Raw genomic sequence first — 115,343 nt, 5'->3', positions numbered from 1 at the left:
TGATGGTACATATTTTCCTTTCTCCATGGCATTAATGGTTTGACGACTCACTTCAATTTGTTTTGCCAGTTCTTCTTGAGAAATGTTTTTTATTGCTCTTAAAACTTTTAAATTATTCGTCATCGTTAGTCGTTTTATTGAGTTTGTAAATCATGTAATGGAAACGCAGTATAAAGAAAAACAACAGCGTGAAAGTATTATAAATTAATACATTTAGATATGATAAACCATATATGAATATTGTAAAAAATAAAATTAGTCCATAATTTAAATAAGTAGCCCAAACCAAACTTTCATATCTAATTTTGTTTGTAAATTCATCTTCCATTTTAAGTTTTGAAAAGCCAATTAGAATGCCGCCAATGACAAGGCAAAATAACAATACTTCGTCTAAAACTCCATTTTCAATCCAAGTAAAATACCTTTTTGAATTTAAAATAAATGTATCAGAAAAAGCAAAAACTTTAATTCTCCATACTTGATCAATATTTATATCGAATAGAGAAATAGAAATTGAAAATAAAAAGGCAGGAATAAACAGCAACCAACCCAACCATTTGAACCGATTTGGAAATAAAAATTTTGTTTTCATGTATTTAAAGATTAATGATTATGCGTCAAAAGTATATTTTATTTTACAAATAGACAAGTAAACTTTACATAAAGTTTATTTTGCTTTACTTTTTATTGCTCTTTTCACTTATTTTAGTAAGAAATATTAGTTATTGTAATTATTTTTTTATTTTTAATTAAAATTTAGTCCATGCTAGTAAAAGTTTTTGGAAGTGCCGTTTTTGGGGTAGAAGCTACAACCATTACTGTTGAAATAACAATAATTTAATGGTAGGTATGAAAAATATTTTTTAATTAATTCAAAATCAACATTATACACTTAAACAATAGTGTAAGAAATTTATTTATTGATTTTTTCTTAAGTATAATACTTGTCACCAATTCAATAAATGGGTATATTTGCAAAAATAATCGGGATATAAAACCCGATTTCTTTTTTTACTGTTCTTATAATTAAAGTATTTGATAATTCATCTGTAGAAGGTTGAGTGATTCCAAAGATGAACACAAGGTTCATCATTAACTTTAATTATTATGAATGGCAAAAAACAGCAAAATTGAATGGACACATCACACCGCTAATCTTTGGTGGGGATGTACTAAAGTACACCAAGGATGTGATAATTGTTATGCAGAATCTTTATCAAACCGATATGGTCATAAAGTTTGGGGTGATAACAATTCAAGAAGATTAATCAAATCAACTTTTACAGATATTTTTAAATATCAAAAACAAGCTGAACAACTTAATACTAAGTTCAGGGTGTTTGTTGGTTCAATGATGGACATATTCGAAAAGTCCAAAGAGGTTGAGGTTGCAAACGATTTTAATTCAACTGGTGATAAACGTGATTTCTTCTTTAATGAAGTTATTCCTAATTGTCCAAATCTCATTTTTCTACTTCTCACTAAAAGACCAAGCAACATTAATAAAATGATTCCTAAAGCTTGGAAATCAAACCCACCAAAAAATGTAATGTTTGGAACTTCACCAGTATGTGAAAAAACATCAAAGACTTTAATTAAACAATTACAAGCCGTTAACGGTTATAAATTCCTATCAGTTGAACCTCAACTTGAACAAATAAGAAATATTGATTTAAATGGTATTGATTGGGTTATCCAAGGTGGTGAAAGCGGACATCATAAAAGAAAATTTGATAGTGATTGGGGGAGAACTTTAAGGAATATATGTAAAGAAAAAAGAGTTCCATATTTCTTTAAACAAATTGATAAAGTTCAATTAATACCAGATGATTTATTAGTTCGAGAATTCCCTGAATTCCATCATTAATTTAAAATAAAAAGAGAATAAATTATGAAAATTACATTAACAAACAAACAAGCAAATGATTTAAAATTCATCCTGAATGAATTTATAAAAAGTGATATGGCAGAGGATTATCACAAACTTTTCAAATCTGTAATTAAGAAAATTGAAAATGAAACTGATGGAAGTATTATGTGGGATAAAATCGAAGTTAAATAAAATTATTGGTATGTGATTCTGGAATTATACACTATTTAATTCCAGAATTAACTACCTTAAAGAATTGCTTTTTTGTGTTTTGATTTTATAAAAATATAACCAGAAAAAAGTAGAAAAAAATATTTTCCTTTTTTTTACCTTTATCATCAATAAATTATATAGTTATGTTAAATTTTGAAAAATTAAAAGCAAATGATTTATGGTCAATTCTTGAAAATAAAAAACATTGTGTTATTGCCATAGACCAAATTACAGCCAATACAATTGGTAATGATATATATACTAAAATGAGTTATTCAATTCCTAAATTAAGTATTGAAGATGTAATTGATGTTGTCAAATTCACAACTCTATTTGATTCAAATGATAAGCAATCATTTTGGAATACGTTCATTTTATTAGCTTCAAATAAAGGTGCTGATATATATTTTACTAATACAAATGATACTGATTGTTATGTTGAGTTTAAATTTAACAATTAAAAAAATATTCAATGATTGGAATAATAGAAGTTAATACAGCACCTCATAAATTATCAATTACTTATCAAACAGATTTAACTTCAATTGGTGATATAAGCACAAGTGATTTAAAAGATTTAATCAAAATTCAATATGAACCACTTTATCCATCATTTAAAGAAGATTTTGTAAACGTATTTAAAGAATTTGAAAATGATATAATGGATAAAGTGAAACATATTATTGAAAGTAATAAAGAATTATATAAACACTTTAATATTCCGTTGAAATTTGATGAAAGTTTTACAGTAACTCTTGATTCAAACAATATTGAAAGTCATAAATTTATAAAGGCAACCAGATACTTAAATATTTCAATTAATACAAAAAATAAATGTTAAATAATAAGTTAGATATTACCTCAACTGCCATAGAAAAAGGAATTGATTTAGTAAAAGATTTTGTTGAAAAATTAGTTGGTTCAACACTTGAAGAAACTGGTCTTTTATTAGGTGATAAGATTAGGATATTTAGATTAAAAAATCAAATCAAAATGCTTTCTAAAGCACAAAGTATATGTAAATCTAATAATATATCTATTAAACAAATTTCTGTTAAAACACTTTTTCCATTGTTAGAATACGCATCCCTTGAAGATGATGAAAATCTTCAAGAAAAATGGGCTAATCTTTTAGCAAACTATGTTGACACAAAGAAGAATTTAAGTTCAACTATTTTCCCATATATACTTAGCCAATTATCAAGTGAAGAATTAGAAGTCATTGAAAAATTAAATTCAACTAAAGGTACAGTTCTTTGGGGTTTAAAAATAGATGGTATTGTAAAATCAAACTTAATCAGACTTGGAATAGCCGAAATTGTAATTAAAGATAATACAAGATTACAAACTAAATTTGAAATGAAAATAATATCAGCATTCCCCAAAAATCATAACATTAAAATCACACCATTAGGAATTGAATTTTACAATAGTTGTACAAGAACTTGAACTTTTATTTAAATGAGTTTTGACAAATTCATAAAAGAAATAATACTTTTAAATAACTAATAAACCAAAATATGACATTTAAATTTAATGCTACAAAAGGGGGAAATGTAGTTCCCGTTTCTTTAATAGTTTTCAAACAGATGTTGAATGATAGGCATTCAATTTACATTGGTGTTTTTGGAAATCAAAACGCACTTGATGATGATAAATTAGCTGATTCATCATTAGAAGAAATATATAAAGGATTCAATTCTTATTTAATGAAAAACAATATTGAATTAGATACTGTTTTACATACTAATACAAAACCAGATGAACAACATATTTATGATACATATAAAGAATACGAATTTATGTTATTCAGAAAATAAAGCAATTAATGTTAATAAATATTTCTTATAGTTTAGATTGAACCGATAGATAATATTTATCTTTGTAATGTATAACCAAAAAACATATGTTATGAATGCAAAAGAATTTATGATTAATAACCACAAGTTTGTTATTAATTATTTGGATGATTTATCCAAGCTTGAATTGATTTCAGATTACAATGATTACCGTGTAATTAATGTATCATTTACACCACAAGTATTAATGACTTTAGATGAAGCTGTTAAGATTGTTAATGAAAATGAGAATTTAATTTTGGATGAATTCATAACTGTTATTGAAGAAAATCCTGAAATGTATAAACACTTTGATTATGAATTGTTATTGTCTGGTGGTGGTTCAAGTGAATTTCCAGAGAATGGTAATAAATATTTGATTGAACTTGAAGTTAGAATTCCATTAAGAATAAAAGAGGGGGTTAATTAACCCCCTTTTCTTTTGATATATTATCCATTGCTTCTTTAACCTTTTGGACTGTTCCCAAACTAACATCTGCAATCTTTGCAATTTTCCTTAAGCTATTCTTACCAGCTTTCAATTCCTTTGCAACCTCTTTATACTTGGCTATAATATCAGCATCACTCATTGATGGTTTATTTCTTTTGCCACTAAACTTACCTTGTGCTTTTGCTATTGCAATACCTTCTGCTTGACGTTCTCTAATTGAATCACGTTCCATTTGTGCAACGTTTGCAAGTACATCAGTAATCATTTTAAATATTGAATTTGGTTTACCATTAACAAATGATGATATACCAAGATTATCAATGATTAAATTAATCTTCTTATGGTTTAAGTAATCAATTGTTTGTTGTATATCAAATGCATTTCTACCTAATCTATCTACAGATGAAACAGATATTGATTCAACATTATTGTTTACACAATTCCAAAATAATTCTTTTGCTTGTGGTCTTTCAACAAATGGAATTGAACCGCTAATAACGTCAATAAATAGTTTTTCTTCTGGGTGTTGTTTTGCTAATTGTCTAAGTGTAGATTGTGTTCCACTTGAGATTCTTATATACCTTGCTTTCATTTTGTTATGATTTAAGATTATATATTGAAACAACCACCAGTATCAGCACTCAATTCAAACTACTTGATTAATTATTTATAAGATTCTATATATTCAATTTTTTTATCAATCCGTTCTTGAAGTTCATCAAAATAAACATCTGTAACGGTTTCTTTTAGTTTACCATCTTTGATAAGATGAAAACTATAAGTATCATTCCAAGCTAATGTTATTAATAACACTCCCTTATGATGGTGACCATTTACAATAAGTATTAAACCCTTATCATAATAGTTAACTAACTTTTCAACTCCCCAACTCCAGTAAACTGGTTTATTGTGTTGAATTACTTGCAGCGTTTCAGCTGGGTTGAATTCTCTTTGAACCAGAGATTCATACAAAGGATTTTTTATTATCTTTGTCATATCTATTGTGTTTAATTCATCTGAATTAAATGCTGATTTAAAGGGTGTTCGTAGCACCCTTTTTTATTTGGTGGTATTTCAATATTTCAAATAACTTTTGTTCTTATCTTTTGAACACTTCAAAGATAAAATAAATATTTAATGTATGCAAATAAAGTATACTTTATTTATGATACAATTATAAAATATTTTCAAATGGTTTTATTGATTTAAAAGTGTACTAAACAATACCACTTTATTTTCATACAGTTTAATAATGTTTTAAGGGGGAATGTTCCCCCTTAAAATTTTTTAATTCAGTATTGGATTATTTTTTTATTATCGAAATCAATATTCCAATTTGTTTAATCAAATATGCAAGTGCATAAAATTTAAAGATTAAAACAACACCTTCAATTAAATTCATATTCAAATGTTATTTAGTTAGACAATTGAATAATCCAGTTTTTGAAATATCGAATTCAAATATATTAAGAGTATTATTAAAATACAATCTTATTAATAATTATCTTAGTTAAAAATTATACTTATGGATATTGTTATTGGAATTGTGATTTTTATTGTTGCAATTTTCATTGGAATCAAAGCCAAAGATGAACGAAAGTATTTCTATCATAATAGAAGCTTTAAACCAAAGAAAAAGAAATCTGATAAACATTGACACGGTGAACCACCTACTATTTAATCATATTTCAATGTGAGAAAAACCATATCTTTTTTAGTGGGAAATAAATTTACGGATTGGCTATGTTTTTAATGTTTTTTAATGTTTTTTTAAATAAAAAATAGTGATACAATTAAAAATTTTTTGAAAAGGGAATAGAGATAAAAATGAGAAAAAATAAAATAAGAATAATAAACTAAATACAACAAAAATGTATAAAAAATGCATAAAAGATATATAACAATGTGAAACATTTTATATATTTGTCCTGTTGTTCGGACAAGCGGACAAAATAAAACCCACCTGAACCAGCAGATGGGTCTTAAATAACAAATTGAAAGTTTAGTTAAAAAATTTTCTTAACTCTTTCACCGCTTTTGCACAAGCTAAAATTAGAAATGCAATTGCAAAAATTTTAAAGACTTCCATAAAAGGAATTTTAATATGTTAAACTTCGTTTGACACAAGAAACCAAAGTTACAGCTTTGGTTTTTTTGTGGACTTCAACTACTTCATTGAAGACAATACAAATATAATGAATTATTCAACACCCCTTTTTTGTTTTATTAACATTAGAAGCAAAGAAGTATCTTTTTTGAGATATACAACACCCTGTTTTTGGATGTAGATGTGATACTTGTATTTAGTCGCTTGTAAAAAATTGATAAACAAATAGTTATAGTCAGTTTTTGATTTTAATTTATTGGATTATATTTTACTCTTTTAATTGTGTTAATAACTTTTAAATCTTTGTTTTTTTTATATATTTTTTTAATTAATTCATCTATATAATATCCTTTTGCATTTGAAGAATTATTTGTTCAATTCTTTTTGATGATAGTTCATATTCATCACCAATCAAAGAATATCTTACTTCAACATTTTTAATATTGCTATGAGATTCCAATTTATTAAAGTCTTCAAATATTGAAATATCTCTTATTATTTGATAGGATAGAATACCATTCTTTACAAATTGGTATATAGTATCTTCATTGTTTTTTAGCAGTTGGTATTTATTCATTTTGGTTTAATCATTTTTTTTATTTTTTCGAGCGCATTCATTCTAATTTGACCAATTCTGCATTTAGATAGCTTTAGTTTCTTTGCAATTTGTATCATATTTAATTGTTCATTCATCATTCCATAGTAGTATTTTAATACAGTTTGTTCATTATGGTTTAATTTGCTCATTGCTATTAATAATTTATTTTTTGTTTCTTCATCAAATAGTTCATCATCAGAATCAAATAAACTTTCATTTGTTTTGAATAGGTATGCATTTTCATTATTCATTTTATTATCATATCTATCAATTTCAATTGATGAATAATCATTAATATATTTCAAATCGGTTACTTTTATTTCTTGTTCAAACTTTTGGGTTAATTCATCAATTGCACTTTTAATTTTTTTATCTGTTTTAACTTTATTATTTGCATTTTTCATTGCATTTTTATTGACCTGAATGAATTCAACAATTCTTTGATTAATAATGAGTGAAGCAAAGTATGAGAATTTGATATTCATATTTGGATTGAATTTTTCCACCGCATTTATTAAAGCAATATTTCCTTCTCCAATTAAATCATCAATTTCAATTACATCAATATTTGCAATTACTTTAGAATACTTCTTTGCATAATGTACAACCAGTTTTAAATTGCTTTCTAATATTTGATTTATGGCACTTTTATTACCATCTTGATATGATATAATCAATTGGTTTATTTGTTCATCTGAAAGGATTTTAAGCTTGTTTAATTCCTTATAGTATTGTTGATTCATTTTCAGATTCCTTTATGGATTTGTTATCATCCTTTTTGGAATCTTTTAAGAAGCTAATAGCCATTTCTTTTAGTTTTTTTACTCTTTGGCGAATTTCTTCAAGTTCAAAATCTTTTTCTTTTGTTTTCATATTTATGTGTTTAATAATAAATATCAAGAACTTTTGAAAAGTGAACTTTTTGATGAAATTTTTTTAAAAAAAAGTTATGGTGTCAATTAGAATATACCAGTTGACACCATACTTTATTTTCTTTATTAAAAGTTAGCCATTTGTTCAATAACTTTTACTTGATTTTGTGAATAGTTAATATCTTGAACAGATACAACTGGAGTAGGTAAAGTTGAATTAGCTTGTGCTAATTTGTAGGCTAATAAATCATAATCAATTGATGTGTTCTTTGTATAGATTGAATTAATTGATGGTATAGATAATGGATAAGTTAAATTTGGATTAAGTCCGTAATCATTAATACTTTGTAGCAATGGTTTAAATTTGGCAGTTGCTTTTGCATTAATAACAGATTCACCTTTTGAAAGCATTGCTGGTATTGAATCACTTGTTGAAGTACCAGGACCGTCAATATCAACTTTACCTTTTGCTAATTTTACACCAGTAATTTTTGCTACTTGCAAAGCACCACCAGCAGCTATTAAACCAGCTTGAAAGAAAGCATTTGGAGCAAGTGCTGCTGTCAATGGATTTGCAGCCAAAGCCAAACCAATATTTCTTGCTTCATTGAATTTCTTAATGGTTGATAATACAACTTCTGCTGTTGCAGCTGCTTTAAATAGAATTGTATTTTGATTTGCTAATCCTTTGATTCCATTTAATAATTGAATTTCTTGGTTAAGTTTAAAGTCTGCAATTTCTTCATCCAATGCTTTTCTTTTGGCAGCATATTTTGAATTAATTAATTCAACATTAGCACCAGTCTTTGCAGCTGCATTTATTTCTTGTTCTTCATTTCTTTTTAATTCAGCTGCTCTAAAAGCAAAATCATTATCAGATTCAATTTGGTCAGCAATTAGTTTATTTTCTAAATCGATTGCTTTTTTAACTTTATCTGCTTCTGCTTTTGCTAATGCTGCTGCTTCTTTATCGGCTGCAAATTTGTCATCAATAGCTTTTATTGCAGTATTATATTCTTCTGTAGAGATTATTCCAGCTACAAGTTTTTTTGTTGCAGCTTCTGCTTCTGCTTCTGAAACTCTATTTAATCTTTCAATTTCCCCAGCAAATAATTTATCATCTGTATAAATTGAATTGTCTAATTTTGTTTTATTATTTGAAATGAATATTTCTAATTCTTTATCTGCATTACTTGCAACAAGTTCAGCTTGTTTTTTAGCATAATCATTTTTTAGTTTTAATTGTTCAACTTGAAATTTTGTTTCAGTTATTTTTTTTGCTTCAAATTCCTTTTTAAGAACTTCTAATCTTTTGTTCAATAACGTTTCTTCAAGTGCAATTTCATCTCTCATTGATTTTTTTCTAATCCCTTGTGATTGGATATATAAATCAATTTCATCTTTGTTTTTTTGAATAAGTGCATCAAGTGCTTTTTGTTCAGCTGCTTGTCTATCTTTTTCAATTTGTGCTGCTTGTGCTGCTGCTTCTTTTCTGGCTGCTGAGGTAACTCTTATTCCTTCAAGCTGTGCATCTTGACCTTTTTGTTGTGTGGTAATTAATTGTGCTTCTAAATCGGCTAATTCTTTATTTTCTTCTCTACTTGTATCATTCAATGATTGTTGAATTTTAAGCTTTTGAATTTTTAATTTAAGAATGTTTGCTTCTTTTTCTGCTTCTTCAGTTTGAAGTCTTACAATTTCATTTTGGGCTTCAACTCTTTCATTAATATTTCTTGAAGTATCTTTTGCAATAAGTTGTTGTGCTTTAATTAATCCTTCTGTTTTTGCACGTTCTTTATTTAAATTGATTTCTGATTTTTCAATATTCTTTGTTATATCATCAATTTCTTTTCCTTTTGCAGCTGCTTCATCTAAAAATTTACCAGTAGCTTTTGCACCATCAGCAATTTTATCTGTTAAGTTTTCTACACCAGTACCAGCTTGTAAAACACCATTGGTTACTTTTTTAAAATCCAATTCAATTATACCTTGCAATATTTCACCAAACGCTGTGAATCTGTTAATCAAATTTTGCTTAACAAAATCTGCTAAATCTTCAAGTGTTTTCTTTGGATTGCTAAATGCTTCAAAAAGGAATTTTCCAACTTGTTGAAGAACTCCAATCATTGATTGAAAAATTGCTTGTAATGGTCTGGTAACAGCTGTTATTTTATCAATACCATCTTGTGTAGATTTTAGGTAAGTAATTAAACCACCAAGAACTAAACCAATAGCACCAATTACTGCACCAATTGGGGTAGCTAAAAATGCTAATGATGCACGGGTCATACCAATGATACCCTGACTAACCGCTTTTAAGGAATTTGTTAATAGATTACCAACACCACCAGCTTCTTTTGAACGTTGGATAAACCCACCAATACCACCATTAAAGATATTTAATTCATTAAATGCTTCTTTAATTTGATTCTTGTAGTCACCAATTCCAATTTTTTGTTGTTCGAGTGTCGATACATTGGCTTTTATAAATGCATTATTTTCATCAAGTTTTGCATTAATTGCAGTTAAAGCTGTTTGACCTTCAACTGTATTAACATTAACTTGATTTCTTAAGGTTAATAACTGTTTATTGTTTTCCCTTGCAGCAGCAATTGATGTATTTTCTTTTTCAATAGCTGATGAAATTGCAGCAGAAGCTGTTGCAAATGCATTATTAGCATTTGATAATTGAGTAACTACATTTTTTTGAGTATTGTATGTAGATTGTAATCTGGTTAATTCAACTGCATTTTTTGAATATGCATCTGAATTAGCTTGATTACTATTGGTTAATTCTTTTTGGGCAGCTTTTAATTTATCAATTTCTGCCCTTGTTTGTGTCATTTTTGAAATTAAAGCTTGGTTATCTATATCCAAGCTTAAAAATTCTACTTTGTTTGCCATTTCTATTTCATAGTATTAGCTTTTTTACGTTATTGAATTGCTTTATGAAAGCATTGAATTTGATGTTAAACCTTGTGATGATAATTGAATACTCCAAGGTATAGTTGTATCAAAGAATTTATTTGGTAAGTCAACTTCAACAAAACCATTTGATGGTGTTAAATAGTATGTTTGTGTGACTGGATAAACAAATGATAAAGATGCTGTTGCACTTAAATTTATAACTTCATTTTCTGTTCTATCAGATATATAATTAACTCTTACTTTTCTTGTATTACCTATTACAGATATAGTTTGTAGACTTGTAATAATAAAGTATGTAGCAATTGGTGCTGGTGGAACATAAGTACAACTACCAAAGTTTTCACCACTAACAATATTTGAATAAATTGTTGTTGGTGGGAATTCAGCAATAGATAATTGGAATTGATAATAATTACCAGCCATTACATCAAATGTTACTGTATTAGTATAACCAGTTGCATAAGTAGTACCATTGTAATAATACTGTGGTTCAAGTATTGGTGGTGGTATAGTTCCAAAACTATTAGGGAATCCATAAATTGTTATTGGTGTAGTTGATTCAGCATCTGTAGTATATTCAAGTGTTACTGAACAACCACTTATTGAAATAGAAGTTATAGTAATACCACTTGGTGGAATAACCTCTGGTGCATCAATTCGTTTTTGATAATCAACTTCAATAAGTTCACATCTTGTTATTTTACCATTAGTGAAATTTGAAATTTTATTTACCAAATAATAGCTACCAAGTTGTTTTACATAAATTAGTTTTTTGAAATCAAAATTTTCAATATCACTTGGTTTTAAATAAAAGTCAACTAAAAGTACCTTTGCATTATCAAGTATAGATTCAATTGGTAAATAATAATCATATATAATTTCTTTGAATGATAATCTATCATAGTTTGCAATTGGAAAATTTGAAATAGTTTGAAATACATTTAATTTTTCACTACCTATTTTCATTGATGAACCAACATAATCTTCACTTCTAAGAAAATAATATCTACCAGTTAGTTCTTTATATTTTACTGTATTGTCATCTTTGATTTCTTTATTCCAAAATTTATAAACTCTCTTATCATCACCTATAAATCCAATACCTTTTCCATCATCTGGGGAATAAATTTTTGATTCAATTATTGTAGTTTCATCTTTTAAATTAACATTATTAACTAATATGAATCCATCATTGAATTTTTGATTTTCTTCATTATATCTGTACTTTAAAAAGTTCTTTTGACCATAATTATTTAAAATGTATTTTTCATTGTATGTGCCTTGAAATTTATCTGACCAATCCAGTTGATTTTCACCTTGTAATATTTCATCAAGTGTCAAAAACTCTATATGATTTTCATATTTATCTTTGAACATTGTAAGTCCAAATCTTTGCATAATTTCATTGACAAAATCTTTAACTTGAAAATCAATTAAAGCTTCATTGAAATTTGTTTCATAACCAATAATTAAATCAAGTGAAGTTGTAACTGAACCCATATAACTATTATCAAAATACAATGGTGAATCAAGTAATAGTTTATCATTTACAGCACAACCAAGTATTACACTTTCATTTGCTTGACCATTGATAACTCCCCAAGTTTTTAAAACATTTGATTCTGAAAACAAATAATATCTAACTGAACCATTTGGTTGAGAATTAAGATAATAATTACCTTCTGCTTTTAATCTGAATGACCCATTTTGTTTTATTCTTATATATCCATTTGCATTATCAGCTTCTGGTGTATCAAATGGTTCAGGAAAACATTTTAAAAAAAATGAAAATGTGAACCAATCAGTAGTATTAGAACCAATAGATGAAGCTTGTGATGAAATAGGGGTAACTATTGGTTCATCAGTTGGAACTGGTTTTGGATAGGTCATATATAAGTTGGTGAAACTATCACCACTAAATACTGAACCTGAGTATGTGAAATTTGTAAAAGAAAATACTCTATCCCATATATAACTAACCTTTGCAGATGGAATCTGATAATCAATATTTATATCAATTGTAGTTGTTGTTCCTGAATCTGTATAAGTGTTTTTCCCATTATAATCAGTTATAATGTATTTGTAATTTTTTGTTGTTGATGTAAAACTATCAACTACATTATCTATGTTTTTTATATGGTCAAGTTCAGAAACATCAACATCAGTAATTGTTTTGTTTTCAATAGTTTTAAAGAAGTCAATATTCCCATCATAAACAGTTATTTCATAACTGTTTTCAGTTGATTGATTAATAACTGCCCAACCATTATAGATTATACAATTATTATCAATAAAGTATTTTACATTATTTTTTTGATATGGTTTATTACTACTGTTTCCAACAACATTTAAAAAATCCATAGCCATTATATTATTTGGGGTTTTTGGGATTTTTATATTTTTAGTAAAGTTGGTTTGTCTATTAGATAACATAGCCAAATCATTTACTTGAAGTGTTCTTGAAAATTGAGTTGATGAATTTTCTAATTCTATTAATATATCATTGATATATAATCTTTCATTCATTATAAACTATGTGTGAATAAATCTGGTAATGTTATTGTTACTTCCAATCTATGATTGGAGTTTTTATTATTAAAAGAGAATGAACCATCATTGAGTTTTACACCAATGAATTTTCCATCTTCTAATAGATTAAAAGGTGTTTGATGAATATACATTTCAACTTTAGCAGAACTTAGAATTGAACTTAAGTATTCTTTATCTTCATCTTTTAATGAAGTTTTTAATTTCATACTTGATGTTCCATTTTTCCCAGTTATATTACTTGTGCTTTTTATATTCTGCAAATTGTCATAGTTACCATTTATCTCATCAATTGTTTTGAATAGTTTAGATTCATCATAATATGGTTCAAATAACCAATAAGAATAGCTTCCAAAATCATTGAACCATTTCAAATAAACACCACATTTTGATTCAAATCTTTTGATTCTAATATTTGCTTTTAAAAGGTCATTCACATAAAATTCAACAAGATTTGTAGTTGTGGATAAACCAAGTGCATTATCATTTGCTATTGAACCATCTGATAAATAAAATCTTTTCACTTCATTTGTTGTAGCTGAAAATATTTCAGATTCTGATATGGTAGTAATGTTTTTAAATTGAAAAGTATCACCATTTTGCAATCCATAAAAAGCAAAATCAATTGGATAACCTTCAAAATATGGTAAATGATAATCCAGATAATTAGAAGTAGGTAGTAATACTCTAACATTACTATTAATTGCTGCTTTTTCCTTGTAGTTAATTAACTGTTCAACATTTTTCAAAAACACATAATCCTTTGTAATTGTATCTGCTGTTGTAGTAGTATAAACAACAATGAATGATGAAAGTGATAATGATAGTGTTTCATCATCATATATTGTATCATCATTTAAATCTGGAATGATTTCATCATTAAAATTATTCTGATTGATTAATACTTTTACAATATCCTTATAATTGAAATTAAAGGTGTTGTTGATTGGATATATTCTAAATGGATTTGAATTGATGAATATTTCAGAATATGTTACTCCAGTTAAAGAAGTAGAATATTCAACAATTGAATCATTATAAGCTGGGTTAATATCTAAAAGGTCTTTTTGAAATATAATCATTATTTGTTATCAACTAATTTGGTAATCAATGCTGAAATTTCATTTGTGAATGCATTAACATTGATTTTATTTATCTTTTCAAGAATTGAATCAATTCTTTGTGGTGTTATTACTTGGTCATAAACCAATAAATGGTTTTCTTTATTTGTACCCTTTTCACCAATCTTTCTTGCAATTAAATAAGCAAGTGTTGAAATCTTCATTTTTGATTCAATTGGTGTGATTCCTTTTTGGATAATCCACTTTTCAATAGCTTCAATTGGTGGTTGTTTTCCTTTAATTCTACCAGCCAAATAAACATATCCACTTAAGGTTGCTTTATTAGGTTCATATCTAATTTCTAAACCATTTTCAAATTCTCCAGAAGTTCTTTTACCACTTGCATTATAAGCTTCAATTATATCAGCTTTTAATGCTTCCATTTCTTGTTTTATTATGGCATCATTATCTATAAATTCCATAATAAATTTATTTTGCAGAAAGATTTATTATTAAACCATCGGCATTAAAATCAAAATAATTGATTACTTCAATTGTTTTTAAAAATTGAATATCCAAGTTGTTACAATTGATTCCATCAATTATTAGTTTTTTTGAATCGTCAAGTAATGGTTTAATGTAGTTTTCATATCTGAATTGGTAGGTTTCAGATAAGTTAGATGGTATTACCAACATCAATTTTACATTGTATGTTTGAGATTCAATACCAGCATCTGAGAATCTGCTGTCAATTTCAATAGGTTGAACAAATAGATAGATTTTATTTGGTTCCATATTGTTGTTTAGATTCAAGAAATCTTCTCTACCATATTCAAAAACCCAATCATTATTTTCAGCTATTGATTTTAATAAATCATACATTATTTTTTAACTTGTTTTTTTCTTTGTAATTCAGCAATTTCTCGTTGAATTTTATTCTTTTCCTTATCCATTTTTAATTTTACAAATACAGTTTGATAAGGTAGTTTTTCGATTTCTTCCCATTTAAGAACATCACCGTTTGCAAGTGAATCTAAAAGGTTAAGAACTCCGAATATTGCCATTCTTTCATTGGCATTTACAGCATTGATAAATTCATCTTCAAAATCATCAAACCAGTCTTTGATTTCATTTTCAATGATTTCAATGATTTCAAGTTTCATCTTAGAAATAATACCGTAAAAAGTAGTTATAGTAAAGTTTAAAATATCATTATCTTGAACATCAACTATCATTTTAATTGAATCAATAAGTGATTGAATATTAGATTCAAATAGATTCATTTTTATTTCAAATACTTGATGAAATTTTAAGCTTCTAATATCATTTACTATTAGTGTTTTAGGACGTTTTTTAAACCATTTATGATACCATTTATAACTTGGGTTTGGTATTTCATTTAATGGCTTTAAATGGTCTAAAATTGTTATATATTCTTGGACTTTATCAAAATCATCCAATTCCAAAAAGTCCTTTACTTTATAGTCAATTATCTTCTCCATCTGAAAGTTTTATAACCACCGCTTTTATTTCCAAACTTCATTAAGAAAAAGTATCTTAAGCCATCCAATCCGTGATTAAAATCATCAATTGGAATTGATAAATCTTTACCTTCTTTATCTTTCATCCAAACATAATTTTGGAGTTCTTTAATAAGGTTGGTACTTCTTGATGTTATTTTTATTGGTTGTGATTGTATTAATTGAATACCATAGCTAATTGAATCTTTTCCTTTAACAACTGGTAATACATTTAATCCATATGATTTTAATTCAGCAATTGTTTTTGGTTCAGCTGAATCAGCATATATTATATTGTTTTTCGCATTAGTACCTTTGATTAGATTAGCAAGTTGACTGTTCAATAATCCTTTTTGATAAATGATTTCATCAACAATGATTTCTCCATCATATCTATAAACTGAAACAAGTGCTGTTGGGTCGTTTGTAAACCCAAAATCAATACCTGAACCAAGTAATTCTGCATCATCTGGTAATTCTTCAATTTCTGACCAATCTTTATAAACTGAACCTGATTGAATCCCTAATTGACCAAGCCCCATTACCTTCCATCTATTAGCCCAATATTCAGATGTAAGGGCTTTGGCTTCCATACTTTCAATTTCTGCCTTGATTTTTTCATCTAAATATTCATTATCTCTGAATGTTAGAATTGTAAAATCAACACCTTCTTTACCAATTAATTCAGAATGAGCCCAAAATGATGAAGTAGGGTTGAAGTCAATAAAAGTGAAGTTCTTTGTTCTTATGTTTAATTCATTAAAAGCTTCAAATGATATATTGTTTGCCTCATTTATGAAAAGAATATCCCTTCTTGAACCTCTTAATTTTTTTGAATCATCGGCAGAAAAGAATTCGAATTTGGAATCATTTAAATGATATGTTCTATCAGTTTTATTGTGTGCTGATTCATCATATAATCCCATTGAAGTTATAATATCAATAAAGTCTTTGTAAGCACCTCTTTTAAGTACTGGTATTGATTCTGCAACTATTGATATTTGTAATTTTTTCTTAAGAGAATAAAGAATAAGATATTGAATTATTGAATAAGTTTTACCAGCTGATGTTCCACCTTGAACTACTCGAATAGGAGCATTCAAATAGTAAATTTTACTGAATGCAGTTGATGGTGTGATTTTCATTAAAAACCATAATCTTCTTCTTTGTTATCAGTTGATTCAACTTCTGGTTTTATTTTAATTTGTTTTGGTTTTACTTCTTCAAAATCAACATTGATTAAGTTTTCAATCATCTTCTTTTGTTCAAGATTTGCTGCTGTAATTTGAATGATTTGAGTTTCTTCATTCTTATTGATATTTTCAGTTACTTGTTTAAGGTTATACTCTTCAAATTTTCTTTCTAATATCCAAGCATAACGAACCCAGTAACCTGATTTTTCATTTTTCAAGCTATTTAGCAAAGCTTCTTTTTCATTAATCAAAGCTTCTTGAACTAATTCAATAAATTGTTCACCTAATTCTTCATTTGGTGCGAATTTCCCAGCTTTCCAATTTTTGAAACATCTTGTGGTAATTCTATCTTCAATTGGTAGTTTTTTGTTGACCAGAAAAACAAGGTCTGTATCAGTAAGAAATACAATGTTTCTCTCTTCAAGTACTGATTTTAATGCTGGAATCCATTTTTCCATTTTAAAAGGTCTTCCAACTTTATTTTTATCATTTTGTTCATTCATAATTATTTCTATTTATGGAAATAATACTTCTGAACCAGATGAAAGTAAAGTGATAGGTAATAAAAAAGGGAACTTAATGTTCCCTTTATTCTTCTATTTCTTGATTGTCATTATTGTTTATAATATCACCAAGGTCTTTTTTGAATTCTTTGCCTTTATTGAACATATCTTTGACTAAAACCCATAAAGATTTATTACCAAGTTTCATTGATGTTTGATTAAGTGATTTTAATTCAATGTAGCACCATAAAAGAGTTATTGCTTTTGTGATTAATAGATTTACACCCATAATTGAACCTTCAAAAATGTGTTTGTCAATTAAGTATGCTAAAACAATAGCACCCATATAGAAAAAAGTTTTAACAACAACATTGAATAATAGATTACTTCTAAATGATTTTAATCCGTTTAATTTAATTGTTGTGTAAATGCCAAATACAGTATCTGCACCAACAAATAATGAGCAGATTATAAGGAATGCTTTTATTGGTGTAAGTATGGTAATTACACTAATTAATAGTGAAAATAAGAATGATTTAATTTGAAAATCAAATACATATATATTGTTAAAGTTCATAGTTCTTTTAATAATTAATTTTAATATGTTATTTATGTTTAATTAAAAAAACTATAATTACCGCCACCTTTACGATATTGTAAATTAGTATAAATACCTAAACCACCATTATAATTTAAATTTCTTGTATCATTATAATTTGTTGTTTTCCAGTCTGCAACATTAACCCAACCAAGATTTCCAATACAATCAACATAAAAACTTAAAATTACATTTTCAGTAGTTGCACTTGTTGTAAATGATAATGTTTCCCAATTTCCGTTAGCAGCAGCAGTTGTTGTATTAACTACAGTATCTTCATATATACCTATAAGTGGGTTTCTCTCTAAAATTAATCTTGGTTCACCACCATTATATGCTGTACCATCAGCTAATACTGATTTTCTAACTTTAACTGATATATTACCAGTTTGACCAGATTTAACTGGTATGTTTACTGTGTTTGAAAATGTTTTATAAATTGTAGATGCTGGTGTAAGTCTTAAAGTATTTTTTGAATTATAAAGAATGCTTGTATCAGTTCTTAATTCACCATTACCCTGAATTTCTTTATAATTACCACTTATACCATTGTGTTTAATTGAAGTAATAAATTTTGGTCTATTTGCTGTTGGTTGAAATGATGAGCCCAAATAAATTGATTCAGTTCCATAAAATAAACAGTTTGATAAAATTACATTACCAACACTTAATGAACGTAAACAAGCTAAACTAAAGTGACTATTAACACCATCAGGACGTTTTCCAAAAGTAACATCAGCAATATTTAATGTATCATAATTAATTTGACTATTGTTAAATGCAATTAATCCAATTGAAGTAGTATATGGTGATTTACCACCCCAGATATAACCACCTTTTACAATAAAATTTCCTTGTAAAACACCAGTTGGGTCAAAGTTGTTTGTATTACTATGTAACTTTATATTACTCATCATATGTTTACCAGTTCTATCACCATTTGTTACACCAAATGAAGTCAATCTTACACCAACTGCACAATTAAAAATAAGCCAATTATTTAATTCAATATTTGTGTAAGTAGTACTTACTTGATAACCATATAAAGCACTATACAGTTTATTGTTATTTGATTCAGTTAAAGTACCAGCAAAAAGTCCAGTAGTACCAAACCAACCAGCAATACAAAGATTTACTGCTGATGATATTGAATTATCATTTCCTAAAATAACACTTACACCAGTTGATGAATTAGAACCAATATAAACTGAATTTGTAGATAAACTTGATAAAGAATTTATACTACCAAAATTGAAGAATACACAACTATTTATTGTATTTAATAAGTTTGTATATGCATTTAATTGTGTTACAGCTGTACCAGTTTGCCAAAATGAACAATTTTCAAATGTTAAAATATATGATAATAATGATACATTAGTTGTAATTATTAAACAGTTAGCAAATTCAGCATTTTTAAAATTTGAAGTTGGTGTATTAATATGTTGTAAATTGATTCTGGTTCTAAATGATGTTGTAGTACCTATTTTAATCCTTTTCGATAAGTTAACTATATCAGCTTGTATATATTCAGATGAATCACCATCGTGAAAATAAGTTAATGTATTACAATTTAAAGTTGTACCAGAAGCATCAGCAGTTAAAGTTACTTTTTCATATTGAGTAGTAGTTTTAGTTGTTGATGCAATACCAATCACATCACCATTTTTCCATCCAGTTGAAATATCAGTTGTTAGTGTTGTTGCACTTACAGCTGCATCTGAATTTAATAATGCTCTATGAATAATATTTGTATCACATTTAGTTTCAATTGTTCCATAGTGGAACAATTGATATTGATAATCTGATGAACAATTAAATTCTAATAAAGCAGTAGATGTAATTGGAAATGGAGTGGATGTATTACCAATAGTTAATGTTGAACCTTTTGCAACATACATATCACCATTTAAACGTAATTTATAATTCGTCGAACCAGATACAGCATAAGATAATTTGCCATAACCACCAAGATAAACATTACCAAATAAATCAGTAATTGTATTATTCATTGTTACTGTTGTGGCACTATATACACCAATATTAGTATGTAAACTTGGTATAATCAATGTATCACCTGATGCTGGTGCTTGATTTGTTGATGTAATTAATGCTCTGCTCCAGTTATTAGTAGTTCCATTAGTATAAACTGTACATTGATTAGAACCAGTATTAATAAACATTCTAATATTATAAGCTTCACCAGCAGATAATGTTACATCTGAATCAAATTTAAAATAAACCCATCCAACATATTCTGAATTTATATTACCAGTATTTGGTAAATCACTTAATGAAATAGTTACATCTTTTACAATTGATGAAGTGGTCGCATTATATAATCTCATTGTCATATTAACTGAACCAACACCTTTTATTTGAATTGCAATACCTGAAATTGTAATTGCACCAGTCGTAAAATTTGCTGATGCATTAGTTGTTGTGGTTGTAAGAGTTGTTGAATTAACTCTACTATCTAAATATGAAGTAGAATCAACTAAACCCCAAGTTGAAGCATTTGTAAAATTTCCGTTTTGTATTGCTGTTAATACTGCCATTTATTCAATATATATTTCTTCATTATAATTTAAAGTTTCACTTAATATTTGAACTATTGATTCACATCTTTGAAAAAGTGTGTCACTATCTGGTTCAACATCAAAGCTAATACCTGATAATCTTATAAATTCATCATTATAGTTTATGTTTAAATCATAAACCACTTTATTATTAATTATAGATTTGTTTAATATTTTAACTTGCATATCCTTTAAGTGATAATGTAGCTTTTGTTATATCAGTACAAGAATTAACTGTGAATCTAATAATATCACCTTCATTAATACTTGTAGTCCATCCAGTTAAAGTTGAATCTTGATTTTTTATATCAGATGTTATAAATGGATTATTACCACCAGTAATTGTATCACCACTTGTTGGTGGAAAATTGGAATAAACATCTTTTGTTACACTAATATTTATATCACCTGAAACATCAGCTAATAATGTATAATTAGTAATTATTATATTTTTAGGAATAATTACATCAACATAACTATCTACATCAATATCACTACCACCACCATCAAACGTAGCACCAAATGAAATTTCAACTGAACCAGATGGAGTAGAACCAGATGAAACAGTTGTACGATTTACTGAAATGAATTCAGCATAAATTTCACTTGTTTTAGTGAATTTAAATATTGCAACTTCATTTGGTTGAAGTGTTAAATCACTTTCATCTGGGAATTTCATTACCAAATCAACACTTGGATGATTGTGTGATAAAATAACTTCTAAATTACTTGAATTAGCAATTTTAATTTCTTTTCCAACATATAAGTAAGTATTTAAAAACTCTGTACTTGTTGTAAAACCTTTTACACTTGTTGTACCAGTTGAATAAATTCTAAATGCACTTGATTCATTAATCAGGTTTGGTGCAATATTTCCAGTATCATAAATTGGTATTTCTGTAAATTCCTTTTTTTCTACATATAACAAACCAGTTATTGGAGTAGATGGTGTTCCAATTGCATTATCACTAACTACCATTTGTGTTATATAAACTGAATCAATTGGAATAATAGGAGCAAGTGCAATACCAGTTGTTTCAACTCCAGATATTCTTTGAATTTGATATTCAGCATTACCAATTATTATATCAATTCTTGTATTTCCTGATGATGCAAATGGAACTGATAATACTGTTTCAGTTAGTGTTGAAAATGTTACACCATTAATTAACCATTCAGCATATTCAATTGTTACATCATTTGAATCAACTGATATATCACCAACTGAAACTAATTTTGTTGCATTAATATCTTGAACTATATAGTTAAATTGTTTTGCAAACAACAAAGTTGACAAAGCTGCCATTAATGCAGATTGTGAAGAATATGTTATTCCATTAACTTGAATTTGAGAAAAATGTGTTGAACCTAATAATTGATGATTTGTATCATAAGCATTGTGTACAGCTATATTTGTATCACCTTGCTTTATTATGATAAAGTTCTTTGGATAGGTTAAACCATTTAATTTAAAGTTATTTTGGTTATTAGTTGATTGAAAAATTTGCATTATAGTTTTCTAAATCTAAATCTTCTATTACTTGTTGATTCTCCAGTAATAGAATTATTTTTCCAGTTTGGGAATTTTGATGTATTTGAATTCAAATAGTATCTAATGATTTCAAGTTTTGATGATGCTAATTTTAATTGAAAGTTTGAATAATCTTTTAAAGAATTTCTATCTACTGGTTCACTATTATTATTATGCTTTATAACAGCTCCAAAACCAGTTAAATTAGTGTTTACAACAAGAATATACTTTGCCATAAAATAATCAGCTAAAAGGGCTTTAATTCCATTTTGATAATAACTTACACCACAATAATTAAAGGTTGAACCAGATAATAAATCTTGATAAATTGGATTATCAAGATTTGATAATAAATCAAAATAGAATTTATCACCAAGTGCATCTTTCAAATCGGTTAATTGTGCTTCTTCAATTATTGAAATGATTTTTGTATCACCACTAATTGCATTTGCTGTTTGACCAATATCTTTATAATCTAATAGATTAGATGGTGTTAATATTTGATTCATTTGATGCTGTTTTTTCTATTTTTATTATTGGTGTAATTGTCCAATCATTTGATGGATTAATTGGTAAATGGAATTTTGAGAAAATCAATTGAAAAGCATCTGAAATTTTATTTCTAATAGATTCTTTTTTCTCCCATTGTGTAATTTTTGCTTCTTTTAATAAAGCACCAGATTGACCAAAAATAGAATTATCTGAATCATCAATTAAAATGCTATGAATATCAAATGATTTTCTGATTTTCTCAGCAGCTGAACGTTCAGTATGAATGTATCTTGCATCATCAATATTTGAATCAATATTTTGCACATAAATTTCATCCTTAAGAATATCAGAATTAAGTTTACTTTCTATCAAAAAAACAGTTGCTGCATTTTCACCGCCCATTCCCTTTTTTATACAATCTTCAAATTCTCTGGCTTCATCTTCATCATCAAATGGTTTAGTATGTATAAATTTTACACCAATAAAACCATTTTCTATACCATTGTAAAGGAATTTATCAATTCCGTGTTCATTATAGGATGGTATTATTGCAGCATCTAAATCAGAACTTGAATAAATTTCATTATAATCAGTTGATAGATGTAAAATCTGACCTTTATATTTGTTCCATCCACCAGCAGATTCAACTTGTTTTTCAATGATTTCTGGTTTTGGATTAAATCGGTCAATCAATACAAAATCTTTTTTATCTATCTTTTTATTTTTTTTCTTATCCCAATTATCGTAAACAACAAATTTTCCTGAATAACCAGTAGAATCAGCTTCACCTATCCTTACTCGTTCAGATATTATTAAATCAACACTTATAATTTGGAAAAGTGCATTATAATTAAGGTGTAAAAAAACATTGTTTTGTTTTGCAAATTCCTTAGAACAAACATCAAGTAATTGATTTATATTAAGTTCTTTTTTATTTACAATTAAATTGCTTTTATCTTTTACATTTTGAGTAAAATTAAACCCTTTACCATAAATATTAGAAGCATTTATTTTTATACATTGTTTTGCAGTTACACTTCTACTTGCTAAACTTGAAATGAGCTGAGGATAACAATTATCATCACCCCAATTATGTATTCCATTTATTTGGTCATATTTAATTGATAATCTATTATCAACATCAATTAGTTTTACTTTCATTATTCATTTTCATTTTCTTTTTCGTTATCTTGGATTAAATCCATCCAATTTTCAGGATAAGATTCAAACATTGAAATTCTATTTGGGTTTGCTTTTAAAAATGCAATGCAAGTATCATCATCTGCATTACTATGTGATATGAATTTTCCATTTCCAAAACTGATTTCTACAACACCAATATTTTTTCTTAATTTGAATTTTCCATTGGTTATTATAGATAATTTTTCAACTCCAGATTCAATCAATTTCTTGTAATAAATTGGGAATTTGTCTTTACAAGTTGAACAAGTTTTTGCATTGAAAATGAATTTATAATATTCTATTAATTCAGCTTTTAAATCTTTGTCTAAATTCAAAGATTCAAATGGAATTTCAAGTAAGTTTTTAAGTCTATCTACTGTCATATATTTTAGTTTATTTTAAATAAAAAAGGTAGGTAGTTATTATGAACTACCTACCTTAATTATACTGTTTCAGAGTACTTAAGTAAAGTACTATTGTGCGAATAAATTATTAAACTTAGTTTTAGTTGTTGTATAATCTGTTTCCAAATAAACATTATATGGATATGGTTCACCAAAGTTTTCCACACTTGAAAGAGTGAATAAATAAGAACCATCATTTTCTAATGAAGTTTGTGTACCCTCTGACATTTTAAGTCCATTTGTAACACCTAAAATTTTGTATGCATCAGCTGCATTTTCACCCTTCCATTTTGTTTCAACTACAACAACAAATTCACCAGCTGCTAATTGAGTAATGATTTCAGAATCAGTTGCTGATTGGGTATAAATTCTACCAACAAATGTGTGAGTGAAAGTATCTAAACCATCATTTACTGTAAATTCAGAAGCTGTATTTGCAAGTTGTTTTACAAATGATACTTCATAACCAGTTGCACCTGAAACTAAGCTTAAATTGGTAACAGTAGCACCTGAACGAGTTAATGAAGTTACATCAATATCTGAACGGTTAATTAATACTGCTTTTCCACCATCCAAACCACCTTGTGCTGGGTAAGTTAAGTTACAAGTATCATAAGTGATATTATGAGTTAATTTTTTAATACAAGACATCGTATTATATAGATTTTCTTTTTGTTATTTTTTATTAGGTAATGGGTGCTTTTTACCAGCACCCAATACTTAATGGTTTTTAATATCCAACTGATATTAAGTATCCTTCTAACACTTTAGCATCAAGACTAAATATGTTTTCTGTGTAAACTTTTCTATCTGTTTTATCATACCAGATAGATAATTCTTTGAATTCACCTGAATCAAGTGTACCAACTCTTAAATTATCTGGAGTTGAGAAAACAACTCTATTTGGATAATTATATTTAGTACCGTTGTTAAGAGAAGAAGTAATTATTCTATCCATAAAGTCAGAAACAACAATTTTTCTACCTCTATAAGTCATTACACCATCATTGATAGCTAATTGACCAACTGCATTAAGACCAGCATCTTCAAGTTTATCCAAGAAGTTATCATACATTGATTGAGTTACAATAAATTGTGCATCTGGATGATTTTTTAATCTTGAATCAGATTGATTATATACTTTTCTCATTACTGTTAAAGCTTCACCAGTAGATAATTCTTGTGCTGAATAAGTTGCTCCAGTATTAGCAGCAATAGTTGCTCTTTTAATATCACCAGCAGTTACACCAGCGAAAATTTGTTTCCAAAGACCATCAACTGATTTGAAGTAATTTTTATTTACTGTATTTGTGATTGTACCACCTGATACAATATTTTCAGCATCTTTATCACCAAACCAAACAAGTCTTAATACTGTTTCATCGATTGCTTCAAGTAATCTTGATGCTAACATTTTCACTTCATCAGAAGCTTCAACATCATATTTGTTTGATTTTTGACCAAATGCTTTAAGTAAAGCTGGTAAGTCAGTATTACAGTATGGAATTCTAACTTCTACTTTGTTATTTTCCCAATATTTTTGTGTTGCTACAATTCCAGCATCAGAATCTTGTGCTTCACAACCTTCTGCTGGTAATCCTTGCATACCCATAGCGGATAAAAGCAAGATTTGGGTTTTCATATCAATGCCTTCTTCAATAGAGTGCATTTTTTGAAGTTCAGGGTTTGTAAAAGCAACTTCAAATATTACTTTGCTTAATTCTGCAACTTCTTTTGCAGATAACGTTACGTTATCGAAATTAAAATTTGCCATTTCTTAGGTCATATTTTTTCTTTTTTTATGTTATTTACGTTTGATTGAAAAGGTCTTTTGACCTTCTTTGTTTTCTTTTTTTATTGAACTGATTGGTTCAGTTGTTTGGATTGAAAAATCACTTCCAATTTGTTTTGCTAATACATTGTATTTTGCTTCTATTTCTGCATTTTTCTTTGCTAATGCTTCAATAAGTTCAACCATATCTTTTAAATCTTCTGATTCAACTGCTGCTGGTTCTTCTGTAACTGTTTCTGCTTCACTTGGAGCATCTTTTACTTCTACAATTACACCATCAGCATTGGTTATAACTCTTTTTCCAGTAGATGGAATTTCATATTCCCCAGCACCAACTGTATATTCAACACCTTCATATTCATATTTTACAGTTTCACCAGCTTCAAATGAGGTTGATACAACATCAATTTCCCATTTCATTATTTCTTTAATTACTTCTGCTTTTGTTTCAGGTTCTGAATCATTAATTTGTTCTGCATCTACTTGTTCAGTTGTGTCTTCTTGTGTAGTATCTTCTTCAACTGGTGCGATAATTTCAGTTAAAACACCTTTTTCAAATTTGAAAACACTTGAATCTGGCATTGTGAATTCACCTTCTGCTGGTGAACCATCTACTGTTGCAGTATCATCTTGTACTGGTGAATCAGATTCTGATAATTCTGGAAAAGTGATTGATACACCAGTTGCATCTTGAAGAATCAATTCAGCTTTTATTGCTGGTTTAACACCAAATACAAAGTCTTTAACTTCTTTAAGTGTTTGTTTAATTTCATTCATTAGATTTTCATCTATTAATTCATTGTTATGTAATTTGGCTACTGCCAATTGTACAGGTTGAAGTTGTGTTGCAAATCCCCAATCTAAAGCTTGTTTTGCATCCAAATATGTTTCTGTTGTGAGTAAAGAATGAATAGTTTCTTTATCGATTTCCGTTACTTTAGAATAGAAATCAACTAAATCATCTTCAATAGCTTTTAAGTCTTTTAAAAAGTCTGAAATCACTTGATGAGTGCCTTGTACCTGCATCCAAGGCAAGTGAATCATAATTGCATCAGATGCACCTTCTGGAATGATTCTGGTTGAACCAGCCATAAAGATTTTTGATGCTATCGATAATGCTTTTGTAGTATAAGTGGTAACTGGTTTACCCAGATTTACCAAGTAATTATATATATCATCACCTGAATCAACATAACCACCAATTGAATCTATTTTTACCAAATATGAATCAGCTGTTGATTGTGCTTTTACTTGTTGAACAACATCATTTAATGTAGTTTCAACACCAATTTCACCCGTGATATATATAATTCCTTTCATATATTGGAATTATACTTCTGTATGTAGTGAAAGTAAAGTTCACCTAATAATTGTTAGGGATTATCAAATCAAAAAAAATACCCTACACAAAATGTATAGGGTTTTTTAGGTTTTTTTATCGAACGAAAATTGAAATAAGAATATCAATTATCATTAAAACTACAACAATTAAGTTGAAAGATTTTGTTTTCAAATTTTTGATTTTTTTGGTTAATAAACTTGAAGGTCACAATGACCACTTTTTGCTTTTAAGGTTTTGAATTTTAATTCGCTGTTTCTCTATCTTCTTTAAATTCAAATGTTACCACCTCACAAGTTGGGGATACACCCTTCCAATCATTTTTATAATAAGAAGTATCTATACCCAGATTGAAATTATAATTCAAACCAGTTTCTCTAATAAACTTTTCTACTTTTCTTGGAACTGATAATTCATAAGGATTATAACCTTTAGATTTCAATCTTAAATCCATAAACATCTTGTTACCTGAATATCTGAATGGAGTAGAAACTTGTGGTACAATGAATGAACCATAATCAGCTATTTTTGAACCAATTTCAATTGTGATTAAATCAAATTCAGAACCTTTATAATCAAGTTTGGTTTTAAAATCTGAATCCAATCCAGTTTTAATTTTACCAAAAGGTGGATTTGATATTACTTGGTCAAAGTGACCAAATTTTTCATATTCTAAAATTGATGCATTAATCCAGTTTGCTTCTGGTAATAGTTTTTTTCCAACTTCAACATATTGAGGATTTAATTCAACACAAGTAATATCAGTACATTTATTATAGTGATAAGCGTAAAATGATAACATTCCAATCCCAGCACATAAATCAATTGTTTTGGCATTGTCATAAAGTGTAAGTGAAAAATCTGCTGCAAAATTGACTGGTGTAAAAAATGCTCCAGCTTCTGAATTTAGACTATTTGCACTTTCATTCCATTTTTCAAAAACAGTTACTTTTTCATCAAAAGTTAGGTGGTCTTTTTTGAGTAATTCAACTGCAATATTGTGTTCTTTGATTTGTTGTTTGGTAAGTTTTGCCAATTCATATTGGATTTAGTTTAGTGTTATATGCTTGTTTCTAAAAAGTAATCTGCTCTGTTTTTCCAACCTTTGAAAAACTTCTTTTGAGTTTCATTTTTATCAACAATCTTTTGATATACCATCATTCTTTGGTAATACAATGTTTCTTTGTCTAAGTTCTTTAAAGCAGCTTTTGTCTTTTCACCTATAATTCCATCGGCTTTTAACTTTAACGCTCTTTGAGCACATTTAATTGCTGTTTTAACGCCCATATTGAAAGCCATATCAAATAACATAGCTTGACAATCTTCTTTGACTAATTGAAGCTTAATTGGAACGCAATAATTGAAGTAAGCTATTTCAGAAGCTTTTTCAAGTGTCATTTTTTTAAATTCGTCTAATGATTGAAAATGACTTTTATTAAAATTGTATGCTATTCCATACTTGGTGTACCCACCAGCATCATCAGCAACTTTATGTAGTTTTTCGCCCCCTTCCCAGAAAAGGGTTTTGGAAAAAATTAATTGGAATCTTTGTTTATTCATTTGGATAACATTTTTCCAAATGATATTTCCAATGTTAACAGAAGTAAAGTGTATTTTAATAATAAAGGGGGCAAAGCCCCCTCAAATAGAAATTGGATTAATTTTTATAATGGTCGCTTCGCTCCCTTGAAGAAAATTGGATAAGATTTTTTTATTATTTGGTCGCTTTGCTCCCAAAAATTAGTTGGATATGATTTAAATAAAAGAAAATAAAAAAATAGGGTTGCACCCAATTGAAAAATTGAGTATTTTATAAAATAGTATATTAATATTATATAGTTATATAATTAATTATAGTTATTTAATTTATTATAGTATTATAATTTACTTTAGTTATTTAATTTCTTTAGTAATATAATTTAGTATAGTAATATCTGTCTAACCAGTCCAAAAAAAGACTAACCAGTCCAAAAAAAGACTGTACAGTCCAAAAATGGACAAACCAGTCTAAAAAAAGACTACCCAGTCCAAAAATGGACAAGCTTGTCCAAAAAAAGACTGTACAGTCCAATTTATTTTAAAGTTATTTTCAATCTAAATATTGACAATGTAATTTTTTTTGTATATATTTTATCAAAAGTTGGTCTTTTTTCAAAATCCAACATATTTATTAATGTAGTCAGAAATGATTACCTCGGTGCTGGGGAGTAATTACCCCCAGCTTCTCTTACCGAGAGAAGCCCAAATAAAATAACGAGAGAATAAAAATATTATGAATGACTTCTCCAAACATCAAAACAACTTACCACGATGCATTATTTTATGCAACTGCAACAATTAATGAAAAACAAGATTTTCATTTAACACCAGCTGAATATAGATTATTTCTTAAGCTGATTCATTATTCACAAAAAAAGGAAAATATTACTTGGTCTTCTGATAATATTGGAAAACATTTATTCACTTCACCAACTGGAATTGATAAATTAATCCAACGTCTTAAACAAAAAGGATACTTAAATATTTCAACAACTCAAAAAGCTGAAAAAGTAAAATTAAGAACCATTTTCATCAATTGGGATAGAATAATTGAAGTAAATGAATTAGCTGTTAATTACAATAATTCATTAATTGAAGATGAACTTATAATTGAAGATGAACTTATAATTGAAGATGAACTTATAATTGAAGATGAACCAATCTTTGGTGTTTATCCTGAACAAAATAATGAGTTCACCAAATTGTATGAACAAGCTGAACAAGTCATTGAATCAATTCCAATTGTAGATGAAAATGAAATTCAATATGATTATGATGCAATGCTTCAACTATCTTTGATAAATCAAGATTTAATTTCAATGATTAAAACAAAGTTTGGTGATGAAAAGCCATCAGATGATTATCTTGAAGGAACTTATCATTATGTTGTAAAAGACAGTAGTAATCTTTTCCAATGTTATAGGTCAATTTTCAGTAAGCTTTACAGAACATAAATTAGGTCTGGATTTGCTGAAAAATCAAAATCAAGTTTACCCATTTCTTTTAATTCAAATAATGAAACATTGATTTTATCAATTCCAACATCATCTAATTTTCTTAAAAGCAAATCTTTATGAATTGATTTTGGTTCACCATCCAATCCAATAAAAAATTTGTGTGCTTCTTCTATTGTATCTAAAATTCGAGTTTTGGTATCCATAGCAAATATTTTTAGCAATTATTGAATGTAAAATTAAACATTAACACCTTGTAAACAAAGGATTTGTTAGGGTTGACGAAAATTTTTTGCCTTAATATAGCATTAAGTTAAGTCTTTTTTCAATTTTGATGATATTTATTATAAAAGATAAATATGAATGAGCAAAAATTTGAAAAAGCTGGGGATAATGAAAGACAAAAAATGACCCAATTATTTAATAAGTTTGGAGTAACTCAATTCCAATTTACTGAATCAAAATCATACGATAGGATAGAAGGTTATTATACTGGAACAACTGGGAATGAATATGTATTTGAAGTGAAGTGTAGAAAAGTTGGTTCAACTGATTTTAATGAAACAATAATTGATAAAAGTAAAGTTGATGCAGTTATTGATGAATCAAAAAAATCAAATCATAAACCAATTCTATTTTTCTTTTTCAATGATGAAAAATGTATGTATCAAAAAATAAATGAAGATGATTATTTTCTGGTTCTTAAACATAATGCACCATTAACAACAATGGGAATTAATAAAATGGTTGAAAAGGAAATGATACATTTCTTTATCAATCCAAATCAAATAATAGAATTAAACTAATGGAAAAAGAAAATACCAAACCAAAAGCTATTACAAAAAGTGAAGACGAATTAAAAGCTGAAAAGTTTTTAAAATTACTTGATGAATTTTTCAAATCGATTTAAAATAGATTCATTATTTTATTTCAAATCCATCAAAATTGTAAACATCATCAAGCTGTTTTAAAATACTTCTAATAACATTTTTGTTTATTTCAACATAACTATCAATATTAATATAGACTATATCAGTAGTTATAACACAAATAATATGGTTAATATAACCTATTGTATCAATTTTTGATTTAAAATATTCCCATATTTTTTCATTAGCAGCTGTATGATAACTTAAGCTATTTTCATCGATTTTTATATAAACATTGAAAGTTTGTTTAAATTCTTCGGATTCTAAAATTTCTAAAAAAGTATTAAGGTCATCTTTTAATGAGTTGACCAAATAAAAAAATAGAATTAGTGAAAAATCATAATGAATTTTAATTGTATTTTCTTCATTAATTACGCAATTTCCATTAAAATAATTTTGATTATAAAATTGATTTTTGTGTGTATCCTTAAAAAAACCTCCAAAAGGAATTTCTGAAAATTTAAGTAGAAACTCTAATTTTTCACCTTCAAAAATCATTAAATTGTTTGGGTAAACATAATATAAATCTATATATTGACGATTGTAATTTTGGAATCTATTTGATAAATTTTGATAAGCAATTGAAATTTGATTAAATATTTTTTTTTCCATTTTTCTTTTTTTATTTATTTACATTGAACAAGTTTTCATTTCTAATAAAACCATATGGGAATTCTAAATCACCATCAATTACTCTAACCCAAAGCCAAGTTTTATATTTTTTGATTACTTTGATTTTAGTGCCAGCTTTAATTTCACAAATACTTTTAGAATTGTTTCTTCTTTGGGTTTTTAATTGTTTTGAAACATCACTAACATAAATTGAACCTATTTTAATTTCACCAGCATTTTCAAAATAATTAATATTATTAGTTTCATATGTTATGTTTGTAACATTATTTATTGTTTTTACTTCATCGTTAGATATAACTTTGATTATAATCCAAGTTGCAATTAATGTTGAAATAATATTACTAATTGTAGTAACAAAAAAATCTTTTAAAACTTTAGAATTTTTTAATGAATCTATTTTAATAATAAATGAATCAAATAAATCATAAATATTGCTAAGTGAATTTGAATTAATATTTTTAATTTCTTCAAGTAATAGATTTGTTTCGTCAATAATTTCACTAACAACTTCTTCTGATGAATTAGATTCAATTTCCATTTCTAAAGCAATATTCAAAGCATCTGGTAATGTATTATTTTCAAAACCTATTGATGAAGTGAAATTTTGAAAATTTTCATTAAACATTTCAATTTTATGGGATTTGAATTCCCAATTTTTTAATTCATTTAATCTTTGTCCAATTGAACCATAATTTTCAAAATATGTTGGGAAATTATTCTTCCAATCGTATTTACTTATTGCTTCTATTGAATTTCCACTAATAGCTTTTAGTATTGCTTTATTATTATCTTCTTGATTTGATTTAAAATATGACAAATGTTTTATTAAATCATTCGTTGTTATGCTTAATGGTGATAATTGTTTAAGGATGCTGCTTACATTATTATCGATTTCACTTATTTGTTGACTAAGCGAACCAGCTATAAACATATTAGTTGAAGAATTAATTTGTTTATTTAAACTTTCAGAAATACTAATTGCTTGTTTATAAAAAGGACTATCTAATTTATTATTTACAAGTTCTTGACTTTTTATAATAGATTTTAAAAAAGAATTGTTATCAAACATATTATTTTATTAAAGTTTATAGTTTCTACTAAACTGTAAAACTTACTAAATTAGGTTTATAATTTGAAAAACCAAAACATAAATTTGAACTTAATGAAAAATGAAATAAAAACTTTTTAAAAGCATTAGATGAATTTTTCAAATCCATTTAATACTTTTAGAGTTATTAAAATGGATAAATGGAAATACTTAACTCTTTTTGTACAGAATATTTAAATCTTTTTACAATTATATCTTCAATTGCAACTGCAATAGCCGTTGGAATCGGATTATATACTTTAGTTGAAGTTAGAAAGCAAAGAGAAAGTACTTATAAACCACAGCTTATTATAGAAGAATTTAGTTTTGGTTTAGATACTATAAATTACCCTTACAAGATTCATTTTTATGATTCAAATAAAATTTTAGGTATTCCAACTGAACCATCAAATAAAATAAACTTAAATTGTTTAAATATTGGATTTGCAACTGCAAGTAATGTTAAGTTTAAGTTTGGGTGTGATATTGAAAAGTATGTGAAAATTATAAAGAAATTTAATAATGAATTTGTAGCAAATGGAAATCCTAATAATTTTGATATAATCAAATTGAGTTACTCAAAGAATCAAAACTTAATATTAGGTGAATCTATTAAATATCCATCTGAAATTTATTTGAATCATACAGAATATGGTAATAATTTAAAATTCGATTATTTTTTACCAGTAACTATTGACTCTAATCCTATCAGAATAGAAATTCCATATTTTATTTTATATCTCTTTAAAGTTCTTTTTTATTATTCATTAAATTCTAAATTTAAAGTAAAGACTAATTTTAGTTTTTACTTAGAAACAACTTATTTGGATATTGCAAATAAAAGACACTTTAAAAAGTTTAATTTTAATATTAATCCAGTATTTAATGGTAGTAAGATTTTTAAGTTTAATGTTGACATTGATTAAACTTGAATTACAAAAACAATTACTTGTATTTATTCTTTAAGGTTTGCAAATCTTTGAGAACTAATTCTTGTTGTTTTTCAAGTTCATTTACATAATTTCTTATTTCATTTATTAAGTCCATAAACATTAAAAAATGAAATTTTGATTGTTCATTATGCAGTTCATTAAGCGTATCATAATGAATCATAAATGAAGAATTAAAATGACCAGAAACTGTATTTCTTATATCTTTTATATAACCATCAAAATTTACCAAAAGTTTGAATTTAGAAACTTCAAATGTTATTTTATTATGATGATTTTTTAATTCAGGATAAATTTTGGAAGTAATTTTTAAAAACTGATTAAGTTTATTGTATGTGTTTAAAACTTCATATATTACTAAATAGCCTTTTTTATTAAAGTAATTTGATTCAGCATTTGTTAGATTTTTTTTTGATAAATATTTAAAAATAATAACTATATCAATTTTAGAGGTAATTAAAAAACCAATTAGGTTTAATGTTAAAAGATATTCATTGACTAATTCAGTAGATTTATTTTTATTTACAAATATTAATTTTATTTTCAAAAAATCATCAATTAATTCACGTATAGAATCTAAATCATTTTGATTTTCAACTAATACTTTATCATAATCATCAATCATTTAAAATAATAATTTTAATTAGAAATTCCAACCTTTAAATTCAATTAAACTTGGGTTATAATTTGTATAGGAAGATATAAATTGCAATGTTATGTGTGAATACAAATTTAATAATTAGAGCAATCAGATTTGGATTGTTGATAAATAAAAAATGTATTTTTATGTTCTTAAAAAATTATAATGACATACAATATAGAATATTCAGCTTTTATGATAAGACAATCAATTTTGAATATTGATGATGAAGATTTAGATGTAATAATTAAAGCATATTTAAATGGTGATACTGGATTTACAATTGCTGGAGTAAAATATTGGTGGAGCTATGAAATTAGTTCATTTAAGATTTTTAATAATCCTCAAAATAAAACTGAAAATGAAATTATTGAAATTGCAAAGAAGTATAACAGTTTTTTTTATGATAATTTTAGTAGATATGTTGGCACTAATATATTAGAATTTTTAGGTCAAAATGTAACAAAAGAAAAGATTAGTAATAAATCATTTGGTTCTGAAAAAAATAATAAGATTTATAAAGAAGATAGATTAATACCAAATTACATAAGTCTAAGCAGAATAAATGAACTTAAAAGTTTAAAAACACCATTTGATTTATCAAAGTTGATTAGAATGTGTGAAGAATTAAATTCTAATTTTGAAAAGAGTAATTATTACAGCGTTGCAATGATTGGTAGAGCAATCATTGACCACATACCACCTTTATTTAATTGTAAAAATTTTAATGAAGTAGCAAATAATTATGGTTCAAAAAGCATAAGAGGAAATTTAAAACACCTGAATGATTCAATGAGAAATATTAGTGATGGTGCTTTGCATTCACATATTAGAAAAAGTGAACCATTACCAACATCTTCACAAGTAAATTTTAGCCAAGATTTAGATGTACTATTGGGTGAAATAGTTGCTTATTACAAATAAAAAAGGTGTTCTATGGAACACCTTTTTTTAATATAGAAAACAATCATCAATTTGAATATAGTTTTCTTTTTTAATGATGGTCATTTTATTACCTAAAAACCCGTCACTTTCAATACCAAATTTCATTTGTGATTTAAATTCATCCAATATATCATCAACATTAACAGTCAAAATATTTCCATTTAACTTTTTAAGTTCTTTATGATTTTCCAATAAATGTTTTTCTTTATCATATTTGAAATTTGCATCAGTATAAGCTGGTTCATTTTCCATTTTTGTAATTGGTAAATATTTATAAACTTTTTCATTTTGTCCACCAAAGTTTCTAACTCCACGACCATAAATAAATAACTTCAAAGTTGATTCTAATCTAACACCATTAACTTTAATAAATACATTTGCTAAAATATAATCCTTATCCAATTGATTAATAACAATCTTATCAATGAACTGTTTAAAAATTGCAGTCAATTCAGGGCGGTTAAATCTGGATTTCATAATCATATCTTTAGTAGCCAATTCTTGATTGTAATTTTCAACAATTGATTTCTTTGATATTATATCCCTTCTGATTAATTTAATTTTTTCTTTGAGTGATTTTATTTCTTCATTCAATTCACCTTCCAATTTTTCAAACATAACAAAGTTTGGATTTTTACTTTTTGAAATTGCTACAATCAAATTTTCCAACTGTTTTTCTTTATCAGCTTGTTGTTTGTTTGTATTCTTTAAAAGTTGCTCCGATTGTTCTAACTCAGAAGTAATAGTTTTTAATAAGTCTTTTGGATTGTCCAAATATTGAAGCAATGTATCAGCATTTAAAACTTGGTCATAGATAACACTTTCAATTAAACTTATATTAATTGAACCATTACCACAACCTTTTTTTAAATATGATGCGCATTTATAAATATTGCTTTTATTCTCAATGTACTTACCAAGATATTTTCGACCACAAACACCACAACGCATTATATCTTTTAAAAGATATTCGTGTTTTCCAATGTAATTGCGGTCAATTTTATTTTCTCTAAGATAATTGCATTCATCAAATTGTTCTTTGCTAATAATAGGTTCAACATCAACAAAATCATAGGTTGCTGGTTCAATTGTAACCTTTTTGCCATTTACAATTTCAGTAACAGCATCAGTTACTTTATATTTCATTTTTCCATAATGAATCGGATTCTTTATTATTTGAAATATAGTTGTATCTGACCATTGTACATCCTCGCCTTTAATTGGAACTTGTTCAGTTCTGAATTTTAAAACCTTTTCTTTTCTCGTTTTATTAAATTTAGTTGGAACATTCATTTCATTCAATGATTGAGCAATTACCCTTGCACCAATTCCTTCTTGATATTTATCAAAAATCAACTTCACAATTTCAGATTCAATTTCATCTATTACAACAAATCCATTTTCATCTGACTTATATCCATATGCAATATTATGAGTAGTGAATTTTCCATCCTTTGCTCTTTGTCTTTTTCCTGAAATCATTCTACCTTTTAACGCCTCAGCTTCTATATGACTAAATTCCATTAATACTTGAAGTATAATTGAAACAATTGGACTTACTTTACCATTATCAATTGTTTTAATTCCAAGTGTTCCAACATATACTGGAATCATTAAATCTGATAGTTCATCTATTACTTCCCTTGTGTGTCTTGGATTTCTACCAATACGTGAAATTTCAGTTACATAGATGCAATCATAAGCTTTTGGATTGGCTCTGACTATTTCCATCATTCGGTTTAATTCAGGTCTTTCTTTGTTATATCCTGAAAGTTTTTCAGCAAATATTTCAATTTGTTCTTCTGTATAATCTTCTTTATATATTGCTCTGGTATTATCTGAAATCTGTCTTTCATATTCTTGTTTATCAGATGTTGAAACCCTCGCATAAATGGCTACTTTGTTCATACATAAAATTTTAAATTACAAAATAAAGTTATTGTTTTGAATATTTTACTTAATTAATCTTTAACAAATCTACACCTACCAGTTTAGAATACCAACTGAGGTGAATATTGATAAAGGAATTGGGTATCACTTGGTGGGTTTGCCCGATAATGCTATTAAAGAAAGCAGTTATCGAATTGCGGCTGCACTGAAAAACAACGGTTATGAACTCCCCGGAAAAAAAATTACTATCAACATGGCGCCAGCCGATTTGCGCAAGGAAGGTTCGGCCTATGATTTAACCTTAGCCATCGGAATCTTAGCCGCATCGGGACAAATAAAAGCCGATGAGGTTGACAAATACTTAATCATGGGCGAATTATCACTCGATGGAAGTTTGCAACCTATAAAAGGTGCGTTGTCTATCGCCATCAAAGCCAAAGAAGAAGGTTTTAAAGGATTTTTTCTCCCAATTCAAAATGTAAAAGAAGCTGCCATAGTTTCGGGATTGGATGTGTATGGAGTAGAGAATGTTCTTCAAGTCATTGACTTTTTTGAAGGCAAAGGAACTTTGGAACCCACAGTTATCAATACCAGAGAAGAATTTTATAAAACCTTAGACTTTCCCGAATTTGATTTTGCCGATGTAAAAGGACAGGAAAGCATCAAGCGATGCATGGAAATTGCCGCTGCTGGTGGTCATAACATCATTTTGATTGGTCCGCCAGGAGCAGGAAAAACGATGCTAGCCAAACGACTGCCGAGTATTTTACCGCCAATGACGTTGAAAGAAGCCTTGGAAACTACCAAAATACACAGTGTTGCCGGAAAAGTAAAAGATTCTGGTTTAATGAACCAACGACCATTCAGAAATCCACATCATACGGCGAGTAGTGTTTCCTTAGTTGGCGGCGGAAGTTATCCGCAACCAGGAGAAATATCGTTGGCACACAATGGTGTTTTGTTTTTAGACGAGTTACCCGAATTCAAACGAGAAGTTCTCGAAGTGATGCGTCAACCGTTGGAAGATAGGGAAGTAACGATTTCGAGAGCAAAATTCACCATAACCTATCCATCATCCTTTATGTTGGTGGCGAGTATGAACCCAAGTCCGGGAGGTTATTTTAACGATCCCGATGCACCCGTAAGTTCATCGCCAGCCGAAATGCAGCGTTATTTAAGTAAAATTTCAGGACCATTATTAGACCGAATAGACATTCACATCGAAGTTACACCCGTTCCGTTTGAAAAACTAACCGAAACACGACCTGCCGAAAGCAGCGTTGAAATTAGAAAGCGCGTTACCAAAGCCAGAGAAATTCAGTCGCAGCGTTTTGAAGCATTTGAAAACATACATTACAATGCGCAAATGAGTACGAAGCAAATTAGGGAATACTGCGCATTGGATGAAACGTCGTTGCAACTTTTGAAAACCGCCATGGAACGATTGAACCTTTCAGCACGTGCCTATGACAGAATTTTAAAAGTATCGAGAACCATAGCCGACTTGGAAGAAGCCGAAACCGTAAATTCTAGCCACATAGCCGAAGCCATTCAGTATAGAAGTTTGGACCGCGATGGTTGGTTGGGTTAGGCAAATTTATAATATCTGGCACCAACTAAAACTGGATTTTCTTTTTCTATTTTATCTAAATAAAACTCATTTTTAGGAGCAACAACCGCTTGCTTCAATTCTTTTTTATGCAGTTTTTCATAAGTAGAAAAATCAATCGGTTTACAAGTTGCCAATGCTTCAAAAAGTTTTACTTTTTCAATTTGCTTTTGCCAATGTTCGTTTACAATTCCTTCAAATACTTTTGATTTAGAACCGCTACCATAAGCGATGAATCCAAAAGTTATGTTGGTTAAATTGGTATCTTCTTTCAAATGATGGCATAGCGTAGAAAGCAAGCCTAAGAAAATAGAACCTGTATAAATGTTTCCAATTTGCCCTGAAGCAATTTCGGAAGGAAATATAGTTTCGTTTACCAGATTAGTATATTCTGGGCTTTTGGTTAAAGCTCTCATTTTGTCTTTCAAGGTTTCACCATCTTGTGCTTCTAAAAGTTCTGGATTTTCTTTGGCAAAGATTTCAATAAACGTTCTTCTTCCTTGAAAACAATAAGGTAGATGCATTAAAATGGAAGCCCATTTTTCATATAGTTTTCCATGTTGATGGCTTTCGGTTTTGAAGTGCTCATAAGCTTCCGTAATTCTACTGATGTAACACTGATTGGAATATTGACCATCAAAAACGGGTTGTTCTTTATAAAGGTTGATGTCGTTTTCTAAAACACCATTCCACTCTGGATTATTCTCGAGTTGCAAGGCTTCTGCTTTTGTGAAATTTCGTCTTGGCTTAAAAAAATCGAATACACCTTCGGTGCCAACACCAACATCATTTGAAAAACTTAAGATTCGTGGATTTGCAGTAACAAGCATCGCTATCGAACCTGCGCCTTGCGTATATTCGCCAGTAGAATTTAAATCGTATTTGGCATTATCAGAAGCTATAACAATTGCTTTTTTGGAAGGATTGGCTCTAATGTAATCTAAACAGTTTTGTAACGCATCAACAGCGCCAATACAAGCAAAAGTTAAATCGACTACATCGCAGTTTTTAAAACTACGTTCGCCTAAAACGCTTTCCAAATTGGAAATCACATAGGAGGCAACAGGCTTTGAACTGTCGACACCGCTTTCGGTTCCAACATATATTCGGTTAATCTCAGCAGGATTCAGGTTTTCTTGTTGAATTAATTTTAAAGCAGCATTGGAAGCCATTGTAACCACATCTTGATGAACATCAAGAAAACTCATTTTGTGTAAACCTAAGCCTTTAATAAGTTTATCGGCTTCTATATTTCGGTTTTCCGCTAAAGTGGTAATGGGTAAATATATTTTTGGAATATCAAATGCAATACTATCAATGCCTACTTTCATTTTTTTCAATTTTTAAGAATTACAAATTTAAAAAAGGCAATTCCAAAAAACATTGAAATTGCCTTTAAAATAAGTGTGTTAAACACGATTTATGAATATCGTAAAAAAAGCAACTTTAATTATAAAAATCGTAAGCAAAGTTGATTTATACTGAAAATTTTAATTCAATAATGCCGAAAAAGTATCGCCTTGTTTGATGTCACCTGTTTTATAACCTTTCATAAACCATTCCATGCGTTGCTCTGACGAACCATGAGTAAACGATTCCTGATTTACATGACCTTGCATTTTACTTTGAATAGTATCATCGCCAACCGCATTGGCAGCACTCAAAGCTTCTTCGATATCGCCAGCTTCCAATAAGTTTTTATTATAATGAGCCCAAACGCCAGCATAAAAATCAGCTTGTAGTTCTAAGCAAACCGATAGTTTGTTGGCTTCCGTTTGGCTTTTATTAGCTTGCAGTTGTCTTACTTTTGCTGATGTTCCTAGAAGCGTTTGAATATGATGTCCCATTTCGTGAGCAATAACATAAGCAATAGCAAAATCGCCGCCTTCGGCACCAAATCGTGTTTTTAACTCTTCAAAAAAGCGTAAATCCATATATACTTTTTTATCACCAGGACAATAAAACGGTCCAGAAGCAGAAGTAGCACTTCCACAAGCAGTGTTTACACCATCATCAAAAAGTACCATTCCCGGTTCTTGAAATTGCATGTTGTTTTCGCTGAAAATTTTATCCCAAGTTTCGTTGTTGTAAACAAAACAGGCTTCAGAGAAATCGCCAAGTTCTTTTTCTTCCGCCGAAAGTTCTCTGGTTTTTGTTCCTTCGGTTTGTTCGGTTTGTGAACCTTGGGTTTGTTCAATTACATTTCCTATTGTTTGCCCAGTTTCGCCGCCAAACATTTTCAGTAATAAAATTACGATTCCAATTAATCCACCACCAAGTATTGCTTTTCCGCCACCAGACATTCCGCGTCTGTCTTCAAAATTGCCGCTTTCTTTTTTATCCCATTTCATAAGTATAAATCTTTTAGTATTGTAAAGTTAATTTTTATGGCTTAGGTATCCAATTATTTAAAACACTTTTTAGGTTTTCTTTATCAATTGGTTTTGAAACATAATCATTCATCCCAATTTCAATACATTTTTCTCTTTCGCCTAAAACAATTCCTGCGGTTAATGCAATTACTGGTAATTCGTCGCTTGAATACTTTTTTCGAATTTCGGATGTTGCTTCATAACCGTTCATAACTGGCATTTGTATGTCCATTATTATCAAATCGGGCTTTTCTGAAATGGTTTCTTTAAGAATCTCATTTCCATTTTCGAATTCAAGTATAGCTGCATTAGGAATTATCTGTTTGACAAGTGTTTTTGCTAGAAGCATGTTTATTTTATTATCCTCAGCTATGTATATGGTTAAATTATCCTCGGTTATATAATTTGATTTTAATGAAGCTTTAATTTTATTTTTTTCTTTGCTTTCTTTTGTATTATCCTGATTCGAAGATTTGACCACCAAATAAAAATAGAAATCACTTCCTTTGTTGTATTCACTTTCAAGCTCAAGTTTGCTATTCATTAATTCGAGCAATTTGTTTGATATTGAAAGCCCTAAACCTGTTCCACCAAATCGTTTTGTGGTAGAAATATCTTCTTGAGAAAAAGCTTCGAATATTTTTTCTTGATTCTTTGATTTTATTCCAATTCCGGTATCTTTTACTGAAAACTTAATTTTTACGGATTCATCATCTATCTGTTCAATTTTAGTTATAGAAAATTCAATAACACCTTTATCTGTGAATTTTACAGCGTTACTTAGCAGATTGATAAGTACTTGTTTGATTCTTATGTAGTCAATGAAAATATACTTAGGTAAGTCGTCATTGATTAGTAATTTGAGATTTAAATTTTTATTTTTTGTTTCAAATTCAACCAGTTCAACAACTTGTTCGGCGATTTCTTTAATTTCATGCTTTTCAACATTAAGTTCAATTTTTCCAGATTCAATCTTTGAAAAGTCAAGAATATTATTGATTACTTCCATTAATGAAATGGCAGAATGATTGATAGTATCCATGTATTTTTTCTGTATACTTTCCAATTTAGTATTTCTTAATAGTTCGGTGAAACCAATTATTCCATTTAGAGGAGTTCTGATTTCGTGGCTCATATTGGCTAAGAATTCTGATTTTGCTTTATTAGCCGCTTCGGCATATTCTTTTTCTTTAATTGCTTCTTCAGCTTCTTTGCGATTGGTAATATCAATAAAAATTCCAACTATATTTTCAATTTTACCATCCTTTAAAATTGGTTCACCAAATTCTTCAACCCATTTAGTAATTCCATTTTTGGTTTTAATTCGATAGACTAAATGAATTTTCTTTTGTTCTTTGAATAATTCATTTGCTCTATTTTCAACAATTTTTAAATCCTCAGGAAGAACTAAATCTTTGTATTTAACTTTTTGAGTTAAAAAATCTTCTTTAGAATACCCAGTTAATGTTTCAATTTCATCATTTAGATAAATTTTACTCCATTTTTCATCATACTTCGAAAGATGAACCGTTCCTGGAATATTATTTGCCAATAATTTGAACTTTTCTTCATTTTCTTGAATAATGGCTTCGTTTAGGTTTCTTTCAAAGGCGTATGAAATATTGTTGGTTAGGGTTTGTAACGTAATTATTTCGTCTGAAGTCCATTCTCTTTCATTTTCAAAAACTGTAAATACAATTATGGAATGGAAATTATCTTTAATGAAAATAGGTAAAAACAGAATTGATTTTGTTTTTAAATCTTCTAAAAAAGCTTTAGTTTTTTCAGATTTTATTTTTCTTGTTAATGAGTGATAAGGTTTATTTTCTTTCAGTTTTTCTACTGCTTCTGGTAATAATTCAAATGGTACATGAAGTATTTTTTTATTTAAATCTGAAATAGTATCAGTTCCTTTTACCCATCTGAAATTTTGTTCAAATTCCTGCTTTTCTAAATTTGTTTTATAATAGGAAAGAATGTCAACATTAGTTACCTTTCCAATAGTTACGAGGATGTTTTTAATGATTTCAACATTATCTTTTGACTGTAAAAATCGCTCGGTGTTTTTTACAATTTCAAATAAAATATCACTTTTATAGGATAGTTTTTGTTGAGTTTCATTTCTGATATTTGATTCTAATGCTATGGCAATCAAATCGGCAATAGAACGAGCAAAGTTGATGTCTTCATTATCCCAATCTTTTTTGTTTTCAACAGTTTCAAAACACAATGTTCCTTTTACTTTTTCATCAAAAAATATAGGTGTATCCAACAATGATTTAATTTTATTCTTTGGGAAATATTCCTCGCAAAGTTCGTAGGTTATTTTATTATCATAGACATCGGAAGCTACAATTTGTTGACCGTTTTCTATAGCACCAAAGTAAATTGGGCTTTTTGTGTTTTCTATAAAAAAGTTTTTTTCAAATCGATTAGAGTCTAAATAATAAATACTTTCACATCGCAATCCATCAGGATGATAACTCCAATAACTAACTCTGTTAATACCGCTACTTGTAGCTACGGTTTGAAGAATGTTTTTTAGTATGGTATAAAATGTTTCCTTGTTGGAATAACTGTTTGCGGTTAATTTTTTAATAATTTCATTATGAACTTTAATTTTTGAAGCTTTAAAATAATGTTCTTGCTCTAAATTCTTTATTAAAGTAATGTCTCTTGCAATAATTGAAAAACCAATAATTTTTCTATTGGCATCTCTTTTAACTGAAACTTTTTGAGAAACCCAAATTGATTCTCCGTCCTTTTTTACAATTGGAAAAACCAAATCAGGATAATCAGCAGAATTATCAGGAAGTTCTTTGTAAAAATCGATTACATTTTCAACATAATCTTCTCTTACGAAGTTTGTATATTTATTTGATAAAAATTCTTCTTTAGAGTATCCCAGAATTATTTCTGCAAATGGGTTTGTATAAGTTAAATTGCCTTCCAGGTCAATTTCATAAATCAAATCATTTGCCGTTTCAATTAAATCTCGGTATTGATTTTGAATCATTACTTGTTCAGTAACATCTTGTCCAATACCAATTATTATGTCTTCAGTATATTTTTTATCTTTCCATTGAATGTATTTATAATCACCATTTTTACATTTTAATTTTCTAACATAAAGGCGATTATCTACATAATTATTGTGGTATGCTTCTCCAATAAATTCTTCATCTTCAGTAAGTTCCCAATATCCATATCCTAGCATTTCTGCTGCGCTGTAACCCAATATATCTTCAACCGATTCACTACAAAATGAGATTTCTCCTCTTTTATTTGTTGCAAGAATTATTGAGTTTCCTTTATTGACAATTAGATTGGTGAAAAGAAATTTATTTCTGGTTTCTGTTAATGCTAAATGCCTTGCAGTGTGTATGCATAACGTTAAAATTAAAGAACAAATTAAAATTATGATTTGATTGTCTGGAATTAATTTTGAAGAGTAAGCTGCAAACAGCAACAAAAAAACGGTAATAATATAAACCCAATAGTTTACTATGTTTTTAAATATGAAGTAGGAAAGGAAAAACGAAATAATTAAACTTACATAGGAAACTAATTCAAAGTCTTTAAAAAAAACATTATAAAATAGAAATGTTGAGTATCCAAAAAAACAAAACATGAAAACATAGTTAATGTTTTTTTCAAAAAACTTGTTTCTTGTACACAATAAGTAAAATGCTAGCAAAATAAAACCAACCGTAAGATTGATATTTAAATAACTATAATTTCTAATTTTAAAATATTCAAGTATGACTTCGATAAGCGGAATAGATAATCCAAAGAAGAGAAGAAATAATTGGTATTGTTGTTCTTTGGGTTCAAACTCTGAGTGTTTTTTTAAATCTAGTTTATCCTTAATGGATTTACTAGCGAAAAAATAAGACACATAAAGAATAATCATTAATGAAATGATTACCAGAAGATTTAAATTTGAAAAAGTAATATAATTATTCAAAATTAGTATGTTTAGGTATAGATTTTTGGGTATTCAAAAATATAAAAATACTTGAAACTACAACCATTTAAGAATCCTTTTTAAAAACTTTATTTTATCTCTGTATGGTGCATATCGTATTGGAATATCTAACCAATTGGCTTTTTTGATTATAGCTTTTTTATGACTAAACTGTTCAAAACTGAATTTACCATGATAAGCACCAATTCCACTTTTTCCGACTCCACCAAACGGCAATCTGTTGTTTGAAAAATGAATCAGAGTATCATTTATACTTCCGCCTCCAAAAGAATATTTTTGAATCAATTTTTTTGATAATCTTTTGTCTTCAGTAAATATATAGAATGCCAAAGGTTTTTCAAATTTCAATATAATATTATCTAAATCATCTTCAGATGAATATTTTAAAATAGGAAGAATTGGTCCGAAGATTTCCTCTTGCATCACCAAGCTGTTTAGACTAGGTTCATCAATAATAGTTGGAGAAATAAAGAAGTCATCTTTGGAGTTTTTTCCACCAAAAATGATTTTCTGATTGTCTAACATTTTAATTAATCTTGTCCAATTCTTTTCATTGATAATACGGCATAAATCTTTAGAAGCTTCAGGGTTTTCTCCAAAAGCAGCATTTATTTCATCAATTAAATATTTAGTAAACTCTTCTTTTATCAATTCATGAACAAGTAAATAATCTGGAGCAATACAGGTTTGACCAGCATTAATAAATTTTCCCCAAACTATTCTTTTGGAGGCTAATTTTAAATTGGCTTTTTCATCAATAATGCATGGATTTTTTCCACCAAGTTCTAAGGTTACAGGAGTTAAATGTTCGGCTGCTGCTTTGGCAACTATTTTTCCAACAGCAACACTGCCCGTGAAAAAAATATAATCCCATTGTTGTGCCAATAGATTTTGACTTACTTCAATTCCGCCTTCAATGACTTCGACATGATTTTTGTCGAATACTTCACCAACTATTTTTGAAATTAATTTTGATGTATTTGGTGTTAATTCAGATGGTTTTAAAACTACTTGATTTCCCGCAGCAATTGCAGCAATCATTGGCAGCATTGCTAAATGAAAAGGATAATTCCAAGGAGAAATTATCAATACTTTTCCATAAGGTTCTTTATACAGATAGTCAGTTGATGGAAAGTTTAATAAAAAAGGCAAAACCATTTTAGGTTTTGCCCATTTATTGATATTCTTGATAGTGTGCTTTAGTTCTGAAAGAACAAAATAAGTTTCAGTTAGATAGCTTTCAAATTCAGGTTTTTTGAAATCAGAATAAAGTGCTTGATTAATTTCTTTTTCATGTTTCTCAATAGAAACTAAAAGTTTTAGCAAAGCATTTTTTCGATAATCAATAGAAGTTTTAAAAAGCATAAACCTAAATATTGTCCATGCCAATTTACAATTTTTATTTTAAATTAAATGTTTTGTTTTTTTATAAAAATCCCCAGCGGAAACCCATATATAAATCGCCTTGTTTACTATCACTAATTAAAGCAGTAACCAATGAACTTGTTCCTAAATAAAATCCTCCAAGTCTAAAACCTAAACCAATATTTGTTCCTGAAATTTCGTGAAAAGTTACTGGAATGTATCCTTCAAAAAAGCCGAGATTTACTCTAGGTGTAATGCTGAAAATATTTGGAGCAGTAACTTGTTCGTTTTCACTATCGTCATTTAATTTTTGTTGTAAAAAAGCAGTAACAAAAACTTTTGGAACAATTTTATAATCAACATAAGTAGTAATCGTTGTTGGCAGTTTAACTTTAAACTCTTTTTTTTCAGGCTCATCTTTTGATAAATAATTATTATCTAATAAAATTTGCTCAACTTGACTTAGATTGTCAACATTATCAAATAAGCTCAAATCTAATGGATCAGAATTTGGAATATTTAAAGTATAATTAGTGTTATAATTATTCTCATCTTTAAATGTCATGCTTCCAATGTTTCTAATTGATAGACCAGCGTTTAAAGTGCTTTTATAGTGATAGTTGAAGCCAATATCACCTGCAAAGCCATTTAAACCTCCAAAAATTGATTTGCTGTAATCGTCGAAATTTGTAAAACTTTCAGCTAAATTTCCCGAATAAGCAATATTCAAATTAGCAGGACTATTTGTTGTTAAATAGGCATTTCCTAGGCTTTGAGTAATTGTTCCATCTAATTGACTTAAACCAAAATTGGAATAAGAACCTGGGAAAAGAATTTTTAAAGTAACTCCAGCACTAAATTGATGATTGTCATTTTGATACAAAACTCTTCCTGCTGACAAACCGATTTCACCATAAGATGTTCCACTTAATCTTTGATTATTCGGATTGTTGAGTAGTGTGGTGTTCAAAATCAAATTATCGTTAGTGATAGCATTTCCGATAGTAGGATCAACATCAACCATATCAAATTTTGCATAAGCTTTTGTAGTAAATGCAAAACCCCATTTATTCCAACGCATTGCAAATCCAGGACCAATAATATCGGCATCAATTCTTGCATTGACAGGACTTGTGCCTTGAAATAGCAAGGTTTCAAAATCGGTATCAGAATTAAAATCGCTAAACGCAATTTTGTTATTTGAAACTCCAAAGCTGAATCCAGTGATGTTGATTTCGAATTTTTTAGAAAGATTTGGTAATTCTGCCGGATTAATAGTTGTGTTTAAAATTCCAACGCGATTAGAAGTACTGATTCCAGAATAATGTTCCTGGCTAAATGCATTTAGGCATAGAAAAGATAATAAGGCGATAAAATAATTTTTCATAAAATTTGGGTTATAAATTATTTAAATAACAATTGGATTTAAGAAAACCCTACTTGTATAAACGTAAAAATAGTAAAATTAGTTTACAAATTATTCCAAATAACATCATTTGGAGTTGGAGCAATGATATTTATTTCTTCCTTAGAAACAGGATGAACAAACACTAACTGTCTGGCATGAAGGTGAATACCGCCATCAGAATTACTTCGGTCAAAACCATATTTTAAGTCGCCTTTTATTGGACAGCCAATAGCCGAAAGTTGTGCTCTAATTTGATGATGTCTTCCGGTGTGAAGGTTTATTTCTAGTGCAAAATAATTATCTAAAGTTTTAAAAACGCTGTATTCTAAACTTGCTTTTTTGCTATCAGGAACTTCTTTTATATGTGCTTTTGAAGTATTGTTCTTTGGATTTCTTTTTAAAAAGTGAACCAGTGTATCGTATGTTTTTGGAGGATTGTTTTTTACAATTGCCCAGTATGTTTTTTGAGTTTCCCGTTTACTAAACATCGCATTTAATCGCTCTAAAGCTTTACTAGTTTTTGCAAAAACGACAATGCCAGTTGTTGGTCTGTCCAATCGATGCACAACTCCAAGATATACTTCGCCAGGTTTATTGTATTTTTCTTTGATATATTCTTTAACAACTTCAGATAACGGTTTGTCTCCGGTTTTATCACCTTGCACAATATCGCCAACACGTTTGTTAATCACAATAATATGATTGTCTTCGTGAAGAATTTGAAGGTTGTTTTTATTAGAAATTATTTTTTCAGACAAAATAAATTAATCTTAATATTGTTCTGAAGCATTCGGGAAATCTTTCGATTTCACATCGGTAACATATTGCCCAATAGCAGTAGTCATTTCTTCATATAAATTCATATATCTGCGCAGAAATCGAGGACTAAATTCATGAGTCATTCCAATCATATCGTGTAATACCAAAACTTGTCCGTCAACGCCTCCGCCAGCTCCGATTCCAATAACTGGAATTGATATACTTTTTGCCACTTTTTCAGCTAATGCAGCTGGAATTTTTTCTAAAACCAACGCAAAACAACCTATACGTTCCAACAATTTAGCATCTTCTATTAATTTTTCTGCTTCTTCTTCTTCTTTTGCACGAACGGTATAAGTGCCAAATTTATAAATCGATTGTGGAGTCAATCCTAAATGTCCCATAACCGGAATTCCCGCATTCAAAATACGTTTGATACTTTCTTTAATTTCACTTCCGCCTTCCAATTTTACAGCATGTCCGCCACTTTCTTTCATGATTCTAATAGCAGAACGCAACGCTTCTTTTGGGTCAGATTGATAACTTCCAAAGGGTAAATCAACAACAACTAAAGCTCTTTCAACTGCTCTAACAACAGATGAAGCATGATATATCATTTGGTCTAATGTAATTGGCAACGTTGTTTCATGACCAGCCATTACATTACTAGCCGAATCACCAACCAAGATTACATCTGTACCAGCCGAATCTACAATTTTAGCCATTGTATAATCATATGCGGTAAGCATAGATATTTTCTCACCGTTGACCTTCATATCAAACAATGATTTGGTCGTAATTCTTTTGTAATCTTTCTTCGCTGTTGACATATTCATTTATTTTGAAACGTAAAAGTATAAAATCTATTCGTGTTACAACAAACATCAAGATACTAAAGTTAAATTAGTACTTTTGTAAACGTCTAATTAAAGGCCAAAATAGAATAACTACTAATAATAATAAAATGCCAAAAATCTTAATTATTGAAGACGAAGCAGCAATTCGTCGTGTATTAGTAAAAATATTATCTGAAGAAAGCGACACCTATCAAGTTGATGAGGCCGAAGATGGAAGAATAGGTTTTGAAAAAATTAAAAATGAAGATTACGACTTGGTTCTTTGTGATATAAAAATGCCAAAAATGAATGGCGAAGAACTACTAGAAGCCGTTAAAAAAATAAAATCTGAAATTCCAATCGTGATGATTTCAGGTCATGGTGATTTAGAAACTGCCGTTAACACTATGCGTTTAGGTGCGTTTGATTATATATCGAAACCACCAGATTTGAATAGATTGTTAAATACGGTTCGCAATGCCTTGGATAAAAAGCAACTGGTTGTTGAGAACAAAATATTAAAGAAAAAAGTTTCCAAGAATTATGAAATGATTGGAAATTCAGCACCTATCAATCAAATAAAAGAAATGATTGAAAAAGTGGCACAAACAGATGCTAGAGTTTTAATTACTGGTCCGAATGGAACGGGTAAAGAATTGGTAGCGCATCAATTACATGAAAAGAGCGAACGTTCCGAATTTCCATTGGTTGAGGTAAACTGTGCTGCTATTCCTTCGGAATTAATTGAAAGTGAATTGTTTGGTCATGTTAAAGGTGCTTTTACTTCGGCTGTAAAAGATAGAGCTGGAAAATTTGAAGCGGCTAATGGCGGAACAATTTTTTTGGATGAAATTGGAGATATGAGTTTAGCGGCTCAAGCAAAAGTTCTTCGTGCATTACAAGAAAATTTAGTGCAAAGAGTAGGAGCAGACAAAGACATTAAAGTTGATGTTCGAGTGGTTGCTGCAACCAATAAAGACTTGAAAAAAGAAATTGCAGAAGGTCGTTTTAGAGAAGATTTATACCATAGATTGGCTGTAATTTTAATCAAAGTTCCTGCGTTGAATGATAGAAGAGAAGATATTCCGTTATTAATTGAGCATTTTACTGCCAAGATTGCTGAAGAACAAGGAAATACCCAAAAGGCATTTTCAAAAGATGCAGTTAAACTATTGCAAGAATACGATTGGACAGGAAATATTCGTGAATTGCGTAACGTGGTAGAACGATTAATAATTCTTGGAGGAAGCGAAATTTCGGAAACCGATGTAAAACTATTTGCTAGCAAATAACTTTTAAAAATTAAATGAAACTAAAAAAAATACACCCAAATCTTCAAAAAGCATTAGTTGAAAACGGTTTAACCGAAGCCAACGAAATGCAGCAAGAAACATTTTCTACTATTAAAAGTGGTGCTGATGCAGTAATACAATCGCCTGAAGGAACAGGAAAAACAACCACAATTGTGCTGAATGTTATTCAAAAATTAGAGAAAACGGTTGGCGAAAGTACTCGAGCTTTAATTATTGTTGAAGATAAAGAAAAAGTTTTAGAAATGGAAGGATTGTTTCTAAAATATGGAACGTATCACGATTTGAGTATTTTGGGTGTTCATGATAAAGGCGATATTGATTATGATAAAAACATCATTTCACTGGGTTTAGATATACTGATTGGTACACCTAATCGTATCAATGCTTTGTTTTCGTCCGCAGGATTTAACGCATCCACAATTCGTATGTTTATAGTTGATGACGCTGATGTTCTTTTTAAAAATAGAGTGGATGCAATTGTTCAACGTTTATCTATGAGTATCGAAAAAACACAACGTATTTTCTTTTGTTCGGAAATTACAGAAAGAGTAGAAACACTTGCCGATAAAGTAATGATAGAACCAGTTTTCTTTGAAATGGAAGACTAATAGAACTCAATAAATAATAATTAATTAATTAATTTAAAATGGGATTAGTAAAAATATTTTCAGGAAAAGAAATTTTGGCAACCGATTTGAAACATCGTTTAGAAAATGCTGGTGTTAAAGTAGAACTACGAAACAACAACCAAGCTAATGTGTTTCCTAGTTTGAACAATGCCAAAATTGTTGAGGTTTTTATTCAAGAAAACGACTTTATGAAAGTGAATAAAGTGGTTGAAGATTTTAAAATGGGAATGTAATATTACCATCAAGCTTCATAATATTTTACATTATTGGCTTTTAAAAAATCTTTTATAATATCGGCATGGATGCAATGACCAACGTGAAGAAAAGGCTGATTGGTTATCATAATAGGTTTTCCGCCAGTTTTTAATTCAAAATCTTTCATGTCAAATCCTAAATGCAAATGATTGGTCATACTTTGCATTCCACAAATCAATCCTTGTTCGTTAAAAAGTGGTCCACCACTTTGTCCTTTTAATCCTGGTGTACTTAGTTCTAAACCAAAGATGCCGTTAGCATCAGCCAAATGTCGGGTTAACATTCCTTCTATAGGAAAACGAGGAGTTGTGTTTTGACCAGCTTGCGTCCATTCAATACTATCCGAAGATTCATTGTATTTAAAATTTGAAAACTCAGGAAACGGAAAACCTAGTCGGCATAAAAATTTACCAGGTTTTAAAGAGCTTGTATCTTTTAAAAAAGTAGCATGTGATTGATAAGCAGGATTTTTAAAATTGTCAAAAATCAAAATGGATAAGTCATATTTTGGATGGTTTATCCATCTGAAATTGAAGGTTGGTTCAGTTGTACAATCTACAAACCGTTCTAGTAGTTGAACAATGATATCATTTTTAATATTGTATTTATTTTCTAATGCGGTAAGCTTATTGTTGTAATTTTCATCTTGAATAAGTGTTGCTTTTTCTCTAACAAAATTTTCGTAATGAGCATTAATTGCTGCACGTCTGCTAATTAAATCAATAACATGTTTGCAAGTAACTGCAAAACCATTTTCGTTTACAAAAAAAAGAGTGGCAGCTCCACGATTTACAATCGTTTCGTTATAATTTCGGGTAATGGTATGAATCGGACGCGTAAACTGACCTACATCTTCAATGGCTTTTACAAACATATTCTTGTTTTATTAAGATAATCAAATATAGAGATTCTTTCTATACTTTCAAGCTACCTCTAAAACCTCTTGCCGCATAGTAAGAATCGGCACCATTGTGATAAATAAAAACGGTATCATAACGAAAATCGCCAAAAATAGCACCACCAAGTTTTCTGATGTTATCAGGTGTTTGAAGCCAACTGGATGTTTTCGTATCAAATTTTCCAAGCCTTTGCAAAGTTCTGTATTCCTCTTCGTTTAAAAGTTTGATTCCCATTTCTTTAGCCACATCTTCAACTGAGTTTTTTGGTTTGTGTTCTTTTCTCTTATTTAATGCTTCACGGTCATAACAGTAACTTCTTCTACCATTTGGGCTTTCAACAGAACAATCATAAAAAAGATATTCATTTGTATTGGAATCATAACCAACAACATCAGGTTCGCCACCAGTTTTTTCCATTTCATTTAATGACCATAGCTTATCAGGATTTGATTCTAGTTTGGCTAATACATCATTCCAATTAATGTTTTGGTGTCTGTTTTTATTTTTTTCAAAACGAGTTTCTAAAACAGTAAGCAATGTTTTAGTTTCTTTGGATGATAATAGATTTTGCTTTTTTGTTGTCATGACTGTTATGGTTTTTCTCTGCCAATAAAATTAGTAGTTCCATTTAAGAAATCTAATGTTCGTTGAATATTTTTATCTATGCTTTGCTGTGTTTTTAGTGAAGAAATATAGCGGATAATTTCTTTTTGTCTAGATGGACTTAAACCTTCAAAAACTTTTTTTGCATCTTGATTGTTCTTTAAGGCTTCAACTAGTTGTGGATGTGGAGTTATTGTTCTAACGGCTTTATCAAAATCGACCGAAATAGAAACAATTTCTCCAATACGTTTGGGAGAATTTTTTAGCATTGTTGTGTTGATATAGAGTCGCCATTCTCCACTGTATTTTACTAATGTTTGTTTATAAGGATTATTATTTACTACACCATGAATTGGAATAGTTCCTCTATTTTTATTAGCTTTTTTGAAGATTTCTTCCAAAATGGTTGGAGGCACAAATACAAAAGGGTTAATCCCAATTAGTTTTATTTCGGCTTCAAATTTGTGCATCAACTCAAAGTTTAATTTATTTCTAAAGATAAAAGATTTTGTACTAGAATTTTATTTCCCTTTTAAAGAAGCATTGATAATCTCTTTTAGAACATTAATGTCAACATCTTCAAGTTTATTAATGTAAAGACAGCCAACACCTGTTTTGTGTTTTCCAAGTTTTTCTAATGCCTTGGCATGTTCAGCAATACTAACACTAACATATAATGATAAATTAGCTTTTCTTGGAGCAAAACCAATTTTCAACCAATCAACTTCGCGTCCTGTTTTTGGACTTTTGTAGCGCATGTTACCAAACCCAATGATAGAACTTCCCCAAAGTTTTGGTTCTTCGCTTGTGGCTTCTTTCATAAGTTCTAAAATCACGAAACTATCTTTTCTCTTCTGTTCTTCAAAGGAATTGATAAAATCCTCAACACTTGCTGTAGTTGGTTTTGTTTTTATTTCAACTAGTTTTGATTTCTTTTCTGCCATTTCAAATAGATTTAGGTTAAAGATAATTAATTTAGTTTTACAATTATATTGGTAATTGAATTTGAAAACTTATTTTAATATGAATTAAGAAAATGAATTTTTTACATTTTAGAAGAAAAACTAAATAAAAAATTAACCAAACAAACCTTTAAAAGTAGCATCTTAATTCCAATTTGTTTTGCGTCAAAGTAATATTATTTTACAATGATAAAATACATTTTTGTCTGGTCACCATCTTGCTCAAATTTGTAATAGGTGTTTTTATACATATTGTATATTGTTGGGAAATCACCGTTTGATTTTAATTTAAAATCACCTCTATTCGAAACATTATTTGTTTTGTTGAGTTCTTTAATCAAGTTCTTTTTTTGATTGGAAGAAAAATTTAATACACCTGAAATAATATTTTCAAAAAAATAAATTTCTGAAACCTTACATTTCATTTGTTTGTCAAAATAAATTTCACCATCAACATTTTTTAATAAAATTGCCGACTTATACTTATCAGGAGCTTTCACATTAACTTGTTTATTGTACTTTTTATAAGAGTTTATAAAATTTGCTAATTGATTGTTCTCAAAAACGAGATAAGGAAAATCATAGGTTTCATCATTAATAAATTTTAATTCGGCATTGTCAAACTTTGTCAATTCAATAAAAGAGCCAGGAATAATAGCATGGTACATATTAAAACCTCGAATGTTATTAATACTCAATCCAGCAACTCTGTTCAAGCTCCCGTTGTTGTTGAATGTAATTCCCTTTTCTGTTTGTATTAGTATTTTAGCGTTTGTACTATCTTTTGAAATCAATACAGATTCGGGAAAAATGATTTCTATAAACTTTGTTTCAAAATTTGCAGTGATAGATTCATTTCGAATGTTAACTGAAAAATATTGTTTGCTATAAAATCCTTTTTCCAATTTTGGATTCAGTATGAATTGATAATTAGGGTATTGAATAGGTTTTATAATCAATTTTCGCATCATGATAGTATAAAACCTTTTAAAGCTTGAATTAGTGCCATTTTCTACTACTAAGTTTTGATAAAAAATTGCATTATAAATTTCTTCATCCAGTTCAAAATAAGCAAACTTGTCTCTAATCCTATCATACTTTTCGACTTGTTTTAATAACGAAGGGAAACCCTTCATCTCACTTGATTTAAAATACTCTTCCTGCGAATAAAGATTCGAAATAATAAATAAAACAAAAAGAATAATAGCGTTTTTCATAATGATTGGACAGTTTCTATATTTCGATAAAGATATCATTTTTAATAAAAAATCCCGCCTCATTGCTGAAACAGGATTTATAAAAAAAAGTTTTTATTAATTTCTATTCACCACCACAATCAGTAGCTGTGAAATGATATTTTACTTTTTCAAAGTCAATAGGTTTCCTTTTTTTGAAATAAGAAGCACCCAGATACATTTCAATTTCGCCATTACCCAGTATAAGTTCGTTTCCTTTTTTCAAGAAAGCCATTGGGTTTTTGTGAGTTACTTCTTTTTGGGAAGCCAAAGTAAAAGTATAGGCGCAAAATAAGGTGTCGCCTTTAAATTTGCCTTCAATTTTACCATCTCTTAGCGGTTCACCAGATACATTCATGACCAAACGGCCAGAAATTTTTCCATCTTTTTCAGTGATTGTAGATAGATTTAAAGTGTCTTTTTCATATACTGCTTCATAGCAATTGGCATTTGCAGGTATTTCACTTTGGGCTTGGCTATCATCAGTAGTCTCTTGTTTTTGTTCTTTTTTACAGCTTTGTAATCCTACCAAAGCAAACAAAACACCGAACATTATTATTTTTTTCATGGCTTACTTGTTTTAAGTTACTAATCGCTTGAAATCAATAATAAATGTACGGTTTTTAATTGAGCCTTACAAAAGATTTAAGGTTTTGTGTAAATGGTCGTAAAGTTTCTCTCGAATGCAGGATGGGTTATGGTAACGTTTCAATTTTTAGCAATTTGTTCGAAAAAATATAATTAATATGTTTTTTCTTTTTGATTATTTTCTTAAGACAAACAATAATTTAAAGTTGAAAGCCTAACGGATTATAAATAAAACTTTAACCAAATAATTATTTTCATCTATCTTTGCCGCTTCAAAAAATACACCATGATTACTGTAAACGACATAGCCGTAGAATTTGGCGGAACAACACTCTTTAGCGAAGTAACTTTTGCCATTAATGAAACCGATAAAATTGCCTTAATGGGTAAAAACGGAGCAGGAAAATCTACGCTGTTAAAAATTGTAGCAGGCGAAAACAAACCAACACGCGGAAATATTTCGGCACCAAAAGAAGCCGTGATTGCCTATTTACCACAGCATTTGTTAACTGCCGATAACAGTACGGTGATGGAAGAAGCTTCCAAAGCGTTTGCAGAAGTATTCAAAATGAAAGCCGAGATTGACGAAATCAATGAGCAACTAACCATCCGCACCGACTATGAAAGCGATGACTACATGAAACTCATAGAACGAGTATCAGAGTTAAGCGAAAAATACTATTCTATAGAAGAAGTGAACTATGAAGCCGAAGTAGAAAAAGTATTAAAAGGATTAGGATTCGAAAGAGAAGATTTCAACCGTCCAACATCGGAGTTTTCAGGTGGTTGGAGAATGAGAATTGAGTTAGCCAAAATACTTTTAAAGCAACCCGATTTAATATTACTCGATGAGCCAACCAACCATTTAGATATGGACAGTATTCAATGGCTCGAAGATTTCTTAATCAATCAGGCAAAAGCCGTAATGGTCATTTCACACGATAGAGCATTCGTAGACAACATTACCAACAGAACCATCGAAGTAACGATGGGAAGAATATACGACTACAAAGCAAAATACACTCATTACTTAGAGCTTAGAAAAGACAGAAGAGTGCACCAGCAAAAAGCCTATGATGAGCAGCAAAAATTCATTGCCGAAAATCAAGCATTCATCGAGCGATTTAGAGGAACGTTTTCAAAAACAGAACAAGTGCAATCGCGCGTGCGTATGTTAGAAAAACTGGAACTGGTAGAAGTAGATGAAGTGGATACATCAGCACTGCGATTAAAGTTTCCACCATCAGTTCGCTCTGGGCAATATCCAGTTATTGTAAAAGATTTAGAAAAATCATATGGCGACCATCTAATCTTCAAAGACGCAAACATAGTAATCGAACGTGGCGACAAAGTAGCTTTTGTGGGTAAAAATGGTGAAGGAAAGTCAACCATGATAAAAGCCATCATGAAAGAAATAGAAATCAACAGCGGAAGTGTAACTGTTGGTCACAATGCACAGATAGGTTACTTTGCCCAAAACCAAGCTTCTTTGTTAGACGAAAACGCAACCATTTTTGAAACTATAGATAACATTGCCGTTGGCGATGTAAGAACACAAATAAAAAACATCTTGGGTGCATTTATGTTCCAAGGCGATGATATTCAAAAGAAAGTAAAAGTACTTTCAGGAGGAGAAAAAACACGTTTGGCAATGATTAAATTATTGTTAGAACCAGTAAACTTATTAATCCTCGATGAGCCTTCAAACCACTTAGACATGAAAACCAAAGACATTATCAAAGAAGCACTTCGCGACTTTGACGGAACGTTAATCTTGGTTTCTCACGACCGTGATTTCCTTGACGGATTAGCCACTAAAGTTTTCGAGTTCGGAAACAAAAGAGTAAAAGAACACTTCGAAGACATCAAAGGTTTCTTGGCGCATAAAAAGATGGAAAGTCTAAAAGAAATAGAGAAGTAGTTTCAAACTGAAAAATCGTCAGTTTCATTGAAAATTTGTCGTCAAAAAATTCAGCTAAAGCTTTTATAATCAGACAATATTTCAGAATTTAAGTCATGGTATATATTTTGCTTAATGATAAGCAAATTACTAATTTATTGTTGAACTTAAATACTAGAATTATGAACTTAATTAAAAGAAACAATTTAAGATTTCCATCAATTCTGGATGAATTACTAAAACCAGATTGGATGGGTGGCGTACAAAACTTTAGTGTAGATGTACCAGCTGTAAACATCAAAGAAACCGATTTGAATTTCGAATTAGAATTGGCTGTTCCTGGTAAAAAGAAAGAAGATTTTAACATCGAAATCGATCACAATGTACTAACTATTTCATCTGAAGAAAAAAATGAAATAGAAGAAAAAGACCAAGACGGAAGATATACCCGAAAAGAGTTTAATTATTCTTCTTTCAGAAGAGCATTTACGTTACCAGAAAGTGTTAACTCAGAAAACATCAATGCAAACTATCAAGATGGTGTTTTAAAAATAGCACTTCCAAAGAAAGAAGAGGCGTTACCAAAACCAAAACGATTGATAGAAATCATGTAATAAAAGAGCGTTCATTTGAACGCTTTTTTTTTGAAACATAAAAACCTTTGCAAAGCGGGCAACTTTGACAAAGGTTTTCGTTGTTTGAAAATTTGAAAATCTCAAAAATTCAAACGGGAACAAACAAGGTGCTCAAATTATTTTTTGGTAGATACGCTTCCGCCGTCTTCTTTAATTTCAACTTCTGTTTTGTTTTCACCATCTTTAGATGAAAACTCTACCCCATTTTTATCAACACTCAATGATGTACCATCAGTTTCTTCTACAGGTTGTGCTTCAGCTTCTGTACTCTTTTCAACCACAACTGTTTTTTCTGTTGTTTTTTCTGTTTCTTCTTTACACGATGCAAACAACATCATCGCTACACTTGCTAAAATAAGGGTTACCTTTTTCATGATATTTATGTTTTTGATTATGTTGTAAAATTAACCTATGTATCAACTATTTGACTTACAACGTTTTTTGAATTATTTATAGAATTACCACAAAGCAATAAAAAACTCCATCAAGATTAATCTTTTTGGAGTTAATTATTTAAAAAAGGAATTTTGATTATTCTTCTTTTTTAATTTTTACATTAAAACTGGGAGCTTTATAGTCTTTGTCTAAATAGTTTTCAGGAATTGTCGTTGTGTTTCCATCGCGGGCTGCACGATAATGAGGAGAAAGAATTTCTATACCAGCTTCATTACAACAATCTTGAATATTTTGATGCAAATCAGAGTAGATTGTAGCTTGTTTGTTTGCTTCTTTTGTGTAGGCATTTATTTGATAGGAAACATAAAAGTCGTCCAAACTGGTTTGTAAAACAAAGGGTTTTGGTTCTTTTAAGAGTAATTCAGTCCTATTAGCAGCATCAATTAACGCCTGATGCATTTTTTTCCATGGTACATCATATCCAATAGTTACTGTAGAATGCAAAATTAACCCAACACTATCCGTTTCGCTACTATAATTAATAGTATGACTACTCATAACAGTTGAATTTGGTATTGAGATAATTTCGTTTTTAATTGTTTTAACTCGGGTTACCAATAAAGATTTTTCGATGACATCTCCAAAAACATCCCCAATTTTTACTCTATCGCCAATTCGGAATAAACGCATATACGTTAAAACCAATCCGGCCATTACGTTTGATAATGAACCCGCAGATCCAAATGTGAAAAGGAAACCTAAGAAAACAGAAACACCTTGAAATACTGGTGAATCACTTCCTGGTAAATAAGGAAAAATCAAAACAAACATAAAAGCGTATAAAACAACTTTTAGAATTTGGAATGTTGGATTAGCCCAATCGGGATAAAAACCAGAAAGTTGAAGTTTTTCGTTTTGGATTTCATTTTTCAAAAAATGCATTCCTTTGACTATGTATCTAAAAACAATAATTATGATGATAATGGTAAAAAGATTTGGCAAATAATGCCAAATACTTGATGCCATCTTTTTCAATGGGTTTAAAATGTAGCCAAATAGAGTTTTAGAAAAGTCTTGTGTCCACGGAAAAATATTGAAAAGAATAGGTAAAACAATGTAAACACTTAAAGCGATAAAAAGCCATTTTATTAATGTATTAGCCGATAAAAGAACATTAATTTCCCTTTGAGCATCAAACAATACATAGTTTTTCAGTTTTATTCCTTTAATTAACTTTCCTTCTTGTTCTTCGATTTTTTTAGCTGTCCACCCGAATAATTTTTTTAAATAAATAATTAAAAGAACTAAAATTAAAATGACAATTAATGCTAGACCAATTTCTTTTAACAACGTAGTTAAGCTTGTTTCATCCTTATATTTTAAGATTGCATTAGTTATTATTAACTTGTAGTTATCTGCTAGTTTTTGCTTGGTTGTTCCGTTCCAAATAGCATCATTTTCAGTTATGCTAACGATAATTTTATCTTTATAAACAATATCAACATTTGATTCGACACTATCAATAGATAATGATTTTTTATCAAAACCAAGTTTATCTTTTAAATCGTTAATACGTTTTGAAATGGCTGCAGCACGTTCTTCAGCAGAAAAACTACCAATTTTACTATAAATTATAAATAGAGTATCATTAAAAAAACCTCTTACTGGAAATCCTGTTGCTGTTGCTTTTAAAGAATCAATTCGAGCTCTTTTTAGTTCTAGTCTATTGTTTTCAGCATCTCTTAATCGGTTTAGTTCTGATAAGAGTTCTTCTTTTTTTAAATTATCGGTGTTTTTTAAACCTTTTAATTCATTTTCAAGTTCTATTTTTTTTAATGAATCTTTGCTTTGTTCTTTTTTTAATTCGGTTAGTTTTTGATTATAATCATTCAAAAGAATTGTGTTGAGCGAATCAATTTTCTTTTTCTGAGTTATAGAATCTTGTATCTGACCAAAACTTATGGAACAAACAATGAATAAAAGTAAAAGTGATAATTTGTATTTCATGTTAATTAATCTTCTTCATTTTCCTTATCAAGATATTCTTGAACAATTTCAATAGCATTAGTAACTACATCGCTCAAAGCAGTGATAAAACTGCCGTCTTCAGCATTGCTTATAGCGTGTTTAATTGCTTCAACTTCGCGTTTAATAATTTCGGTGGTTACAGATTTTCCAGAAGCCTCAATTCCTTCCATAATCAAACCGATAATTTCTTCTTCGGTTCTACCACGTAAGTGTTTTTCCTGACGAATAATGATATGATCGAACATTCTAGCAGCAATCGTAGCACAATCTCGAATATCTTCGTCGCGTCTATCACCAACACCTGCGATAATTCCAATTTTTTTTGTTGCTTCTACAGAACTCAGGTAATCTTCAACACCTTTATAACCGGCAGGATTATGAGCAAAGTCAATCAATACTTTGAATTTCTTAAACTCAAAGATATTCATTCTTCCCGGTGTTTGTGCAGCACTTGGTATAAAAGTTTGTAATGATAAACTAATGTCTTCTGTTTTAAAACCATACAAATAGCTGGCTAAGGATGCGGCTAAAACATTAGCAATCATAAATCGAGCTTTTCCTCCAAGCGTTAATGGAACGTGAGTTGCCTTCTCAATTCTGATTTTCCATTCACCTTTTTTGATGGTGATAAATCCGTTTTCATAAACAGCTACAATTTTACCTTCTTTTGATAGTTGTTTTACCTTTGGATTATCTTCATCCATGCTGAAATATGCAATGTTGCAACTTAACTCGTTTGCTATTTTCATGCAGTGTTCATCTTCGGCATTAAGAATTGCCCAACCATCCTTTTTAACACTACGAACAACAACACTTTTTACACGTGCCAAATCGTCCAAAGTATGAATGTCAGAAAGTCCTAAATGATCTTCTTGGATGTTAGTAATAATTGCAATATCACAACGACCAAAACCTAATCCTGCGCGTAGAATTCCACCACGAGCTGTTTCTAAAACTGCAAATTCAACGGTTGGATCTTTCAAAATATATTCAGCAGAAATTGGTCCAGTTGTATCGCCTTTTTCCATCATGTGGTTTTGAATATAAATTCCATCTGATGTTGTAAAACCTACTTTGTAACCGTTATTTTTTACAATATGTGCAATTAATCGGGTAGTGGTAGTTTTTCCATTTGTTCCAGTTACTGCAATAATTGGAATTCTACTTTCTTTTCCTGGAGGATAAAGCATATCAATTACTGGTGCGGCAACGTTTCTTGGTAAACCTTCACTTGGTGCTAAGTGCATTCTGAAACCTGGAGCTGCATTAACTTCAAGGATACAACCTCCGTTTTCTTTCAAAGGTTGTGTTAAATTTTCTGCCATAATATCTATACCACAAACATCAAGACCAATAACTCTAGAAATACGTTCGCACAAAAAAATATTTTCAGGATGCATCATGTCTGTTACATCTAATGAAGTTCCACCTGTACTTAAATTTGCAGTTGATTTCAAATAAACAACTTCATCTTTTCTTGGAACTGTTTCTAATGTATAACCTAATTTTTCTAATAAATCTGTTGTGTCTCTGTCAACATCTATTTGGGTTAAAACATTTTCATGCCCATAACCACGTCTTGGATCTAAATTAGTTTCATCAATTAATTGTTGAATATTGTGAACTCCATCGCCTTTAACATGTGCAGGTTCTCTTTTTGCGGCAGCAACCAATTTGTTGTCAATTACCAAAACTCTGAAGTCAAAACCTGTGATAAATTTTTCTACAATTACTCTACGACTATATTTTTTGGCATAAGCCAAACCTTCAACCGCATCTTCCCAAGTTTTAACGTTTATAGAAGCACCTTTTCCGTGATTACCATCCAAAGGTTTAATAACTATTGGATAGCCAATTTTTTTAACAACATCTTCTAAATCTTCTTCATCAACACAAATTCCTCCGCTGGCAACAGGTATGGAAGCCATATCAAGCATTCTTTTAGTCTCTTCTTTGTTACAGGCAATGTCAACTGCAATATTTGATGTTTTACAAGTAATTGTTGCTTGAAAACGCATCTGATTGATTCCATAACCCAATTGAACCAAAGAATTTGTTCCTAATCGAATCCAAGGAATATCTCTTGAAACCGCTTCTTCAACGATACTTCCAGTTGATGGTCCAAGACGAACACGTTCGCGAATTTCTCGCATCTTTTGGATATCAGCTTCAACATCATAATTATTTCCTGCAATTAATGCTTCAGCAATGGCTACAGCACTTTCAGCAGCAAAAAGACCTACATTTTCTTCGGTATAACTAAAAACCACATTGTAAACACCAGGTGTTTTTGTTTCCCTAGTTCTTCCAAAGCCAGTTTCCATACCGGCTAATGTTTGTATTTCTAATGCAATATGTTCAATAACATGTCCCATCCATGTTCCACGCTCTATTCTAGAGAAAAAACCACCTCGCGTTCCTTCGGAGCAACGATGTTCTATCATAGTAGGAAACATGGCTTCTATACGTTCTCTAAAACCATCGATTTTATTAGTTGGAAACTGTTCCATTTCTTCTAAATCTAATCTCATTTGGATTAGTTTTTTTCTATTTATACTCCAAATGTTTGGTCCACGTAACGCTTGTATTTTTAGGATTTTCATGTTAATTTATATTGTAATTGGTAATTTGTTAATGTTTTCGTTAAAAATAGCAAATTATTGTTTCAATACTCCTTTTTTTAAAAGAAATAATGAAAATGTAGAAGTGAAGTTTTGTTTAAATAAAAAAGTTTCTGAAAATCAAAAGTTTGAGTTTATAAAAATAACTTTCTTTAATTTTCTAGATGTATGAAATCGGATATTTTTTGATATAAAGTTATATCATGCATGCTGTGTCCTAATCCTTTGGTTTCAATATATTCAGCATTTTTCCAAGCAGAAGCATATTTTTTTCCTTCTTCAACCAAAACGATATCATCATCAATATCGTGGGCAATTAGTGCCTTTTGAGTGAAATTTTTAGCAAAGTAGTGACCTTTGAAATCATCAATATGAATGTTAAATTTTTGATGATATAAATTTTCGAGTGAGTTTTTAACTTTATTATTTAAGCTTAATAAAGAAACATAATTGTTGCTGATTATTTTGAAATCAGAAGGCGAACCTAATAAAACTACTTTTTCAATTGTTGTAGAATTGAATTTATGCAAATAGTAACTAATCGCTGCACCACCAACAGAATGTCCAATTATGTATTTTGGTTGGTATTTTTGTGAAACCACTTGAATAAATTCGGCATATTTTGGTGCATTAAATTCTTTTCCACTACTTAATCCATGTGCAGGTGCATCAATGGCAACAATAGTTTTGCCTAGAGGTTTTAGTTGGTGTAATAATTTTTTCCAACGAGATGAATTACTTTCCCAACCATGAACTAATAATATAACATCTTCTGTTCCAGTCCAACGGTAACATTGAATTGTTTCATTTTGAAAGGTAAAATTTTCATGAACAGCAGTTGTTAATGTTTTAGGAAGTTTTTCTTTTTTAATTTTTCCTTTCCTTGGCTGACTAAATAATTCATAAGACAATTTTTTTGCCTTTTCAATATTTATAAAACTTAGCAGGTTTATGTAGAAACCAATTGACTTAACGAGTATGAATTGCTGAATTTTTTTCATAAAAAAATCCCGAACTATCGGGATTTAAAATATTACATTTTTGCGAATAATTTTTCCATTTTTTCTTTTTCCTCAGCAGCTAATACTGTGTCAACAAGAATTCTTCCAGAATGCTCATCGGTTAAGATTTTTTTGCGTGAAGCAATTTCCACTTGTGTTTGTGGTGGAATTGTAAAGAATGAACCAGCAGATGCACCACGCTCAATTGAAACAACAGCTAATCCGTTAACTACGCTGCTACGAATTCTTTTGTAAGCAGCTAATAAACGCTCTTCAATTAATGCTTCATATTCAGCAGATTTTTCCATAAGGAAAGCTTCCTCTTTTTGAGTTTCTGCCATGATATCATTAAGCTCTGCTTTTTTGTGTTTTAAGTGAGAAGTTTTTTGCTCTAATTTTTCTTTAGAACTTGCAACTACTTCTTTTTTATGTTCGATGGAAGCTTTCATCTCTTTGATGTGTTTTTCAGCCAATTGAATTTCTAATTCTTGAAATTCAATTTCTTTTGACAATGAGTTGAATTCTCTATTGTTACGAACATTTTTTTGTTGTTCAGTATATCTTTTGATTGCAGCTTGGTGATCTTCAATAGCATTTTTCTTAGCTTTAATTTGCTCTTCTATTGATACTAAATCACTTTTGAATTTGTCTAAACGAGTGCTTAACCCTGCTACTTCATCTTCTAAATCTTCCACTTCTAAAGGCAATTCACCTCTAACGTTTCTAATTTCGTCAATTCTTGAATCGATTAATTGTAAATCATACAGCGCTCTTAATTTGTCTTCAACGCTCAATTCTTTTGTAGTAGCCATATTTTATAAGTACTTAACTGGGTTTGTATTTTCTTTTGATAAAACAACTTTTCCTGTGGAAAATGCAGGTGCAAAATTAGTAATTTTTTCTTTAAGAAAATCAACAATATAATTTTTTGTATATCTTTCACTCTCAAAATGACCAATATCAGCCAAAACTATCTGATTTTCAGCTTCATAAAAGTTGTGGTATTTCAAATCGGCGGTTAAAAAAACATCTGCACCAGCTTGAATAGCATTTTTTATGGCAAAACTTCCCGAACCACCAAGAACAGCCACTTTTTTAATGGATTTGTTTAATAACTTAGTATAACGAATGCTTTCACACTGCATTTTGTCTTTTACAAAGTTAAGAAAATCAATTTCATTCATTGGATTTTGTAATTCTCCAATCATTCCTAATCCAATGTTTTGATGCTGATTTTGTAATTGATAAATTTCATAAGCAACTTCTTCATAAACATGATTTGAAAAAAGAGCTTTTAAAATTTTTGATTGTGAATGTTTTTCAAATGTAACTTCAATTTTTATTTCGTTTGATTCAACAAATTCAAAACGTTCACCAATTTCTGGATTACTGTTTTCATTTCCCATGTAGGTTCCGATTCCAGTTGAATTAAAACTGCAATTTTCATAATTGCCAATTTTTCCTGCGCCAGCTTCAAACAAAGCATTTCTGAGTTGAATTTCGTTTTCAGGAATTGTATAAGTGATAAGTTTTTGAATAAAATTTTGTTTTGGAACTAGAATTTTTGTGTTCGTCAATCCTAAAGCATCACAAAATATTTTATTAACTCCATTTTGATGATTATCCAAAGCAGTGTGAACGGCGTAAATTGCGATGTCATTTTTGATTGCTTTTAAAACCGCTTTTTCAACATAAGTTTTACCAGTAATTTTTTTTAAACCCGAAAAAAGAATAGGATGGAAGCAAACCACCAAATTACAAGAATTTGAAATTGCTTCATCAATTACTGATTCTAGTGCATCATGACAAACTAAAATTCCTGTAACTTCTTGCTCTTCATTACCAACTAATAAACCAACATTGTCAAAATCTTCAGCATAGGCTAAAGGTGCCATTTCTTCAAGGATTGGAAAAAGTTCTTTTATTTTCATTTGTAATTTTTTTCTAAAAACTGATTACTTTTTTAAGTACTCCATTCGTTTAAAGTTTCGACAATTATCCAAATATCATTCTTTTTTTCAAATAAATAGTAGCAACCGCTATTATGTTCAATGTTTCTGTAATAAGCAACTTTTACCAAACAATATTTATTGGCAAAATGCATCGGTTTGCTAACAATCATCAAACGTTGATTATTTTCACCATATTGTGCTGAAATTTTTTGAAACTCTTCGAGCGATAAGCAGTCATTTACTTTACTCTTCAGATATTGATGTTGATTGGTAAATAATATTCCAAATTCTTTACTCCAATCTTCATTAATAGTGATGTCAATTTGTTTTTTTAGTGTTGCCGCATTATTTTTGAGCAGTTCACTTTTATTGATAACATCAAGTGTTTCCTCGTTATTTGGGGCTTTGTTACAATAGAAATTTAACAATTGAAGTCTGTTTTTAACAATCACTTTTTCGTTAGCGTAAGCCTTAGTTAGTATAACTTTAAGAATTGCAGCATTTTCAATTTCTTGAGAAAAACTAATTTGGAAGCCAATAATGAAAAGAAAAACAATTTTAAATTTTAAAGCCATTATATCTAAATTATAATTTATCCCAAATATAAAACTTTAAAAAAATATTCGTGCATTACAGCCAAATTATCTACTTTCGTACTATGATTATTTTAAGAAAACTTCTTTTTCCATTTACCATTTTATATGGAATTGTTACTTCTATTAGAAATTTTCTTTACGATAAATCAATTTTTAAAAGTTATTCTTTTTCTGTTCCAATAATTGCAGTTGGTAATTTGAGTGTTGGTGGAACGGGTAAAACTCCACAAATTGAATATTTAATTCGCCTGCTTCAAGATGATTATAACGTTGCGGTTTTAAGTCGTGGTTATAAACGAAAGTCAGAAGGTTTTGTTTTGGCAGATAAAAATTCTTCGGCAGAAATTCTTGGTGATGAACCTTTTCAAATACATCAAAAATTTCCAAAAATTAATGTTGCTGTAGATGCCGATAGAAAGAATGGAATTGAAAATTTATTGTCTTTTAATGAAAAACCAGAAGTCATTTTGTTAGATGATGCTTTTCAGCATCGCAGAGTAAAAGCAGGATTTAATATTTTGTTGACCGCTTATGATGATTTGTTTTGTGATGATTTTATTCTTCCAATGGGAAATTTACGAGAAAGTAGAAGTGGAGCAAAACGTGCCAATTTGATTGTGGTTACAAAATGTCCAAATTCAATTTCAGAAGATGAGAAAGAAAGAATAACAAAGAAATTAGTAGCAAATAAAAAAGTTTATTTTTCAACTATAGAGTATGATGATTTCGTTTATGGAAAAGACAAATCATTGGCAATAAGTGAAGTCAAACCAAAAGAAAAGTTACTTTTGGCAGGAATAGCCAAGCCAGATTTATTTTTTGATTATTTAAAACAATCAAATGATGAAACTATGGTTTTCCCTGACCATCATCATTTTACTGAAAACGATATAAAAACTATTGAAAATAAAACCAAAAACCAATTAATTATCACTACCGAGAAAGATTATGTTCGATTGGCTAACCACACTTTACAATCGGATATTTATTATTTGCCAATAAAAAGTAAATTTCTTTCAGATGCTGATGATTTCAATAAAACTATAAAAAAATATGTGGGAACAAGTACAAGAAACCGTTAATTACATTAAAAGTAAAACTGGCTATACTCCGGATTATGGAGTTATTCTAGGTTCAGGATTAGGAAGTTTTACAAATGACATTGAAATAGAGTTTACATTGCCATACAATGAAATTCCAAATTTTCCTGTTTCAACTGTCGAAGGTCACAAAGGCGCTTTAGTATTTGGAAAAATTGGAGATAAAAAAGTAGTTGCTATGCAAGGTCGTTTTCATTATTATGAAGGATATACAATGCAGCAAGTTACTTTTCCAGTTCGTGTGATGAAATATTTAGGAATAAATAAATTAATTGTTTCTAATGCTTCTGGTGGTGTAAATCCTAATTATCACGTTGGAGCTGTTACCATAATTACTGACCATATTAATATGTTTCCAGAACATCCTTTGCGAGGACAAAACGATAATCGTTTTGGACCAAGATTTGTAAATATGAGCGAACCTTACAACCGAAAAATGATTGCTAAAGCTAAAGAATTAGCCAAAAAATTCGATTTAGAAGTTTTTGAAGGCGTTTATCTTGGGTTACAAGGACCAACTTTCGAAACATTGGCAGAATATAAAATGGTGGTTAATATTGGCGCTGATTGTGTTGGAATGTCAACTGTTCCAGAAGTAATTGTTGCCAAACACATGGACATGGATTGTTTTGGAGTTTCGGTAATTACAGATATGGGTGATGTAGATAGTATTGACTCAATATCTCATGAAGAAGTTCTAGAAGCTGCTAAAGGTGCAGAACCAACGGTTAGAACTTTAATCAAGCAGCTGATTTTGAATTACTAAGTACTTTTGAAATTATAGAGTAAAATTTATTTGGCTCAAAAGGTTTAGTAATTACTTCATCCATTCCAAAGGATAGTAGTATACCTCGATTTTCATTTAATGAAATGGCTGTCAAGGCAATAATTGGAAGTTTTTGGTTGAACTTTCTAATTTGTTTTGTCGCAATTGTACCGTTAATTCCAGGTAAATGCACATCCATAAGAATCAAGTCGTAGTGATGATTATTATTTTTAATTACCTCAACGGCTTCTTCACCATTATCAATTATATCGGCAATCATACCTTTCTTTTCAATCATTTTTTTGGTAATCATTTGATTGATTTTGTTATCTTCTACTATTAGCACATTTTTACCTTCAAGCAGTGCATCAATATCTTCTTCCAACATCAATTCTTCTTCTTTTTCCTTTTCAACAGAATGGCTACTGATTTCCATTTCTAAATCAAAGTAAAAATTTGAACCTTTTCCAAGTTCACTTTCAAGTTTTATGTTTCCACCTAATAAATCAATAAGTTTTTTAACAATAGCTAAACCTAAACCTGTTCCGCCATATTTTCTATTAATTTCTATTGAACCTTGAGCAAAACTATCAAAAATGGTTTCTTGTTTTTCTTTTGCAATTCCTATTCCAGTATCAGTAACCGAAAAATGTATGGTTGCCACATTATTGTTTGTTCCAAATAATTCTGCCAAAACGGTTACTTGACCATTTTTTGTAAATTTCAGAGCATTATTAATTAAATTCAGAAAGATTTGAGACATTTTTGTTGGATCGCCAACAACCATTTCAGGTATGTTTTCATCAAAATCCAATATCAATTTATTGTTATTGGTATTCGCAAGTTGCTTGAGTGAATTTTGAATATTTACTAATAATTCTTTTGGGTTAAAGTCAATTTTTTCGACTTCAATATTTTTAGATTCTATTCGGTTAATTTCAAGAATATCATTAATAAAAGTCAAGAGATAATTTCCTGAAAACTTCAAAGAATTAAGATAATGCAATTGATTTTCTTTCGGATTTTCTTCTAATAATAAATGTGTAATCCCATTTATAGCATTCAAAGGCGTCCTCAATTCATGACTAACAGTTGATAAAAAATCAGCTCTGGCTTGTGATGCTTTTTCTGCTTTTTCTTTAGCAATTTCAAGTTCATGGTTTTTGTCTTGTAACATTTCGTTAGACCTGGTTCTGATGATGTTGTTTTTATACAACGACAAACTCAATAACGATAGAATAGAAATCAACGCAATAGCTAAAATACTGATAAGTTTTGTAAACCTTGAAGTACGTTGTCTGGCTTCATTTTCTTTACTTAACTGTTCAAATAAATCTACTCTTTCACTTTCTTTAATCGAATTAAAATCAGTAGAAGCAAGACGTTTTTTATTTAATTGGATTAAACTATCTCTGAGGTTAACATGCAACTTAAGATATCTGTGTGACTCACTCAGATTTAATAAATTATCATTAACAAGACTAAGTTCAAATAAAATTTTTATGCGTTGTTCAAAGTTGTTTCCTTTAGAATTAATTGATAATGCGCGTGTTAAATAATTTAACGCTAAATTATTACGGTTTTTTTTTAATTCAATATCTGCAATTTGATACAAAGCTTCTGCTTTTGTATTAAAGTCATCATTAGTATCGCCTTTAGAAATAATTTCCGAAAATATATTTGATGCTAAAGTATATTTGCCTTTATTTTTATATAAAATTCCTTTCTGTAAATTGATGAGTTCTTTATTTTCAATTTTTAAACTCGAATAAATATTTTCAGCTTCTTTAAAATAGTTTTCGGCAATTTCATATTCTTCTAAACTCATATAGCAAAGCCCGAGTTTATAATAATTCAATGCCAAATCAGAAGAAAGTGGTAAAGAATTTAATTCATTAATACTTTTGAGGAAATAATCTCTGGCTTCTTCAATTTTTTTTAATTCAAAATAGGTAGTACCAAGCGTAGTTAGAGCTTTAGACTTTCCTAAAATATCTTTATAATTTGAGGCATATTTTAATGCACTATTTGCATTTTTAAGAGATAATTTAAAATTATCTTTATTTTTATATAAATCGGCTAGTTTAATATAATAAGCAACACTGTCGATAGGTTCGACAACACGACTTTGACTGAACGCAAAAGACGTTAGAAAAAAAAACAAAATTATTTTTTTCAACTAGCTTAGGATTAGGGGATAAAATAAATGATTATTTATTTAAAAATAAAATTAAGTCAATTATTCTCGATGAATAACCAATTTCATTGTCGTACCAACCTACAACCTTCACCATTTTGTCAATTACTGAGGTAAGTTGCGCATCAAACAGACAAGAATTTTTGTTGCCAATTATGTCAACGGATACAATTGGATCTTCAGTATACGCTAAAATTCCTTTTAAATTTCCTTCTGAAGATTTTTTAAAAGCACTATTAATTTCATCAATGGTAACCTCTTTTTTTACATAACAGGTAATATCCGTAAGTGAACCATCGGGAACAGGAACACGAATTCCGCTACCACCAATTTTACCTTCCATTTCTGGAAATATTTTTGTCAATGCTTTTGCTGCACCAGTAGTTGTTGGAACGATGGATTGACTTGCGCCTCGAGCACGTCTTAAATCTTTATGAGGTTGATCGTGTAAGCTTTGATCAGTAGTATAGGAGTGAACCGTTGTGATATAAGCTTGTTCAATACCACATAATTCATTGATGATTTTAATCATCGGAGCTGCGTTATTGGTAGTACAACTGGCGTTAGAAATGATGTTTTCAGTTCCATCAAGGATATTTTCATTTACACCCAGAACAACAGTTTTAATTTCATCAACCTCACTTGGTGCCGAAAGGATTACTTTTTTTGCACCTACAATAATATGTTTATTGATGTCTTCAAATGTTTTGAATTTGCCAGTACATTCTATAACAAAGTCTATTTCATTCCATTTTAGACTAGAAATTTCTTTCTCATGAAAAAAAGAATAAGCTTTTCCGTCAACAAGTATTGAATTTTCATCAAAAGACACTTCATAAGGAAGCACGCCATGAATACTATCGTATTTTATCAAATGCGCCATGGTTCGATTATCAGCAATGTCGTTAATAGCAACAACTTCAATCGATGGATGATTTAGCAACAATCGGAATAAGTTTCTACCGATTCTTCCAAAACCGTTAATGGCTATTTTAGTTTTCATTTGGTTCAATATGTATCAAAACATGTCCTAATTGAGGAATTTCTTTTCGCAAAGTATCTTTAAGCAAATGGGCAATATCATGTCCTTCTTTTACAGTAATATTAGCATCTACTGTTGCATGAAGATCAACATGATACTTCATTCCTGCTTTTCTAATGAAACACTTTTCTGTATCTATTACACCATCAACTTTATGAGAAACTTGTCTGATGTCTGATATCAAATCATCGTATAAATGCTCATCCATTATTTCTCCTAAAGCTGGACGGAAAATAAGGTAGCTATTATAAAGAATGAATCCCGAAGCAAAAAGTGCAGCCCAATCATCAGCCGATTCATATCCTTTTCCAAATAATATAGCAATTGAAATACCAACAAAGGCAGCTACTGATGTAACAGCATCGCTTCGATGATGCCAAGCATCTGCTTTCAAAGAAGAACTATTGGTTTCAATTCCTTTCTGCATTACTTTTCTAAACGAATATTCCTTCCAAATAATAATAATACCCAAGACAATAAGTGTCCATGATTTTGGTAAGTCATGTGGTTTTTGGATGTTCATGATGCTTTCATAAGCAATTATGGTTGCTGAGGTAATTAAAAATCCAACAACTATAAATGTAATCAAAGGCTCAGCTCTACCATGTCCATATGGATGATTTTCATCAGCGGGTTTGTTAGAATACTTTAATCCGAACAGTACTAAAAATGAAGCAAAAATGTCAGTAGTCGACTCAATAGCATCAGCAATTAATGCATATGAATTTCCAAAAAAGCCAGCCAATCCTTTTGTTAAAGCCAACCCAGCGTTACCTATTAAACTGAAATAGGTTGCTTTAATAGCAGATTCTTGGTGGCTAATTTCCATAGAAAAAATTATAAAATATGTTTTTCAGCATGGTAAGAAGAACGCACTAATGCGCCACTTTCTACATGTCGGAATCCCATTTCTTTACCTATTTTTTCGTATTTCTCAAATTGTTCAGGAGTTACAAAAAACTTAACTGGTAAATGCTTTTTACTTGGTTGTAAATATTGACCAATAGTAACAATATCAACATCGTTATCTCTTAAATCTTGCATGGTTTGGATAACTTCTTCCTCGGTTTCACCAAGACCAAGCATGATTCCCGATTTAGTTCTGTGAACGCCTTGTTGTTTTAAGTATTTTAAAACCGCCAAACTTCTGTCATATTTAGCTTGTATACGCACTTCACGAGTTAATCTTCTAACGGTTTCAACGTTATGAGATACAACTTCGGGGTTAGCAGCAACGATTCGGTCAATTATTTTTTCGTTTCCTTGAAAGTCAGGAATTAAAGTTTCTAAAGTAGTTTCAGGATTCATTCTACGAATGGCTTGAACGGTTTCATACCAAATGATAGAACCCATATCTTTCAAATCATCGCGATCAACACTTGTAATTACAGCATGTTTAATATTCATGATTTTTATAGAACGAGCTACTTTTTCAGGTTCATCCCAGTCTACAGTTTCAGGTCTTCCTGTTTTTACACCACAAAAACCACATGAACGTGTACAAATATTACCCAAAATCATAAAGGTTGCCGTTCCTTCACCCCAACATTCTCCCATATTAGGACAACTACCTGAAGTACATATTGTATTCAGTTTGTATTTGTCAACTAATCCACGAAGTTCAGTATATTTTTGACCAATTGGTAATTTTACTTTTAGCCATTTTGGTTTTCCAATAGGAAGATTATTATCAAGTACAGTATCCATATTCATTTTTTAGCAGCACAAAGATAAAGAATGTAGTTGGAACAAGAATAATTTTATCATTTTTAATCAAACTAAAAATGAGTTTCTGCTAATGTGATTTTAATGTTTTCTTACTAAATCAATGAGGCAATTTCTCTCTGAAATAACCATAAACCCATGTGCCAAGAATAGCAAAAAATAAAGTAACAATCATTACGGTTACTCCCGTTCCTATTTGTGCGAAGATAGGGCCAGGACAAGCACCAGTGATTGCCCAACCAAGCCCAAAAAGTACGCCTCCAATAACTTGCCCTTTGTTAAACGTTTTGTCATGAAAAACGATGGTTTCTCCATAGATGGTTTTGATGTTGAATTTTTTAATTAAGAAGACAGAGATAATCCCGACGAGAACTGCACTGCCAATAACGCCATACATATGAAACGATTGAAAGCGAAACATTTCTTGTATGCGATACCAGCTAATAATTTCGGCTTTGATGAATACTAAACCAAACAAAGCCCCAACAAATACATATTTTAAATTATGATACCATTTGTGTTCAAGTTGACTATCATTGACGCAGATTGTATCTAAAGAACGCGTTTCAAAATCTAGGTTAGTATCTAGTTCATTTTTCATGGTCATAAGTTTAAAGTGAAAGGATATAAGGTAAAATAAAGTTAGCCATTAGCAATCCGCCAATGAAGAAACAACAAGTTGCTATTAATGATGGAAGTTGAAGGTTCGACAAGCCTGAAATAGCATGTCCTGATGTACAACCACCAGCATAACGTGAACCAAATCCGATGAGGAATCCTCCGAGTGCTATTATTAGAAATCCTTTGATGGTGAAAAGTTCATTCCAGGAGAAAATAGATTCAGGAAGCATGCCTGAAATATCATTAATGCCATAACTCATTAACTCTGCTTTTAAATCAGGATGTATTTGAATTGGATTTGGGTTAGACAGAAAAGAGTAGGTGAGGAAGCTTCCAATTAAAATACCCAGCACAAAAAACAAGTTCCACTTTTCCTTTTTCCAATCGTATTGAAAGAACGCAATATTTTTGGGTAAGCAAATAGCACAAGCGTGTCTTAAATTAGCACTGATACCAAAATGTTTGTTTCCTAGTAGAAGTAAAATAGGAACGGTTAGTCCTACCAATGGTCCGGCTACATACCACGGCCATGGCTGCTTTATGATTTCTAATAATGTCATACCTAAAAATTTAAGGTACAAATTTGAAGCATTAAATTGAAAAGGATTGTAACAATAGTTACTAAGCTGAATTATAACAAATAAAAAACCGTCCTAGATTTTCTAGGACGGTTTCCTTCGGAAAGCTCGTTTCAATTAAAGTTTTATCAGCTTATAGATAATTGACTTTATTGCATCTTACCTCTTTCTTTTCCTAAAATAATTGCCATTCCCATAACAATCAAGAAAGTTTCTTACTACTTGTAAAATGGTTTGACAACTACTGTATATGTAACTAAGTCATCAAACAAAAGCAACTAACTGTTTTGTTATTCTGTTTCCTCTTTGGTCGTTTAAATGTAAAACAATTTCCAAAGCTCTTTAAAACAATAGCCAACTTTCAATTTACGTCAATCAGAAGTTAATAATAAACCCCAAGTAATATCTCCATTACCTAAATCTCTTACCCATATTTTATGAATAATCTAACTACTGATATTCCGTCTAGGAACTAAAAAAAAAACTAACTGAACGTGTACAATCCAAAAAAAGTTAAAACCATATTAACCAAAATAAAGTATGTCTCAAAACAGTGATTTTAACTTCCATAAAGTTACAATTAAAAGATAAATTAATTACTTAAACAAATGTTAAATATCTGAAAACAAGCTTTATAATGTGAAAAGGATTACTCTGTAAAGTCTAAATCGGTGTTGTGGGTTTCTTTAATAGTAAGAGTACTATAAATTCCTAAAGTGAAGGCTATTAAACCAATAATGGCAGCAGCATAAATTACGCTCATGCTTTGCTTAAAATAATCGAAACCGATGAGCATAACGGGAAGCAATCCTCTAACCATGTTAGGAACGGTTGTAGTAGCAGTGCTGCGAACATTGGTGCCAAATTGTTCTGCGGCTACCGTTACAAACATTGCCCAATAACCTGTTCCCAAGCCGAGCCATACGCAATAGAAATAATACATGTTTTCCGTCTTTGGACTAGCAAAAAGTAACAACGATACGCCTACGACAGTGAAAAGCATCATGTAGAAAATGGCTTTTTTTCGGGAATGGAGCAGGTGAGAGATGAATCCGCTGGCGAAGTCACCGACGGAGATACCAATGTATGCCCACATGATGGCTTTGCCGGGAACAATGTTGTCTATGCCCATAATGGGTGCAAACTGATTTGCCATCAAAGCCAATATACCAATGCTGAACCACGTTGGCAATCCGATGGCGATGCATTTGAGGTATTTGATAAAGCGTGTTTTATTGGTAAAAAAGGAAAGGAAGTTTCCTTTGGTTATGCTAGTGTCGTGTTCTATGTCTTTGTAGATGCCGCTTTCGCTAACGCTAACGCGAAGTACGAGCAGTACTAAACCCAGTGCGCCACCAATGAAGTAGGCAGTTGTCCAGGAGCCAGCGAGTTCAACGGTGAGTTGTGCTACTACGGCACCAAGCAGACCAAAACCGGCTACTATTGATGTTCCTATGGCGCGGAGTTCTTTGGGTAGGCTTTCGGAAACGAGCGTTATTCCGGCGCCTAGTTCTCCGGCGAGTCCTATTCCTGCTATGAAACGCAGGATGGCATAGAGTGTTGCTTTGTCTTCAAACGGTAGTTGGGGTAGAAAACCACAAGCGATATTGGCTACTGAATAGACTAATATGGAACCAAAGAGAACGGATAGTCGTCCTTTTTTGTCGCCATAAATACCCCAAAGTATGCCACCGAGTAGTAAACCTGTCATTTGATAATTGATGATGGTAGTGCCTACGGTGTCTACGTTGAGTCCTAAGTCGGTGAGGCTGGGAACTCTGACAATGCCAAAAAGCAGCAGGTCGTATATATCAACAAAGTAGCCTAATGAGGCAATGATTACTGGAAAGCTTAAAAGGTGTTTTAGTTTTTGGCTGGTGGTATAGTTGGTCATTGGTTTATTGGTATTGAAAGACTAAGATAAAAATATTTCATTATGAATTAAGAATTAAGATTTATGAATTTTAGAATATAACTACTTGATAAATGATGAAAGCGTATTGGTTATAAGTTGAATGTTTTAAGTTAATGGTTTATGTAAAGTGGATGTTACTGATGATGCATATGTTTTTAGTGAAATGGAAGATGTTACTAAGGAAAATGAATTTGTCATTAGTGAGAATGAATATGTTATCAGAGAATATGAATGTGTCATTAGTGGGAATGAATATGTCACTTAAGAATATGAATGTGTCATTAGTGGGAATGAATATGTCACTCAAGAATATGAATGTGTCACTTAAGAATATGAATGTGTCACTCAAGAATATGAATGTGTCACTCAAGAATATGAATGTGTCACTAAAGAAATTAATAATTTACTAAAATTCTTATATTAAATAGGTTATTTTTTGAATAATTATTTGTTAAAAATAAAATGATTTACATTATTTGTAAAAATAAAAGTAAGTTTAAAATTACATGCTTGTTTTTTGATTTTGATAGATAATTTTTATTTGCTTTGTGTTATACAATTGCAGTTGATTAAATTATTTATGAATTAAAATTTAATTGAAATGAACAGAAAACAGGAACGAAAGTTATCAATGTTTGTTGTGCTTGCACAATTTATTCAAGGTACATTGTCTGCTATACTAGCAGCGATGCCAAATTTTGACAATTTGTTTGGTGAGTTTATGCACAAGGTAAATGAGATTAACGTTTTGACGGGTAATCAGGTGCTGAACCGCGAGGGAAATTTTATTGAAAAGATTACGATAAAAGAACTTGTGAGTAAACAAGGTGGTGTTATTGCTGGTAAAGTTATGGGGTATGCCAGTAATAATGATTTGTATTTGCTGTATAGCGAGGTTGATTATACGGAATCGGGGTTGGTGAAACTGCCAGATACTTTGTGTAGAACGACTTGTATGATTATACATGACAAGGCATTGGAGCATTTGGCTAACTTGGCACCTTATGGTGTTACTGCTGAAATGCTTGGAGAATTTAAGGCTAATGTTGAATTGTATGAGTTATCAATACCTAAGCCAAAGGCGGGAATACAGGATAAAAAGGCTGCCACTGCTGGGCTGAAAGTTAAATTTCAAGAGGCTTCTGTATTGGTAGCTAAGATGTTTAAACTGACTCGAATAGTTACTACTGAATATCCTGAATTTGTTGAGGAATTTATTAATGCAAAACGTATTGATAAAGCGGCTTATTATGAATTGAGTGCTAAAGGAATGGTGGTTGATGGGGAAGGAAATAGAGTGGGGAAAGTTACTATGGTTTGTAATGAGTTGAATTTTAAGCGCAGAGTTTCTGCGAGTGGTGGTTTTTATTTAAAGCATATGGAGGATGGGGTTTATCAGTTTGTTTTTAGCCGCCCAGGTTATGAAACGACTGTTGTTAAAATGGTTTTTTATAAAGGAGAAAGGTTTGATGTTGAGGTTGTGATGAAGGTGGCGTAATGGCCTCCTCATCCGCTTCTGGCGGATACCCCTCCAAAGGAGAGGTTTTTATTTTTGAGGTTAGGAGTTTATGAGTTTAAAAGTTTAGAAGTTTTTTGAAAAAAGGGGGATTTCCCCCTTTTTTATGAGAATTGGATTGTTTACATTTGGAAGGTATTACGCTACTTGGTAGCGACAATCTACCCGATTTTGGGTGTATAGTCGCTATTTTATAGCGGGTATATATGAGTTATATATCATTGCAAAACACGTATACAATTCATGAAAACTAATTTTAAAATAATTGATAATTACGCATTGAAGTTTGACGGCAAACTAATTGATATTCATAACAATTTCGATTTTGTTGGTTTCGATTATCGCGTAAAAGAAAATCAATTGAAGTTCTTTTGTAGAAGAAGTTTTGGGGAATGGGTAAATAAAGAAGAACCCGAAGAAATAGTTTTAATTCATAATAACGTTAATGAATTAGCAATTGAAAATCAAAATAAAAATCGAGAAGATTCATTAATAGAAATAACATTTTATGAAAAAGGCAAGTTAAGAAAATCAGAGGAATTGACTTTAAGAGAAAAATCAAATGATGATGACAATATATTTTACATTTTTGAAAGTGGTCAAGTAATTCAAATTGGTTGCGAAGAAATTGTATTAGAAATAATTAAAATCTAAGAAACGGCTTATAACAGCCGTTTATTGCAATGACTCGTTTTAATCAGCGTTAGCGATGCTTCCTTTATCAGCATGACAAGTAAAGAGTTTTAAAATTAGGGGGATTTCCCCCTTTTTTATGAGAATGGGATTGATTAGATTTGGGAAACATATAAATTAATTATAGGCAAGCACTCACACCTAAACTAAAAGACACAACTTAAATGGAAGAGAAATTTTGTTGGCGTTGCGATATGAAAGTCAAAATGCTTGACGATGACGAATTCAAATTATGCAGAGAAGCATGGTTTGGCGGGAAAAAAGTCGTGGAAGAAGAGTTGGCAAAAAGAAAGATAGAAAATTATGTTTGGCTCGATAAAATTGAAACTTTTGAGCAATTTAGGTATTTGCTTGAAATGTATAAATTAATCACTGGAGAATATGAATCAAATCCAAACGCAATATTACATCATCAAAGAAGTCAGTTTGGAAAAGATTGCCCTAATTGTGAAAAACCATTCAGAACTCCAAAAGCAAGATATTGTCCAAGTTGTGGTTATGGAAAAGAAAACTTAACCAAAGTTTGAGCGTGCCAGCCTAAAACAGCGGTTTGCAGCCATAGATGATTTAAATATAAATAAAACATGAGAAAAGTTATAGCAGCATTGAATATGACACTCGATGGGTTTTGTGACCACACTGCGGGCATGCCCGATGCGGAAATACATGCGCATTATACGGAGCTTTTGGGTAGGGGTGATGTGATATTGTATGGCAGAACGACGTATCAGCTTATGGAGTTTTGGCAGACTGTGCTTGAAAATCCTTCGGAGGAAAAGTCGATGAATGATTTTGCTGTGGCGATAGATACTATTGAGAAGGTTGTTTTTTCGCGGACAATACATAATGTTGATTGGGATAGTGCCAGACTGGCAAAGCGCGACTTGAAAGATGAGGTTTTGGAACTGAAGAAGCAATCGGGAGAAGCTATTTTTGTTGGTAGCAGGAGTTTGATTATTCAGTTGCTAAATATGGGTTTGGTTGATGAGTTTCAATTGTGTATTTATCCGGTTGTTGAGGGAAAAGGGTTGCCGCTGTTTGAAGGTATAAACGGCAGGACTTTTTTAAAACTTGTTAATACTAAAACGTTTAAAAGTGGTGCATTGTTGTTGTATTATGAACCACAATATGAATAGTATTTGATAACCAGCTACACAAAGTCTCCCGACTTTGAGTTATTAAGTTTAAACCTGACAGGTTTTAGAAACCTGTCAGGTTTGGTTTTTTTATTATTGTTATCCGATGCTTTCTGTATTAGCATGACAAGTTGATGTTTTTGCATTTTAAAACAATAAAAAAAGCAGCCGAAGCTGCTTTAAATAGTATAACGTATAAAGAGTAGTTTCATTATTTAAACAACGGCGCATATTTTTCTCGGTTCTCAACCATAATCCAAACTAATATAGCACTCATAACGGCAACCAGTGGTAAGCCGCTAGTGTCTCCTGTAGTGTTTGCCAGTACAATACCAACCATTACAGGTAGTATAACTAAAGCACCCAAAGCACGTGTTCGTGGAATAATAACTAGTAATCCGCCTACTATTTCAACTACGCCTACTAGCGGTAAAAGCCAGCCAATTTGCATATAAGCGGCAAAGGTTTTTTGCATTTCTTCGGGCATGTCCTCTGGCATTGGCATGTAGTGGAAAAATTTGTCCAGTCCGGCATTGAGGAACATTAAGCCAAACAATAGTGCTACTACAAAGAGAATTTTGTTTTTCATGGTAATTTGAGTTTTATGGTTTTCGTAATTACGAAGTTAATAAATTTTTTTTTCAGAAATGAAAGGTTGATTTTAATGAATGCTAATGTAAAACTTATTGAAAAAAAGTGTACTTTTAATATAACCTAACTACCTCATAAATAACAGTGTACTTTCCTTTTCCTTTAGATGCTTTGCGTTAAAAAGAGGTTTAATCATTTTAACTATTTTGGGTATGAAAAAATTAGCTGTTGTTATTCTTGTTTTGGGGAGTGTTTTTTGTTTTGCGCAAACTCAAGTTATCACTAAAAATCTTTTTATCAGGGTTTTTGATTTGAATGGTCATAAAATTAATAAAGGTAAAATTTCTTTTGTTTCGGACAGTATCGTTCAAGTAATCCATGAAGGAGAAAAAATAGACATACCAGTTAATACTATTGGTACAATAAAAACAAAACGTTCGGCAGGTCATAATGCGCTTATTGGAGCGGCAGTTGCTGGAGGTTTATTTGCTATTATTGGTGCAGTTAGTGCTGAACCCGATGCTTCTTTTTTATCCTATACACCCGAACAAGGTGCAGCAGCAGGTTTATTACTTGGTATACCAGCTGGAAGTGCAGTAGGCCTTGTGACAAGTGCTTTTAAAAACTCAAGAACTTTTATTGTCAATGGTGACTATCAGAAATGGAAAGAGTTTGAAAAAGCATATAATGGAACGAATTAGTTTTTAATGGTTAAACTTAATACAAAACAGGTTTATTATTATCAAAACCATTGTATATTTGTATGTACAAATGTAAAACAAAACATTTGTCAACAAAAGCACAATGAATAGTTTAAATACCTTATACAACTGGTCTAAAGACTTAAAAGATTCCGATTATAAAATGCCTGTTTTATTCATTGGGCACGGTTCGCCCATGAACGGAATAGAAGATAACGAGTTTACACGTACTTGGACACAGTTTGGCAAAGAAATTCCAACACCTTCAGCAGTATTAGTAGTTTCGGCACATTGGCTCACTAATGGAACCCACATCACGGCAATGGAGCATCCAAAGACAATTCACGATTTTGGAGGTTTTCCAAAAGAGTTGTATGAAGTAGAATATCCTGCTAAAGGTAGTCCAGAACTGGCAGCAGCAACAGCTGAACTAATAACCACTACTCATGTTGGTCTTGATCATGAATGGGGATTGGACCACGGCACTTGGACAGTAGTAAAACACATGTATCCTGATGCTAATATACCCGTGCTACAACTCAGTATTGATTATAGTAAACCTGCTCAATACCACTACGAATTGGCTAAACAAATCACTTTGTTACGCAAAAAAGGAGTACTGATTATTGGTAGCGGCAATATGGTGCACAACCTACGAATGGTTGCTTGGGATAAACTCAGAGAACCCGAGTTTGGCTATGACTGGGCAATAGAGATGAACCAACTTTTTAAAGATAAAATCAGTGCTAGAGATTTTAATTCTTTAATACATTATGAACAATTGGGTTCTGCCGCAAAACTTGCTATACCAACACCTGACCATTACTATCCACTCTTGTATACCTTAGGACTGCAAGATGAAAAAGATGAGGTTGGGTTTTATAACGACAAAGCCGTTGGAGGTTCGCTCACGATGACCTCGGTGAAGGTTGGGTAAGATTTTATAAGTAATAATTAACAGTTTCATTTTCCTGTTCTTTTAAAATTTAATTACATTGCGAAGCAAAAATTAGCAAGACAATTATGAATATAAACCCTTGGCACGATGTAGATTATGGAGCAGATGCTCCTGGAATTGTTAACGGAATAATTGAAATTCCAAAAGGAAGCAGAGCAAAATATGAATTAGATAAAGAAAGCGGCTTGTTAAAACTAGACCGAGTTTTGTTTTCTTCGGTTTATTATCCTGCCAATTACGGATTTATTCCAAAAACCTATTGTGATGATAATGATCCGCTAGACATATTAATTATTTCGCAAATAAAAATTGTACCGATGTGTGTCGTTTCTGCAAGAGTTATTGGAGTTATGCGAATGGTTGATGGTGGAGAAGCGGATGACAAAATAATTGCTGTAGCCGAAGGTGATACGAGTGTAAATCATATTAATGACATTTCAGAGTTACCAAGTCATTTTATATCTGAACTCAGAAACTTTTTTGAAGATTATAAAAAGCTCGAAAACAAACAGGTTGTTGTAGAGGAATTTCACAATCGTGAAGTTGCCGAGCAAATTCTCAACCAAGCTATCAACGATTATAAAGTGAAATTTGGGAGTTAAATCCCCAATTCTTTCTTAGTAGTTTTTGCCAAAGCGTCTTTGTGTAGCATTACCGAAATGGCTTTTAAACGCATGTAGGCAACACTCATATAGATGTAACCGTTCTTACCAGAATCGGTTCCCCATGAGTTTTTAACCTTGTAATAGATGTTTCCTTTTTGGTCTTTTACTTTACCAACAATGTGCATCAAATGGTCGTCAGTAGTGTTGAAGTTTTCAAATTCCTGCTGACGGTATTCTTGTGTGATTTGTTTTTCGGGTTTGATAGAAGTTAAAATTTCTTTAGCATCAGTATCGTTCATCGGGATAACCGCCATGCCTGCTGTACTGGAAAAAGTAGGTTCAGATACATCAGCATCCAGAGCAAGCGTAAAATCATTATCTAAGGCATAATCAATAGTTTGTATAAATTCATTTAAAGGAAGATTGTAGAAAAAACCATTCGAAAAATTATCTGGAATGTTTAAGATAAACTGACTGTAAAATGGCGCTTGGGTAAACGAAGTTACGGTGATGTAATCATTCAAATTAAGTTTCGATAATTCTAAGATTTGTTTAGGCGACAATGATTTGTTTTCTTTATTAGAAACTCGGTCAAGTGTGTTATTTTGCGAAAGCGACTTTTCTTCAATACTCAATTGTCCCATGTATTTGTCAAGCGTTGCCAGATAATCTTGTTTCCAGTTTGGATATTTAGCAGGCGTATCTGCTACTGCTTTTTTAAGAATGTCTTCTAGTTCTTTTACCATTTTTGAGTGGTCAAAACGCTCGTTTGGGTTTACTTTTCCAGTATACATATCTTCATAAACAATTCCATATTTCTTAGCGCTGTTAATCACATCGTGATTCAATCCGCCTTCGCCAAACTGCGCTTTTCCTTGACGCATCACATAGTTTTCGGCTTTATCCAAATAGGTGTATTTTACGTTATACATTTCAGATAAATCCATCTTACGTCCTGTAATTCTAAGAATTTCGGCTTCTAAAAATGAAGTTGATGAAAAACTCCAGCAAGTACCAGTTCTACCTTGTGAAATAACCGGCAAAGCATCGATGTCTTTAATAGTTTGAAATTCATAAGGTTGCGAAAAGCCTATAAATGCTGAAAAAACGAATAAAAGGAAAAGAATATTTTTCTTCATAAGAATATATCTTGAATTGAGATTAGCGTTAAAAAATGATTTATTTTTACGCTAAAATAGTAGTTTTAAACTTCAAGACCTTATTTTTAACAAAAATATAGAATTTATAAATCAAACACAGATGAGTACTATAGACTGGAAAACCGTCAGAGAATTTGAAGATATCACCTATAAGAAATGTAATGGTGTAGCACGAATAGCGTTCAACAGACCCGATGTTCGTAATGCTTTCAGACCAAAAACTACTTCAGAATTATTACAAGCCTTTCACGATGCACAAGAAGATACATCAATTGGTGTAGTATTGCTTTCTGCCGAAGGACCAAGTTCTAAAGATGGAGTTTGGTCATTTTGTTCTGGTGGCGACCAAAAAGCACGTGGACATCAAGGCTATGTTGGCGAAGATGGTTACCACAGGCTAAACATACTGGAAGTGCAGCGGTTAATTCGTTTTATGCCAAAAGCAGTGATTTGTGTAGTTCCTGGTTGGGCTGTTGGTGGCGGACACAGTTTGCATGTAGTGTGCGACATGACTTTAGCCAGCAAAGAACATGCTATTTTTAAACAAACCGATGCCGATGTAACGAGTTTTGATGGTGGTTATGGTTCGGCGTATTTAGCAAAAATGGTCGGTCAAAAGAAAGCTCGAGAAATATTCTTCTTAGGTAGAAACTACTCTGCACAAGAAGCTTTTGAAATGGGAATGGTCAATGCAGTTGTTCCTCATGACGAATTGGAAGCTACGGCTTATGAATGGGCGCAGGAAGTATTAGGTAAATCGCCAACCTCTATTAAAATGTTGAAGTTTGCCATGAACCTAACCGATGATGGCATGGTAGGACAACAAGTATTTGCAGGCGAAGCAACAAGATTAGCTTACATGACTGATGAAGCAAAAGAAGGTCGCGACGCTTTCCTTGAAAAACGCAAGCCGAATTTTGAGAAGAAGTGGTTGCCGTAATTTGTTTTGACAACTAAATTTATAATTCCAAATTAATATTATGGAAGATTTTACCAATGAAGTTTTAGACTTAGGTCAATTACCAAGATACGAAGCCGTTTCTTTAGAACGACTACAATCAAGCTATTGGAAAGTAGTGTTGATTAAAATTGCTTTTATATTCCTGTTGATAGGAGTCCTTTTAGGCGTTGCAGTAGTGTTTGAAGATGATGTCGAACAAGTTCAAGGAATAATTTGGAGTTCTTATTCATTTTTGTTAGTTGTAGTTTTGTTTTTCTGTAGATTGTCATTTCAAAAGAAAGGGTTTGCTTTTCGTGAACACGATGTGATTTATCGTCATGGTATTATTGCCACCAACACTATGGTTATTCCTTATAACCGTGTGCAGCATGTAGCGCTTCACGAAGGGTTAATAGAACGCTGGTTTGGTTTAGCGGCTGTAGAAATTTTTACCGCTGGTGGTTCAGATAGCGATTTGAAAATTCCTGGAATCGAGAAAACACAAGCCGAAGACATCAAACAGTTGTTGATGGGTAAAATTCAAGTGCAATTGTAGATGGAAAACCAATTCAATCAGCCTCAACGCCAATCAAAGATTGGAATCATTGCGCTTTTTGCCGATAGTGTACAAAAGTATGCTCGAGCGTTTTTGCCGCTTGTGTTTATTATGATTTTAAAACCTGATCGTTTAAATGGGCTGTATATCACTTTAGGGATATTGGTTATTCTTCTAATTGTTGTGGTTATTGCTTTTTTAAGGTATCTGAATTTTACTTTCTACATTGATGACCAACGAGATGAATTTGTTATCCATGAAGGAATTTTGAATAAAAGCAGAACTACCATTCAATTGAATAAAATCCAGCAGGTTAACATCAGTCAGAATCTAATTCAACGCATTATCAATGTCTATACTTTAGATGTTGACACAGCTGGAAGCGATAAAAAAGAGGGAAATATCAAAGCAATTTCGCATTCATTGGCATTGGCTTTAAAATCAAAATTACTGGAAAACGAAGCCAAAGAAACTACCACAGAGTTTACCGATATAGTTGATCCAAAAACGAAGTTCAATGTTCCTTTTCTGAAAATAGATTTAGTGAGTTTGTTTAAAATAGGGATAACTTCCAATTATGTGAAAACTATTGGATTACTGTTGACATTCTTTTTCACGATTTACGATGGTTTAAGTCAAGCAGGAAAAACAGATGTAATCAGTTCCGAAAATGTAGACCATTTAGTAGAAAACAAACCAGTTATTTATGTTATTCTGATGTTTGTTTTAATATTGTTTACAGTTGTTTTTATTTTAAACATAGGTAGAACTATTATAAAGTTTTTTGGATATACTGTTGCCAAACAAAAAGGTTCTTTGGTGTTGTCTTATGGATTAATCAATACTAAAAGCACACTTTTAAAACCCGAAAAAGTTCAGATCACTAGAGTTACAAGGAATTATTTTCAAAAGAAACTCAACGTTTTAGAAATTGTTATCAAGCAAACTATTGGCAGAACCGACAAAGAAAACAACAATGTAATTGAAATTCCGGGTTGTAATTCATTAGAAGCCGATGAGATTTTAAAACTACTATTCAAAGAAATTCCACAAGAAGGAGAAACGATGAAACCCAATTTTAGAAAGCTGGTTTTTTCTATTTTTCTTTTAATTGTCATACCTTTATCAGTGTTTTATGCCATTGGACATTTTGCAAATGAAAAGGTGTTTGAATATGTTTCTTTTGCAATTTTCTATGCCTTGGCAGTATTACTATTATTGTTTTTCGGATTTAGAAACTACCGTTTATTTGTAGACGATAATTACATTATCAAGCAAAGTGGAGCTTGGGATATTGACAAAGAAATTATTCAATTAGAAAAAATACAAGCTTTAACGACTTCGCAGTTGTTTTGGCACAAAAACTTAAACATAGGTTCACTAACTTTGCACACAGCTGGAGGAAACGTTTCGTTTTATCTGGGCAGGTTTGATAGAATAAATCAGTTGGTTAACCTTTGGTTATATAAAATTGAGAAAAAGAACAGTAATTGGATGTAGTGCATTCAATTTAAAAGAAAAGAAATTATAAAATGAAACACTGGATTGAAGCCGCACGCGTTCGTACGTTACCACTTTCGGTATCGGGAATCATTGTTGGAAGTTTTTATGCGATGTCACAAGGAATGTTTAATTGGAATATTGTTGCCTTTGCATTGCTTACTACGTTAGGATTACAAATACTTTCCAATTTTGCCAACGATTATGGCGATGGAGTAAAAGGAACCGATAATGATGATAGAGTTGGACCAAAACGAGCCATTCAAAGTGGTGTTATTTCGCCTGCATCCATGAAAAAAGCCATGGTTTTAACATCATTGATTACGTTGTTGTTTGCGGTATTGTTAATCTATTTTGCGTTTAAAGAAAGCTATCTTTTGTATTCTTTTATCTTTTTGATTTTAGGAGTTTTGGCTATAGCTTCAGCTATTCGTTATACGGTTGGAACTGGTGCTTATGGTTATAGAGGTTATGGCGATTTGTTTGTTTTTATCTTCTTCGGATTGGTAAGTACATTTGGAGTGTATTTTATGTTTTCAAAAAGCATTGATTGGTTATTGTTATTGCCAGCAACAGCAATAGGTTTCTTAAGTGTTGGTGTTTTGAACTTAAACAACATGCGCGATGAAGAAAGTGATAAAAAATCAGGAAAGAATACGATTGTAGTCAAAATGGGAGGAAAGTGGGCAAAAGGATATCATTTCTTTTTGGTTGTTTCGGCAATGTTGCTAGTATTGATTTTTGCCTTTTTAAACGATTTTCATATTGACCAATATATTTTTGTTGTGGCTTATTTTCCGATGATTAGCCATTTGATGACGGTTGCTAAAAACAACAATCCAAAACTTTTAGATCCAGAATTAAAGAAATTAGCAATCAGTACGTTCCTGTTATCAGTATTGTTGGCTTTGTGTTTGATTTATTTTATTTCAGATATTGTCGTAAATTACGTTTAATTAAAAGAATATATTATGAAAATTACATTTTACGGACATGCAGCTTTGGGTTTAGAAATCAAAGGAAAACATATTATTGTTGACCCATTTATTTCGGCAAATCCAAAAGCTTCAGAAATTGACGTTAATAGTTTAAAAGCAGATTATATTCTATTAACTCACGCGCATCAAGACCATATTTTGGATGTTGAAACCATAGCCAAAAACACTAATGCAAAAATTGTTTCTAATTGGGAAATAGCAACCTACTATGGAAACAAGGGTTTTCAGAATCATCCAATGAATCATGGTGGAAGCTGGAATTTTGATTTTGGAAAAGTAAAATATGTAAACGCTATTCATTCCAGTTCGTTTCCTGATGGTAGTTATGGTGGAAATCCTGGTGGTTTTGTGATTGAAGGCGAACACAAAAACATCTACATTTCAGGTGATACTGCTTTGACTATGGATATGAAATTAATCCCTATGCGAACCAAGTTGGATTTAGCTGTTTTTCCAATAGGAAACAACTTCACGATGGATGTGGATGACGCAATTATGGCGGCTGATTTTGTGGAATGCGATAAGATTATAGGTTGTCATTATGATACTTTTGGTTACATCGAAATAGACAAAGATGAAGCTAAGAAAAAATTCTTCCAAGCAGGCAAAGATTTAATGCTGCTTGAAATAGGAGAAAGCATTGTTTTATAAAAGAAATTTGAAAATTTATGAATAAGAGTGCCTTTTGGCACTTTTATTGTTTTGTAAATAAAAAAACAAAATGAAAATACTGTTTAGTTTGCTTTTGGTCAGTGCAATAGGTTTTGCTCAAAATCCTTCAGGATATTGGGATAATGTTCGAACTACCAATGAAACAATAACGCTAAAAGCAGGAGAAAAAAAGTTTATAAAATCGACTGATTTTCCTGAAGGAACAACCGAATTGGCTTTCCGTATTACTTTATTGGATGATAATGAAAAACTCTCTTCGAGCTTGGTTTCGTTGTTAAAATCCATTCCCGATCCATCGGGAATTAGTCAAGGAACAGCTGGCGCACTTTTTTTAGCTACAAGCATCAAAGGAAGCGATAAATGCAAATACGCTGTTTTTACGAACGAAAATGATGCAAAACACTATTTGGTTAAGGGTGAAACAAAAAACGCTTGTTTGCTTCAAGAAACACCTGTAAACAAAGATGCAAAGCTTTTTAATCAAAAGAGTACATGCATGTCAAGCGGAATTAAAAACCTTTGGATTGGTTTTGAAAGTGATAATTGGGTAATGAACGAAAAAATTGTTTTAGAAATTGTGCCTTGGGTTGATTATAAAGCAAGTAATGGTTGGACGAATGAAAATAAAAAAGAATTGTTATCAAATGTTCAAACACAATCATTTGTTAAACATCTGGATAATAAAGATTTATTTCTTGGTAATTTTATTAACGCTTTCAGTAAAAAATATAAATATTCAGAGTATCAAAAGCTGTTAAAAGTAGAAAAATTAGCTGCAATTGATTCCGTAATTAAACAAAGTTTAAAGGCTTCAGGTCAAATGAGTTCTTATCTGGGTTACATTAGAGAAGATGCAAGAATGCTTAATTTTGTTAAAAAGACAGATGAAGCTATTGCCAAAATGCAGAATGAAATAATGGATACAAATCTAGCTACAGATAAAGATTATGGTCTCTTAGGGAATTTATATATCGCTACCAAGCAATTCATCAAAGCGGAACAAAGCATTAAAAAAGCGATTGAAATGAATCCAACAGAAGTTGGCTATCATTTGAAATTAGCGCATATTTATATGTTTACAGATAGAGTTTCAGAAGCAAAAGATATTCACAGAAAGTATCAAAAAAATAGCTTGGGAAGCATGAAAAGCTGGAAAGAGCAAACCGAATTCGATTTCAAGCAATTTGAAGAAAACGGATTCGACACTAGCAATTTCAAAAAGATTTTACGTGTTCTGGATTAGTAAAAATGAAAGCAACCTATCATAAATACATTTTAAACTTCAAAAAACCATCAGGAACTTCTCGAGGAATAATGACCGAGAAAGAAACTTGGTTTATCATTTTAGAAGAAAACGGAAAGAAAGGAATAGGTGAGTGTGGTATTCTTCGTGGACTTTCTGCTGATGATAGAAATGATTATGAAGAGAAGTTAAAATGGACGTGTGAAAACATTCATTTAGGTGGAGAAAAGCTATGGCAAGAATTGATAGAATTCCCATCCATTCAGTTCGGAATTGAGATGGCTTTTTTGTCTTTGCAAAGCGAAAATCCATTTGAATTATTTCCATCTGAATTTACTTTAGGAAAAAAATCCATTGAAATAAATGGCTTGATTTGGATTGGAAATAAAGAAGAAATGAAAACCCAAATCGAGGAGAAAATAGCTCAAGGTTTTCGTTGTGTAAAATTAAAAATTGGTGCGATAAATTTTGATGAAGAATTAGAATTATTAGCGTTTATCAGGCAACATTTTGATGAAAATCAAATTGAAATTCGAGTGGATGCAAACGGCGCTTTTAATGAAAATGAAGCTTTAAATAAAATAAATCAAATAACTGGTTTTAAATTACATAGTATTGAACAACCTATTCAAAAAAATCATACTGACACGATGTCAGTTTTGTGTAAAATGACCAATTTACCAATTGCATTAGACGAGGAATTGATTGGTGTGTTTTCTACTCACGAAAAGGAACAATTGTTAGACAATATTAAGCCACAATACATCATTTTAAAACCTAGTTTTATAGGTGGATTTCGAGGAACAAAAGAATGGATTTCATTAGCCGAAAAGCGTAACATTGGTTGGTGGATTACTTCGGCTTTAGAAAGTAATATTGGACTCAATGCTATTGCTCAATTTACATTTACATTGAATACAAAAATGCCTCAAGGTTTAGGAACCGGAAGTTTATATACCAACAATTTTGATTCACCTTTAGAAGTCAAAAACGGTCAACTTTGGTACAGAAATGACTTAGATTGGAAAGTTGATTTGATATAAAAAAGGAACTCAAAAAGAGATTTCTCTCTTAATGAATTCCTTTAAAAAAAACTCAACTATTAAACTTTTTTACGATTTACTCCAATCAATTTTTCTTGAGAAATACATCACAGCTCCGAGAATCAAGAACAAACCAATGCTTCCAACTAACAAAGCATAATCTTCCATTTGAATAATTACGAAAATAAACGTGTACAATACTGAAAGTGCTGTTCCAATAAATAGCGGAAACTTTCGATTTTTAAGTATCGAAATAGAATACAGCGTAATCATTGCAACTACTGAAGTTCCAGCAATGGCATAAGCCAATGTAAAACTACTGTGTTCTGTGATGGAAATTAGCAAAGTGTAAAACATGATTAAGGCAATTCCAACCATAGAATATTGAAAAATATGAATATTTATTTTGCTGATAGATTGAATTAAGAAGAAAATCAGAAATGTTAATCCAATTACCAAGAAACCATATTTAGAAACACGTTCATTTTGCTGATATTCATCTACAGTTTCAATCAATTTTACACCGAACAGGTAATCATCCAAATCAGGAATTACATCGTCATATTGCTGGGTAAACGTTCTGTTGATGTCTAAAATTTTCCAATCCACATGAAATCCATTGTCATTTACTACTTTAGAAGTATCATTTGCAGCAAATGAACCATCAAAACTTGGCGATTTCCAGTCACTATCAATAACAACTTTGGTTACTTTACCAATAGGAACAAAATCAATGCTATTGCTTCCATTATAGGTGATGTCAAAATTAAAATTGAGCTTGTTGTTTACAAGTAATGATTTGTAGTCAAACGTATTAGTCGCAAGTATACTATATTTACTTTTTTCACTGTTTTGAGGCTCAAACAAAAGGTTTTCTTGGTTAACCTTCATTTTCAACTCGCTTTTAATGCTTTTCAAGTTGGTTGTTTTTAAAACAATTGAAGCTTTATCCCAGTGCATATTTTCTTCAGAAATGCCAAGTTTTGTATAATTTGGTTCCGAAAAATAACCGTTAAATTTCATATCAGCAGTAAATACTACGTGATTAAAAATACCACGTTTTAATGCTTCATTTTTTCGAACATTTGAGTTGTTGTTCAACTCATTTGGGAAGAAATAGGCATACTTGGTTGTATTTTTCTTTTGAATAGTAACGGCACCCGTTTTAACATCTGTTATATTATAGTTTTCTTCAAAAGTGTAAGGAACTTTCAAAATTGGGCCATAAAATACGATGTCTTTTCCCCAAAGTTCAGCCACTTCATTGACCATTTCTTTTTTACGTTCTGAACGTTCCTGAATTAAATTTTGAACGAATAGTAGTGGAATTAATAATACAAATGTAAGTAAACCAACCATCATCATTTTGGCGGTTGTAGATTGAAAGAACGATTTTGTTTCTGAGTTTTCCATGATAGATATATTTAAATTAGATTTTGATTACGATAAAAAAATAGAGTAGTGTAATTGGAATATTTGCTAATAGAATCAGCATTCTGATGGCGATAGTTTCTCGCTCAGCTTCATTGATAATAAACTGATATAAAAGATTCAGCAATACCAATGAATTCAAAAGAATGGCAAAAAGCACATAAAAAAAGCCAATGATGAAGATGTAGTCTTCATTCGGGAATATTTGATGTAAAATGAAAAGTATTGTTCCAATGATAAAAGAACCAATAGCCAAATAGGTTGAAAAACTTACGGGAGTTTTGTGGTCATAAATTGTTGTTTCCATGATTATCTGATATTAAATGTGAATTGAATTTTTCTTATGGGTTGCAAAAGCATTTTCTGAAAATCTAGATTGTAAAATTTATGCGCATTCTTTCCTCGCATATAGAATTTGTAAAATGTTTTTAGTTTAGATGGATAAAAAAGTGTTCCAATGAAAATGACCATGTATAAATAAGCACTGCGCTTTCCGTTGCCAAAAAGTAAATATTGCATACCAATTTCTTCAATAACCGAAACACCAGTATTGGTTAAAACATGAACTACATCATGATCTTCTAATTTTGGTTGCATCTCAAAATTGTATTTCAACAGAAAACAACCCATATGAAACCCTAAAGTTTCTTGTGGTAATTGGATTAAATCTTTTGGAGTAATATTCCAGGCTTCATTTTTCTTAAAAAACTTTTGATACGGTTTTTTACTCCATTCATACATTTTTTCAATGAGTAGTGCTTTCATAAATGATAGTTAAAAGTACTTTGAAATTCAAAGTATTTAAATAAAAAAATAGATTAACTTTTTGATATTAATTTTTCAAGCGCTTCAATATGTTCTTGAAATGCTTTTTTTCCTTCTTTAGTAGCGATATATCGTGTATTGGGTTTTTTACCAATAAATTGTTTTTCAATTCGAATATAATCTTCACTTTCCAACGCTTTGGTATGACTGGCAAGATTTCCGTCAGTAACTCCAAGTAATTCACGAAGCTCAGTAAAATCGGCACTTTCATTCACCATCAATACCGACATGATTCCAAGTCGGATTCGATGATCAAAAGCTTTGTTGATATTTTGGATGATGTTTTTCAAAAATTAGTTTCTATCGTATTTAAAATGCATTACAGCTCCATAAATTATATGGCATATTCCAAAACCTAAAACCCAAAAATACAAACCATAACCTGAAAATTCAACAGCCAAAAGACCTAAAATTATTTCAGTTAGTCCAAGATAACGAACATCGCGCAAAGTATATTTACTTGCATTAATGCAAGCTAACCCATAAAATATTAAAGTAATTGGAGCAATCATTCCATAAACTTGATGACGCAATAGGAGCATGGCAAAAATTCCTCCAGTAAATAATGGAATACAAAAATTTATTAATAATCTTCTCGAAGTTGGATTCCAAACTTTTTCTCCCACTTTTTTCGCTTTTTGAATTGTCATTATATATGCAGTGACTAATGACAGAACTAAAACTACTATAGCAGTAGTGATAATTGATTTAAAGGTATAGCTTTCTAGAATGATAACTTCATATTCATTAGTATCAATTAAATAGTTAACAAAAACGGCTCCAATTAAAGCATAAATTCCAGCAAGAATTCCAGATAAACCACTAAGTGAAATGAATTGTGACGATTGAGACATCATTTGTTTGATGTCTTGTATGTCTTTTAAATATTTTTCGTTTTCCATTTTAAAGTACTTTGAAAAACAAAGTAAGTAAATTTTTTTTCAATGACCAAAACTTTTTTCTTTTATTTTTATAAAAAAATAATCCATGAACAAGCTACTACTTTTTTGTTTTCTTTTTCCAATATTTTGTTTTGCTCAGACTAAGGATGAAGAGATGTTAAAACAGATTTATAATTTATCATTAACAGATTCAAAAGCATATCCTTGGCTTGAGTATTTATCTAATTCAATTGGTTCAAGATTATCTGGTTCAACTGGTGCCGAAAAAGCTGTTTTGTATACCAAGTCAGAATTAGAAAAACTTGGTTTAGATAATGTTTATTTACAAGAAGTAATGGTTCCAAAATGGGTTAGAGGTGAAAAAGAAAAAGCATACATATTAGATAATAAAAAGAAAATTGAAGTTCCAATTTGTGCGCTTGGTGGTTCTGTTGCAACACCAAAAAATGGAATATCTGCAGAAATTATAGAAGTACATACTATTGAAGAATTGCAAAAATTAGGTAGTGATAAGATTAGAGGAAAAATAGTTTTTTTCAATCGTCCGATGGAATCTAATCAAATTGAAACTTTTATTGCCTATAGAAATTGTGGAGATCAAAGAAGAATTGGGGCAAAAGAAGCTGCAAAATTTGGCGCGGTAGGAGCAATTGTTCGTTCTTTAAATTTAAGATTGGATGATTTTCCTCATACTGGAGCTACAAGCTATGGAGATTTACCAAAGAATGAATATATTCCCACTGCTGCAATAAGTACGAATGGAGCTGAATTGTTAAGTAAAAAAATAAAAGAGAACAGCAATCTAAAGTTTTATTTTAAACAATCCTGTTTTCAAATGGAAGATGTTTTGTCATACAATGTGATTGGTGAAATAAAAGGAACAGTAAATCCTGAACAAATAATGATTGTCAGCGGACATTTGGATTCTTGGGATTTAGCTGATGGTTCACATGATGATGGTGCAGGTTGTACCCAAAGCATGGCAGTTTTAGAATTGTTTAAGAAACTAAACTATAAACCAAATCATACTATAAGAGTAGTTCTTTTTATGAATGAAGAAAATGGTGGAAAAGGTGGAAAAAAATATGCTGAATTAGCAGAAAAAAATAATGAAAATCACATTTTTGCTTTAGAAAGTGATTCTGGAGGATTTTCACCGAGAGGATTTTCTTTTGAATGTGATGAATCTAATTATACCAAAGCTTTAGGATGGAAGAACCTTTTTGAGCCTTATCTTATTCATAATTTTGTTAAAGGTAATGGAGGTTCAGATATTAATCCTTTAAAATCCAATAAAATTATAAAAGTTGGATTGAAACCAGATTCACAACGTTATTTTGATTATCATCATGCAGCAAATGATACTTTTGATGCAGTTAATAAAAGAGAATTGGAATTAGGTGTTGCAGCGATTGCTTCTTTAGTGTATTTATTTGATCAATATGGAATTGACTAGTAATGAAACCAACAGATTTATATATATTAAATCAGCCAGATAAATTTAAAGATATACTATTGCATATTATTTCTGTTATTGAGAATAATTTGCCGAATTCTACATTAGAATACAAATGGAATGTACCTTATTTTTATTATAAGAAGAAACCTTTTTGTTATTTAAATGCTAGTCATAAACATGGTTTTGTAGATGTAGGATTTGCGAAAGGATTTCAGCTTAAAAATAATTTAGAATATTTAATAGCTGATAATGGTAGAAATACTGTAAAATCTCTTCGTTATAAATCTTTAGAAGAAATTGATAGTGATATTTTGATATCAGTTGTAAAAGAAGCCAAGTTGTTATATTAAAAAAAAAGCCTTGAATATTAAATCAAGGCTTTTTAGTTTTTCAATTATTATTGTTCACGGTTAATGTAAATCCATCCAGTTTTGGTTTCACCTCCGCCATTAAATTCAATGACATAGTAGTAAGTTCCGTCAGGAAGTTCATCTCCATTATCTGCTTGACCAACCCATTGATTAGTATATTGATTTTTGCTATATACTTTCATACCATAACGATTATAAATGGTCAGTTTTTTAACATCAAAACCTGATAATTCAAAACTATCATTCAATCCATCGCCATTAGCAGAAATACCTTTTTGAATTTGACAAGCTACATTATTAATAGTAAATGATTTTGAGAAAGTACAACCATCAGCATTGGTAACAGTAACACTAAATGTGATTGGAATTTCTTCAACTTCGGTAGTTGAATTAATGTATTGTGATACATTGAAAGTAGCATCATTTCCACCAACCATTTGTAGATTACTATTATACCAAGTAAAGTTTGACGTTGATAAATCAAAACTATTATTCAACGGATTAACTTCAAGAGTATAATTTGAACCTACACAACTTCCTAAGATTTCAAAATCAAATGTAGGAAGCACAGTAATATTCCAAACGCCATTAGCAGCACATTGACCAGCATTTGGAGTGAAAGTATAACTTCCAGATTGTGTGTTGTCAATTACATTTGGAGACCAAGTTCCAGTATAATTTTCGTTAGAAGTAACTGGGAAACTTATATTTTCACCTTGACATATTGATACATTATTAAATGTTGAAACAATTAATGGGTTAACAACAAAGTTTAAAGTACCAACTGCTGCACATTGTCCAGCATTTGGAGTAAAGGTGTAAGTTCCAGAAGCTGTATTGCTTATTGTACTTGGTGACCAAGTTCCTGTAAATCCTTCAAGTGAAGTTGCTGGTAAACTTGGTGCAGTTTCTCCAGAACAAATAGCTGTTAAACTATTAAATGTTGCTATAACTGGTTGATTAACATTTACAGTAAACGTAGTTGATATTCCACACTGACTTGAATTATCTGGAGTAAATGTATAGGTTGTCGTAGCAGTATTATTGACAGCTGGCGACCAAGTTCCAGTAATACCTTCTAAAGATGTAGTAGGTAATGTTAATGTATCACCATTACAAATTGTTATTGGTGTAAACGTTGGAGTAACGCTAGGATTAATTAAAAGTGTTCCGTTTAATACAACATTATTACAATCATTAATCGCAGTAACAGCATAGTTAAATGTTCCAGATTCTGTTGGTGTTCCAGTAATTGTGAAGTTACCAGATGTTGAATCAAAAGTTCCATTCACTCCAATAGGTAATCCAGAAACAGATATGTTCGTTGCATCTTGAGATGAATAAACAATATCAACTATTGAGTTATTGATACAAACTGTTTGATCATTGTTTGCAGTTGTTAAAGCCATAGTTACCGAAGGTAATAATGTAACGCTACCAGAAGTTGGAGCAGAGCTACATTCAAGAGAAGTTACACTTACTGCATCAAGGAAATTACCAACACTTGGGTCGCCACCAGCACTTGAAACAGAAACAAATCTAATTCTATAATTACTACCACTGCTTGTAGGAACGTTGTATGGTGGTAAATTATATGATTGCCAAGTTGGACCATCAGAGAAGTTTCCAAGGCTTATATATGGACCGCCAGTTGGACCAATTTCAACACCAACAACGTCGGTACCTTGTCTTCCTCTGTGTGCAAATGAAATATTTAATTGAGCTCCAGGAGAAGTTGTAAAGTCTTGATAAACAGAAGCAGTTGAATTTCCATTAATTTCGATGAAATTATTTCCTTGGTATGCAAACACACCTTCAAATCCAGCTGGAGGCCAAATTTCAAATATACCATCAGGTGCAGTAGTACTCCAACATGGAACCAATGTTTGATTAATCATATTTGGATAAGGTCCTGTTGCAGCTGGTGTTTCAAAACTACCATTACAGAAAGTTGTGCTCAAGGGAGTTATTACTACAGTATAAGTTCCTTCAACAGTTGTTGTGAAACTAGCAACGTTTCCAGGATTTGTTACACCTGCTGGGACAGTCCATGTATAAGTGTAGGTTCCAGGAACTGCAGGTGTAGCAGTAACCGTTGTAGTTTGACCTGCGCAAATAGAAGAACTATTTACCGAAACAATTGGAGCGCCAGGATTAACTAAAACAATAACTTCATTTGAGACTGCAGTACAATTTGTTGTAGCTAAATCAAAATCAGTGTATGTTCCTGCATTCAATCCTGTCAATACTATTTGACCGTTTGAATCAGACATCATAGTATTTGGTCCTACAACTGAAGTGTCATCTGTGTAGGATACATTATAACTTTGATTTGGTAATAAACCATTAATAGTTATACTTCCGGTGTTACTATTACAAGTTGTTGGATTTGTACTAGTAATTTGTAAAGTTGATTGACTATTAAGAGTAATAACATCAGTTGACGATATACTACAACCATTTACTAAATAATTGAAATTTGAATATACTCCGATAGATAATCCACTCAATGTATACGAACCTGAATTATTAGAATTTATAACCATAGGTCCAACAGCCGTACTGTTGTTTTCATAGGTTAATGAATACGAAGTATTTGGTGCTAAGTTTTCAATTGTTATAGAACCATCAGTTGCAGAACAATCTGTTGGATTAACAAAAGTATAAGTTGGATTATTTTGTAGTGTATAAGTAGCTATAAAATTAGCACCATTATTATCGATTAATAATGTGTCATCACATTCTGTTGGCGAAGTTACATCACCAACCAATTGATAATAAACCTCTAAATTATATTCCCCAGCTGGATATGCTGTTAAATCAATAGGATTTTCAGAATCATTTAATACTTCTTGCCATTTTTGATCACCAGGGTTACATGGTCCGCCACTTGGGAATGAACCAGCATTACAATCTTCCAAGAAAGGTAAGTTAATAGATGAAAAAGTACCTGGAGTTCCTGATACTGGATAAATTCTATAAAATAAGGTTGCACTACAAACATTGGCAGTTGCTGCTTTAAATGTTTTTATTTCAGCACCACGTAATTTTAAAGAGTTTGAATTACTCACATATGTTCCTAAATCGGTATTTGGGAAAATGTTTTCAGCAGGACCAATTATTGATGATCCTGAACCAACTGTGTTAAAGAAATTATCGGTATCACAATCAGTTAACCAAACTGCATTTGCATAACTTCCAAAAGAACAATCTTGGTAAACTGTCACAACTATTTGAGTAGTTGTTGCACACGGATTATCTGTAGGGGTAAAGGTATAAGTTTGAGTTTGTGTATTACTTACAACACTTGGACTCCAAGTTCCAGTAACTCCATTATTTGAAGTTAATGGTAAAACCGGTGCTACATCTCCAGTACAAATTGGAGCAGGAGCAAGGAAAGTTGGAGTAATTTGTTCTAAAACTTCAATCGTAATTTCATATGGTACAGTACATTCAGTTGTGTTTGAATTTGCAACAAAAGTATAAGTTTGAGTTTGTACATTGTTTACCACTGCAGGTGTCCAAGTTCCAGAAATATTATTATCAGAAGTTGTTGGTAAAGTTGGTACAGCACCATTTTGACAAACTTGTGTTGGAAGATTAAAAACGATATCAGTTAATGGTTGAACAATTAAATCAAAATTTCCAACTATGAAACAGTCACCAGCATTTGATAACTGATAATATATAGTTTGTGGATTAGAAATATTATCATAAGCAGTTGGATTTGCTATAGGGTTAACACTTCCTTCAGCATCAGCCTGAGTCAAATAATAATTTACAGTATAATCGCTTGGATTGTTTCCATTCAAAATTATTGGAGTATTTACTGTTAAATCAAAAGTAGCAACACCATTAACACCACATTCTATCAAGTCATTAGGTTGTCCACCAATGATTTCTGGATAGAATTCAACAAGAATTGTGTCAGTTGCAGTACAGGTAGTATTGTTGTATTGTGCTGTTAAAGTATAACTTCCTGGCTGAGTGACAACTAAACTTGGTCCAGTTTCATTTGGAATAATGTCACTTCCTAGCATCCAAGTGAATGTAAAGTCATTACTACTTAAACCACTGTCTAATAATTGAGTTTCTCCAAAACAAATTGCATTATTTGTTTCTTGTAATAAATCATTTCCTAAATCCACAGTTCCAATATTGAAACTTCCTCCTTCAATAAACACTGCCGAGTCAAATAAATTATCCAAACGGTCAGCAATTACTAATTTAATATGGTATAATTGACCTGGAACTACAGGAGATGTTGCAGTCAAAGGAACTGTCATTCCATTAAAATTAATTGGTGCACCAATTGGATTTGAACCATTAGGCAAAACATAATAATTTCCAAAATATTGAGGATTTTGAGAATTACATGCATTATTGAATTGATTATCTCTAATTGTTACAACAGAAATAGGAGTAGTTGTATTAGGTAATACGGCTAAATTAGTGGTTACTCCAGTTGTTGTATTAGTTAATAAAAAAGCAAAAGCATCAGAGTAATCACATTGAAAAGTACCATATTCTTCAGAAGCAAAGATAAAATTGAAGCTAAGAGTGTTTATAATAGGAACAAAATCAAATTCCAATTTTGTAGCATTTCTTGAGTTCATAGGATTTCCAGTTGCGGCCAAAATGATTGCTTCTAATTGGGCATCACCAGTCCATGCAGCATTACCATCACTTAAAGTAGTAGTATTTGGTCCTGGTGCGCTCATAGCATTACCAGTTGTTAAAACAACACCTTCTCCAAATGGGAAAGATGAACCGTTTTGATTGAAATAACTAATACCATTTGTAGAACCAAAATTAGTACCTGTTGACCAAGTTATATTACTTACAAGAGCACAAGTAGAATCTAATAAAACATCTTCAACTAATTGTGGATTAGTATATAGCGTTGTACTAGTTGAAATTGGCGGTGGAATGGTTCCAATACAAACATTAAAAGTTGATGTTTGATTTGCAGTTGCTGTCCAAGTATAAACTCTAATATAATAAGTTTGTCCTGGCACTAAATTATTAGCTATACTTGAATTCGGGTCACTACAATATATTTGTGTTAAAGCACTACAACTTCCAGAATACAAAACATGAAATAAATCAGTTGTACTTCCTGCAACATTTGTTAAATCTATACTATGTGATGATGATGTAGCAACGAATGAAAACCAAACATCATCATCATCAGTACCACCACAAGTATTCCCCTGAGATGAAGCAGTAGCTCCAATCACAGTTCCACTTACAGTTTGACCACAATTTGTGTCTGGATTTACAGGAACATTTATGGCATTAAAACATTCATCATTTTCAATTAAAGTTCTAACAGTTCCTTTAATTGACCAAGTACTTACATCAGTTGAACTACAAATTGATCTGATGTAAACATCGTATGCAGTTGCAGATGTTAAATTAGTTGCCACATATGTATTGGTAGTAGTTATAACTCCTGTATCAGTACTTGTTGGAGCTGGTGAACCTGCTGGTAGAATTAATACTTCCCATTGAGTAGCTGTTCCAACTTCAGTCCATCCTACAGTAAAAGAAGTTTGAGTTACTGCTGAAAAAGTAAGCGCTGTTGGTCTTGGACAAGTTGGTGCTGGTTCACAAGTCACATTAGCTACCCATCCCGGATTATTTACAGAACCATCACTTCTAAAATTGAAGGTTAAACAACCAGTAGGGCTTGAAGAAGTAAAAGGACCAGGTAAATTAGTGTTTAAGTTACCCCAATATCCACCAGCTAATCCTCCAGGAACGTTTCCAGCACCATTAGTACTAGCTATTTGTGGTGCAGAAGTTGAATTTCCATCAAACACATACAATGCATCCCAGTTTGCCTCTGTAAAAAATGAGGTAAATGTTACTGTAACTACTTCATTTGGATTTGTTGGACAAATAATAACTGTTGAGTTTGAATTATTAGCATAATTCGCATTTGCACCCGCAGCATCTGTGAATGTTCCTCCACAAACTGGTGGAGCAATTTGAGTTGTTATTGTTACTGGTCCACCCCATTCACTTGAATCTGTTGTAGAACAAACGGCTCTAATATAGATATCATAACACGTATCAGGATTTAATCCTGTTAAGGTAAATGAATTATTAGTGTTTGCTGTAACAAAACCTGTTGCGGTAGCCGTTGGTGCTGGTGAACCACAAGGTAATGCCAATACTTCCCACTGAGAAGCAACACTATTATCAGGATTTACAGGTTGTGTCCAAGTTAAATTAACTGTATTGTGCGTCACTGCCGAGGAGACTATTGCAGTTGGCCTTCTACATGTTGGTGGTGGTGCACACGTTACATTGGCTACCCAACCAGGATTATTTACTGACCCATCACTTCTGAATCTAAAAGTTAAACATCCATCAGCACTTGTTGAAGTAAAAGGACCAGGAATTGTTGTTCCCCAGTATCCACCTGCTAAACCTCCTGGTACATTACCTGCTCCATTTGTACTTGCAATTTGTGGTGCAGCTATGGAATTACCGTCAAACACATATACTGCATCCCAGTTTGTTTCAGTGTTAAACGAAGTAAAAGTTACGGTAACCACATCTCCTGGTGTTGTTGGACAAATTGTCACAGTCGAATCTGAGTTGTTAGGATAATTAGCCGCAATACCTCCTGCGTCGATGTACTGTCCTCCACAAACTGGTGGTGCTACTTGCGTCGTAAATGTTGTTGGCCCTGTCCATGGGCTTTCATCCGGACCAGGACATACCGCTCTTACATATACATCATAACAAGTGGTTGGAGACAATCCTGTTAAATTGTATGGAGAACCTGTTGTGGTAGTAACAAAACCTGTAGATGTTGCTGTTGGAGCTGGTGATCCACAAGGCAAAGCTAAAACTTGCCATTCTGTTTCTGCTCCTCCATTAGTCCAAGTTAATGTTGCACTTGTTGATAACACAGCACTTGAAGTTAAGAATGATGGTTCAGGACAAGTTGGTATATCTTCAATGATTACATTGTCAATATAAAGTCTATTCCCGTCAATACCTCCCGGTGGAATATGCCATCCTATATTTATAGCTCCCGGCGTTGTTGGTAAATTTATTATAGCTTGTTGGTAAGTTACATTTGTAAATGTTGTAAGCGGTAATAATTGTGTAGTAAAATCAACTGGACTTGGTCCATCGTATGAGAGCATAACTCTAAACGCATCTGGATCGGTAGCTGATTGAACTCTGTAATGAAACTTCAACCTTTGGTTTCCTGTTATGTTAATTTGAGGAGATATCAACCAATCGTCATTATTCCCTGCATTTAAATTAGTAAGGATTGATGCAGATTGATTTCCTTCAAATGGATTGGTAGCATAGTTCATATCCCATGCATCTGTATCAGCATTTACATTAAGCACAGTCCAACAAGCTTCTGTTGTTGAAGTGCTATTAAATCCTTCTTGGAACGGCACATTGAACGCAGTACATAGTGTTCTAAATACAAACGGTCCTGTCCATGCACTAAAGTTGCCACTACCATCATTACAGTCCGCTCTAACATAAAACTCATAATTAGTGTTTGGCGTTAAAGGGTTTGGTGTTGGGTAAGCAGTGTTGTTTGTGGTCGTAATACCTGCTCCTGATGGAATACCAGCACCTGCAGGCTGTACTACTACTTCCCATGAAGTTGAACCTCCTGCTGCCCAATTAAGGTTAGCACCTGTTTGAGTAATTCCTGAAACAGCTAAGTTAGTTGGAGGTGCACAGTTTACGGTTTGAATTACTAATGTATACCCTACAGTCTGTGTCGTATTTAAGCTTGATATTACAAAATAATAAGTTTGTCCAGCTGTAACTGGTAAATTGAATGTTCTAACAGTTGCTGTGGTACCAGCAGCTCCATTTAAACATGTGGTTCCTATATTAGCACAACTACTGTAGGCAAAAATACCTGAATTGTTACCAGTTGGTGTCATAGTTACACTTATGGTACCATTAGCTGGTGCTGTATAAGAGTAAACCACATCATTACCATTTAAATAATTTCCTGTGATTCCACAACTTGTTCCTGGGCTACCTTCTATAGTAGGATTGTCACTATAGTTTGCAGTACTATCTGTTGTACTATATGGTAATGAGGTTACTTGTATTGGTGCATTACAAGACAATCCGGGTGAGGTTGTTGCAAAACTATAAGGCCCAATCCATGCACTTGTGGTGCCTCCACTACATATTGCCCTCACGTAATATTTATAGGAGGTTGTTGCTGTAAAAGCAACACCTGCTGGTTGGGTTGCGGTAGCAGTATATGTTGGAGTAGCATTATTATAAACAATACCTGTTCCTGTTGGAGAACTCGCTGCTGGAACTATTTCTATCTCCCAAGATGTTGCTCCACTTGGATTACCCCAGCTCAATTCAGCTGAAGTTAAAGTGATATTATTTGCCGTTAAATTCGTTGGATCAAAACATTGTTCAACAATGCTTACATCATCAATAAACCAACGATCTCCAAAAGGCGACAAGATTGGATCTTGTTGCATAACAAAAGCGACATAAACTTGTAATCCTTGAAAAGCAGCTAGATTAACTACTTTTTCTTCATAAATATTGAAGGTAGTTACTAAATCTGCATCCGTCCATTGTTGTACTAATGAATAAGAATTAGGATCTGTTGGGTTGGCTGTTGATGGAGCAACTTTAATCTGGAAAACAGTTCCCTGAGTTCCAATTAAAAAATTTCTTGTCCAAAAATGCAACTGACCATTAGAAGGGATATTAACTAAAGGTGTAGCCAAATAATTTTCGATTTGTCCATCAGGAAAAGAAGTTGAACGGATACAGTAGGCTGCATTAGTTCCAGAATTGACCTGTGGTGGCGTAGTAGCGGCTGAAGTAATTCCCCAACGTGTAGTTGCCGATGATACATTGTTAAAAACATACCAATTTCCAGTACCTAACGTCCAGTTTGTTGATGGTGAAGCATCTGGTCCTGTTGTTGATTCAAATCCTTCTACTCCAGTTCCTCCTAATTGAGAATAACTGGCGATGGAAAAAAACAATGTCAACAGCAATAAAGTAATTTTTTTCATAGTTGTTTGATTAAGATCGGTTTAATAGTTTTTTATACTTTAAAAATTCCTCCAAAGGAAATTATCCTTTGAAGAAAATAAAAATGTTGTGACGCTGTATCAGCAGCATCATTTGTTGTTCTGATATCAGACATATTAATATAACCACCTTTTAATTCGGTTTGAATAAAAAAGTGCTTAAAGAATGTAAAGTTTAAACCAACTTTTGCAGAAACACCGTAGCCAGAAATATGAAAATCATCATGTCTTTCTTTGCCAAGTACTTTCGCATTTGTTTTTGGAAATAAAAATCCAGCACCAACACCTTCAGTTAGGTTTATTTGAAACTTATCAATATTAGGTAATTTTAATAAATTAGACAAATCATCAACCCTGCAAATTTCAGTATTTATGTAATTTAAGCCATCAGTATGTTCAAAAGTAAGAAATTCTTCGGTAAGTAGTATTTGATTGTTCGGTAAAATTTCTCCATAACTTCCAGGATTTGAATAATAACCTGTATAATCGACAGCTCTGTTTTGATCCATGACATATTTCATATGATCAACACCAATTGAAATATTATAGTGATCAGAAATAAAATATCCAATTCGTAAATTAGTTTGTGGTATTGTCATTCTCGAAGGATTGATATAATCAACATGCCATCCTTTTGGTTTATCATGAGCATGAACATCATACAGAGTGAAATCATAATCAGCACCTTTAAAATGAATGTCAGATTTTGAAAAGCTTTCTCTGTTTCCTCCCCAATAAATATAAAATTTACCTTTATTATGGGCTGCATATTTTGTGACAGTTCCAGTTGTTGATGTACTTATTTCAGATTCTTGTGAAAAGGTTAATCCACTGAAACATAGTAAAGCAATAAAAAATATTTTTTTCAATGTAAAAATTCTTAAAAAGATTAAAGAGAATTAACAGTTTTTCTAATAGCAACTAATTTTGTCATTAGATTTTCAAAAAGATCTAAATGTAACATATTTGCACCATCACTTTTGGCATTTGCTGGATCAAAATGTGTTTCAATAAATATTCCGTCAACACCAACAGCAATACCAGCTTTTGCTATAGTTTCAATCATATCAGGTCTGCCACCGGTAACACCAGCCATTTGGTTTGGTTGTTGTAATGAATGTGTAACATCTAAAACTGTTGTTGCAAAATTTTGCATAGTTGGAATTCCTCTGAAATCAACAATCATGTCTTGATATCCAAACATTGTTCCTCTATCAGTTACCATCACATTTTGATTATTGCAATCCAAAACTTTTTGAACGGCATGTTTCATACTTTCAGGACTCATGAACTGTCCTTTTTTTAGATTCACAACTTTACCTGTATTAGCAGCAGCTACAACCAAATCAGTTTGACGTACTAGAAACGCTGGAATTTGTAAAACATCAACATATTGAGCTGCTTTATCAGCATCTTCATTGGTATGAATGTCGGTTACAGTAGGTATTTGAAATGTTTCACCAACTTTTCTAAGGATTTTTAAAGCTTTTTCATCTCCAATTCCTGAAAAACTGTCTATTCTAGAGCGATTTGCTTTTTTAAAAGAACCTTTAAAAACATATGGAATCTGTAGTTTAGAAGTAATTGTAACTAAACGTTCGGCAATTTTTAATGCCATTTCTTCTCCTTCAATGGCACATGGACCAGCTAAAAGGAAAAATTGTCCACTTTCTGTATTTTTTATTTGTGGAATTTCTTTAATATTCATTAAAATAGGATTTTAAGACCGCTAATTTAATAATATTTAATGGAAGAATTATTTATTTTTTGCGGTAAATCCAACAGGAATATACAAATATCCTTTTTCATAAATATTTAAATACAATCGAACAGGTTTTGATTGACCTTTCCATGTAATTTCGTAAATATCTAAAAGTCCTGCTCCCATATCTGTTCTTTTGCTTGGAAATGGGCAACATGTTTCTACTTTAGTATAGAATATTTCTTCACCATTAGGTCCAGATAATGCATTTAAAAAACGGTATGCATTAATATTTTCATCTTTGGTGTTTTTGTAAAATACATTTATAGGGTAGTCTGGATCGTAACCATATTTTTTATCAGTTGTAGTTTCGGTGATAATAAAAGTTTCTTTATTCAATAATTTTGGAATAGGTGCATTGTCATCTATATTTTTAATAGTCAGTTTTGTACTTATGCATGAAGATAAAATCATAAGTATTAAGATAGGCCAAATGTATTTTAAACTATTATTCATGGGTTAAATATTTTTTTGAGTACATCAATAATTGTGCAAATGATATAAAAACGAAAAATTAATGTGATAAAATTATACATTTTAAATTATTGAACTGGAATTGAATTTCTATTTTTGTATAAAATAATTAAAAATGGAGTTACTTTCACAAACTTGGCATTGGTCAATTTCTGGTTTTATTATTGGAATAATAATGCTTTTATTGACATATTTTGGTAAAACTTTCGGAATGTCTTCTAATCTTCGTTCACTTTGCTCCATGACTGGAATAGGAAAGAAGGTGTCTTTTTTTGATTGGGATTGGAAATCACAAAGGTGGAATTTTGTGGTTGTATTAGGTGCAATGATAGGTGGATTTGTTGCGGTACATTATATGCAAAGTTCAGACAATGTTTCAATTAGTGAGCAAACAATAACTGAGTTGTCTGCTTTAGGAATTGATTCGCCTAATGGAAAATTATTGCCGGATTATTTATTTGGAATGAATGTTTTTAGTTCTTTTAAAATGATACTAATACTTCTTTCAGGTGGATTTTTAATAGGTTTTGGTTCAAGATATGCTGGAGGTTGTACTTCAGGACATGCAATTTCTGGTTTAAGTAATTTGCAGATTCCTTCTTTGAAAGCTGTTATAGGTTTTTTTGTTGGCGGATTGATTATGTCCTATTTTTTATTGCCATTAATTTTAAATTAATTAGAAATGAAAGTATTAAAATATCTTATTGTAGGTTTTATTTTTGGAATTGTATTGACAAAATCTGAAGCAGTTTCTTGGTATAGAATATATGAAATGTTTCATTTTCAATCTTTTCATATGTATGGAATAATAATGACTGCTGTGATAACAGGAATTATTGGAATTCAAATTATTAAAAAGAAAAATTTGAAAGACATAAAAGGTAATTCTATAGTTATTCAAGATAAAGAAAAAGGCAACCTACGCTATTGGTTTGGCGGTACTCTTTTTGGACTTGGTTGGGCTTTAGTTGGTTCTTGTCCTGGGCCAATTTTTATTCTTTTAGGCGCTGGGTTTTTAGCTGTTGGATTAGTTTTGGTAGGTGCTGTTTTAGGTACTTTTATTTATGGAGTAATTAAAGACAAATTACCTCACTAATACTTATGCATTTTAGAATTTGTATCTTTTGATTTAAAAGTTTTTTTGTATTTTAAAAATTATCTTATTACTATTTTTTTTAGATTTTTACTGAATAATTGGTATTATAATTAATCAAAAAATATGTTATTAACAATTTATAAGGATGTTAATAAAATTATAATAAACTTCTAGATATTAGTGTGTTAACTTTTTTTAATTCTTTAAAGATTAGATAGCTATGTTAATAACCCCACGCTTTTTTGTTAATAACTTTAAAAGTTATTTATTGAAAATTAAAATATGTGTAGTTTATAGTTTTTTTGTGTTTTTTGTCGGATAATTTATATGTAATCTTTTTTTTGAAATAGTTTTGCCTCAAAATTAGATACCAAATCTTATTTAATTGTAATTGGTAAAAAACTATGAAAAAAATTGCTCTTTATTTTTTGTTATTCTTTGTTTGGACATTTAGTAGTCATGCGCAATGTACTATATCAGGTTCACCTATAAACTCTGGAACATTAAACCCTACATTATGTACATCATTTGTAGGATGTACAACTGTTTATATTGGGGATGGAATCAATCCAACAACTTTAGTCATGACTGCAAATTTTGATTTAACCTGTTTAGGATCAATTCAATTTATAGTTAGAAATAATGCAAATATTGATTTTTCGACTGGAAACTATGATTTGACTTTAGCTGCTAATTCTTCTATTGTTATTGAAGCTGGTGGAAGTATTGGAGCTGGTAGTAACTGTAGTGCTTCTGATTTGATTAAAATTGGAACAATTAAAGTTGCTTCTTGTAATGGTGGTGGTGGAGCTGAAACAGATTTTCCAGGTTTAATATCTGGTGGAGGTTATAATACTGTTAATGCTACAGCTACTGCAATATGTGGTTCAGGTAGCTCTATAATTACAGCTCAAAAAAATCCAGTTCCAACTAGCAGTACAACTTATAAATTTTATACTGTGGCTAGTGGAGGAAGCCCTGTATTTTCATCAACGGTAAGTTCAAGTCCATATGTGGCAACCTACACTACACCTACATTATCAACTTCAACGACTTATTATGTAGAAGCTACCACTGGATCAGTGACTACACCAAGAAGAGCTGTTTCTGTTTCTGTAGTTTCATTACCTTCTGCTCCAGCAGTTACTATTTCTCATCCAACATGTTCTACAGCTACAGGTATAATTACTATTAATACACCAACAGGTTCAGGAATGACATATAGTATAAATGGTTCAACTTATGCAAATACATCAGGAGTATTTAATAATGTAGCGTCTGCTAATTATAATGTAACTGCAAAAAATTCATCAGGATGTATATCAGCAATAACAATTGCGACTGTAAATACACAGCCAGTTTCTCCAGTACAACCGTTAATAAACTCAATTACTCAGCCAGATTGCACCTCTACTTTAGGCTCATTTGTAATTTCTAATTATAATGCTTCATATAGTTATGCTATTTCTCCTTCAACTGGTGTAACACGTTCTGGTAACACAGTTACAGCACCAGCAGGAAGTTATAATGTAACAGCTACTCTTAGTTCTTGTTCTTCAATACCTTCAGCAACAATTACAATAAATTCTCAGAGAGTCAATACTTGGAATGGAACAAGTTGGTCATTAGGTATACCAAGTAGTTTGGATAGAATTGTTTTTAATGGTAATTATTCTTCTTTGTCAAATGTTGTTGGTTGTGCCTGTACAGTAAATTCTGGAAATGTTGTATTTAATTCTGGAAATTCTTTAATAATAACAAATGAAGTTACTGTTTCAGGTGGTTCATTAACTTTTGAAAATGATGCGAGTTTAGTTCAAATAAATAATTCATCGGTAAATTCAGGTTCAATTATTTATAAAAGAAGAACTACTCCTCTAAAACAATATGATTATACCTATTGGAGTTCTCCTGTTGCGAATGCTTCATTAAGTCAGTTGGCAACAAATTCATTGTTTTACTCTTTTGATCCAAATATTAATAATTGGGTTTATCAAGCATCTGGAGCGATAATGGCTCAAGGAAAAGGATACATTGGAAGAGCACCAAGTGGTTTAAATTATGCTGCTTCAAACCAACAAGTTGTTACAAATTTCAATGGAGTTCCAAATAATGGAATTATTAACCCAACGATAGTAAAATCAGCAACTAGTGGTCATAATTTAATTGGTAACCCATATTCATCTGCAATTGATATTGATTTGTTTTTAACGAATTCAACTAACGATGCAATTTTTAACAGCACAATATATTTGTGGACTCACAATACAGCAATTACAAATAATGTATACACAGCTGATGATTATGCTAAATATAATTTAACTGGTGGTGTAAAAACTGCTTCAGCTGCTTCAACAGGCGGAGCAACTCCAACGGGAAAAGTTGCAGCTGGTCAAGGATTTTTTATTGAAGCAAAATCATCATTAGCCAATGGTAATTATTCTGCACGATTTGATAATTCAATGAGAATTTCAGGAAATAATAATCAGTTTTTTAGAACGGCTTCACCAGAAAAACATCGTTTTTGGGTTTCAATTAATAGTCCACAAGGAGCTTTTAATGAAATGCTGGTTGGATATGTAGAAGGAGCAACTAATGATTTTGACTCAAAATATGATGGAAAAACAATGCAAACAAATAATTCTGTTTTTATTGCGATGCCTTTAAATGATTTGTCATTAGCAATACAAGCAAAAGCGTTGCCTTTTTCTTCTCAAGATATTATTCCATTTATTTATAGTACTACAATCAATGGAACATTAAGTATTAATCTTGAAAATTTTGATGGGCTATTTTCTAATCAAGATATTTATTTATTAGATAAGTTTACTAATGCGTATCACAACTTAAAAGATTCAAATTACACCTTCACAACATCAAGTGGAACGTTCAACAATCGTTTTGAGATAAGATTTATATCTAATGCTTTAGGAGTTACAAACCCAAATTCAACTGAAAATAGTATTAAAATAATTTCTAATAATAATAGTCTTTTAGTATTAAGCTCTAATGAAAAGATTGAAAAAGTTGTTATTTATGACTTACTAGGAAAATTAGTTTATGCAACTTTAAATGATTTAGATAGAAATGAATTTAATACTGGTGAATTAAATATTTCACCACAAGTTTTATTAGTAAAAGTATTGCTATCAAATGGTGTAATAGTTTCCCAGAAAGCAATTATAAAATAAAAACAATAATTAAATAATTAAATAATTAAAAAGCCCAAACTAGTAGTTTGGTTTTTTTTTTATATGTTTTGTAAGTTAAAGCATAAGTATAAAAAAACCGATTAGTTTACTAATCGGTTTTTGTTGCGGAGAAAGAGGGATTTGAACTTTCTATATTTTGATATAGCTAAATTTATCAAATCCCTTTATTGTCAATAACTTCAACTTAATGTTAATATTTGATATAACTAAAATATAGTATTAAATCATACCTTTACTGTCAACTAAACTGTCAACTGATAGAAATTTATGAGAAGTACATTCAACTTAAAAGAACCTAATAAGGATAAGGAAAGTTTGATTCTGTTTTCAGCCTATTTCAAAATGGAAGGGCGTAAATTTGTCTACTCAACAGGTGAAATGATTCATCCTGACGATTGGGATTTTGAAAACAGACAGCCTAAGAACCTCAACGGAAGGACAGAATCAGCTAATAGGCTGAGAGGAATTAATAGACAATTGGAGCGTTATTCCAATTTCTTTTCAGATTTGATACAGAAATACAAGCTTTCTAATCGGGATATATCTATTGCAGATATTAAGGATGATTTTGATATTGAATTTAAGCGTACTACTGCTATCTCAAGCAAATTCTTTGAGGTTTACGATTTGTTTCTAACCGAAAGGAAAAGTGATTTCACGGATGAAGCTAATTCCGAAACTACAATAAAACGATATGAGTACAACAAAAAGCTGCTTTTTGACTTTCAAACCTTCAACGGCAAAAAGATTAATTTTAATCAAATAGACAAAGTTTTTTATAATTCTTTTATTGAGTTTTCAATCTCTGAAAAAAAGCACTCAGCAAATACGGTTAGAAGAAATGTTGGATTACTCAAAACATTCCTTTATTGGGCAACCGAAAACAATCACACTTATAAAATAGATTATCAAAAATTCAAATCGCCAAAATCTCAATTGACAGATGAGGTTGCATTGACTTTAGAACAGGTTCAGGAAGTCTTTGAGTTTGATTTCAGCAATAATGAAAGATTAGAGCGTGTTAGGGATTTGTTTGTGTTTGGTTGTGCAACCGGAATGAGAATCAGTAATTATTCCAATGTACAGGAGAAAGATATTCAGGATGGTTTTATAAAGGTTAGGGATAAAAAGAACACTGATAAAGCTTTGGAAATACCGTTAAATGATTTCTCTATTTTCCTTCTGAAAAAGTATGAGTATAAACTACCGAATATATCCAATCAAAAGTTTAACGATTATATCAAAGAAGTGTTTCAAACCATAGGATATAATCAAAACATCAAAAAGACGGTCAAAGTCGGGAAAGATATTATAGAACAAGTTAATCCACTTTTTGAAAGGATTTCATCACATACTGCCCGAAGAAGCTTTATAACTATTATGAAGAATAATAAAATCCCTGATAAGGTCATTATGAGCTATACAGGTCATAGAAGTTTGGAAGTCTTTAACAAATATTACAAACCAAACAATGATGATAAAAAAGAGTTTATGAAATCTGTTTGGAAAATGGAAAATGCCCAATTGAAAAAAGTTGATTAATGGCAACAATAAATAAGAAGTTTTATATAGACAAATTAGAAGAAATTGATGTTTGCGGTCATACATTTTTCTCGTTTGAAGGTGGTGCTTTCCAATTACCATACGATGTAAATCCGGCAGCAGGGGAACATACCTATTCAACTTGTGAAGGTTGCAAGAAACAAAGGCAAAATATAATTGATGAAATAAAGAGAGTTAATGTTTTTCCATTGTGTTGTGAAGAGCACAAAACGTTGCCTTCGTTTGCAGATTTTAATATTGAAAATTATAAGGAATTAGAAGGTAGTATTGCTGATAAAATCATCTATACAGCTCAGTTTGTTATAAACAATATCGATAACGATGATTGGTTTGAAGATTTTCAAAATTATTTTGAGTATGTGATTGAGAGTTTTGGCAGCTTTCCCAATGGTTATGGTTCACCATATCAGATAAATAATTTTTATGGGTTTCTTCCCGATATGATTGACGGAAAGAGAGATTTGCTTTCATCGCCAAAAATATCAAAGGAAGAAATCAATAAAAGAATAGATTCAATTTTGGAGCATATTCACAATGCTTTTATTCCTGCCGGTCAAAAGCGTCCGAAGGAAGATAATAAGGATTTTAATTTATTACTTTCCACTTACAGTAGATGGTACAAAACGTTTCCTTTTAATCTGTCTTATTTCCAACCTTTACAGAAAAAATACAGCAAAACAATCCCTATTGTAAATGGTGAGGTCAGATATAATAAATATACAGGCTTATCTGCTGCGTCCCTTCACTCAAAGGAAAGCCTAACCCAATTTTTAGTGGAGCTAACAAAAGCTATCATAACAAATGTAAACGCATTGAAATTATATGAAAAAGGGATGCTAAATGATACTCAAAAGATACAATTAGAACTGGTTTTGAGAAATAGGGAATTAGAATTAACGGCTCTAAATTCGGGGAAAGAAATAGATTCTAAAGGTTATATCAAAATTCTAAAAAGTTGGTTTACATCTGAGAAAAAATTCATTAAGGAAATAACACCTCTATTGAAAGAAGATGAATCACTCAAAGAGAAAATAACACCGGAACTTTCTATTAAACAAATAGCACTTAAATTGGTTTATGAAGGTGCGGTGGTTAATAGAAATAATTGTGGCGAAATCATAAAAGAATATGGTCATTCTTCGGGCGAAAAACTGTTTCAAGAGTTTACTTATTTCTCAAGTTCACAAAATAGAAAAGGAAATCCAACTAACCCAACTCCTAAAACTTTCCAAAACAAAATAGAATTGTTTGAAAGTGTGATTGGTTTACTTTCTGATGCCAATAAA

The 115,343-nt window shown here is 30.7% G+C and carries 110 protein-coding genes (2 of these 110 running past the window's edge); 41 read left to right on the top strand and 69 right to left on the bottom strand.

Features of this window, described 5'->3' with window-relative positions; genetic code table 11:
- Positions 1 to 123 carry the 5' portion of a helix-turn-helix transcriptional regulator gene (locus RN605_RS04835; protein ID WP_313322705.1) on the bottom strand. The gene continues 78 nt to the left of window position 1, outside the view, so only the first 123 of its 201 coding nucleotides appear in the window; its start codon is at positions 121 to 123; its stop codon lies beyond the left edge, outside the window.
- Positions 113 to 592, bottom strand: a complete 480-nt coding sequence (locus RN605_RS04830; protein WP_313322703.1) for a hypothetical protein — start codon at positions 590 to 592, stop codon at positions 113 to 115. Before RN605_RS04830 ends, RN605_RS04835 begins: the two co-directional genes overlap by 11 nt.
- A 519-nt stretch (positions 593 to 1,111) precedes the next feature.
- On the opposite strand from RN605_RS04830, the gene RN605_RS04825 reads away from it, so the two are divergent.
- The 7 genes from RN605_RS04825 (at position 1,112) to RN605_RS04795 (ending at position 4,351) form a co-directional block, all read left to right on the top strand.
- A complete protein-coding gene (locus tag RN605_RS04825) occupies positions 1,112 to 1,867 on the top strand; it encodes a DUF5131 family protein (RefSeq protein WP_313322701.1) in 756 nt (251 codons plus the stop codon).
- 24 nt (positions 1,868 to 1,891) lie between these two features.
- On the top strand, positions 1,892 to 2,062 hold the full coding sequence (locus RN605_RS04820) for a hypothetical protein (RefSeq protein WP_313322699.1): 171 nt from the start codon (positions 1,892 to 1,894) through the stop codon (positions 2,060 to 2,062).
- Positions 2,063 to 2,226: 164 nt separating this feature from the next.
- Positions 2,227 to 2,544 carry a hypothetical protein gene (locus RN605_RS04815; protein ID WP_313322698.1) on the top strand — a complete coding sequence of 106 codons (318 nt, stop codon included), beginning with the start codon at positions 2,227 to 2,229 and terminating at the stop codon, positions 2,542 to 2,544.
- Positions 2,545 to 2,555: 11 nt separating this feature from the next.
- A complete protein-coding gene (locus tag RN605_RS04810) occupies positions 2,556 to 2,924 on the top strand; it encodes a hypothetical protein (protein ID WP_313322696.1) in 369 nt (122 codons plus the stop codon).
- A complete protein-coding gene (locus tag RN605_RS04805; RefSeq protein ID WP_313322694.1) occupies positions 2,918 to 3,532 on the top strand; it encodes an Abi-alpha family protein in 615 nt (204 codons plus the stop codon). Before RN605_RS04810 ends, RN605_RS04805 begins: the two co-directional genes overlap by 7 nt.
- A gap of 71 nt (positions 3,533 to 3,603) precedes the next feature.
- Positions 3,604 to 3,903 (top strand): hypothetical protein, encoded by a 300-nt coding sequence (locus RN605_RS04800; protein WP_313322692.1) that lies wholly within the window; start codon positions 3,604 to 3,606, stop codon positions 3,901 to 3,903.
- Positions 3,904 to 3,994: 91 nt separating this feature from the next.
- The gene (locus tag RN605_RS04795) at positions 3,995 to 4,351 is read left to right on the top strand and encodes a hypothetical protein (protein WP_313322691.1); all 357 of its coding nucleotides are present in this window, start codon (positions 3,995 to 3,997) and stop codon (positions 4,349 to 4,351) included.
- Here the strand turns inward: RN605_RS04795 and RN605_RS04790 are convergent.
- Both RN605_RS04790 and RN605_RS04785 read right to left on the bottom strand, forming a co-directional pair.
- Positions 4,344 to 4,964 (bottom strand): recombinase family protein, encoded by a 621-nt coding sequence (locus RN605_RS04790; RefSeq protein WP_313322689.1) that lies wholly within the window; start codon positions 4,962 to 4,964, stop codon positions 4,344 to 4,346. The genes RN605_RS04795 and RN605_RS04790 overlap by 8 nt on opposite strands.
- A 71-nt stretch (positions 4,965 to 5,035) precedes the next feature.
- A complete protein-coding gene (locus tag RN605_RS04785) occupies positions 5,036 to 5,368 on the bottom strand; it encodes a hypothetical protein (protein ID WP_313322687.1) in 333 nt (110 codons plus the stop codon).
- Positions 5,369 to 5,897: 529 nt separating this feature from the next.
- Between RN605_RS04785 and RN605_RS04780 the strand changes: the two genes are divergently transcribed.
- On the top strand, positions 5,898 to 6,029 hold the full coding sequence (locus RN605_RS04780; RefSeq protein WP_313322685.1) for a hypothetical protein: 132 nt from the start codon (positions 5,898 to 5,900) through the stop codon (positions 6,027 to 6,029).
- Between the two features lie 787 nt (positions 6,030 to 6,816).
- Here RN605_RS04780 and RN605_RS04775 read toward each other — a convergent pair.
- The 22 genes from RN605_RS04775 to RN605_RS04670 form a co-directional block, all read right to left on the bottom strand.
- Positions 6,817 to 7,056, bottom strand: coding sequence for a hypothetical protein (locus tag RN605_RS04775; protein WP_313322683.1), 240 nt, complete (start codon positions 7,054 to 7,056; stop codon positions 6,817 to 6,819).
- Positions 7,053 to 7,820: a sigma-70 family RNA polymerase sigma factor gene (locus RN605_RS04770; RefSeq protein ID WP_313322681.1), complete on the bottom strand. Its 768-nt coding sequence runs from the start codon at positions 7,818 to 7,820 to the stop codon at positions 7,053 to 7,055. The genes RN605_RS04775 and RN605_RS04770 overlap by 4 nt, the downstream gene beginning before the upstream one ends.
- Positions 7,801 to 7,950, bottom strand: coding sequence for a hypothetical protein (locus tag RN605_RS04765; protein ID WP_313322680.1), 150 nt, complete (start codon positions 7,948 to 7,950; stop codon positions 7,801 to 7,803). Before RN605_RS04765 ends, RN605_RS04770 begins: the two co-directional genes overlap by 20 nt.
- A 125-nt stretch (positions 7,951 to 8,075) precedes the next feature.
- Entirely contained in the window at positions 8,076 to 10,853 is a 2,778-nt protein-coding gene (locus RN605_RS04760; RefSeq protein WP_313322678.1) for a hypothetical protein, read from the bottom strand.
- Positions 10,854 to 10,895: 42 nt separating this feature from the next.
- Positions 10,896 to 13,403, bottom strand: a complete 2,508-nt coding sequence (locus tag RN605_RS04755; RefSeq protein ID WP_313322676.1) for a hypothetical protein — start codon at positions 13,401 to 13,403, stop codon at positions 10,896 to 10,898.
- A complete protein-coding gene (locus RN605_RS04750) occupies positions 13,403 to 14,506 on the bottom strand; it encodes a hypothetical protein (protein ID WP_313322675.1) in 1,104 nt (367 codons plus the stop codon). The genes RN605_RS04755 and RN605_RS04750 overlap by 1 nt, the downstream gene beginning before the upstream one ends.
- Positions 14,506 to 14,967: a hypothetical protein gene (locus RN605_RS04745; RefSeq protein WP_313322673.1), complete on the bottom strand. Its 462-nt coding sequence runs from the start codon at positions 14,965 to 14,967 to the stop codon at positions 14,506 to 14,508. The genes RN605_RS04750 and RN605_RS04745 overlap by 1 nt, the downstream gene beginning before the upstream one ends.
- Before the next feature lie 7 nt (positions 14,968 to 14,974).
- Positions 14,975 to 15,367 carry a hypothetical protein gene (locus RN605_RS04740; protein ID WP_313322671.1) on the bottom strand — a complete coding sequence of 131 codons (393 nt, stop codon included), beginning with the start codon at positions 15,365 to 15,367 and terminating at the stop codon, positions 14,975 to 14,977.
- Positions 15,367 to 15,987, bottom strand: coding sequence for a hypothetical protein (locus RN605_RS04735; protein WP_313322670.1), 621 nt, complete (start codon positions 15,985 to 15,987; stop codon positions 15,367 to 15,369). The genes RN605_RS04740 and RN605_RS04735 overlap by 1 nt, the downstream gene beginning before the upstream one ends.
- Positions 15,975 to 17,150: a PBSX family phage terminase large subunit gene (locus tag RN605_RS04730; protein WP_313322668.1), complete on the bottom strand. Its 1,176-nt coding sequence runs from the start codon at positions 17,148 to 17,150 to the stop codon at positions 15,975 to 15,977. Before RN605_RS04730 ends, RN605_RS04735 begins: the two co-directional genes overlap by 13 nt.
- Positions 17,150 to 17,701, bottom strand: a complete 552-nt coding sequence (locus RN605_RS04725; RefSeq protein WP_313322666.1) for a hypothetical protein — start codon at positions 17,699 to 17,701, stop codon at positions 17,150 to 17,152. The genes RN605_RS04730 and RN605_RS04725 overlap by 1 nt, the downstream gene beginning before the upstream one ends.
- Before the next feature lie 85 nt (positions 17,702 to 17,786).
- Positions 17,787 to 18,278: a phage holin family protein gene (locus tag RN605_RS04720; RefSeq protein ID WP_313322665.1), complete on the bottom strand. Its 492-nt coding sequence runs from the start codon at positions 18,276 to 18,278 to the stop codon at positions 17,787 to 17,789.
- A 38-nt stretch (positions 18,279 to 18,316) separates the two neighbouring features.
- Positions 18,317 to 20,857 carry a hypothetical protein gene (locus RN605_RS04715; protein ID WP_313322664.1) on the bottom strand — a complete coding sequence of 847 codons (2,541 nt, stop codon included), beginning with the start codon at positions 20,855 to 20,857 and terminating at the stop codon, positions 18,317 to 18,319.
- A gap of 196 nt (positions 20,858 to 21,053) precedes the next feature.
- Positions 21,054 to 22,388 (bottom strand): hypothetical protein, encoded by a 1,335-nt coding sequence (locus tag RN605_RS04710; protein ID WP_313322662.1) that lies wholly within the window; start codon positions 22,386 to 22,388, stop codon positions 21,054 to 21,056.
- Positions 22,388 to 22,918: a DUF6712 family protein gene (locus RN605_RS04705; RefSeq protein WP_313322660.1), complete on the bottom strand. Its 531-nt coding sequence runs from the start codon at positions 22,916 to 22,918 to the stop codon at positions 22,388 to 22,390. The genes RN605_RS04710 and RN605_RS04705 overlap by 1 nt, the downstream gene beginning before the upstream one ends.
- Complete coding sequence (locus RN605_RS04700) at positions 22,893 to 24,062, bottom strand: hypothetical protein (protein WP_313322659.1); 1,170 nt, start codon at positions 24,060 to 24,062, stop codon at positions 22,893 to 22,895. Before RN605_RS04700 ends, RN605_RS04705 begins: the two co-directional genes overlap by 26 nt.
- Positions 24,062 to 24,466: a hypothetical protein gene (locus RN605_RS04695; protein WP_313322657.1), complete on the bottom strand. Its 405-nt coding sequence runs from the start codon at positions 24,464 to 24,466 to the stop codon at positions 24,062 to 24,064. Before RN605_RS04695 ends, RN605_RS04700 begins: the two co-directional genes overlap by 1 nt.
- 90 nt (positions 24,467 to 24,556) lie before the next feature.
- Positions 24,557 to 25,138, bottom strand: a complete 582-nt coding sequence (locus RN605_RS04690; RefSeq protein WP_313322655.1) for a hypothetical protein — start codon at positions 25,136 to 25,138, stop codon at positions 24,557 to 24,559.
- Positions 25,139 to 25,217: 79 nt separating this feature from the next.
- On the bottom strand, positions 25,218 to 26,261 hold the full coding sequence (locus tag RN605_RS04685; protein WP_313322654.1) for a hypothetical protein: 1,044 nt from the start codon (positions 26,259 to 26,261) through the stop codon (positions 25,218 to 25,220).
- Between the two features lie 30 nt (positions 26,262 to 26,291).
- Entirely contained in the window at positions 26,292 to 27,599 is a 1,308-nt protein-coding gene (locus RN605_RS04680; protein ID WP_313322652.1) for a Clp protease ClpP, read from the bottom strand.
- A 263-nt stretch (positions 27,600 to 27,862) separates the two neighbouring features.
- Positions 27,863 to 28,654, bottom strand: a complete 792-nt coding sequence (locus RN605_RS04675) for a methyltransferase (RefSeq protein WP_313322650.1) — start codon at positions 28,652 to 28,654, stop codon at positions 27,863 to 27,865.
- Between the two features lie 23 nt (positions 28,655 to 28,677).
- On the bottom strand, positions 28,678 to 29,178 hold the full coding sequence (locus tag RN605_RS04670) for a glycoside hydrolase family 108 protein (protein WP_313322648.1): 501 nt from the start codon (positions 29,176 to 29,178) through the stop codon (positions 28,678 to 28,680).
- Between the two features lie 716 nt (positions 29,179 to 29,894).
- On the opposite strand from RN605_RS04670, the gene RN605_RS04665 reads away from it, so the two are divergent.
- Positions 29,895 to 30,611, top strand: a complete 717-nt coding sequence (locus RN605_RS04665) for a hypothetical protein (RefSeq protein ID WP_313322646.1) — start codon at positions 29,895 to 29,897, stop codon at positions 30,609 to 30,611.
- Here the strand turns inward: RN605_RS04665 and RN605_RS04660 are convergent.
- The gene (locus tag RN605_RS04660) at positions 30,599 to 30,817 is read right to left on the bottom strand and encodes a hypothetical protein (RefSeq protein WP_313322644.1); all 219 of its coding nucleotides are present in this window, start codon (positions 30,815 to 30,817) and stop codon (positions 30,599 to 30,601) included. The genes RN605_RS04665 and RN605_RS04660 overlap by 13 nt on opposite strands.
- Before the next feature lie 153 nt (positions 30,818 to 30,970).
- Between RN605_RS04660 and RN605_RS04655 the strand changes: the two genes are divergently transcribed.
- Positions 30,971 to 31,417, top strand: coding sequence for a hypothetical protein (locus tag RN605_RS04655; protein ID WP_313322642.1), 447 nt, complete (start codon positions 30,971 to 30,973; stop codon positions 31,415 to 31,417).
- Between the two features lie 114 nt (positions 31,418 to 31,531).
- On the opposite strand, the gene RN605_RS04650 is transcribed toward RN605_RS04655, so the two are convergent.
- Positions 31,532 to 32,152 (bottom strand): hypothetical protein, encoded by a 621-nt coding sequence (locus RN605_RS04650; RefSeq protein ID WP_313322640.1) that lies wholly within the window; start codon positions 32,150 to 32,152, stop codon positions 31,532 to 31,534.
- Between the two features lie 10 nt (positions 32,153 to 32,162).
- Entirely contained in the window at positions 32,163 to 33,242 is a 1,080-nt protein-coding gene (locus tag RN605_RS04645) for a hypothetical protein (protein WP_313322638.1), read from the bottom strand.
- Between the two features lie 179 nt (positions 33,243 to 33,421).
- Between RN605_RS04645 and RN605_RS04640 the strand changes: the two genes are divergently transcribed.
- The gene (locus RN605_RS04640) at positions 33,422 to 34,186 is read left to right on the top strand and encodes a hypothetical protein (RefSeq protein WP_313322635.1); all 765 of its coding nucleotides are present in this window, start codon (positions 33,422 to 33,424) and stop codon (positions 34,184 to 34,186) included.
- Between the two features lie 19 nt (positions 34,187 to 34,205).
- Here the strand turns inward: RN605_RS04640 and RN605_RS04635 are convergent, their stop codons facing one another.
- Positions 34,206 to 34,835 (bottom strand): hypothetical protein, encoded by a 630-nt coding sequence (locus RN605_RS04635; RefSeq protein WP_313322633.1) that lies wholly within the window; start codon positions 34,833 to 34,835, stop codon positions 34,206 to 34,208.
- Positions 34,836 to 35,015: 180 nt separating this feature from the next.
- On the opposite strand from RN605_RS04635, the gene RN605_RS04630 reads away from it, so the two are divergent.
- Complete coding sequence (locus RN605_RS04630; protein WP_313322631.1) at positions 35,016 to 35,774, top strand: hypothetical protein; 759 nt, start codon at positions 35,016 to 35,018, stop codon at positions 35,772 to 35,774.
- A 27-nt stretch (positions 35,775 to 35,801) separates the two neighbouring features.
- Here RN605_RS04630 and RN605_RS04625 read toward each other — a convergent pair whose 3' ends face one another.
- Positions 35,802 to 37,703: a recombinase family protein gene (locus RN605_RS04625; protein ID WP_313322630.1), complete on the bottom strand. Its 1,902-nt coding sequence runs from the start codon at positions 37,701 to 37,703 to the stop codon at positions 35,802 to 35,804.
- 67 nt (positions 37,704 to 37,770) lie between these two features.
- On the opposite strand from RN605_RS04625, the gene RN605_RS04620 reads away from it, so the two are divergent.
- Positions 37,771 to 39,276 carry a YifB family Mg chelatase-like AAA ATPase gene (locus tag RN605_RS04620; protein WP_313325793.1) on the top strand — a complete coding sequence of 502 codons (1,506 nt, stop codon included), beginning with the start codon at positions 37,771 to 37,773 and terminating at the stop codon, positions 39,274 to 39,276.
- Here the strand turns inward: RN605_RS04620 and RN605_RS04615 are convergent.
- The 7 genes from RN605_RS04615 to panB all read right to left on the bottom strand — a co-directional run bounded on the left by RN605_RS04615 (position 39,273) and on the right by panB (position 50,016).
- Complete coding sequence (locus tag RN605_RS04615) at positions 39,273 to 40,625, bottom strand: hydroxymethylglutaryl-CoA synthase family protein (RefSeq protein ID WP_313322628.1); 1,353 nt, start codon at positions 40,623 to 40,625, stop codon at positions 39,273 to 39,275. The two genes, RN605_RS04620 and RN605_RS04615, sit on opposite strands and share 4 nt — an antisense overlap.
- Before the next feature lie 159 nt (positions 40,626 to 40,784).
- Positions 40,785 to 41,645 (bottom strand): KPN_02809 family neutral zinc metallopeptidase, encoded by an 861-nt coding sequence (gene ypfJ, locus RN605_RS04610; protein WP_313322626.1) that lies wholly within the window; start codon positions 41,643 to 41,645, stop codon positions 40,785 to 40,787.
- Positions 41,646 to 41,679: 34 nt separating this feature from the next.
- Positions 41,680 to 45,633: a PAS domain S-box protein gene (locus tag RN605_RS04605; protein ID WP_313322624.1), complete on the bottom strand. Its 3,954-nt coding sequence runs from the start codon at positions 45,631 to 45,633 to the stop codon at positions 41,680 to 41,682.
- A 57-nt stretch (positions 45,634 to 45,690) separates the two neighbouring features.
- Complete coding sequence (locus RN605_RS04600; protein WP_313322622.1) at positions 45,691 to 47,019, bottom strand: aldehyde dehydrogenase; 1,329 nt, start codon at positions 47,017 to 47,019, stop codon at positions 45,691 to 45,693.
- A 61-nt stretch (positions 47,020 to 47,080) separates the two neighbouring features.
- Positions 47,081 to 48,406: a DUF5723 family protein gene (locus RN605_RS04595; RefSeq protein ID WP_313322620.1), complete on the bottom strand. Its 1,326-nt coding sequence runs from the start codon at positions 48,404 to 48,406 to the stop codon at positions 47,081 to 47,083.
- Between the two features lie 83 nt (positions 48,407 to 48,489).
- On the bottom strand, positions 48,490 to 49,185 hold the full coding sequence (locus RN605_RS04590) for an RluA family pseudouridine synthase (RefSeq protein ID WP_313322618.1): 696 nt from the start codon (positions 49,183 to 49,185) through the stop codon (positions 48,490 to 48,492).
- 12 nt (positions 49,186 to 49,197) lie between these two features.
- The gene (gene panB / locus RN605_RS04585) at positions 49,198 to 50,016 is read right to left on the bottom strand and encodes a 3-methyl-2-oxobutanoate hydroxymethyltransferase (RefSeq protein WP_313322616.1); all 819 of its coding nucleotides are present in this window, start codon (positions 50,014 to 50,016) and stop codon (positions 49,198 to 49,200) included.
- A 134-nt stretch (positions 50,017 to 50,150) separates the two neighbouring features.
- Between panB and RN605_RS04580 the strand changes: the two genes are divergently transcribed.
- From RN605_RS04580 to RN605_RS04570, 3 genes are read left to right on the top strand one after another with little or no spacing between them, the layout of a single operon-like run.
- Positions 50,151 to 51,314: a sigma-54-dependent transcriptional regulator gene (locus RN605_RS04580; protein ID WP_313322614.1), complete on the top strand. Its 1,164-nt coding sequence runs from the start codon at positions 50,151 to 50,153 to the stop codon at positions 51,312 to 51,314.
- A gap of 14 nt (positions 51,315 to 51,328) precedes the next feature.
- On the top strand, positions 51,329 to 51,943 hold the full coding sequence (locus RN605_RS04575) for a DEAD/DEAH box helicase (protein WP_313322612.1): 615 nt from the start codon (positions 51,329 to 51,331) through the stop codon (positions 51,941 to 51,943).
- Between the two features lie 38 nt (positions 51,944 to 51,981).
- Positions 51,982 to 52,197 carry a DUF2007 domain-containing protein gene (locus RN605_RS04570; RefSeq protein ID WP_313322610.1) on the top strand — a complete coding sequence of 72 codons (216 nt, stop codon included), beginning with the start codon at positions 51,982 to 51,984 and terminating at the stop codon, positions 52,195 to 52,197.
- 8 nt (positions 52,198 to 52,205) lie between these two features.
- Here the strand turns inward: RN605_RS04570 and RN605_RS04565 are convergent, their stop codons facing one another.
- The 6 genes from RN605_RS04565 to RN605_RS04540 all read right to left on the bottom strand — a co-directional run bounded on the left by RN605_RS04565 (position 52,206) and on the right by RN605_RS04540 (position 56,486).
- The gene (locus tag RN605_RS04565) at positions 52,206 to 53,093 is read right to left on the bottom strand and encodes a trypsin-like peptidase domain-containing protein (protein ID WP_313322606.1); all 888 of its coding nucleotides are present in this window, start codon (positions 53,091 to 53,093) and stop codon (positions 52,206 to 52,208) included.
- A gap of 40 nt (positions 53,094 to 53,133) precedes the next feature.
- Positions 53,134 to 53,703 (bottom strand): DUF4256 domain-containing protein, encoded by a 570-nt coding sequence (locus tag RN605_RS04560; RefSeq protein WP_313322604.1) that lies wholly within the window; start codon positions 53,701 to 53,703, stop codon positions 53,134 to 53,136.
- A gap of 5 nt (positions 53,704 to 53,708) precedes the next feature.
- On the bottom strand, positions 53,709 to 54,191 hold the full coding sequence (locus RN605_RS04555) for a YdeI/OmpD-associated family protein (RefSeq protein ID WP_313322602.1): 483 nt from the start codon (positions 54,189 to 54,191) through the stop codon (positions 53,709 to 53,711).
- Between the two features lie 51 nt (positions 54,192 to 54,242).
- Complete coding sequence (locus tag RN605_RS04550) at positions 54,243 to 54,665, bottom strand: DUF1801 domain-containing protein (RefSeq protein WP_313322600.1); 423 nt, start codon at positions 54,663 to 54,665, stop codon at positions 54,243 to 54,245.
- A gap of 194 nt (positions 54,666 to 54,859) precedes the next feature.
- Positions 54,860 to 55,939 (bottom strand): hypothetical protein, encoded by a 1,080-nt coding sequence (locus RN605_RS04545; protein WP_313322599.1) that lies wholly within the window; start codon positions 55,937 to 55,939, stop codon positions 54,860 to 54,862.
- Between the two features lie 64 nt (positions 55,940 to 56,003).
- Positions 56,004 to 56,486, bottom strand: coding sequence for a hypothetical protein (locus tag RN605_RS04540; protein ID WP_313322597.1), 483 nt, complete (start codon positions 56,484 to 56,486; stop codon positions 56,004 to 56,006).
- A 306-nt stretch (positions 56,487 to 56,792) separates the two neighbouring features.
- Between RN605_RS04540 and RN605_RS04535 the strand changes: the two genes are divergently transcribed.
- Positions 56,793 to 58,427 (top strand): ABC-F family ATP-binding cassette domain-containing protein, encoded by a 1,635-nt coding sequence (locus RN605_RS04535; RefSeq protein WP_313322595.1) that lies wholly within the window; start codon positions 56,793 to 56,795, stop codon positions 58,425 to 58,427.
- A 161-nt stretch (positions 58,428 to 58,588) separates the two neighbouring features.
- A complete protein-coding gene (locus tag RN605_RS04530) occupies positions 58,589 to 59,020 on the top strand; it encodes an Hsp20/alpha crystallin family protein (protein ID WP_313322593.1) in 432 nt (143 codons plus the stop codon).
- Positions 59,021 to 59,157: 137 nt separating this feature from the next.
- On the opposite strand, the gene RN605_RS04525 is transcribed toward RN605_RS04530, so the two are convergent.
- The 7 genes from RN605_RS04525 to RN605_RS04495 all read right to left on the bottom strand — a co-directional run bounded on the left by RN605_RS04525 (position 59,158) and on the right by RN605_RS04495 (position 67,614).
- Positions 59,158 to 59,415, bottom strand: coding sequence for a hypothetical protein (locus RN605_RS04525; RefSeq protein ID WP_313322590.1), 258 nt, complete (start codon positions 59,413 to 59,415; stop codon positions 59,158 to 59,160).
- Between the two features lie 157 nt (positions 59,416 to 59,572).
- Entirely contained in the window at positions 59,573 to 61,444 is a 1,872-nt protein-coding gene (locus tag RN605_RS04520) for a mechanosensitive ion channel family protein (RefSeq protein WP_313322589.1), read from the bottom strand.
- Between the two features lie 5 nt (positions 61,445 to 61,449).
- Positions 61,450 to 64,068, bottom strand: coding sequence for a cyanophycin synthetase (cphA, locus tag RN605_RS04515; protein WP_313322588.1), 2,619 nt, complete (start codon positions 64,066 to 64,068; stop codon positions 61,450 to 61,452).
- A 170-nt stretch (positions 64,069 to 64,238) separates the two neighbouring features.
- Positions 64,239 to 65,087: an alpha/beta hydrolase gene (locus tag RN605_RS04510; protein ID WP_313322587.1), complete on the bottom strand. Its 849-nt coding sequence runs from the start codon at positions 65,085 to 65,087 to the stop codon at positions 64,239 to 64,241.
- Between the two features lie 32 nt (positions 65,088 to 65,119).
- Positions 65,120 to 65,899 (bottom strand): zinc ribbon domain-containing protein, encoded by a 780-nt coding sequence (locus RN605_RS04505; RefSeq protein ID WP_313322586.1) that lies wholly within the window; start codon positions 65,897 to 65,899, stop codon positions 65,120 to 65,122.
- A 3-nt stretch (positions 65,900 to 65,902) separates the two neighbouring features.
- A complete protein-coding gene (locus RN605_RS04500; RefSeq protein ID WP_313322585.1) occupies positions 65,903 to 67,018 on the bottom strand; it encodes a Nif3-like dinuclear metal center hexameric protein in 1,116 nt (371 codons plus the stop codon).
- 32 nt (positions 67,019 to 67,050) lie between these two features.
- A complete protein-coding gene (locus RN605_RS04495) occupies positions 67,051 to 67,614 on the bottom strand; it encodes a hypothetical protein (RefSeq protein WP_313322583.1) in 564 nt (187 codons plus the stop codon).
- 83 nt (positions 67,615 to 67,697) lie between these two features.
- Between RN605_RS04495 and lpxK the strand changes: the two genes are divergently transcribed.
- Positions 67,698 to 68,717, top strand: a complete 1,020-nt coding sequence (lpxK, locus tag RN605_RS04490; protein ID WP_313322582.1) for a tetraacyldisaccharide 4'-kinase — start codon at positions 67,698 to 67,700, stop codon at positions 68,715 to 68,717.
- Positions 68,689 to 69,501 (top strand): purine-nucleoside phosphorylase, encoded by an 813-nt coding sequence (locus RN605_RS04485; protein ID WP_313322581.1) that lies wholly within the window; start codon positions 68,689 to 68,691, stop codon positions 69,499 to 69,501. Before lpxK ends, RN605_RS04485 begins: the two co-directional genes overlap by 29 nt.
- Here the strand turns inward: RN605_RS04485 and RN605_RS04480 are convergent.
- The 7 genes from RN605_RS04480 to RN605_RS04450 all read right to left on the bottom strand — a co-directional run bounded on the left by RN605_RS04480 (position 69,476) and on the right by RN605_RS04450 (position 77,558).
- Positions 69,476 to 71,680, bottom strand: coding sequence for a tetratricopeptide repeat-containing hybrid sensor histidine kinase/response regulator (locus tag RN605_RS04480; RefSeq protein ID WP_313322579.1), 2,205 nt, complete (start codon positions 71,678 to 71,680; stop codon positions 69,476 to 69,478). The two genes, RN605_RS04485 and RN605_RS04480, sit on opposite strands and share 26 nt — an antisense overlap.
- A 31-nt stretch (positions 71,681 to 71,711) precedes the next feature.
- Positions 71,712 to 72,701: a type I glyceraldehyde-3-phosphate dehydrogenase gene (gene gap, locus RN605_RS04475; protein WP_313322577.1), complete on the bottom strand. Its 990-nt coding sequence runs from the start codon at positions 72,699 to 72,701 to the stop codon at positions 71,712 to 71,714.
- Positions 72,691 to 73,569: a cation diffusion facilitator family transporter gene (locus RN605_RS04470; protein WP_394853494.1), complete on the bottom strand. Its 879-nt coding sequence runs from the start codon at positions 73,567 to 73,569 to the stop codon at positions 72,691 to 72,693. Before RN605_RS04470 ends, gap begins: the two co-directional genes overlap by 11 nt.
- Positions 73,570 to 73,577: 8 nt before the next feature.
- Positions 73,578 to 74,447: a lipoyl synthase gene (lipA, locus tag RN605_RS04465; RefSeq protein WP_313322574.1), complete on the bottom strand. Its 870-nt coding sequence runs from the start codon at positions 74,445 to 74,447 to the stop codon at positions 73,578 to 73,580.
- A gap of 118 nt (positions 74,448 to 74,565) precedes the next feature.
- The gene (locus tag RN605_RS04460; RefSeq protein ID WP_313322572.1) at positions 74,566 to 75,066 is read right to left on the bottom strand and encodes a DUF6691 family protein; all 501 of its coding nucleotides are present in this window, start codon (positions 75,064 to 75,066) and stop codon (positions 74,566 to 74,568) included.
- Between the two features lie 10 nt (positions 75,067 to 75,076).
- Entirely contained in the window at positions 75,077 to 75,646 is a 570-nt protein-coding gene (locus RN605_RS04455; protein WP_313322570.1) for a YeeE/YedE family protein, read from the bottom strand.
- Between the two features lie 667 nt (positions 75,647 to 76,313).
- Complete coding sequence (locus RN605_RS04450) at positions 76,314 to 77,558, bottom strand: MFS transporter (protein ID WP_313322568.1); 1,245 nt, start codon at positions 77,556 to 77,558, stop codon at positions 76,314 to 76,316.
- Positions 77,559 to 78,180: 622 nt separating this feature from the next.
- Between RN605_RS04450 and RN605_RS04445 the strand changes: the two genes are divergently transcribed.
- The 4 genes from RN605_RS04445 (at position 78,181) to RN605_RS04430 (ending at position 80,924) form a co-directional block, all read left to right on the top strand.
- Positions 78,181 to 79,077 carry a carboxypeptidase-like regulatory domain-containing protein gene (locus tag RN605_RS04445; protein ID WP_313322565.1) on the top strand — a complete coding sequence of 299 codons (897 nt, stop codon included), beginning with the start codon at positions 78,181 to 78,183 and terminating at the stop codon, positions 79,075 to 79,077.
- A gap of 261 nt (positions 79,078 to 79,338) precedes the next feature.
- Entirely contained in the window at positions 79,339 to 79,749 is a 411-nt protein-coding gene (locus tag RN605_RS04440; protein WP_313322563.1) for a hypothetical protein, read from the top strand.
- 203 nt (positions 79,750 to 79,952) lie between these two features.
- Complete coding sequence (locus RN605_RS04435; protein WP_313322562.1) at positions 79,953 to 80,315, top strand: hypothetical protein; 363 nt, start codon at positions 79,953 to 79,955, stop codon at positions 80,313 to 80,315.
- Between the two features lie 57 nt (positions 80,316 to 80,372).
- Entirely contained in the window at positions 80,373 to 80,924 is a 552-nt protein-coding gene (locus RN605_RS04430; protein ID WP_313322560.1) for a dihydrofolate reductase family protein, read from the top strand.
- Between the two features lie 211 nt (positions 80,925 to 81,135).
- Here the strand turns inward: RN605_RS04430 and RN605_RS04425 are convergent, their stop codons facing one another.
- Positions 81,136 to 81,513 (bottom strand): DoxX family protein, encoded by a 378-nt coding sequence (locus RN605_RS04425; protein WP_313322558.1) that lies wholly within the window; start codon positions 81,511 to 81,513, stop codon positions 81,136 to 81,138.
- Between the two features lie 214 nt (positions 81,514 to 81,727).
- On the opposite strand from RN605_RS04425, the gene RN605_RS04420 reads away from it, so the two are divergent.
- The 3 genes from RN605_RS04420 to RN605_RS04410 all read left to right on the top strand — a co-directional run bounded on the left by RN605_RS04420 (position 81,728) and on the right by RN605_RS04410 (position 83,776).
- The gene (locus tag RN605_RS04420) at positions 81,728 to 82,216 is read left to right on the top strand and encodes a hypothetical protein (protein WP_313322557.1); all 489 of its coding nucleotides are present in this window, start codon (positions 81,728 to 81,730) and stop codon (positions 82,214 to 82,216) included.
- 103 nt (positions 82,217 to 82,319) lie between these two features.
- The gene (ygiD, locus tag RN605_RS04415; protein ID WP_313322556.1) at positions 82,320 to 83,153 is read left to right on the top strand and encodes a 4,5-DOPA-extradiol-dioxygenase; all 834 of its coding nucleotides are present in this window, start codon (positions 82,320 to 82,322) and stop codon (positions 83,151 to 83,153) included.
- Positions 83,154 to 83,239: 86 nt separating this feature from the next.
- Positions 83,240 to 83,776: an inorganic diphosphatase gene (locus tag RN605_RS04410; RefSeq protein ID WP_313322554.1), complete on the top strand. Its 537-nt coding sequence runs from the start codon at positions 83,240 to 83,242 to the stop codon at positions 83,774 to 83,776.
- Here RN605_RS04410 and RN605_RS04405 read toward each other — a convergent pair.
- Entirely contained in the window at positions 83,773 to 84,918 is a 1,146-nt protein-coding gene (locus RN605_RS04405; RefSeq protein ID WP_313322552.1) for a C1 family peptidase, read from the bottom strand. The two genes, RN605_RS04410 and RN605_RS04405, sit on opposite strands and share 4 nt — an antisense overlap.
- Before the next feature lie 121 nt (positions 84,919 to 85,039).
- Here RN605_RS04405 and RN605_RS04400 point away from each other — a divergent pair, with 121 nt between their 5' ends.
- The 7 genes from RN605_RS04400 (at position 85,040) to RN605_RS04370 (ending at position 91,891) form a co-directional block, all read left to right on the top strand.
- Complete coding sequence (locus RN605_RS04400) at positions 85,040 to 85,879, top strand: 1,4-dihydroxy-2-naphthoyl-CoA synthase (RefSeq protein WP_313322550.1); 840 nt, start codon at positions 85,040 to 85,042, stop codon at positions 85,877 to 85,879.
- Positions 85,880 to 85,919: 40 nt separating this feature from the next.
- Positions 85,920 to 86,435 carry a PH domain-containing protein gene (locus tag RN605_RS04395; RefSeq protein WP_313322549.1) on the top strand — a complete coding sequence of 172 codons (516 nt, stop codon included), beginning with the start codon at positions 85,920 to 85,922 and terminating at the stop codon, positions 86,433 to 86,435.
- Positions 86,436 to 87,935, top strand: a complete 1,500-nt coding sequence (locus tag RN605_RS04390; RefSeq protein WP_313322547.1) for a PH domain-containing protein — start codon at positions 86,436 to 86,438, stop codon at positions 87,933 to 87,935. It abuts the gene before it with no gap.
- A 32-nt stretch (positions 87,936 to 87,967) separates the two neighbouring features.
- Positions 87,968 to 88,891 (top strand): 1,4-dihydroxy-2-naphthoate octaprenyltransferase, encoded by a 924-nt coding sequence (gene menA, locus RN605_RS04385; RefSeq protein ID WP_313322545.1) that lies wholly within the window; start codon positions 87,968 to 87,970, stop codon positions 88,889 to 88,891.
- Positions 88,892 to 88,906: 15 nt separating this feature from the next.
- Entirely contained in the window at positions 88,907 to 89,584 is a 678-nt protein-coding gene (locus tag RN605_RS04380; RefSeq protein WP_313322543.1) for a metal-dependent hydrolase, read from the top strand.
- A gap of 70 nt (positions 89,585 to 89,654) precedes the next feature.
- Positions 89,655 to 90,848 (top strand): tetratricopeptide repeat protein, encoded by a 1,194-nt coding sequence (locus tag RN605_RS04375; protein ID WP_313322541.1) that lies wholly within the window; start codon positions 89,655 to 89,657, stop codon positions 90,846 to 90,848.
- 5 nt (positions 90,849 to 90,853) lie between these two features.
- Positions 90,854 to 91,891: an o-succinylbenzoate synthase gene (locus RN605_RS04370; protein WP_313322539.1), complete on the top strand. Its 1,038-nt coding sequence runs from the start codon at positions 90,854 to 90,856 to the stop codon at positions 91,889 to 91,891.
- Positions 91,892 to 91,960: 69 nt separating this feature from the next.
- Here the strand turns inward: RN605_RS04370 and creD are convergent, their stop codons facing one another.
- Genes creD through RN605_RS04345 form a run of 5 tightly spaced genes read right to left on the bottom strand, consistent with a single transcriptional unit; the run spans position 91,961 to position 95,049 of the window.
- Positions 91,961 to 93,304, bottom strand: a complete 1,344-nt coding sequence (gene creD / locus RN605_RS04365; protein ID WP_394853493.1) for a cell envelope integrity protein CreD — start codon at positions 93,302 to 93,304, stop codon at positions 91,961 to 91,963.
- Between the two features lie 16 nt (positions 93,305 to 93,320).
- Positions 93,321 to 93,629 carry a hypothetical protein gene (locus tag RN605_RS04360; RefSeq protein WP_313322537.1) on the bottom strand — a complete coding sequence of 103 codons (309 nt, stop codon included), beginning with the start codon at positions 93,627 to 93,629 and terminating at the stop codon, positions 93,321 to 93,323.
- A gap of 2 nt (positions 93,630 to 93,631) precedes the next feature.
- Positions 93,632 to 94,087, bottom strand: a complete 456-nt coding sequence (locus RN605_RS04355) for a Coq4 family protein (protein WP_313322536.1) — start codon at positions 94,085 to 94,087, stop codon at positions 93,632 to 93,634.
- A gap of 53 nt (positions 94,088 to 94,140) precedes the next feature.
- Positions 94,141 to 94,437 carry a winged helix-turn-helix domain-containing protein gene (locus RN605_RS04350; RefSeq protein ID WP_313322535.1) on the bottom strand — a complete coding sequence of 99 codons (297 nt, stop codon included), beginning with the start codon at positions 94,435 to 94,437 and terminating at the stop codon, positions 94,141 to 94,143.
- A gap of 3 nt (positions 94,438 to 94,440) precedes the next feature.
- Positions 94,441 to 95,049: a hypothetical protein gene (locus RN605_RS04345; RefSeq protein ID WP_313322534.1), complete on the bottom strand. Its 609-nt coding sequence runs from the start codon at positions 95,047 to 95,049 to the stop codon at positions 94,441 to 94,443.
- Positions 95,050 to 95,134: 85 nt separating this feature from the next.
- On the opposite strand from RN605_RS04345, the gene RN605_RS04340 reads away from it, so the two are divergent.
- Both RN605_RS04340 and RN605_RS04335 read left to right on the top strand, forming a co-directional pair.
- Positions 95,135 to 96,505, top strand: coding sequence for a M20/M25/M40 family metallo-hydrolase (locus RN605_RS04340; RefSeq protein WP_313322532.1), 1,371 nt, complete (start codon positions 95,135 to 95,137; stop codon positions 96,503 to 96,505).
- A gap of 2 nt (positions 96,506 to 96,507) precedes the next feature.
- Positions 96,508 to 96,858 carry a DUF1801 domain-containing protein gene (locus tag RN605_RS04335; protein WP_313322531.1) on the top strand — a complete coding sequence of 117 codons (351 nt, stop codon included), beginning with the start codon at positions 96,508 to 96,510 and terminating at the stop codon, positions 96,856 to 96,858.
- Positions 96,859 to 96,905: 47 nt separating this feature from the next.
- Here the strand turns inward: RN605_RS04335 and RN605_RS04330 are convergent, their stop codons facing one another.
- From RN605_RS04330 to RN605_RS04315, 4 genes are read right to left on the bottom strand one after another with little or no spacing between them, the layout of a single operon-like run.
- Positions 96,906 to 105,932, bottom strand: a complete 9,027-nt coding sequence (locus RN605_RS04330; RefSeq protein WP_313322529.1) for a choice-of-anchor L domain-containing protein — start codon at positions 105,930 to 105,932, stop codon at positions 96,906 to 96,908.
- A 32-nt stretch (positions 105,933 to 105,964) separates the two neighbouring features.
- Positions 105,965 to 106,819 (bottom strand): hypothetical protein, encoded by an 855-nt coding sequence (locus tag RN605_RS04325; protein WP_394853492.1) that lies wholly within the window; start codon positions 106,817 to 106,819, stop codon positions 105,965 to 105,967.
- 20 nt (positions 106,820 to 106,839) lie between these two features.
- Positions 106,840 to 107,658 carry a 3-deoxy-8-phosphooctulonate synthase gene (kdsA, locus tag RN605_RS04320; RefSeq protein WP_313322527.1) on the bottom strand — a complete coding sequence of 273 codons (819 nt, stop codon included), beginning with the start codon at positions 107,656 to 107,658 and terminating at the stop codon, positions 106,840 to 106,842.
- Positions 107,659 to 107,706: 48 nt separating this feature from the next.
- Positions 107,707 to 108,168, bottom strand: a complete 462-nt coding sequence (locus RN605_RS04315; RefSeq protein ID WP_313322525.1) for a 2-dehydro-3-deoxyphosphooctonate aldolase — start codon at positions 108,166 to 108,168, stop codon at positions 107,707 to 107,709.
- Between the two features lie 133 nt (positions 108,169 to 108,301).
- Here RN605_RS04315 and RN605_RS04310 point away from each other — a divergent pair, with 133 nt between their 5' ends.
- The 5 genes from RN605_RS04310 to RN605_RS04290 form a co-directional block, all read left to right on the top strand.
- Positions 108,302 to 108,862, top strand: coding sequence for a YeeE/YedE family protein (locus tag RN605_RS04310; RefSeq protein ID WP_313322523.1), 561 nt, complete (start codon positions 108,302 to 108,304; stop codon positions 108,860 to 108,862).
- 6 nt (positions 108,863 to 108,868) lie between these two features.
- Positions 108,869 to 109,282, top strand: a complete 414-nt coding sequence (locus RN605_RS04305) for a DUF6691 family protein (RefSeq protein ID WP_313322521.1) — start codon at positions 108,869 to 108,871, stop codon at positions 109,280 to 109,282.
- Between the two features lie 404 nt (positions 109,283 to 109,686).
- On the top strand, positions 109,687 to 112,473 hold the full coding sequence (locus RN605_RS04300) for an Ig-like domain-containing protein (RefSeq protein ID WP_313322520.1): 2,787 nt from the start codon (positions 109,687 to 109,689) through the stop codon (positions 112,471 to 112,473).
- Between the two features lie 288 nt (positions 112,474 to 112,761).
- On the top strand, positions 112,762 to 114,036 hold the full coding sequence (locus tag RN605_RS04295) for a tyrosine-type recombinase/integrase (protein ID WP_313322518.1): 1,275 nt from the start codon (positions 112,762 to 112,764) through the stop codon (positions 114,034 to 114,036).
- On the top strand, positions 114,036 to 115,343 hold the 5' portion of the coding sequence (locus tag RN605_RS04290) for a hypothetical protein (RefSeq protein ID WP_313322516.1). It continues 60 nt past the right edge of the window; only the first 1,308 of its 1,368 coding nucleotides appear in the window; it begins with the start codon at positions 114,036 to 114,038; its stop codon lies off the right edge, out of view. The genes RN605_RS04295 and RN605_RS04290 overlap by 1 nt, the downstream gene beginning before the upstream one ends.

Origin of the sequence: Flavobacterium sp. PMTSA4 (genome assembly GCF_032098525.1) — a bacterium.
GTDB classification, from domain to species: Bacteria; Bacteroidota; Bacteroidia; order Flavobacteriales; family Flavobacteriaceae; genus Flavobacterium; species Flavobacterium capsici.
Note: the sequence above shows the minus strand (reverse complement) of the source record. Positions and strands in the feature narration are given on the sequence as shown.

Excerpts from the sequence above, each read along its gene's own strand:
- RN605_RS04420 (WP_313322557.1), top strand. The coding sequence starts at position 81,728 with ATGAAAAAATTAGCTGTTGTTATTCTTGTTTTGGGGAGTGTTTTTTGT.
- RN605_RS04740 (WP_313322671.1), bottom strand. The coding sequence starts at position 15,367 with ATGTATGATTTATTAAAATCAATAGCTGAAAATAATGATTGGGTTTTT.
- RN605_RS04545 (WP_313322599.1), bottom strand. The coding sequence starts at position 55,939 with ATGATATCTTTATCGAAATATAGAAACTGTCCAATCATTATGAAAAAC.
- RN605_RS04370 (WP_313322539.1), top strand. The coding sequence starts at position 90,854 with ATGAAAGCAACCTATCATAAATACATTTTAAACTTCAAAAAACCATCA.
- RN605_RS04825 (WP_313322701.1), top strand. The coding sequence starts at position 1,112 with ATGGCAAAAAACAGCAAAATTGAATGGACACATCACACCGCTAATCTT.
- RN605_RS04360 (WP_313322537.1), bottom strand. The coding sequence starts at position 93,629 with ATGGAAACAACAATTTATGACCACAAAACTCCCGTAAGTTTTTCAACC.
- RN605_RS04625 (WP_313322630.1), bottom strand. The coding sequence starts at position 37,703 with ATGAACAAAGTAGCCATTTATGCGAGGGTTTCAACATCTGATAAACAA.
- RN605_RS04640 (WP_313322635.1), top strand. The coding sequence starts at position 33,422 with ATGGAAATACTTAACTCTTTTTGTACAGAATATTTAAATCTTTTTACA.
- RN605_RS04645 (WP_313322638.1), bottom strand. The coding sequence starts at position 33,242 with ATGTTTGATAACAATTCTTTTTTAAAATCTATTATAAAAAGTCAAGAA.
- RN605_RS04305 (WP_313322521.1), top strand. The coding sequence starts at position 108,869 with ATGAAAGTATTAAAATATCTTATTGTAGGTTTTATTTTTGGAATTGTA.
- RN605_RS04785 (WP_313322687.1), bottom strand. The coding sequence starts at position 5,368 with ATGACAAAGATAATAAAAAATCCTTTGTATGAATCTCTGGTTCAAAGA.
- RN605_RS04295 (WP_313322518.1), top strand. The coding sequence starts at position 112,762 with ATGAGAAGTACATTCAACTTAAAAGAACCTAATAAGGATAAGGAAAGT.
- RN605_RS04390 (WP_313322547.1), top strand. The coding sequence starts at position 86,436 with ATGGAAAACCAATTCAATCAGCCTCAACGCCAATCAAAGATTGGAATC.
- RN605_RS04510 (WP_313322587.1), bottom strand. The coding sequence starts at position 65,087 with ATGAAAAAAATTCAGCAATTCATACTCGTTAAGTCAATTGGTTTCTAC.
- RN605_RS04790 (WP_313322689.1), bottom strand. The coding sequence starts at position 4,964 with ATGAAAGCAAGGTATATAAGAATCTCAAGTGGAACACAATCTACACTT.
- RN605_RS04345 (WP_313322534.1), bottom strand. The coding sequence starts at position 95,049 with ATGGAAAACGAAAAATATTTAAAAGACATACAAGACATCAAACAAATG.
- RN605_RS04500 (WP_313322585.1), bottom strand. The coding sequence starts at position 67,018 with ATGAAAATAAAAGAACTTTTTCCAATCCTTGAAGAAATGGCACCTTTA.
- RN605_RS04775 (WP_313322683.1), bottom strand. The coding sequence starts at position 7,056 with ATGAATAAATACCAACTGCTAAAAAACAATGAAGATACTATATACCAA.
- RN605_RS04340 (WP_313322532.1), top strand. The coding sequence starts at position 95,135 with ATGAACAAGCTACTACTTTTTTGTTTTCTTTTTCCAATATTTTGTTTT.
- RN605_RS04760 (WP_313322678.1), bottom strand. The coding sequence starts at position 10,853 with ATGGCAAACAAAGTAGAATTTTTAAGCTTGGATATAGATAACCAAGCT.
- lipA (WP_313322574.1), bottom strand. The coding sequence starts at position 74,447 with ATGGATACTGTACTTGATAATAATCTTCCTATTGGAAAACCAAAATGG.
- RN605_RS04375 (WP_313322541.1), top strand. The coding sequence starts at position 89,655 with ATGAAAATACTGTTTAGTTTGCTTTTGGTCAGTGCAATAGGTTTTGCT.
- RN605_RS04595 (WP_313322620.1), bottom strand. The coding sequence starts at position 48,406 with ATGAAAAATTATTTTATCGCCTTATTATCTTTTCTATGCCTAAATGCA.
- RN605_RS04440 (WP_313322563.1), top strand. The coding sequence starts at position 79,339 with ATGAAAACTAATTTTAAAATAATTGATAATTACGCATTGAAGTTTGAC.
- RN605_RS04745 (WP_313322673.1), bottom strand. The coding sequence starts at position 14,967 with ATGGAATTTATAGATAATGATGCCATAATAAAACAAGAAATGGAAGCA.
- RN605_RS04575 (WP_313322612.1), top strand. The coding sequence starts at position 51,329 with ATGAAACTAAAAAAAATACACCCAAATCTTCAAAAAGCATTAGTTGAA.
- RN605_RS04660 (WP_313322644.1), bottom strand. The coding sequence starts at position 30,817 with ATGGATACCAAAACTCGAATTTTAGATACAATAGAAGAAGCACACAAA.
- RN605_RS04520 (WP_313322589.1), bottom strand. The coding sequence starts at position 61,444 with ATGAAATACAAATTATCACTTTTACTTTTATTCATTGTTTGTTCCATA.
- RN605_RS04505 (WP_313322586.1), bottom strand. The coding sequence starts at position 65,899 with ATGGCTACTACAAAAGAATTGAGCGTTGAAGACAAATTAAGAGCGCTG.
- RN605_RS04430 (WP_313322560.1), top strand. The coding sequence starts at position 80,373 with ATGAGAAAAGTTATAGCAGCATTGAATATGACACTCGATGGGTTTTGT.
- RN605_RS04670 (WP_313322648.1), bottom strand. The coding sequence starts at position 29,178 with ATGAATAAACAAAGATTCCAATTAATTTTTTCCAAAACCCTTTTCTGG.
- RN605_RS04600 (WP_313322622.1), bottom strand. The coding sequence starts at position 47,019 with ATGCTTTTTAAAACTTCTATTGATTATCGAAAAAATGCTTTGCTAAAA.
- RN605_RS04750 (WP_313322675.1), bottom strand. The coding sequence starts at position 14,506 with ATGATTATATTTCAAAAAGACCTTTTAGATATTAACCCAGCTTATAAT.
- RN605_RS04720 (WP_313322665.1), bottom strand. The coding sequence starts at position 18,278 with ATGAACTTTAACAATATATATGTATTTGATTTTCAAATTAAATCATTC.
- RN605_RS04665 (WP_313322646.1), top strand. The coding sequence starts at position 29,895 with ATGACTTCTCCAAACATCAAAACAACTTACCACGATGCATTATTTTAT.
- RN605_RS04685 (WP_313322654.1), bottom strand. The coding sequence starts at position 26,261 with ATGGCAAATTTTAATTTCGATAACGTAACGTTATCTGCAAAAGAAGTT.
- RN605_RS04650 (WP_313322640.1), bottom strand. The coding sequence starts at position 32,152 with ATGGAAAAAAAAATATTTAATCAAATTTCAATTGCTTATCAAAATTTA.
- RN605_RS04705 (WP_313322660.1), bottom strand. The coding sequence starts at position 22,918 with ATGAATCAAATATTAACACCATCTAATCTATTAGATTATAAAGATATT.
- RN605_RS04655 (WP_313322642.1), top strand. The coding sequence starts at position 30,971 with ATGAATGAGCAAAAATTTGAAAAAGCTGGGGATAATGAAAGACAAAAA.
- creD (WP_394853493.1), bottom strand. The coding sequence starts at position 93,304 with ATGGAAAACTCAGAAACAAAATCGTTCTTTCAATCTACAACCGCCAAA.
- RN605_RS04695 (WP_313322657.1), bottom strand. The coding sequence starts at position 24,466 with ATGACAGTAGATAGACTTAAAAACTTACTTGAAATTCCATTTGAATCT.
- gap (WP_313322577.1), bottom strand. The coding sequence starts at position 72,701 with ATGAAAACTAAAATAGCCATTAACGGTTTTGGAAGAATCGGTAGAAAC.
- RN605_RS04580 (WP_313322614.1), top strand. The coding sequence starts at position 50,151 with ATGCCAAAAATCTTAATTATTGAAGACGAAGCAGCAATTCGTCGTGTA.
- RN605_RS04315 (WP_313322525.1), bottom strand. The coding sequence starts at position 108,168 with ATGAATAATAGTTTAAAATACATTTGGCCTATCTTAATACTTATGATT.
- RN605_RS04700 (WP_313322659.1), bottom strand. The coding sequence starts at position 24,062 with ATGAAAGTAAAACTAATTGATGTTGATAATAGATTATCAATTAAATAT.
- RN605_RS04335 (WP_313322531.1), top strand. The coding sequence starts at position 96,508 with ATGAAACCAACAGATTTATATATATTAAATCAGCCAGATAAATTTAAA.
- RN605_RS04555 (WP_313322602.1), bottom strand. The coding sequence starts at position 54,191 with ATGCACAAATTTGAAGCCGAAATAAAACTAATTGGGATTAACCCTTTT.
- RN605_RS04570 (WP_313322610.1), top strand. The coding sequence starts at position 51,982 with ATGGGATTAGTAAAAATATTTTCAGGAAAAGAAATTTTGGCAACCGAT.
- RN605_RS04560 (WP_313322604.1), bottom strand. The coding sequence starts at position 53,703 with ATGACAACAAAAAAGCAAAATCTATTATCATCCAAAGAAACTAAAACA.
- RN605_RS04330 (WP_313322529.1), bottom strand. The coding sequence starts at position 105,932 with ATGAAAAAAATTACTTTATTGCTGTTGACATTGTTTTTTTCCATCGCC.
- RN605_RS04550 (WP_313322600.1), bottom strand. The coding sequence starts at position 54,665 with ATGGCAGAAAAGAAATCAAAACTAGTTGAAATAAAAACAAAACCAACT.
- lpxK (WP_313322582.1), top strand. The coding sequence starts at position 67,698 with ATGATTATTTTAAGAAAACTTCTTTTTCCATTTACCATTTTATATGGA.
- RN605_RS04820 (WP_313322699.1), top strand. The coding sequence starts at position 1,892 with ATGAAAATTACATTAACAAACAAACAAGCAAATGATTTAAAATTCATC.
- panB (WP_313322616.1), bottom strand. The coding sequence starts at position 50,016 with ATGTCAACAGCGAAGAAAGATTACAAAAGAATTACGACCAAATCATTG.
- RN605_RS04770 (WP_313322681.1), bottom strand. The coding sequence starts at position 7,820 with ATGAATCAACAATACTATAAGGAATTAAACAAGCTTAAAATCCTTTCA.
- RN605_RS04460 (WP_313322572.1), bottom strand. The coding sequence starts at position 75,066 with ATGAAAAATGAACTAGATACTAACCTAGATTTTGAAACGCGTTCTTTA.
- kdsA (WP_313322527.1), bottom strand. The coding sequence starts at position 107,658 with ATGAATATTAAAGAAATTCCACAAATAAAAAATACAGAAAGTGGACAA.
- RN605_RS04485 (WP_313322581.1), top strand. The coding sequence starts at position 68,689 with ATGTGGGAACAAGTACAAGAAACCGTTAATTACATTAAAAGTAAAACT.
- RN605_RS04830 (WP_313322703.1), bottom strand. The coding sequence starts at position 592 with ATGAAAACAAAATTTTTATTTCCAAATCGGTTCAAATGGTTGGGTTGG.
- RN605_RS04495 (WP_313322583.1), bottom strand. The coding sequence starts at position 67,614 with ATGGCTTTAAAATTTAAAATTGTTTTTCTTTTCATTATTGGCTTCCAA.
- menA (WP_313322545.1), top strand. The coding sequence starts at position 87,968 with ATGAAACACTGGATTGAAGCCGCACGCGTTCGTACGTTACCACTTTCG.
- ypfJ (WP_313322626.1), bottom strand. The coding sequence starts at position 41,645 with ATGAAATGGGATAAAAAAGAAAGCGGCAATTTTGAAGACAGACGCGGA.
- RN605_RS04680 (WP_313322652.1), bottom strand. The coding sequence starts at position 27,599 with ATGAAAGGAATTATATATATCACGGGTGAAATTGGTGTTGAAACTACA.
- RN605_RS04795 (WP_313322691.1), top strand. The coding sequence starts at position 3,995 with ATGAATGCAAAAGAATTTATGATTAATAACCACAAGTTTGTTATTAAT.
- RN605_RS04435 (WP_313322562.1), top strand. The coding sequence starts at position 79,953 with ATGGAAGAGAAATTTTGTTGGCGTTGCGATATGAAAGTCAAAATGCTT.
- RN605_RS04615 (WP_313322628.1), bottom strand. The coding sequence starts at position 40,625 with ATGAAAGTAGGCATTGATAGTATTGCATTTGATATTCCAAAAATATAT.
- RN605_RS04470 (WP_394853494.1), bottom strand. The coding sequence starts at position 73,569 with ATGGAAATTAGCCACCAAGAATCTGCTATTAAAGCAACCTATTTCAGT.
- RN605_RS04355 (WP_313322536.1), bottom strand. The coding sequence starts at position 94,087 with ATGAAAGCACTACTCATTGAAAAAATGTATGAATGGAGTAAAAAACCG.
- RN605_RS04565 (WP_313322606.1), bottom strand. The coding sequence starts at position 53,093 with ATGTTTGTAAAAGCCATTGAAGATGTAGGTCAGTTTACGCGTCCGATT.
- RN605_RS04535 (WP_313322595.1), top strand. The coding sequence starts at position 56,793 with ATGATTACTGTAAACGACATAGCCGTAGAATTTGGCGGAACAACACTC.
- RN605_RS04780 (WP_313322685.1), top strand. The coding sequence starts at position 5,898 with ATGGATATTGTTATTGGAATTGTGATTTTTATTGTTGCAATTTTCATT.
- RN605_RS04410 (WP_313322554.1), top strand. The coding sequence starts at position 83,240 with ATGAATATAAACCCTTGGCACGATGTAGATTATGGAGCAGATGCTCCT.
- RN605_RS04540 (WP_313322597.1), bottom strand. The coding sequence starts at position 56,486 with ATGAAAAAAATAATAATGTTCGGTGTTTTGTTTGCTTTGGTAGGATTA.
- RN605_RS04715 (WP_313322664.1), bottom strand. The coding sequence starts at position 20,857 with ATGGCAGTATTAACAGCAATACAAAACGGAAATTTTACAAATGCTTCA.
- RN605_RS04805 (WP_313322694.1), top strand. The coding sequence starts at position 2,918 with ATGTTAAATAATAAGTTAGATATTACCTCAACTGCCATAGAAAAAGGA.
- RN605_RS04455 (WP_313322570.1), bottom strand. The coding sequence starts at position 75,646 with ATGACATTATTAGAAATCATAAAGCAGCCATGGCCGTGGTATGTAGCC.
- RN605_RS04635 (WP_313322633.1), bottom strand. The coding sequence starts at position 34,835 with ATGATTGATGATTATGATAAAGTATTAGTTGAAAATCAAAATGATTTA.
- RN605_RS04710 (WP_313322662.1), bottom strand. The coding sequence starts at position 22,388 with ATGCAAATTTTTCAATCAACTAATAACCAAAATAACTTTAAATTAAAT.
- cphA (WP_313322588.1), bottom strand. The coding sequence starts at position 64,068 with ATGAAAATCCTAAAAATACAAGCGTTACGTGGACCAAACATTTGGAGT.
- RN605_RS04690 (WP_313322655.1), bottom strand. The coding sequence starts at position 25,138 with ATGTCTTGTATTAAAAAATTAACTCATAATATCACTTATGATACTTGT.
- ygiD (WP_313322556.1), top strand. The coding sequence starts at position 82,320 with ATGAATAGTTTAAATACCTTATACAACTGGTCTAAAGACTTAAAAGAT.
- RN605_RS04765 (WP_313322680.1), bottom strand. The coding sequence starts at position 7,950 with ATGAAAACAAAAGAAAAAGATTTTGAACTTGAAGAAATTCGCCAAAGA.
- RN605_RS04735 (WP_313322670.1), bottom strand. The coding sequence starts at position 15,987 with ATGGAGAAGATAATTGACTATAAAGTAAAGGACTTTTTGGAATTGGAT.
- RN605_RS04450 (WP_313322568.1), bottom strand. The coding sequence starts at position 77,558 with ATGACCAACTATACCACCAGCCAAAAACTAAAACACCTTTTAAGCTTT.
- RN605_RS04445 (WP_313322565.1), top strand. The coding sequence starts at position 78,181 with ATGAACAGAAAACAGGAACGAAAGTTATCAATGTTTGTTGTGCTTGCA.
- RN605_RS04405 (WP_313322552.1), bottom strand. The coding sequence starts at position 84,918 with ATGAAGAAAAATATTCTTTTCCTTTTATTCGTTTTTTCAGCATTTATA.
- RN605_RS04730 (WP_313322668.1), bottom strand. The coding sequence starts at position 17,150 with ATGAAAATCACACCATCAACTGCATTCAGTAAAATTTACTATTTGAAT.
- RN605_RS04525 (WP_313322590.1), bottom strand. The coding sequence starts at position 59,415 with ATGAAAAAGGTAACCCTTATTTTAGCAAGTGTAGCGATGATGTTGTTT.
- RN605_RS04400 (WP_313322550.1), top strand. The coding sequence starts at position 85,040 with ATGAGTACTATAGACTGGAAAACCGTCAGAGAATTTGAAGATATCACC.
- RN605_RS04395 (WP_313322549.1), top strand. The coding sequence starts at position 85,920 with ATGGAAGATTTTACCAATGAAGTTTTAGACTTAGGTCAATTACCAAGA.
- RN605_RS04630 (WP_313322631.1), top strand. The coding sequence starts at position 35,016 with ATGACATACAATATAGAATATTCAGCTTTTATGATAAGACAATCAATT.
- RN605_RS04815 (WP_313322698.1), top strand. The coding sequence starts at position 2,227 with ATGTTAAATTTTGAAAAATTAAAAGCAAATGATTTATGGTCAATTCTT.
- RN605_RS04800 (WP_313322692.1), top strand. The coding sequence starts at position 3,604 with ATGACATTTAAATTTAATGCTACAAAAGGGGGAAATGTAGTTCCCGTT.
- RN605_RS04310 (WP_313322523.1), top strand. The coding sequence starts at position 108,302 with ATGGAGTTACTTTCACAAACTTGGCATTGGTCAATTTCTGGTTTTATT.
- RN605_RS04530 (WP_313322593.1), top strand. The coding sequence starts at position 58,589 with ATGAACTTAATTAAAAGAAACAATTTAAGATTTCCATCAATTCTGGAT.
- RN605_RS04810 (WP_313322696.1), top strand. The coding sequence starts at position 2,556 with ATGATTGGAATAATAGAAGTTAATACAGCACCTCATAAATTATCAATT.
- RN605_RS04755 (WP_313322676.1), bottom strand. The coding sequence starts at position 13,403 with ATGAATGAAAGATTATATATCAATGATATATTAATAGAATTAGAAAAT.
- RN605_RS04425 (WP_313322558.1), bottom strand. The coding sequence starts at position 81,513 with ATGAAAAACAAAATTCTCTTTGTAGTAGCACTATTGTTTGGCTTAATG.
- RN605_RS04380 (WP_313322543.1), top strand. The coding sequence starts at position 88,907 with ATGAAAATTACATTTTACGGACATGCAGCTTTGGGTTTAGAAATCAAA.
- RN605_RS04300 (WP_313322520.1), top strand. The coding sequence starts at position 109,687 with ATGAAAAAAATTGCTCTTTATTTTTTGTTATTCTTTGTTTGGACATTT.
- RN605_RS04725 (WP_313322666.1), bottom strand. The coding sequence starts at position 17,701 with ATGAATGAACAAAATGATAAAAATAAAGTTGGAAGACCTTTTAAAATG.